We start from the raw sequence: 114785 nt of genomic DNA, 5'->3' as shown, positions 1-114785 counted from the left end.
GTTCCGGGCGCTCGACCGGAATGCTCAATCCGGCGCCAAGGCCGCGTCACTGCTGGCCTTGGCAATCTCGGTCTGACTTCATCCCTAGCCAACGCGAACAGAGCCAAAGAAAAGGGCCGGGAAAACCGGCCCTTTCCACATGACAGTTGGCGAACTCAGCCCTTCTTCGACGCGATCCAGCGGTCGATCTTGTTTTCCAGCACCGAGAGCGGCACGGCGCCATCCCTGAGCACTTCGGCATGGAACTCGCGGATGTCGAACTTGCCGCCCAGTTCCTTCTCCGCGCGGTGGCGTAGTTCCTGGATCTTCAGCTCGCCGATCTTGTACGCCAGCGCCTGGCCCGGAATGGCCATGTAGCGTTCGGCTTCGGCGGTGGACTGCGTTTCCGACTCGGCCGAATTGTCGAGCATGTACTTGATCACCTGCTCGCGGCTCCAGCCCTTGCTGTGCAGGCCGGTGTCGACGACCAGACGGATGCCGCGCCACAGCTCGTTCTGCAGGTAGCCGAAGTAGTCGTACGGGTTGGTGTAGACGCCCAAGTCCTTGCCCAGCGATTCGGCATACAGGCCCCAGCCTTCGGCGAAGGCGGTCTCGCCGCCAAAGCGACGGAACGCCGGCAAGTTGGTCAGTTCCTGCTGCAGCGCGATCTGGAAGTGGTGGCCCGGGATGGCTTCGTGCAGGTACAGGTCTTCCGCATCCCAGGTCTTGCGCGTGGGCAGGTCGTAGGTGTTGACGTAGAAGATGCCCGGACGCGAACCATCCTCGCTCGGCGACTGGTACTGGCCGCCAGCCGCGGACTGCGCGCGGAACGGTTCGACCGGACGGATCTCGAACGGCGACTTCGGGATCAGTGAGAACTGGTCGGGGATCTTCTGGTTGATCTTCGCTTCGAGGGCGCGGTAGTACTTCAGCAGCGCGTCCTCGTCCTTGAAGCTGAAGCGCGGGTCGGTCTGCATGAACTTGAAGAAGTCCTGCAGCGAACCCTTGAAGCCGACCTGCTCCATCACCTTGCGCATCTCGCCGTGGATGCGCGCGACTTCGCTCAGGCCGATCTTGTGGATTTCATCCGGCGACTTGTCGGTGGTCGTCGAGTTGCGCGCGTTGTAGGCGTACCACGCCTGGCCGTTGGGCAGGCCCTCCATGCCGGGGCTGGTGCGGGTCTTCGCCATGTACTCGTCGGCGATGAAGGTCCGCACCTTGCGGTAGGCGGGCATGATCTGTGTGCCGATCATCTCGCGGTAGGCAGCAGTCAGACGCGCCTTGTCGGCGGCCGAAAATTCCTTCGGCATGCTGGCGACCGGCCCCCAGAACAGGGTGTCCTCCGGCTTGTCCTTGATCAGCGCGTCGAACTGCGGGATCACCTTCACCATCAGCGCCCTGGGCTGCACGACGCCCGCTTTCATGCCTTCGCGCATGTTGGCGATCGCGGTATCGAACAGCACCGGGATGCGCTTGCCGCGCGCCAGCCAGTTGTCGTAGTCCTTCACGGTGCGGAAGGGCTGCGCGCTGGTGCCCGAACCCAGCTGCGCGGCGAAGCCGGCGATGTTGTTGAACTGGTCGATCGGCAGCATCCAGCCGGGGAACTGCTCGGCTTCCAGTGCCTGCTCGGCGTTGCGGACGAAGATCTCGTAGCTGATGAGCGCCTGGCCATCGAGGCCGTCCGGACCAATGTCCTTGACCGTCTTCAGCCAGCGCGCGGTGAAGTCATGGGATTGCTGGCGATAGTCGGCGGACAGGAAGTCCGGCAGCTGATCGTCATAGCGGCTGTCGCCCTGGAACGTTGCCTGGAGAGGGTTGAGCTTGAGGTTCTCTTCCCAGAACTGGCCGTACAGCGCTTCCAGCTTTGCAGCCTTGGCCGGTTGCACCTGCATCGATGCAGGCGGATCGGCGGCCAGGACCGGCGTCGAGACGGCGGCGAGCGCCAAGGCGAGCGAGAGTGCGATGGGACGCAGGTGCATGGCGGTTCCTGGGGCGGTTCGCTAAAGGAGCCCGAAGCATCCCCGACCGGGCCCGCGCGCGCGCCGGTCGAAAGTCATGCGCAGCGGGATGGAGGCTCCATTCCGTCGTGCCGCAGGCTCCCGGTGGGCGTATTCATGTCGCCCGTCGTCAGTCGCCTGTAGAAGCAAGACTGGAACGCGAGGTCAGCTCGCCGCTTCGTCGCGTAGCTGCTCCGCTCGCGCCTCGCCCAGGTACGACGTGAGCACCCGGCGCATCACATACAGCAGCGGGATCATGGCGACCGCCGCGAGCATCTTGTAGCCGTAATTGACCGTGCTCACTGCAAGGAACAGCGACATCGGCCAATGCTGCGGGCCGATCACGAAAGCGATATAGAGCACCACGAAGCTGTCGACCAGCTGCGACACCGCAGTCGATCCCGTCGCGCGCAGCCACACGTGCTTCTCGCCGGTAACGTTGCGGATGCGGTGGAACACGGCCACGTCGATGAGCTGCCCGAGCATGAAGGCCACCAGCGATCCGGCGATCGTCCACAACCCTTGCCCGAACACCGCGGCGAACGCCGCCTGGTAGTCGGCCACGCCCTGTGCTTGCGCCGCGTTCACCCACCAGCCCGCCGGTGCCAGCGCGATCGCCGCGAACGCGAACGCGAATCCGTAGGTGATCAGCATCGCCGCCAGCCACGAAATCAAGCGGACGCCGCGTCGGCCGTAGAACTCGTTGACGACGTCGGTCATGAGGAACACGACCGGCCACAGCAACGTGCCCGCGGTGAAGCTCAACGAACCGGACTGGCCGAACAGGTTCCACTGCAGTGGCGCGATGCCCAGCGTGTCTTCGAGCGCGAAGATCTTCACGCCGATGAATTCGGCCAGCACTGCGTTGACGCAGAAGAAGGCGGCGAGGATCACGAACAGGCGCAGTGCCTTGTCGTCGAGCGTGCGCATCGGGACGACGTGCTGGAAGGTTGCGCTGTTGTCGTTCATGGGCGGCCTGTCCGGGTTGGATGCTCAAGTCGGAGCAACTGTGGAACGGTTTGTTTTCTTGCTTGCCGACGTCCCTGCTGGAGCGAGGGACCTGGTCCTGACGATCTCGGGGTGGTTTGCCATCGCGGGCCGCCCGCGCGGCCTCGTTATCTTCACGACCGGGATCAATGGTGGGCGGGATCAGTCGTGGGCGGGCGGGCTAAACGGGATCGAATCCGGCGACACCGCGCCACCGGAAATGATGAAGCTCATCGCCTGGTCGACGGTCCAGTCGGTCGGGGTGATCTTCTCGACCGGCACGATCTCCAGGTAGCCGGAGGTCGGATTGGGCGTGGTGGGTACGTAGACGGCGGCGAGTTCGCGGCCGGTGCCCTGTTCGTGCAGCACGCGCGTCACGAAGCCAATCGACTTCATCTGCGTGTGCGGGAAATCGATCAGCACCACGCGCTGGGTGCCATCGGGTTTCGTCTGCAGGATGTCGAGCAGCTGCCGCGCGCTGCCGTAGATGGTGTTGGCCAGCGGGATGCGCTTGATCAATGCCTCGAACCAGCGCAGCAGGCGTTGCCCCAGGACCACACGGGCCATCACTCCGGAGAGCAGGATCACGCCAACCGTGGCAACGACGCCGATCGCGGTCTGCACCCAGGGCTGCACCAGCCAGCCGAGCGCGTTCGGCAATGCCGTGGATAGGTTCTCCAGCAGCGGCCCGATTACCGGGCGGCTGGTATCGGAAAGCATCACGAAGACGAACTTCACCACCACCCAGGTGAGCCAGATGGGCAGCAGGGTCAACAGACCGGTGATGAAGAGTTTCTGGAGGCTGGGGCGGGTAGGGGCTGACATCCGCGGATTGTAAGCGGTCAACCGCCAAACCCGTCCGTATGCCAGCCGTGTGTTGCGTGCGATGCGACACCAGTCGTCGGCGCCGACGACACGCCGAATGCGTCAGCGCGCGCTGCACGAACGCCTCGCGTACCGCTTCGCCACCGGCGACGGTGCCGCAGTCATGCCACGTGAGTCGCCGCTTACAGGTCGCGCACCAGGCGGAATCCGACGTCGTCATAACCGCGATTGGCGACCAGCGGACGCTGCGCGTTGCCGCTGCGCCACGACTTGCCACTGGCCACGCGAGAAGCGCAGCTGCCCGAGCAGTCGCGCGACCACAGCGACACATCGCGCCCACTGCCTGCCGCGGCGGTCTGGCGCGCTTCGGCGGCGGTGGGAAGGCGCCAGCGCTGGCCGGTCTGGCGGCTGTACCAGCTGGCATAGGCTTCGGCGTCCTGCAGTGAAATGCAGACCACCGGTTCGCCTTCGCCCTGGAAGAAGCCGGGCGACTTCCAGTCGCGAGGCGCCAGCACGCGCAACAGCGAGACGCGTTCCCGGCACAGCGCGGGGGGGCGGCCGGACGACTTGGCGAAGCGTCCGTACTCGGCGCGCGTCACCGGCTTGCGGCTCACGGCCACGGCGGTGCCCTGGGTGGTTTCGTGCAGCACGCCGCCATCGGGCAGGGTCTGGCCGGCGCGCGGCAGTGTCTGCGCGCGCTGGGCGAGGTCGGTCCCCAACTGCGCGGGCAGCCCGAAGTCGCCGACCAGCTTGGCGACGCGTTGCGCATCGTCCTTGTCGTAGCGCTTGGCGGCGGCTTCGAAGCGCGCCTTGATGGCGGCTTCCGCCTTTTCCTGCAGATGCTGGTGCGCTGGCGAGGCCGCCGTGGCGGTCTGCTGGCCCAGCGCCGTCGCCATCGCGTAGATCTCGCGCGCGCGGGCGTCGTTGCCATCGCGGATGTTGGATGCGATCGCATCGGCGAAGGCTTCGGTCAGTTCGTCGGCGACGATGGGCACGTCGACGTTGGTGCTGTCCGCGTTCCAGGCTTCGAGCACGCTGGCGTAGGCGTTGCCTTCGATCGGCGTGGTCAGGCGGCCGCCTGCGATGTGCCGGCGCGCGGTTTCCAGCGCCTTGCGCGCCGGTGATTCCGGCAGCGGCTTGAGCATCGCGGCGGTGACGTCGTTGTGTGTTGCCGCGTCGATGGCCGAGGCCTGGATGTCCTCGGCCTTGGGCTTGCCCATGTATTCGATCGCCAGCACGCCCACGCCAATGAAGGCGAGCAGCGCGCAGGTGGCCCAGATGGGCTTGGCGTACTGCTGCAGGTGCGCCAGCCGGCCGAGGCGGTCGCGCAACGCCGGCATGATGCTGCGCTGGGTGGCCGACTCGATGCCCGCACGCATGTGCGCGGCGTCCTGGTAACGCTGCCCCGGCTGCTTGGCCAGCGCGCGGTTCATGAAGCCCTGCCAATGCGCGAGGTGTGCGGGCAGCTTCGGGATGGGGTCCTGCGCGTGCATCACCGCCATCGACAATGCGTCGGCGGCTTCGTAGGGCAACTTGCCGACGAGCATTTCCCATATCAGCACGCCGAGGGCATAGAGGTCGGCGCGACCGTCGACGACTTCGCCGCGGGCCTGTTCCGGCGCCATGTACGCGGTGCTGCCTACGGCGAGGCCGGCGGTGGTCATGCGTGCACCGCCCCAGTCCTTGCGCAGGGCGATGCCGAAGTCCGCCAGCAGCGGGCGGTCAGCGTCGTCGAACAGCACGTTCTCAGCCTTCACGTCGCGATGCACGATGTTGCGCGCATGCGCATAGGCGAGTACGGATAGCAGGATCTGCGCGATCTCGACCGCGCGCTTTTCGCTCTTGCTGTAGTTGCGCTGGCCGAGGTGGCCACGCGCCATGTAGGGCATCACGTAGTAGGGCAGGCCTTCAGCGGTGCGGCCGACTTCGTGGATGCGTACGACGTGCGGATGTTCCAGGCGCGCGATGGTGCGCACTTCGTTCTCGAAGCGGCGGCGGCTGACTTCATCGCCCAGGGCCTGTGGCGACATCACCTTGATGGCGACGTCGCGGCCAAGCGAGTGCTGGCGTGCCAGGTACACCGTCGACATGCCGCCGTGGTTGATCACGCGCAGCAGGCGATGGCCCGGTACGTCCGGCAATGGCGAGCCGTCGTCGTGAGTCGGCGTTTCTTCGGCCATGTGTCCCGCATCCCCTGTAGCAGCGGCGCCAGCATACCGCCCTGCGCGACTCAGGCTAGCCGGATTTCCGGGGGGGCTGGAAGCAAAAAAGCAAATTAGTGAAGCGCGTTGCGAGCGGCGATGAAGCCACTGTCGCAATGGGGAGATGACTGACGTGGACCGTCACCGCTTTTGTCACTTTTGAACCTGTCCGGGCCGCGCTTGCGTGGCATCAGCTGGATGTGGCTTGCCCCTGGGTTGCTTCACATACGGTGTCGTCGGATGTGGATTCCCGGCTGCGCTTGCGACGCACGTAGAGCTGCTTGCGCACGCGCGCGACGACGTTGCCTGCGTCGTCCACGACATCGGTGTCGAACCAGCGCAGGTATTTCCCGCCATTGGCGGTGGCTGCGCGGATTTCGTCCAGGATCGCGTCATCGAGCCGGAAGTCCGCCCGCACGGTGCCACGGCCGGGCTGCACGAATTCGATCGAACCGGCCTGGTCCCACACGATGTAGTCGCGACCAAGAGTGTGCATCGTGAGCAGCATCCAGAACGGATCGGTCATCGAGAACAGGCTGCCGCCGAAATGGGTGCCGACGTAGTTGCGGTTCCACGGACGCATGCGCAGTTCGACCCTGGCGCCGCGCCAGTCGTCGGCGATGCAGACCACGCGCACGCCGGCGAAGAGGAAGGGCGGCCAGAGGTTCAGGACCCGGCGCAACAGGCTGGGGGTGACTTTGGACTTCATGCGGGAGGCCGTGGGGAAGCGGGCGAAGCATCGCCATACGCATGCGTATAGTCAAGCCCCGTCATGGCGGGATACGCGGTTATCCGCCGGTACGGGGCGTTGGATCTGCGCTTGGGCGGGCTGCCTGCTCGTCCGATTGGGCCGACCGACCGTCAGAACAGCAGCGATGACATCTTGCGGCGGTAGGTGCCGACCAGATCCTCGTCTTCGATGATGCGGAAGGCGTCGATCAGCGCCTTGCGCGGCAATCCGTCCGAATAGGTCCGGTCGCGGCGCAGCAGTTCGATGAACTGGTCCAGCCCGGCCTGCGACTCGCCGGCGACGATGCGCTGCATGCCGAGCAGGTGACGGGCGCGCAGGTCTTCCGGGTTGCTGGCGATGGCGGCTTCCAGCACCTCAACCGGCGGCGCGTCCTTCAGCTGCGCAGCGAATCCCAATCGCGCGCGGGCGCGCTGGGTGCGGTCGTCGTGGGCGAGGTTGGCGGGAAGGGCGTCCAGCAGCTGCTCGGACTCGTGCGCTGCGCCGGTGCGCAGCAGGGCGATGGCGAGTTCCAGCTTCAGTTCGTCGTTTTCCGGCGCTGCGGCGACTTCGCCGCGCAGGCGCACGACTTCGGCGTGCGGGTCGATGGCGGCGGGGGTGTCGTCCGCAGCGGGTTCGTCAGGCGTCGTCTCGGCCAGTTCGGCCGGCTCGATGCCGTGGTGGGTCAGGAATTCGCGCAGCTGTCCTTCAGGCAGCGCGCCTGGGAAGCCGTCCACCAGTTGTCCGTCCTTGACCAGGAATACCGTCGGGATCGAGCGCACCTGGAAGGCCGCGGACAGTTCCTGCTCTTTGTCGACGTCGACCTTGGCCAGCCGGAAGGCGCCGTTGTACTGGTCGGCCAGCTTTTCCAGCACCGGCCCGAGCTGCTTGCACGGGCCGCACCATTCCGCCCAGAAATCCACCAGTACCGGGGTTTCCTGCGACTTGCGCAGGACGTCGGCTTCGAAATTGGCGGAAGTGGCATCGAAGACGTGTTCGGACGCGGACATGCGGAACCTTGGCTGGGGCGGGATAGGCCGAGAGATAGTGCTTGCTGGAAACGAACCCAAGGTCATGTAAATAATTCTTTACATCTGGTCAAATGACAATGTAAAGTATTTTTTACATAAAGACGAGGGAGGAGTCATGGCAAAGACCGGGAAGATTCAAGGAAACATGGCACCACTCCTGTTGCTGGCAGCGATGGTGCTGCTGGCGGTGTTGACGCCGATGCTGGAACCCCGTCGCGCGCTGCTCGCCGGTTTGGGGCTTGCCTGCCTCGCGTTCATCGCGATCAGCGTGCGCAACTCGGGACTGGAGCGACGCGAGTTCCTGTCCTGGCTGCGGCTGCTTGCACTCGCGACCGGCGTGACCGTACTCGGCGTCCTGTTGTTTGGCGAAGCCGAATTCTGGCGCGTGGCAAAACCGGGATGGAGCCTGGTGGAGCGGCTTGGGGGAATGGTCATCGCGCTGGTGTTCGTGGGTGCGGTCTGGGTACGCGTGCGCAACGGCGCGGCGCCGGACGACGAACGCGATCGCCTCATCGCCGCCCGTGCCACTTCGCTGGCGATGTGGAGTGCGTCCCTTCTGCTGCTTGCGGTCGCGGTCGCATTGGGCAACGGAACCTGGGCCGCTCGACTGGCGACGATGCCGGTCGACTGGTTCGGTTCGCTGCTGGTGTGGATGGTGGGGCTGGGGTGGTTGCTGGAAGCCGCGTTCCGCGTGGCCTTCTACGTGGGCGATCGCCTGCATGCCGCTCGGCCATGAGCGACGGGACATGACCGGCACTTTCGTCCGCAACGACATCCGGCGCCTGCGCCAGGCGCGCAGCGAAATGACCCAGGAAGCGCTGGCCCGCACCTGCGGCGTCACGCGCCAGACCATCATCGCGTTGGAAGCAGGTAAGTACGCGCCTTCGCTGGAATTGGCGTTCCGAATCGCGCGCGCTTTCGGGATGGGGGTCGAGGACGTGTTCCATTGGGAGCAACCATGAAGAATCCGCCCGTGCTTACAGCCGCCTGCGCAGCGTTGTCGTTCGCGGTCGCAGCGTTGGCCTTTGGCGCGATGCAGCCAGGCTACGACCACCTGCAGCATCCGCTTTCCGTGCTCGGTGGCCGCGGTGTTCCGTACGCGCAGGCGTTCAACCTCGCCGCGTTCGTATTGCCCGGTGCGCTGCTCGCGTGGGTGGGGTGGCGGCTTCGTGCATCGCTGGGCGAAGGCGCCGGCTGGTGTCCGCGCATCGGCGCGCAGGTGGCGATGCTGGCGGCGCTCGCTTTCGCGGCGCAGGGGCTGCTGCCGCTGGATCCGCAGGACCTGGATGCCACCACAAGTCGCCTCCACGCCACGACGTGGGTGCTGTGGTGGATTGCTGCCGTCAGTGGCTGCGGGCTGATGGCGTTCGAGCGCCGCGCGTCGCTGCGTTGGCGGCTGGCGTGCGCGACCACTGCGGCGCTGGTGCTGCTGTGCGCGCCGTTGGCCGGAAGCATCCTGGCCGTCGCACCCAGCCAGCGGGTGGCGCTGGTGGCGTGGTTCGCGTGGTGGCTGCTCGCCGTCCGTGAGATGGGGAAGCGGCGTCAGCCGTAGCGCAGCTTCAATGTCAGGATCGATGCCGACAGCAGCAGCGTGACCGTATTCGACAGGATCATCGGCCAGGAGTGCAGGTACAGGCCGTAGCCCAGCCAGAACGCGACGCCGACCGTGAACATCGTGTACATCCACAGCGAGATGCCGTGGGTTTCCTTGGTCCGGATCGTCTTGATCGCCTGCGGCACGAACGACAACGTGGTCAGCGTCGCCGCCACGTATCCCACCCATTCGAGGTTCACTCGCTTTTCTCCTTGGCTGGCTGCTCCTGAAGCGGTTTTTCCTGGAGCGGCTCGCGCGTGCGCCACAGCGTCTTCCATTCGTCCGGCATCAGCCCGGCGCAATGGTCCATCACGCTGTAATCGGCCAGGTGGAAGCGTTCGCCGTCGAACACCCAGTTGGCGAATTCGCCGCAATCGCCCAGTCCGCGCCCCTTGGCGAAGTGGCTCAGCGTCGCGGTTTCCGGGTTGTAGTCGGCCATGGTCAGCATGTCCTGGGCGCGGATGGCGCCGACGCCTTCCAGTACGACGCGTTCCGCCTGCTTCGCGTTGCGGCGAGGCGTCCGGAACAGCACGCTGGTGCCCTGGTACGCGCCGCGCATGCATTCGACCATCACCAGCGCATCGCTGTCGGTCAGCGCGTAGGCGTTGTCGAATTCGCCGTCGTCGCTGGTGCAGTCCTCCTTCTCCAGCAGCGCGCGCTGCGCCTTGCGGACGCTGGCGGCGAGGCGGCGGGCATCGGACTCCTTCAATGGCCTCGGCACCGGCGCGTGTTGCAGCGACGGCAGCGACGCGGCGGCGGGGACCGTGGACTCCGCCTTGCTGCCGCGCCGGACCAGGGCTCCCTTCGTTCCCAGCCGGCCCTGGGCTTCGTCCATCAGCAGCAGCGCGGCGGACAGGCCCTGCAGGGAGAGTTTCGGGTCGTCCTCGCCGGGGCGCGCCTGGGTAGCCAGCACCTTGCCGTTGCGGATCGCATCGAGGAAGGCCTGCGTGGCGCCCAGTTGCCGCGTCTGCACGACCCAGGTTTCCTCCGCGCCGTTGCCGGCCTTCCACGATTTCGGCGGCAGGGCGACGGGGCGGCCGTCGACGAACATCCGCCGCGCGCCCTCGAAGCTGCCGAACACCGTCGTCCGCGTGGACGTCGCCGGGCCAGCATCACGCTCGATCCGCACCACCAGGCCGCTGTCCTCGTCCACGCCCACCGCGACACAGGTGCGGACGTTGTCGCAGCCCAGCGTCCAGTCGGTGAAGGTGCGGTTGATCGGCTCCGCTGCGTGAGCGTCGAAGCTCATGGCGAATGCAAGAAGGGTCGCCTCCAGGCGCATGTTCACAACTCCGGTTTGTAGTTGGTTCCATTCCCGACCCGGATCCAACTCGCCGAATGGGCGTAGCCGCCGGCCGATGCAGGGAAGGGGGCATTGAAGCATGGCGCCGCGTTCGCGTAGCCGTCCGGAAATTTGCCGGTCAGGGATGCAGGTCCGGGGATGTCCGCCAGGGAATGTCGGCCCAGGAGCCGGGTCCAATCCATCCCTGCCGGGCGGGGTGCAGGGTTTTGTGCGCTGCGGTAGGCTTTCCGGTCTTCCCCGTACTGTTGCCGACCGTGTCCAACGAAGCCGTCCAGACCGAATCCGCCGCCGCCGCCCCCCGGGCCTACGACCCGCAAGCCGTCGAAGGCGCCGCCCAGCGTTTCTGGACAGGGACGAAGGCCTTCGAGGTCGACGAGACTTCCAGCAAGCCCAAGTACTACTGCCTCTCGATGCTGCCGTACCCGTCGGGCGCGCTGCACATGGGCCACGTGCGCAACTACACCATCGGCGACGTCATCAGCCGCTACAAGCGCATGACCGGCCACAACGTGCTGCAGCCGATGGGCTGGGACGCGTTCGGCCTGCCGGCGGAAAACGCCGCGATCAAGAACAACACCGCGCCGGCGAAGTGGACCTACGCCAACATCGCGCACATGAAGGCGCAGCTGCAGCAGATGGGCTACGCCATCGACTGGTCGCGCGAGTTCGCCACCTGCCGTCCGGACTATTACGTGCACGAACAGCGCATGTTCGTACGGCTGATGAAGAAGGGCCTCGCGTACCGCAAGAATTCGGTCGTCAACTGGGATCCGGTCGACCAGACCGTTCTCGCCAACGAACAGGTGATCGACGGCCGCGGCTGGCGCACCGGCGCGCTGGTGGAAAAGCGCGAGATCCCGCAGTGGTTCCTCAAGATCACCGACTACGCGCAGCAGCTGCTCGACGGCCTGGATCACCTGCCGGGCTGGCCGGATGCGGTCAAGACCATGCAGCGCAACTGGATCGGTCGTTCCGAAGGTCTGGAAATCCGCTTCGACGTGGTCGATGGTGCCGGCGCTGCAGTCAACTTGCCTGATTCGAGCCGGCCTGATTCGAGCTGGCCTGATTCAGGCGGCTTGACCGTCTTCACCACGCGTCCGGACACGCTGATGGGCGTGACGTTCGTGTCGATCGCGGCTGAGCATCCGCTGGCGCAGTACGCCGCAAAATCGGACGCCGACCTCGCCGCCTTCATCGCCGAACTGCGGCAGGGCGGTGTTTCCGAAGCCGAGCTGGAAACCCAGGTGAAGCGCGGCCGCGACACCGGCCTGCGCGCCGTGCATCCGGTTACCGGCGAACACGTGCCGGTCTTCGTTGCCAACTTCGTGCTGATGAATTACGGCACCGGCGCGGTCATGGCCGTTCCCGGCCACGACGAGCGCGATTGGGAATTCGCCAAGTCGTACCAGCTGCCGGTGAAGATGGTGATCGTGCCCGATCCGGTGCGCGATGCCATCGCGGAGATCGAGAGACACGTTGCGCAGCGCGACGACGCGATGAGCAGCGCGCTCGGCAAGGGCGGCGCGATCGACGTCTACGACACCGGCGCGGCCGTGCAGGTGGTCGAGGAGTTCCAGCGCCGCATCGAGGAGGGGAGCCCGTACACGGAACGTGGCTGGCTCGTGAATTCCGGCGAGTACGACGGCATGGACTTCCAGCAGGCGCTCGACGCGTTGGCGGAGCGTTTCGCGCAGGCAGGCCGCGGCCGGCGCCGCGTCAACTTCCGCCTGCGCGACTGGGGCGTGAGTCGCCAGCGCTACTGGGGCTGCCCGATCCCGGTGATCCTGTGTTCGAAGTGCGGCGACATGCCGGTGCCGGAGGACCAACTGCCGGTGGTGCTGCCCGAAGACGTTGCCTTCAGCGGCGTGACCTCGCCGATCAAGTCCGATCCGCAATGGCGCAAGACCAACTGCCCACAATGCGGCGGTGCGGCCGAACGCGAGACCGACACCTTCGACACCTTCATGGAGTCGAGCTGGTACTACGCGCGCTACACCTCGCCGGGCGCCACGCAGCAGGTCGATGACCGCGCCAAGTACTGGACGCCGGTCGACCAGTACATCGGCGGCATCGAGCACGCGATCCTGCACCTGCTGTACTTCCGCTTCTACCACAAGCTCCTGCGCGACCAGGGGCTGGTGAATTCGAACGAACCGGCGATCAACCTGCTGTGCCAGGGCATGGTCATCGCCGAGACCTACTACCGCGACAACGCGAACGGTTCAAAGGACTGGATCAATCCCGCCGACGTCGAAGTGGAGCGCGATGCGCGCGGCCACATCACCGGTGCCAAGCTCAAGTCCGACGGCAAGCCGGTGCACATCGGCGGCATCGAGAAGATGGCGAAGTCGAAGAACAACGGCGTCGATCCGCAACTGATGGTCGGAAAGTTCGGCGCGGACACGGTGCGCCTGTTCTCGATGTTCGCCGCGCCGCCGGAGCAATCGCTGGAGTGGAACGAAGCGGGCGTCGAAGGCATGGCGCGCTTCCTGCGCCGCTTCTGGCGCGAAGTGCTGACGCATGTGTCGCAGCCTGACCATCCGGATGTCGCCGACCTGCTGAAGAACGGCGCGCAACTGGACGCCGCGCAGAAAACCCTGCGTCGCCAGTTGCACGAGGCGATCCAGAAAGTCGGCGACGACTACGGCCGCCGCCACAGCTTCAACACCGCGATCGCCGCGCTGATGGAACTGCTCAACCACGTGTCGAAGTTCACCGACATGAGCGACGCGGGTCGCGCCGTGCGCCACGAGGCGCTGCAGGCGATGGTGTTGCTGCTCAATCCGGTCACCCCGCATGTATGCCATGCGTTGTGGCAGGCGCTGGGCCACGCGGAAACTTTGCTGGAGGACGTGCCGTTCCCGGTCGCAGACCCGGCCGCGCTGACGCGTGACAGCGTGACGCTGGCAGTGCAGGTCAACGGCAAGCTGCGCGGCACGATCGAGGTGCCGGTCAATGTCACGAAGGAAGACGCCGAGCGCCTGGCGCTGGCCGAACCCGGCGTTGCCCAGTTCGTTGCCGGTCAGACGGTGAAGAAGGTGGTCGTGGTGCCGGGGAAGATCGTCAACATCGTGGTGGGGTGAGCCGCATCGTGGGTGATTCCCTGGGCCTGCGACACGCGCTGGGGTGCTTCATGGCGAAGAATGGCGGCGGTGCGCCAGTGCATCCCGACCCAGGACTCGCCCTCGTCGTGGTGGCGGGTAGCATCCTGGTGTTGTGGTTCCTCGTGCCCCGTATCCTCGATACCAGCGAGCTTGTTCCGCGCCACAACCTGCCAGTCGGAATGATTTTCAGCGTGCTGGCCATGACGATGTTCGGCGCGTTGCTGTTCGAAGGATTCACCGATGGTTCGCTGCATGTTCCGGGGCGGCGTCGGCACGGGCACGAAGTGGTCGCCCTGTGTGATCCCGGAACTTTCTGGACGTTCGCGACCTTCTACTACGGCATGCTGCTCCTGCTGCTCGCCGTGTTGATCAGCCTGGTCATCCGGTTGCGCGAGCCGGGCGTCGGACGCGACGAACTCGTCTGACGTCCGGATAGGCCCGCATCCCTCCTTCCGCCGCAACGCCAATCTGAACGCGCCGGCTTGCCGCCCGCCCCACGCTCGTCCAGACTTCGGCCCATGATTCCACGCCTCCTTGCGCGCCTGGCGCCGCTCGCCCTCGTCCTGGCCCTGTCGGCCTGCGGTTTTCATCTTCGCAACGCGATGACCCTGCCGCCCGACCTGGGGCCGATCCGGGTCCAGTCCGTGGACAAGTACAGCCCGCTGCCGAATTCGCTGGCGCTGTCGCTGGAACGAGCGGGCGCGGAGATGGCGCCGGAAGGGGACAGGAACGGCGCGGTGCTGGACCTCCTGCAGGAACGCTGGGGCGATACGCCGATCAGTGTCGACCAGCTGGGACGGTCACAGGAATTCAGCCTGCGCTACGCGGTGACCTTCGAGCTGCGCCGGGCCGACCAGACCAAGCTGGTGCCGCGCCAGACCATCGAGCTCTCGCGCGACTACATCTCCAATCCGATCAGCACCATCGGCACCGAGGGCGAGCGTGACCTGCTTGCACGCGAACTACGCCGCGAGATGGCGGCGTCGATCATCCGTCGCATCGATGCGGTGACCCGCAACGGTGGCGAACCCGCCCTGCCGAAATCGCGCCTGGACGAACCCGTCGCGGAAGACGCTGCGAAGTCCGCTCTCGAAGCCGCCGACCAGGCACCGCCGCCGCCTCCGCCGCCGGCCGACAAGCCGCGCTGATGGAACTCAAGCCGGAACAGCTGTCCGCGCAGGTTGCCGCCGGGCCGCTGCGGCCGGCCTACCTCATCGCCGGCCCTGAGCCGCTGCGCGTACTGGAAGCCGCCGACGCCCTGCGCGCTGCGGCGCGTGCACAGGGCATTGGCGAGCGCGAGGTCTTCGAAGCCGAAGGCAACCAGCGCGAACCCGACTGGAACGCGATGGAAGCCAGCTTCCGCGCCCCGAGCCTGTTTTCCAGCAAGCGCCTGTTCGAACTGCGCCTGCCCACCGGCAAGCCCGGCACCGAAGGGGCGCGCGTGATCAGCGAGTTCTGCGCCGATCCGCCACCCGACATCACCCTGCTGGTCACCGCGGGCGACTGGAGTCGCCAGCACGGCGGCAAATGGAGCGAAGCGATCGCGCGGGTCGGACAGGTGGCCGTCGCCTGGGCGATCAAGCCGCACGAACTCCCCGGCTGGATCGAGCAGCGCCTGCGTTCGCGTGGACTCAAGGCGGATCGCGACGCCGTTCAGCTGCTCGCAGATCGCGTCGAAGGCAACCTGCTCGCCGCCGCCCAGGAAATCGAGAAGCTCAAGCTGCTCAGCGACGGCGCAGTGCTGGACGAGGCACGCATGGAAGACCTGGTTGCCGATGCCGCGCGCTTCGACGTGTTCCGCCTGATGGACGCGGCGATGAACGGGCAGGGCGCGCAGGTCTCGCGCGTGCTGCGCGGCCTGCGCGGAGAGGGTGAAGTGGTGCCCGCACTGCTGGGCATGGTGATCCGGGAGCTGCAGACCGCCGGTGCGCTGGCGCGCGCGGGCAACCTCGCCAGCGCGTTCAAGGCGCAGCGCGTGTGGGATGCGAAGCAACCGATGTACAAGCGCGCCCTGGCGCGGCATGAGGCGCGGCGCTGGGATGAATTCCTCGCCCAGGCCGGGCGCGTGGACGCCATCTCCAAGGGCCGGCCGCGGCGCGGTCAGGAGCCCGAGGATCCCTGGCTGGCGCTGGAACGGCTCCTGCTGGCCGTGGCGGAGCCCCGCGCGGCACGCCTGCTGCGCGCATGACCGGGTCAATTCGTTTCTCCCACGGTGACGCTTGGGCCTGAGCATCTACTACGGCGGCACCTTCGACCCGGTCCACAACGGCCACCTTGCCGTCGCCCACGCGGCGCGTGAGGCCACCGGTGCCCGGGTGTGGCTGCTACCGGCCGCCGATCCGCCCCACAAGGGACCCACCCTCGCAGATGCAGACCAGCGGGCGCGCATGTTGGATCTCGCGCTCGCCGGCGAACGGGAGCTGAAGGTCGATCGCCGCGAACTGCGCCGCGCCGGCCCGTCCTACACCCTCGACACCCTGCTGGAACTGCGCGCGGAACTGGGTGCGGCGGCCCCGATCGCCTGGCTGGTCGGCGGCGATTCGCTCAATGCCCTGCACACCTGGCACCGCTGGCGCGAATTGTTCGACCACGCCCACATCATCGCGGTGCAGCGGCCTGGATCAGCCATCACGGCGGCGGCGCTGGCGGACCGGGCGCCAGAGGTCCATGCCGAGATCGCGGGGCGCTGGCGCGATCTTTCCGCGCTCTCCGAAGCCCCCGCAGGCGGTTTCGCGGTCCTCCCCATGCAGGAACTGCGCCCGGAATCCTCCACCGGACTGCGCCGTCGCATCGCTTCGGGCGCCGCGTGGCAGGACTGGGTACCACCGTCTGTCGCCGGTTACATCGAACGGCACCATTTGTACTCGACAGGCGCCCCTGAGTCGGCTTCCCTATAATTGTCCGGCACCCCACGAGCTCCGCACCCTTGACCAGCCAAGCCCAAGTCATCAAGACCCGTCTTCCCACCCCGCCGCCGTCGGCCGATCTGCTGCTGAAAACGGTCCACGCCGCGCTCGAGGAACTGAAAGCCAAGGACGCGGTCGAGATCGACGTACGCGGCAAGAGCAGCGTCACTGATTTCATGGTGATCGCGTCGGGTACCTCGACGCGCCACGTGAAGTCGATTGCCAACGAAGTAGTGAAGTTCGCGAAGAACCTCGACATCCAGCCGCTCGGCGTGGAAGGCGAACGCGAAGCCGAATGGGTACTGGTGGACCTGGGCGACGTCGTCGTCCACGTCATGCTGCCGCGTGTGCGCGAGTTCTACGCACTGGAACGCCTGTGGACGGTCGGTGACCAGCCGCCGTCGTACCGCGACGCGGATGACTTCGAAGGCGAAACCGGCTCCGAAAGCCGGTTCTGATTCGTCCGTCGTTTCGAACGCAGTGAGAGACCTGCTGTCTCGGTGATCTGACGGGTTCAACAACCGGTCGCCATTGCGCTCCGGTCAACACATGAAGCAAAGACGGCGCCACCTGCGGCGCCGTCTTTATTTGCGCTGTTGCGCGCGCTGCTGCCTGACGATGACTGTTTTCGCGCTGAGACCGCGCCGACGAACACTGCGCGTCGCATCCACGCAATCTCCCCGCAACATAAGGCACGCAGGCTTCCCGCTTCCCCAGGGCGGAGATCCCACCATGCGCCAAACCCTTCTGACGTTGTCCTGCGCGGTCGTCACCGTGCTCGCCGCAGCCCCGAGTTCCGCCGAAAGCCCGAAGCAGTGGTACGAGGACGGCGCGCGCGCCGCCCACAACGGCGCCACGCAGCGCGCCAACAACCGCCCGGCGAAGAACGTGATCCTGTTCGTCGGCGACGGCATGGGCCTGTCCACCGTGGCTGCCGCGCGCATCCTCGAAGGCCAGCTCAATGGCCAGACCGGCGAAGAAAACTCGCTGAGCTTCGAACGCTTCCCGTACGTCAGCCTGTCCAAGACCTATTCGGTCGACGGCCAGACGCCGGATTCCGCGCCGACCATGAGCGCGATGATGACCGGCATCAAGACCAACCAGGGCGTGCTCGCGGTGACGCAGTCCGCGCGCTACAACGACTGCGCCTCCGCACGCGGCCAGGGTGTGGCGACGCTGCTGGAAATGTCCGAAGCGATGGGCCTGGCGACCGGCGTGGTCAGTACCGCGCGCCTGACCCACGCAACGCCGGCGGCCACCTACGCGCACACGCCCAACCGCGACTGGGAAAGCGACGCCGAACTCACCACCGAAGCCAAGACCAACGGCTGCAAGGACATCGCGCGCCAGCTGATCGAGTTCCCGTTCGGCGACGGCATCGAAGTCGCCCTCGGCGGTGGCCGCAGCTACTTCCTGCCCAACACCTTCAATGACCCGGAAGACACTGGCAGCAAGGGCCGTCGCAAGGATGGCCGCAACCTCGCTGAAGAATGGGCGGGCAAGCCGCAATCGGCGTACGTGTGGAACAAGGCGCAGTTCGATGCGATCGATCCGCGCAGCACGCATCACCTGCTCGGCCTGTTCGAGCGCTCGCACATGGAATACGAGTACGACCGCCCGACCGACGCTGGCAAGGAGCCGAGCCTGGCCGAGATGACCAGCAAGGCGATCGACGTGCTCAATGCCAGCGGCAAGAAAGGCTTCTTCCTGATGGTGGAAGCCGGTCGCATCGACCACGGCCACCACGCCGGCAACGCCTTCCGCGCGCTGACCGACGCGGTCGAACTTTCCGAGGCGGTGCGCGCCGCGGTGCGCAAGACCTCGGGCGACGACACGCTGATGATCGTCACTGCCGACCACAGTCATGTCTTCACCGTCGCCGGCTACCCGGATCGCGGCAACGACATCCTCGGCAAGGTCGTCACCAATGGCCAGGTCGCGCGCGACGCCAACGGCAAGCCGTACACCACGCTCGGTTATGCCAACGGCCCGGGTTACCGCGCGCCGGGTCCACGTCCGGACCTGACCACCGTCGAGACCAATGCGCCAGCCTTCCTGCAGGAAGCCGCGGTGCCGCTGGATTCGGAAACCCACGCCGCAGAGGATGTCGCGATCTACGCACGCGGCCCCGGCGCCCACGCGTTCCAGGGTGTCGTCGAACAGAACACGATCTTCCACGTGATGGCGCAGTCCGAGCAGGGCGTCGCGCCGTTCCTCTGCTACCTGTTCGGCAACTGCGGCAAGGCCGCGAAGACGGTCGTGCCGCCGCTGATGGTCAGCGACCTGCTCGAAGGCATGTCCAAGCGCAGCAGCAAGTGATGCGCCGTGCCCTGCTGATCGTGTTGTTCGCACTGGGAGCCGGCCCCGCGAGGGCCGGCTCCGATGCGGTCGTGACGCCCGCGCCAGCGGTCGCATGGGTGGCGCAATACACCGTGCATGACGCCGCCGGCGATCGCACGCTGGTACTTGTGCGCGGGGATGACCGCGTCGAATACCGGCTCGCCGGCGAACCCATCCGCGTCTGGAGGCAGGGCGCGGACGGCCTGGTGCATCACGAGGTTTTCGTCGACGCGGGTCGCGTCGTCACTTATGCGCCGGGCGACCTGCGGGCGCTGGGTCGTCATCCGCAATGGTCGCAGCTTTCGCATCTGGTCGATCCGACGCTGCGCGCAAAGCTGGCATCGCGCGGAACCGTGCACGTGCAGGCTGCACATGGCGCGGACGCGCAGCGCTATCGCGGTGACGTCGGCGGCATCCCGGTGGCAATGGAATGGCTGGACGCGGCCGACCTGCCGGCGACGTACCGCAGTGGCGAAGGCAAGGCGGCCTACCGGCTGGAATTGCGCGCGCTGGAACAACGCCCGGTCGCGCAGGCGTTCACCGCCTTCGACGGGTTGCGCGAAATCGACTATGCCGACATCGGCGACATGGAGCTGGATCCCTTCGCGCGGCAGTACATCCGCGAAGGGGCGGGCGTGGCGGCTGGACACTAGGTCCACAGCCGGCGCGCCTGTGACCAACGCGCTGTAATCATCAATGTCACCCCAAGCATGGGAGGGACCTGCTCCACGCGGGTGACACTCCACGCGGGTGTAAAAGGTCCCTTGCTGCGTTCGAGACGTCAGATGCGATGCGGTCGTCTACAACGCCGTCCGCTACCATGCCGCCCATGAAAGCCAGACTCATCGCCGTAGGCGAACGTGCGCCGCATTGGGTGGCCGAAGGCTTCGGTGAATACCGCAAGCGCCTGTCGCATTGGTTGCCGGTCGACCTGGTCGAAATCGAGCCTGGCCTGCGCGGCAAGGGCCGCGACGCCGCGCGCGCGACGCAGGACGAGGGTACGCGCGTGCTGGCCGCGTTACCGAAACAGGCGACGGTGGTGGCGTTGGACGGTCGCGGCAGGATGTGGTCGTCCGAGCAGCTTGCGCAGCGGCTGGAGCACTGGCGCGGGCAGGGACGTGATCTCGCGTTTCTGATCGGTGGCCCGGAAGGGCATTCGCCCGATGTTATCGCTCGTGCAGATGAGCAGTGGTCGCTGGGCCCGCTGACGCTGCCGCACATGCTGGTGCGGCTGGTGCTGGCCGAGCAGTTGTATCGCGCCGCGGCGTTGCTCGCGAACCATCCCTATCACCGCGCTTGAGCACACCGAAGTTCCCGTACGCGGCACCGAGATACGAACACAGCCTGTTGAACGGAACAGAGTCGGACCAAAAAAGCGAAGCCCGGTTTCCCAGGCTCCGCCAATCACCACCACGAACAATCCATCTGAAGGCAATCAGCCCAGCTTGAAGATGATCGGCACCATGCCGATGGCCTGGATCGGTTGGCCATCCTGCACTGCCGGCTTGAAGCGCCACTTCGACTCCACCTGGCGCTTGGCCGCGTTATCCAGCGTGCGATTGCCGCTGCTGCGTTCGATCTGAACGCTGATCGGACTACCGTCGACATCCACCAGCACCCTGAGCAGCACCTCGCCGGTGACGCCGCGACGCATGGCGTCCAGCGGATACGCGGGCGGCGGCGCGAAGGCCGTTTCAAGATGCGCTGCGGGAAGCGGCTCGGTGATTTTCAGCGTGTTCCCGATGTTGGCGTCTGCGACCAGCTTGGCCTGTTCGAAAATCGTCGCGTCGGGTGTCGGATCGACGACGATTTCCTGCTTTGACTCCACCTGCTGTTGCACCTGTGGCGGTGTTTGCGGGTGGATCGGTGTTTGCTTTACTTCGACGACGGGGGGCAATTCCGGCGGCTTGGGCGGGTCGATACGCTGGTACTGGACAAACTCCTGCAGCGGCTCCACTGCGGGCGGCGGTGCACTCAACGGCGCCAGCAACAGCAGCAGGGCCGCGGCATTGATCGCGATCGCGCCCGCCTCGGCGGTGATGCGGGTGAAGTCCAGCTTCGCCAGTTGCAGCCCACCGCCGCGGACAGCGCCGGCCTGCAGCAGCCCGGAGTGAAGATCGAGAACCTGAGCCATTTGCCACCTCCGCATGTTGTTGGCATGGGTTCACAACGCATGGCGGGTGGCGGTGGGGTTAGGCGCTCGCGGCGTTCCGCGCATCGGAGCCCACGATGGGGGCTGGGTTCGACGAATGCCACGTGCCGGCAGCGGCACCTTCGGGGTGTCCAGTGGCGCGTGGAGCGCGCGGCCGGCGTACTAGGTACGGCCTCCACCGCGCAGTCGCCGGTGTCGAGCGCAACGTCAGGTTGTTCCGCGCCGACAGCGCGGCCTAGCGGATTTTCGCCAACTGCGCCCAGTTCAGCCGAGTCACCTTCGGCACCGGAACCGTTTTGGCGTCGTTTGTCTGCACAGAGACACGATTGGAAGAGGAGACACGCAAACGAGCGAGGCCCGCATTGCGCGGCCGTTCTGAATCTGTGGGAGCGCTCAGCGCCCCAGTTCGAACACGATGTCCAGGTTGACGTTCAGCGTGTTCTCGCCCGGCGATACGGAGGTTTCCGCGCCCGCGTCCATGGCCTTCATGCTCATGCGCACCATCGGCATCGGCGGGGAGAAACCGCCGCCTTCGCTGATGCTGACGATGCGGCGCACCTTCATGCCCAGCGACTTCGCATACATGTCGGCGCGGGCCTGCGCCTTTTCCAGCGCGTCGCGGCGCGCTTCATCCGTCGCCTCGTCCTTCTTGTCGACGTCGAAACTGGGCCCGTTGATCTGGTTGGCACCGACCGAGGCCAGCGTGTCGAGGATCTTGCCAAGCTTGCCGATGTCGCGAACCACCAGGCTGACGGTGTTGTTGGCCTCGTAGCCGGTGATGGTCGGGGGCTGGTTTTCGCGGTACTGGTAGCTGGGGTTGAGGCTGATGCCGCTGGTCTGCACGTCCTTGTCGGCGATGCCGGCGGCCTTGATCGCCGCGACGACTTTGGCCATCTGCTCGGCGTTGGCGCGCATCGCGGCGTTGGCATCGGCCGCGCGGGTGACCACGCCGGTGGAGATGTGGGCGATGTCGGGGACCCGCTTGGCTTCGCCCTGGGCGGACACGTTGAGCAAAGTGCCGTCGGTGGCGACGTAGGGCGAGGTCTGGGCGTTCGAGGACATGGGCGAGCAGGCTCCAAGGGCAAGGACGGCAGCCAGCGCCAGCGGGCGCACGGCGATCCGGGTGAGGTTCTGGAAGCGGGGCATGACAACTCCTGTCGTTTGGGGGTTCGGGCTACGGTAAACGATCCGTGAGTCCGAACAGGGTTGCGTGACGCGATCGGAGTCGGCGTCCAGTCAGCGCGGGTTATCCTTTCGCGGATGCTCTATCTCGCCTCCAAATCCCCGCGCCGACGCGAACTGCTGGGTCGCCTTGGCCTGCCGTTCGGCATCATCGACCTCGATCTTCCCGAAGAACGCGTCCCGGGCGAGCCCGCGGAGGACTATGTCCGCCGCGTCGCCCGCGAGAAGGCCGGCGCGGGCCTGCTCCAGGTCATGGGCAATCCCACCGCGATTGTCGTGGGCAGCGACACCGAGGTCGTCCTCGACGACGAGGTCTTCGGCAAGCCCCGCGACGCGGAGGATGCCGCCGCAATGCTGCGACGCCTGTCCGGACGCACGCACCAGGTGATTTCGGCGGTGTCGCTGGTGTCGCCCGGGCGCGAGGCCCAGGTGGTGTCGATCTCCGAGGTGAGCTTCATGGGCCTGAGCGAAGCGCAGATCGCCGGGTACGTCGCGGGCGACCAGTGGGACGGCAAGGCAGGCGCCTACGCCATCCAGGGTTTCGCCGAAACCTTCATCACCAGGTTGAGCGGCAGCTACTCCGGCGTGATGGGGCTTCCCCTGCACGAAACCGCGCAGCTGCTGCGGCAGTTCGGTGCACTTTGAAACACTTCGACACGGACAGGCAGATGACCATGGATCAGCGGACGAAGCAGCGGGTTGTGGTCGCAACGGTGCGCCCATGACCGAGGAGATCCTGGTCAACGTCACCCCGCGCGAGACGCGCGTCGCGGTGGTCGAGAACGGCATGTTGCAGGAGCTGCACATCGAACGCGGCTGGCGTCGCGGCGTGGTCGGCAACATCTACAAGGGCAAGGTCCAGCGCGTGATGCCCGGCATGCAGGCGGCGTTCGTCGAGATCGGGCTGGAACGTGCTGCATTCCTGCACGCGGCCGACATCGTCAAGCACGCACCGGTAGTGGCCGAAGGCGAGGGCGAAGGCGATGCCGCCCCGCTGCCGCCCACGCCGACGCGACCGATCGCCGAACTGCTGCGCGAAGGCCAGGACATCATCGTCCAGGTGGTGAAGGATCCGATCGGCAGCAAGGGCGCGCGGCTTACCACGCAGCTGAGCATTCCCTCGCGCTACCTGGTGCTGCTGCCGCGCAATCGCGTCGTCGGCGTGTCCGCGCGCATCGAGGACGAAGCCGAGCGCGCGCGCCTGAAATCGCACGTCACCGCACTCGCGCCGGCTGGCGCGCAGCACGGCTACATCGTGCGTACCAATGCCGAGGGTCAGCCGGAAGAGGCCCTCGCCGAAGACGTCGCCTACCTGAGCCGCGCGTGGGCGCTGATCGAAGAAAAATCCGCCAGCTCGCGCGTGGGCGAGCGCGTGTACGAGGACCTCAGCCTGCCGCTGCGCGCGGTGCGCGACCTGATGCGCAAGGACGTGGAGAAGGTGAAGGTGGATTCGCGCGAGACCTGCGACCGCCTGCGCACGTTCGCCGCGCAGTACATGCCGGGCCTGGCCGAGAAGATCGAGCACTACACCGGCGCGCGCCCCATCTTCGACCTGTACGGCGTCGAAGATGAAATCCAGCGCGCACTCGTGAAGGAAGTGCCGCTCAAGTCCGGCGGGTACCTGGTCATCGACCAGACCGAGGCGATGACCACGATCGACGTGAACACCGGTTCATTCCTGGGCCAGCGCAACCTCGAGGAGACCGTCTATCGGACGAACCTCGAAGCCGCGCAGTCGGTCGCCCGTCAGCTGCGCCTGCGTAACCTTGGCGGCATCATCATCATCGACTTCATCGACATGACCGACGCCGAGCACAAGCGCCAGGTGCTGCGGCAGCTGGAGAAGTCGCTCACCCGCGACCACGCCAAGACCACGGTGTACGACTTCTCGCCGCTGGGCCTGGTCGAGATGACGCGCAAGCGCACCACCGAGAGCCTGGAGCGCCAGCTCAGCGAGCCCTGCCACGAATGCGGCGGCCGCGGCACGTTGAAGACGCCAGAGACCGTGACCTACGAAATCTTCCGCGAGATCGTCCGCCAGGTGCGCCAGTTCGACGCCGCGCGCCTGCTCGTGATCGCCTCGCCGAAGATCGTCGCGCGCATCACCGACGAAGAGTCCGCGTCGGTGGCGGAGCTGGAAGAATTCCTTGGCAAGTCGATCCGCTTCCAGGCTGATGAGCAATACGCGCAGGAGCAGTTCGATGTCGTGCTGCTTTGATGCCGCAACTGCTCCCTCCCCGTCGCGCGCATCGCGAGGGTGGGAGTAACCGCATGCCCACGCCCCTTCGCCGCCGCTTCCGGATCGCACGCCGTAGCTTCAGCTACGCGGTGGCGCTCGTGCTCGTTCTGGTGGCGGTGGTGCTGGGTGTGGCGAGCCAGGTGTTGCCGCTGGCCGAGCGCCATCCCGATCGCGTGGCCGCGTGGCTGAGCGAACGCGCCGGCCGGCCGGTGGCGTTCGATCGGCTTGAGACGCAGTGGACGCGGCGTGGTCCGGTGCTGAAGCTCGATCGCCTGCGCATCGGCGAGGGCGCGCAGGCGTTCACGGTCGGCGACACCGAGATGCTCGTATCGGTCTATGCGGGCCTTCTGCCGGGACATTCGTTCTCCGAGCTGCGCCTGCGCGGACTGGATCTGACGCTGGAACGTGCCAGCGACGGTCGTTGGCAGGTGCGCGGCCTGCCCGGCCAGCAGCAGCCCGGCAGCGATCCGTTTTCCGCGCTGGAAGGACTCGGCGAACTGCAGGTGATCGGCGCCAAGCTGGCGGTGATCGCACCGACGCTCGGCGTCGATGCGCACCTGCCGCGCGTCGATGTACGCCTGAAGGTGAACGGCGATCGCGTGCGTGCCGGCGTGCGTGCGTGGCCATTGACCCCGCGCAAGGGCGCAACTGTCGCGTCGTTGGACGCGGTGCTGGATTTCGACCGGAAGAAGGGCGATGGCAGCGTCTATGCCGGCGCGAAGCAGGCCGATCTCGCCGCATGGTCGCCGGTGTTGCGCCTGCAGGGCATCGCGATCGAAGGCGGCAAGGGCCGTGCGCAGGCATGGGCGCAGCTGCGCGGCAAGCGCGTCGCGCAGGTCACCGTGGATGTCGCGCTCGACAACGTCGCCATGCGTGGCGTGCCGCTCGAAGCCGGCGCTGCGCCGCCGCGCAACCGCTTCGCGCGCGTGCAGGCGCTGGCGCGCTGGCAATCGATCAAGGGTGGCTGGCGATTCGATGCGCCGCGACTGCGCATCGGCAATGACGACGCCGCGCAGAAGCTCGACGGATTGTTGATCGCCGGCGGTGACCGCTTCGTGCTGCAGGCAAAACGCATCGACGCCGCCCCGCTGTTGTCGGCGCTGGCGCTCAGCGACAAGTTGCAGCCCAAGCTGCGGCGCTGGCTGCAGGAGGCGCAACCCTCGGTTGCTCTGGGCAACGTGGAAATCGCCGGTCGCCCGGGTGGCGCGCTGCACGTATCCGGGCACATCGCCAACCTCGGCTTCAGGCCCGTTGGCAAGTCGCCGGGATTGCAGGGACTCACTGGCGACATCGATGGCGATGCCGATGGTTTCAACCTGCGCTTCGATCCCGATGCCAGCGTTACGTTCGATTGGCCTACCGGTTTCGGCGTGCCGCACGTAGTGAAGCTGCGCGGCGACGTCGGCGGATGGCGCGAAGGCGCGGGCTGGCGCATCGGCACCACCGCACTGCGCCTTGATGGCCCGGAGCTGGGTGTCAGCGCACGCGGCGGACTGTGGTGGCAGGGCGATGGTTCGCGTCCGTGGATCGACATTGCCGCGCAGATCGACGACGTGCAACTCCCGGTTGCCAAGGGTTTCTGGATCCGCAGCGACATGTCGCCGCTCACGATCAAGTGGCTCGACACCGCGCTGGTGGCGGGCACGTTGAGCGGTGGTCGCGCCGTGGTGTCGGGCGACCTGGATGACTGGCCCTTCGGCGGCGAACGGCCGGGCTATTTCGAAGCTACGGGCCACATCAACGATGCGATCGTCCGCTTCAACGAGGAATGGCCGCCGGCGCAGGGCGTCGCAGCGGACGCGGTGTTCACCGCGCAGGGCTTCGACGTCGATGGCACCGGGCACCTGGGCGATGTCGCCATCACCCAACTGCACGCGGGCATCGACAAGTACCGCGGCGGCTCGCTGACGGTCGACGCGCAGGGGCACGGCGATGCCGCGCACCTGCTGGAAGTGCTGCGCCACAGTCCATTGCAGAAGGAACACCCGGAGACCTTCGCCAGCCTGTCCGCGTCCGGTGCGGCAAACGTGGATTTCCGCCTTGGCATGCCTTTGCACGGCGCGGCGACGACGATCGATGGCAACGTCGTGCTGAAGGACGCGAAGTTGTCGGACAAGCAGTGGAAACTCGCGTTCGACCAGGTCAACGGCCGTGCCGTGTATTCGCGCGGCGGCTTCAAGGCCGATGACCTGGCCGTGCGCCACGAAGGCGAGCCCGGCAAGTTGTCGCTACGCGCGGGCAGCCAGTACGTGCGCAACGCCGCGCATGTGTTCGAGGCTGGGCTGGATGCCAGCCTGGGCGCTGTGGCGCTGGTGGATCGTGCGGAAGACCTGGGCTGGCTCAAGCCTTACCTGGGCGGCCGTTCGACATGGACGGTCGGCATCGCAATCCCGAAGTCGGCACCCGGCAAGACTGCACCGACGCTGCTGCAACTCAGCACCAACCTGGTCGGCACCAGCGTCGATCTGCCCGCGCCGCTGCGCAAGGCCGCGTCCACGCCGCTGGCGACCACCATCGAAACACCTTTGCCGGTAGGAACGGGCGACATCCGTGTCAACCTCGGCAACGTGATGGCGCTACGCGCGCGCAGCAGCAACGGACAGACCGGCATCCGGGCGGTGCTGGGTGCCGACCATCTCGACGAGGCCGCGCCGCCGTCCGGCCTGATCGCGACTGGTCGCGCGGACACGCTTGATGCCGTGGACTGGATCGCGCTGGCGCGTGGCGGCAATGGCGACAGCAAGCTGTCGTTGCAACGCATCGATGTCACCGCGCACAAACTGCAATTGCTGGGCGGAACCTTCGCCGACACGCACCTGATCGTCGCGCCGGCGGCGCGTGGCGCGATCGCGGTGCAGGCCGAAGGCGCCGCACTGCAAGGCGCGCTGCTGGTGCCGGCGAGCGAGAGCGAAGCAATCGCCGGCCGACTGCAGCGCGTGCACTGGCGTCCTGTTGCCAAAGCGACCGCATCGGCCGCTGCCGCAGCGCCGGTTGCCGGCGCAGCACCTGCAGCGGGCGCCGATCGTGGTGACGACATCGATCCGGCGAAGATTCCCGCGCTGACCTTCGACATCGACGACCTGCAGGTGGGCGATGCCATGCTCGGTGCCGCCAAGGTGCGGACGCACCCGACCGCTTCCGGCATGCGCTTCGAACAGTTCCAGTCGCGCGCCGCGAAGCAGCGCATCGACATGAGCGGCGACTGGAACGGTCGCGCCGCCGCTTCCACCACGCGGCTCGACCTGAAGGTGGACAGCGATGACTTCGGCAGCCTGTTGTCGGGTTTCGGCCTGGCCGGCCGCATCGGCGGCGGGCAGGGCACGGCGCATTTCACCGCAGGGTGGCCGGGGACACCGGTCGGATTCAGGCTCGATGGCCTGGATGGCGCGCTGGTGCTGGACGTGCGCGATGGCCGCCTGCTTGAAATCGAGCCGGGCGCCGGTCGCGTGCTTGGCCTGCTCAGCCTGGCCCAGTTGCCGCGCCGCCTGACTCTGGATTTCAGCGACTTCTTCTCCAAGGGCTTCGCATTCAACAAGCTGGGCGGCAGCGTGCGTTTCGGCGGTGGCCAGGCGCGCAGCGAAGGCCTCGTGATCGACGGTCCGGCGGCGACAATCGACATCAGCGGCGCGGCCAACCTGCGCGCGCAGAGCTTCGACCAGACCATCGAGGTGCGGCCCAAGGCCGGCAACCTGCTGACCGCGATCGGCGCGGTGGCCGGTGGTCCGGTCGGCGCCGCCATCGGCGCGGCGGCGAATGCGATGCTGAAAAAGCCGCTGGGCGCGCTGGCGGCCAAGACCTATCGCGTGACCGGGCCGTGGAAGGAACCGAAGGTCGAGGTCATGACACGCGAACAGAGCCGCGCCCCGGCCTCGCCGACCCAGCCGCCGCCGGGTTGAATCGCGGGGCGTTGGGCATCATCTTGGGTGGCAGATGCGGCCCGCTGCACTGCCGGGACGCCGGCATTGTCGATGCCGCGCCCGCGGCCATGGCAGTGAGCGACGGCGTTCAATGAACGCTGGAAACCAGGTCCCTTGCCCGGGCCACTGCCAAAAGTCCCCATCCCCTCTTCAATCGGCCTTCCAATGACCCTCCCCATCCAGCTTGCCGAATCCCGCCTCCTGTTGCCTGCCGGCCTTGATACCAGCGGGCTGGAGCGCGCCTTCGGCACGTTGCTCGGGCCCGGCGTCGATTTCGGCGATCTCTACTTCCAGCACGCGCGCCGCGAGAGCTGGACGGTGGAGGACGGCATCGTCAAGGAAGGTGCGCATTCGATCGAGCAGGGTGTCGGGGTGCGCGCGATCAGCGGCGAGAAGACCGGCTTCGCGTATTCCGACGAGATCAACACCGCGGCGCTGCTGGAAGCATCGAAGTCCGCGCGCGCCATCGCCCGTGACGGCTCCATGCACACTTCGCGCGCCCTTGCCCGCAGCAACGGCCGCTCGCTCTATCCGAGCGACGACCCGATCGATTCGCTCGGCAACGAGGAAAAAGTCGAAGCGCTACGTCGCATCGACCGCTACGTGCGCGCCGCGGATCCGCGCGTGCAGCAGGTGATGGTGACGCTGTCCGGCGGAGTCGACACCGTGCTGGTCGCGCGCAGCGATGGCGTGCTCGCCGCCGACGTCCGACCGCTGGTGCGCTTCAACGTGCAGGTGATCGTCGAGCAGAACGGTCGTCGCGAGAGCGGGTATTCCGGTGGCGGTGGTCGTTACTCGTATGCGCAGCTGCTTGCCGACGGCAAGCCGGAAGGCTTCGCGCGCGAGGCACTGCGCCAGGCATTGTTGAACCTGGAAGCCATCGACGCGCCTGCGGGCGTGATGCCGGTGGTGCTGGGCAACGGCTGGCCGGGCGTGCTGCTGCACGAGGCCGTCGGCCACGGACTGGAAGGGGACTTCAACCGCAAGGGCACTTCGACGTATGCGGGTCGCATGGGCCAGCGCGTCGCGTCGCCGGGCGTCACCATCGTCGACGACGGCACGCTGCCGGGGCGCCGCGGTTCGCTCAACGTCGATGACGAAGGCACGCCGACCAACTGCACGACGCTGATCGAAGACGGCGTGCTGGTCGGCTACATGCAGGACACGCTGAACGCGCGCCTGATGGGCATGGCACCGACCGGCAATGGCCGCCGCGAGTCCTTTGCGCACCTGCCGATGCCGCGCATGACCAACACCTACATGCTCGCCGGTCCACACGATCCGGAAGAAATGATCCGCTCGGTGAAGAAGGGCCTGTACGCGGTGAACTTCGGCGGTGGCCAGGTCGACATCACCAGCGGCAAATACGTCTTCTCCGCCACCGAGGCCTACCTGATCGAGGACGGGAAGATCACCGCGCCGGTGAAGGGCGCGACGCTGATCGGCAACGGCCCGGAAACCATGCAGCGGGTGAAGATGATCGGCCACGACCTGGCGCTCGACGAAGGCGTCGGCGTGTGCGGCAAGGATGGCCAGAGCGTGCCGGTGGGCGTCGGTCAGCCTTCGCTGCTGATCGATGGCCTGACTGTGGGCGGGACGAAGGCCTGAGTTGGGACGGTCGAACGGCCACCGCGTGTCTCTATCGTGCCTGCCGCGTCGGCGGGCATTCGTGCGGCCGGCATCAGTGCGGCCGGCATCAGTGCAGCCGGCCCGGTCTGTCGCTCAGGACTCGTGGTCGTCTTCTTCGGCGGCCATGTCGGTGCCGGAGTCGACATCATGCGATGCGGCATCGCCCAGCAGCAGCTCCCGCAGCTCGCGATACAGCTCGCGGAACGCACGCGGCGGCTTGTTGCGCTTGCGTTCCTCCAGCGTGTTGCGCACCAGTTGGCGCAACACCTGGCGATCGGCGCCGGGGTATTCGTTCAGCAGCTCCGCGAGGGCGTCGTCGCCTTCGTCCAGCAGGCGCTCGCGCCAGGATTCCACGCGATGCATCGCCGCGATTTCGCGTCGTGCGGCCTCGCCCTTTTCATCCAGCGCGTCGCGGATGGCTTCCAGGATCTCGTCGTCCTCGCGGCGCATCTGCTTGGCCAGGAATTGCAGCTGGCGCTTGTGCGCGATCTGCGCAGTAATGCGCTTGCACTCGCGGATGTGCGGCAACAGCGATTCGGGTACGGGCAGCTTGGCGAGCTGGGCTTCGGTCAGCGATACGAGCTTCTCGCCCATCGCCAGCACTTCCAGCGCGTCGCGCCGGTTCTGGCTGCGGCTGGGGCCCAGGAATTCGCCGGTTTCGTCGTCACGACCACGCATCGCACATCACCCATTCCGTGGTGCCGGGCTTGCCCGGCACGCAATTGCACAACGGCGCCGGGAATCCGCCGCCAAGACCAAAGGATAAGGCATTGAACACCCTAGCCCCCGTCCACGACGACAGCCAGGCCCGGCTCGACCGCCTCGCCGGAACCTCCCAGCTGCTGCTGGAACGCTGCCGCGCGCATGGCGCCAGCCAGGCGGAGGTCTCCTGTTCCGAGGAAACCGGCCTGAGCGTGAACGTGCGCATGGGCGAGGTGGAAACCGTGGAGGCCACGCGCGACCGCGGCATCGCGGTCACCGTTTACTTCGGCCAGCGCAAGGGCACCGCCAGCACCGCCGACCTGCGCGAGGAGAGCCTGGACGCGACCGTCGAACAGGCCTGCGCCATCGCCCGCTACACGCAGGACGATGTCGCTTCGGGGCTCGCCGAACGCGAACTGATGGCGACCGACCTGCGCGAATTCGACAGCTGGCATCCCTGGGCCATCGAGGCCGACCAGGCCATCGAACTGGCCCTGGCCTGCGAGGCCGCGGGCCGCGAGGACCGACGCATCGAGAACTCCGACGGCGCTTCGCTGGGCACCGGCAGCAGCTTGAGCGTGTATGCGAACTCGCACGGCTTCATCGGCCGCGAGCGCAGCACCAACCACAGCGTTGGCTGCGCGCTGATCGCCGGCCGTGGCGACGCGATGCAGCGCGACGGCTGGTACAGCTACGCGCTCGCCGCCGACGACCTCGAAGCCGTCGCCGCGATTGGTCGCAAGGCGGCCCAGCGCGCGGCATCGCGGTTGTCGCCGCGACAGGTTGCGACGGGTGAATATCCGGTGCTGTTCTCCGCCGAAGTCGCCCGTTCGCTCATCGGCCACTACATCGGCGCGGTGTCCGGCGGCGCGCTGTATCGCAAGGCGAGCTTCCTGGTGGACAGCGTCGGCAGCACGCTGTTCCCGCAATGGCTGTCGATCGACGAACTGCCGTTCCTGCCGCGCGGCCTGCGTTCGGCTGCGTACGACGCCGAGGGTGTGGCGACGCGCGAGTCGCCGCTGGTCAGGGACGGCGTGGTGCAACGTTACGTGCTGGGGAGCTACTCGGCGCGCAAGTTGGGTCTCAAGACGACCGCCAATGCGGGTGGCGTAAACAACCTGCAGGTGTCGGCGAATGCCGGCGACCAGGACGCGATGCTGCGCGGCATGGGACGCGGCCTGCTGGTCACCGAACTGATGGGGCAGGGCGTCAATACCGTGACCGGCGACTACTCGCGCGGAGCGGCGGGATTCTGGATCGAGGGCGGCGAAATCTCCTATCCGGTCGACGGCATCACCATTGCCGGCAACCTGCGCTCGATGTTCGCTGCGATCGAAGCCGTCGGCACCGATGTCGACCCGCGTTCGCATGTGCGTACCGGGTCGATCCTGGTGGGCCGCATGACGGTGGCGGGTGAAACGGCTTCGGATTGAGTCGCCCGACTGAAGTGCAGGATTGGCGCGTCGGACGTGCCGGATCGACCTGCACGGAAGCTGCGGCATGCCTCCGTCCCGAGGGATGACGCCCGCTCCCGCGACACAATGCTAGAGTTCGGAAACGGCGTACGGCCGGATCACGGGGAGACATCCATGACAGAGAACCAGGATCAGACCAGTGGCGTGGTGGACAGTGGAACGTCCGCGCAGGACCGCCAGTGGGCCATGTTTGCGCACCTTTCCGCTCTTGTGGGCGGCATCCTTACCTCGGGCTGGGCCGGAAGCATCGGTTGCTTCATCGGTCCGCTGATCATCTGGATGGTCAAGAAGGACACGTCGTCCTTCGTCGATGACCAGGGCAAGGAAGCGCTGAACTTCAATATCACCGTCGGCCTCGTGTTTTTCGGGCTGCTGCTGCTTTCCATCTTCACGCTGGGTCTTGGCCTGATCATCGCCATCCCGGCCTGGATCGTCATCGGTATCGCCTGGCTGGTCCTCACCATCATTGCGGGGATCAAGGCCAACGAAGGCGTCGCCTACCGCTATCCGTTCACGCTGCGCCTGATCAAGTAATACGCGCGGTTTGAACAGACAGTCGCGCTGAACAAGCTGCACCTGAACGAGAACGCCGGCCATTGGCCGGCGTTTTTCTTTGCCAGTTGAAGCGCGGCTTCAATTGCGTTGGGTGTACCGCTCCAGGCCGGCATAACCGCGACGATCGATGCGATCCATGCGATCGGGCAGCGACGGGTGCGTCTTGTACAACTGCGCCAGGCTGCCGCCGCTACTGCCAAGCGCGGCCATCTTCTGTAGCACCGCGTAGAACGCCATCGGGTTGAATCCGGCGCGGGCAAGGTAGATTTCGGCTGCCTCGTCGGAACGGTACTCCGCGTCGCGATCCAGGCTGGTCAGCATCACCGTGGCGCCGTGGCGACGCACGTAATCCTTGGCCATGCTGCCGGCGACGCCACCACCCACCGTGACCTGTCCCGCAGCGACATTCTGCAAGGCCGACTGCTGTTCCTGCTTGCGGATGACGTTGTAGTGGTCGCGCTGCACGACATGGCTGATCTCGTGCGACAGCACGGCGGCGACTTCCTCATCACTGCCCAGCAGCTCATACAGGCCACGCGTCATCAGGATGTAGCCGCCGGGCGCGGCAAACGCGTTGATCTCCGGCGAGTCGATCACGCCGAAGGTCCACGGCAACTCCGGTCGGTTGGTCTGCGAGGCCACCCAGCGCCCGACGCGATTGACGCGACGCTGCGCGGCATCATCGGCCAGCAACGGCGCTGCGCCGAGGATGCGGCCGGCGATTTCCGGGCCCAGCGCGAGTTCTTCGGCGGACAGTTCTTCTTCGGATTTGCCGGCGGACGCATCGGCGACGTCGGCAGCGGAACTGGTAGCGGCATTGCCGCCGCCCAGCGCGGACAACAAGCCGCGCGCGATCGCCAGGCCGCCGCGCTTCTGCGCCTGGGTCGCGCGGCCCTTCTTCGCACCCGGCGTGGCCTTGGCTTCGGTCGCGTAGGCAACCGTGCTCGACTTCCAGCCGGATTTCTTCGCATCGCTGCTGGCGGTCTTTTCGCTGAGTCGATAGGACTCCAGCCTGGCGAACTGGACGGCGTCGAACGATGCCGACTTCAGGTCGCTCTCGTCGATGCCGCGCACGCCCGCGGTTTCGCTCACGCGGCCCTTGCCGGCCTTGCCGGTGAACAACGCGCGCGTGTTGGCACCTTTCTCGACCTTGGCCGACGCCATGCGCACGTCGTTGATGCGCACGTAGCCGGAGGTGCCAGCGGGCAGCGAGACCTTGAACCAGAGGCCTTCCTGGCCGGCGACCTTCACCGGATCGTTCTGGCGGAGCGTGGCAACCGTGGGCGCCTTGAAATCCGGTGCGCTGTGCACGTCGACGGAGGGCTTGTGCACCACGGCGGCGGAATCGGTGATCGTCGCTGCACTTGCATCGGCAGCTGCCAATGCAAGCAGCAGCGGCACGATGCAGGTCAGGAAGCGGAAGGCTCGGTGCATTGCGGGTCTCCGGGAGTGTCTACCTGAAATACGCAGTTCTTGGCCGAAAGTGGCCATTCTTCACGTTGCTCCAGCACGCGGCCGAAGGCCTCGCGCAGGCGCAGGCGCTCGCCGCGGTCGGATTCGTCGGCATCGTCGTCGATCTCCGCGGTGACGAGGCTGGCTTTCACCATGCCATCGTCGTCCAGGCGATCGTCGTATTCATTCAGGTGAACATGCAGCGCGTCGAGATCGTGCTGGGCCAGTTGGCGCGCGGTGGCTTCGTCCGGCCCCTTCCACACCATCAGCATCAGGTCGTCCAGCGTGGCGTGCAGCCAGCTCTTGCGCTCGACGACGCCTTCCATCATCACTGCATTGGTACCCGCATACAAGAAACGACGCAGGCGCCGGCGGTATTCGCGACGACGCCGCGACGCCGCGGCCTTGTCCAGCGACGGATAAGGAATGAAGCGCAGCCGCACCAGCACCAGCCAGCGATCGGTCTGCGGCTGGAATTCCGGCAGGAAATCCGCGATGCCCACGGCACGGCCGCGCTGCACGCCCGCATACGTGCGACACAGGCCGAAGCACAGGCTGACGAAGCCGATGCTGGCGAAGATGTCGAAGAACACGCCGAAGAACGTGAGCCCCGCATAGGCCAGGCTGAGCAGCAGCAGGTTGATGGCAACGAAGATCGAATCGATGTCGCCGGCGGGTTCGCCGCGATGGAACGCGAAGGCGGTCAGCAGCACCAGTATGCCTGCCAGTACGTATTTCAACGACGCGGGAGGCATCCAGATCGCGCTGCCGTCTATCAGCGCGGCGGTGGCTTCGGCCTGGACTTCCACCCCAGGCATCACCGGGTCGACGGGTGTCGGCTTGGCGTCGTTGAGGCCCGACGCGGTGTAGCCGATGAGCGCGACGCGGCCCTTCAGCGACGGCGCCTTCCCGCCCTTGTCGAGGCAGACGGGTTTTCCCTCGATCAAGTCGGCTGCGCTGATGTAGGCGATGCGTTCGTGGCTGCGCCAGTTGATGCGCACACTGGCCGGGAACGACGAAGCCGCACGCTTCGTGTCGAAAGCCGCAAGCCGCAGCGCCATCGACGGAATTGCCCAGTCGCCTTCGTTCGAGCGCAATGGGATGTCTCGCAGCACGCCATCGACGCTGCGGGTGACATCGAGCAGGCCGGCATGCTGCGTCATCGCCTTGCCGTAGGGCAGCAGCAGGGCGATGCGCGGTTTGTGCTTGTCCGCACCCGCCGCGAGGGCGAACGCGCCCGGCGCCGTGGACGCAGGAATCGCGCCGGCGGACGCATCGAAGTCGGCGTGCACGCGCGAGGCGCCGAACACGAACCGGCCCCCGCCGCCCTCGGCCATCGCCTCCAGGGTGGCGTCGCCGATCGGATCGTCGCTGGACGGATCGGTGAACATGATGTCGAAGCCCGCGGCGCTCACGCCGGCGCGATCGAGCGCGTCGAGTAGATCGGCGTGGCGCTGTCGACTCCACGGCCAGCCGCCCTCGCCGAGGTTGCGGAAATGGTCGATGGAGCAATCGTCGATTTCGACCACGACCACGCGCTTCGACGCGATTGGCTCGACCGGCCGGCGCTTGATGACGGTGTCGAAGATCGCGTCTTCAGCCGAGTTGAGCGAGCGGTCGTGCGTCCAGTCCCAGCCCAGCCAGGCGATCGCGCCGATGGCCAGCAGCGGATAGAACGCGAAGCGCAGCCGGTACGCGAACTGCGAAAGCGGGCGCTTGTACAACAGCTCCAATCGGCCCCAGCGGTCGATGAAGGTCTGGGCGGAAGCGGCCATCACCGCATCGAGCCACGACAGCACAGTGCGTGCCGGCCTGCGTTTTCTCACCATGGCTCCCCCAGGTTGCGGTCCAAGCCTACGACGAAAGCGCGACGGATTCGAATTGCAGGTGCATCGGTTGCTGGCTGGGGCAAGGTGCGGGGAGGCCGGGCCGGGTCTGCGGAGGAGTCAGGGAAGATCTGAGCAATAGCTTTTGTTCGTCATTTCCGCGAAGGCGCAAAGCGCTTCACGACGGCGAGGCCGTTGGTCCCGCGTCTTTGCTTCAATGAAGTCGCTGGATGACCGGCCTTCGGCTGTTGTGGGGCGCTTCCCGCCTTCGCGGGGATGACGGCAGGTATTCCCGCATTCGCGGCGAGATGGCACCAAAGCAGGACCGGAGCAAGACGCCTGCCACGCGCCACGCATCCTCGCTCCTCAATGCGAACGTTCGACTGCCTTGCGTCCCAGCTCCGCCAGTGCGGTCGTGCGCTCGCCGAAGGGGGCCAACGCTTCGCGCATCGTGGTGGACAGCGTGCGTAACCGCTCGCGCGATGCCTCCACGCCGAGCAGTGCGGGGAACGTGGCCTTGGCCTGCGCGACATCCTTGCCGGCGGTCTTGCCCAGCGTGGCGCTGTCGCCTTCGATGTCGAGCAGGTCGTCGCGGATCTGGAAGGCCAGGCCCAGTGCGTCCGCGAAGGTGTCGAGTCGCGCCAGCGTGTCCGCATCCACCTGCGCGGCCAGCGCGCCCATGCGCACCGAGGCGCGCAGCAACGCGCCGGTCTTCAGTGCATGCAGTCGCTGAAGTTCAACCGCATCGATCGCGTCGCCGTTGCCGGTGGCGTCGATGTCCAGCGCCTGGCCGCCGCACATGCCACGGGCGCCGGCAGCTATCGCGAGTTCGCGCAACAAGGCGACCTGCGCCGTCGCAGGCAGTTGCGCCCCGTCGGCGATGATTTCGAACGCGAGCGACTGCAGTGCGTCGCCGGCGAGGATCGCGGTGGCTTCGTCGAAGGCGATATGCACCGTCGGCTTGCCGCGACGCAGGCTGTCGTCGTCCATCGCGGGCAGGTCGTCGTGGACCAGCGAATAGGCGTGGATCAGTTCGACCGCGGCGGCGGGCGCATCGAGCGCCGTCAGATCGGCGCCAAACGCAGTGCCGGTGGCATACACAAGCAGCGGTCGCATGCGCTTGCCGCCGTCGAGCACGGCATGGCGCATCGCGCCGTGCAGGCCCTGCGGGGATTCAAGTGCTGGCGGAAGCGCGCGTTCCAGGACCGCTTCCAGCCGCATGCGCCATGCGGCGAAGTGGCGGTCAGGCATCGGGTGCGGCGAAGGGTTCGGCGCTGGCGGGGTCCTGCGGATCGCTGAGCAGGCGCACGCGCAGTTCGGCCTGCTCCAGCGCGCCCTGGCATCGGCGATAGAGGCCGACGCCGCGTTCGTACGCCGCGAGCGATTCCTCAAGACTCATCTCGCCGCGTTCCATCTGTTCGACGAGTTGTTCCAGTGCGCCAAGCGACTGCTCGAAGTCGGCGACGGGGGAGGCATCGGGGGTGTTGGCGGGTTTTCGGGCCATGGGGAAAGTGTGAGGGGGCCGGGAGGGGCGGTCAAATTCGCTGGTGGCGCGGCGCCACGTCATTCCCGGGATGGCTGCCAGACCAGCCGCGCGCCCCGCCCACGCAGCCAGGTGTCGAAGCCATCCGACAGTGCGAGATCGCCCGCCGCCAGCAGCGTCCCTTGCGCATCGGACAGCACCGGCAGCCGCTCGCGTTCCCACGGCGGGATGCCCAGGTCCAGCAGCACCTGCTTGAGCGCATGGGAGTGCGTGCGGCCGGGGAGGGTGATGCGTTCACCGCCTTGGCGTGCGTGGACAGTGAGCGAGGCGTCAAAGCCCGGTGCGCCGTGAAGGTGCAGCACGTCGCCTCCCGGCAGCAGCAACGGTGCCGTACCGTCCCAGTCGCAGCGCCAGTCGGATGGCAACGGCGCGCGCTGCGGTCCGGCATGGAGCAGGTCGCGCCAGGCGCACACGACGGCATCGCGCCAGGCGAACCGGGGATCGGCATCGTCGCGCGCGTCCAGCACGTCGGATTCGATGCGCGCAACGCCCTCGGCCGGAAGCGGGGGGAGCCCCACGGCATCGATCCAGCGTCGCAGCACCCGCGCACGGCGCGCGGGTGCGAGCGCGCGCAGCCCGTCGCGCGAGAGCACGCGCGGGTCGGTCGTGCGCACGCTCGCAAGCGCGAGGACGTCGCCTTCGTCCAGTAGGTCGCCTGCCTGCGCGCACAGGCTCGCGCTGCGTGCGAACGCGGCATCGGCATGCGGCCAGCGTTCGCGCAGCAATGGCAACACCTGCTGGCGGAGGAAGTTGCGGTCAAAGCACGCATCGGTGTTGCTCGGGTCTTCGATCCACCGCAGGCCGTTCGCTTGCGCATACGCGAGCAGATCCGCGCGCGCATGGCCGAGCAGCGGTCGCCACAACCAGCCGCGTCCGAACTGCCGCCAGGCCCGCATCGCACCCAGTCCATCCGGTCCCGACGCGCGCAATGCGCGCAGCAGGAAGGTTTCCGCCTGGTCGTCGCGATGATGAGCCAGCGCCAGCACTTCGCCATCACCCAGCGCCGCGTCGAAGGCGGCGTGGCGGGCCTGCCGCGCCGCGGCTTCGAGGCCTTCGCCAAGGTCGCGGTGGACTTCGACGCGTGTCACCTGCAACGGCACGTCGAGCGATGCGCACAGTTGTTCGCAATGCGCGACCCAGCGGTCGGCATCGGCGTGCAGGCCGTGATGGACGTGCACGGCACTCAGGCCACGTTCGCGCGCCCGTGGCGACGCCGCCAACGCGTGCAGCAACACCACCGAGTCCAGTCCGCCGCTGAGCCCGACCACCAGCGCGGCATCGCCCGTGCGGTCCAGGTCGGTGGCGGAAATGAGCAGAGATGCGGTCATCGCGGCCATCCTATCGCGACGGCGGTACCGCGTTGCGCGGACGCGGGAAACGGTTGCAGTGACCGATGGCACGTCGTGGGTCGTGGCTTCGGCGACACACTATCAGCGCGACTCCAGGAGGAATCCGATGCGACTGAAATCACGGCTGTTGGAATCACCCCGCTTGAAATCACTGCCCTTGAAATCACTGCTCTTGACGATGTTCGTTGCGATCGTGGGCAGCCTGTCCGCGCACGCGGCCGCCCCGGCCACGCCGACGGCGAAGCCCTTCTCCCGCGACGATGCCCGCGCGATCGTCGCGCAGAGCCGCAAGGTGGTTTCGCCCATGGGCATCGAGGATGTCCGGGCGGTCGAGATCAACGGCATCCGCCAGTGGATTTCGGTGCGCGGCAACGATCGCCGCAATCCGATCCTGCTGTACCTGCACGGCGGCCCCGGCGCGGCCGAGATGGTCGAGTCGTACGGCTATCAGCGGCCGTGGGAGGACTTCTTCACCGTCGTGCAATGGGACCAGCGCGGTGCCGGCAAGACGTTTGCGTCGAACACCCCCGAGGCGATGGCGCCGGGCATGACCCTCGACGGCATGGTCGCCGATGCCGAGGCAATGGTTCGCTACCTGATGGCGACCTACGGCAAGCGGAAGATCTTCGTGCTTGGCCATTCATGGGGCAGCGTCATCGGCGAGGAGATCGCGCGACGCCATCCGCAATGGCTGCATGCCTACATCGGCACTGGCCAGATTGCCAACATGCGCGAGAGCGAAGCCATCGGCTACCAGTGGGCACTCGCGCAGGCGAAGGCGGAAGGCAACAAGAAGGCGATCGCCGACCTCGAAGCGCTCGCGCCGTATCCCGGTCCCGTCGGCCAGCTCACCATCGAGCGCATCGGCGCGCAGCGGCAGTGGGTGATGTACTACGGCGGCCTGGCGTGGGGGCGCACGGAGTTCAAACCGTTCGACGACGCCCGCAAGCTGTCGCCCGATTACACCGATGCCGAACTGGCCGCGATCGACCAGGGCAGCCTGTATTCGTTGACGCACCTGCTGCCGCTGCTGGAACCCGTCGATTTCGCGAAGAACACCCGCTTCGACTGCCCGTTCTTCCTGTTCAACGGCCGCCACGACTATTCCACGTCGCACGAGGTCGCCGCGGCGTGGTTCGCCAAGGTGCACGCGCCGGTGAAGAAGCTGGTCTGGTTCGACGATTCGGCGCACATGATGATGCAGGAGCAGCCGGGCCGCTTCCTGATGCACCTGGTCAACGACGTGCGTCCGCTGGCGGTGCGTGCGGGCGACGCGCCCGAAGCCGGTACGCAACGGAAATGGCCATGAAAGAAAAAGCCGCCGGTGCGATGCCGGCGGCTTTCCTGAGTCTGTTGCGGCTGTGCCACAAGGGACACAGCGTCGTAGTCCTCGGTCTTACTCCGTCTCGATCTCCAGGCCGCCGACAAATCGCGCGGCGAAGTTGAAGAGGAACGACTGCAGCGCTCCGCCGATGAAGCCACAGATCCCGTACACGATCGGCAGGATCACGATGGCCAGCACGCCCATGCCGCCCATCAGCGCGGCACTGGAGCCGACTGCGAACCGGCTGCTGCCAGTCCGCCCATCAGCGAGAACAGCGACAGGATGACGCCCGCCAGCAGTCCAAAGCCCGCGCCCAGTGCGGCGCCAATCTTCGCTGCGGAAAGTACCCCGATACGACGAATCACCATGTGCGTCCCCTCCCCACCGGCGGTGCGCCGGGTTCGGGGCGATGGTAGTACAGGCTCCGGGGCCTTGCCGGATGCGGGCAGGTGGTATTCGCCCACCGCAACATGGGGAATGTTGCGCGTGCCGACTGCCTGAGGCAGGTCGTTTGACAGTCGATAACCGCGAACGTCCAGGCCCCATGGGACTGGACATCCGCGGAGGCGCGTCAGGCCGCTTCGTACGCGCCGTAGCTGCGCAGTCGCTTGTAGCGACGATCCAGCAGATCCGCCACAGGCACATCCTGCAGCGCGTCCAGCTCGTTCATCAGCACGGCCTTCAGGCGCTTGGCCATCTGGGTGGGATTGCGGTGCGCGCCACCAATGGGTTCGCGCACGATCTTGTCGATCAGGCCAAGGTCCTTCAGGCGCTTGGCGGTCATGCCGAGCTGTTCGGCGGCGTCCTTCGCCTTCTCCGCGGTCTTCCACAGGATCGAGGCGCAACCTTCCGGCGTGATCACCGAGTAGGTGCTGTATTCGAGCATCAGCGTGCGGTCACCGACGCCGATCGCGAGCGCGCCGCCGGAGCCGCCTTCGCCGATCACGGTGCAGATGATCGGCACCTTGAGTTCGGCCATCTCCATCAGGTTGCGCGCGATGGCTTCGGACTGGCCGCGCTCCTCGGCATCGATGCCCGGCCATGCGCCGGCGGTGTCGATGAAGGTGAGGACGGGCAGGCTGAAGCGTTCGGCCATCTTCATCAGGCGCAGCGCCTTGCGATAGCCCTCGGGCTTGGGCATGCCGAAGTTGCGGCGGACCTTCGCCTTGGTGTCGCGGCCCTTCTCGTGGCCGATCACGACGACGCTACGGCCGTCGATGCGGGCAAGGCCGCCGACGATGGCGTTGTCGTTGGCGAAGGCGCGGTCGCCGGCGAGTTCCTGAAACTCGTCGCAGATCACGCGCAGGTAATCGAGGGTGTACGGCCGCGACGGATGACGCGAGAGCTGCGAGACCTGCCACGGGGTCAGGTCGCGGAAGATGTGCGCGGTGCGCAGGCGCAGCTTCTCGCGCAGGGCATGGACTTCGGCATCGACATTGACCGCCGGCCCGTGGCTGGCGTGCAGCACTTCCTGGATGCGGGATTCCAGGTCGGCGATGGGTTGTTCGAAGTCGAGGTAGTTCGGATTCATGCGTGGGCCGGGGCCGGTGAAGGCGGGAAGTTTAGCCGAGGTAAGCGAAAGGGGCCGTACGGGGGTGTTTGTTGGGGCTGGGAAGGGGCGGAACTGCGACGCACGGCTCGTTGGGACAGGCTCCGCGTTTTCTGGGGCGTTGGGCACCAAGGGGGCGCCGGACTCGCCTGTGCCGCGACCCATCTGACCTGATCAGACCTCCCCGCTCATCCTGAGCGTAGGCGCACAGCGCCGAAGTCGAAGGATGCTGGCGAGGGATTCCGCGCGGTCCTTCGACTTCGGCGCAAGGCGCCTACGCTCAGGACGAGCGGAATCTCCTCACGCGAGAGATCGCTCAAAACGGTACTGAAGGGATCCCTCCACTTCGGCGCTGCGCGCCTACGCTCAGGACGAGCGGTAACCTCTTGCGGCAGGGATCAACTCACCACGGCCTGGAGAACGCCAGCTTCACCGTCCGTACGCCCGGCTGCGAGCGCAGCGTGCCCGGCAGGTCCGCATCGACACGGATGGAATTGGCGCCGTTGATGTCCAGCATGCCCGCCGCGCCGTCGCGCAGCAGGTCCAGCCGCAGCGGGGTCGTGCCGGGGCGATGCTTCGCCAGCAGGGCGTCCACGCGCGACCACGTGCCGGGTACGCGCAGGTCCAGGCGCAGCGACAACCGTTGCGCGTGTTTCGCGCACAGCTGGGAGTAGTCCCAGCAGCGCTGCGCCTTCAACGCGAAGCCGCCGCTGAAGGCGTCCTCGCGCAGGCCGCCCTGCACGATGAGCAGGCGGTCGCGTGCGATGAGCTGCGCGAACTCACTATAGGTCTCGGCGAAGAACGCGCATTCCAGGCGGCCGTTGCCGTCCTCGATCTGCACGAACATCTGGCTGTCGCCCTTCTTGCGCATGCCGACGACCTGGCCGGCGACGACCGTTTCCAGCTCCGGCCGCCAGCCGCTGCGCGCGCTTTCCGGACGCGAATCCCAGATGCGTTCGAGATCGCCCAGATCGTGACCGACGAGTGCACGCAGTTCCTCGCGATACGGATCGAAGGGATGGCCGCTGAGATAGTGACCAAGCGTGTCGCGTTCGCCGCTGAGCAGCTGCACCAGCGGCCACTCGTCGGTTTCGCGCAGTTCGATGTGGATCGAAGGCGTCGCCGATTCCATGCCGCCGAACAGCGAGACCTGGCCGGCTTCGCGTTCGCGCGCGAGTTGCTCGGTGGCCTTGAGCACTTCCGGCAGCTGCAGTGTCAGGCTGGCGCGATTGCTGCCGAGCGCATCGAGCGCACCGGCCTGGATCAGGGCTTCCAGCGCGCGCTTGTTGAGCTTGCCGTTGTCGACGCGCTTGCAGAAATCCAGCAGGTCGGTGAACTCGCCGGCGCGCCGGGTTTCGACGATGGCTTCGCACGCACCGCGACCGACGCCCTTCACCGCGCCGATGCCGTAGCGGATCGTGCCCCGATTCGCTTGCGAATCGGACGGGCCCGGCGCCACGGCTTCGAACATGTACGCCGACGCATTCACGTCGGGCCGCAGCACGGTCAGGCCCATCACCCGCGCTTCGTCGAGGAAGCCCACGACCTTGTCGGTGTTGTCCATGTCCGAAGACAACACCGCGGCCATGAATTCGGCCGGGTAATGCACCTTGAGCCATGCGGTCTGGTAGGCAACCAGTGCGTAGGCGGCCGAGTGCGACTTGTTGAAGCCGTACTCGGCGAACTTCTCCATCAGGTCGAAGATCGGGCTCGCCTGTCGCGCCGGGATGCCGCGTGCAAGACAGCCTTCCTCGAACTTGGCGCGCTCCTTCGCCATCTCCTCGGGCTTCTTCTTGCCCATCGCGCGACGCAGCATGTCGGCGCCGCCGAGCGTATAGCCCGCCAGCACCTGCGCGATCTGCATCACCTGTTCCTGGTACACGATCACGCCGTAGGTCGGCGCGAGCACCGGTTCCAGCGATTCGTGCGGATAGGTGACGGCGGCATTGCCGTGCTTGCGATCGACCCAGTCGCGGTCCATCCCCGAACCCAGCGGGCCGGGACGGAACAGAGCGGCGAGCGCGATGATGTCTTCGAACGTGTCGGGTTTCGCGCGCTTGAGCAGTTCGCGCATGCCGCGCGATTCGAACTGGAACACCGCAACCGAATCGCCGCGCGCGAACAGCTCGTAGGTGAGCTTGTCGTCGAGTGGCAGCGTGGTGATGTCGAGCGCCTCGAGACCTTCGCGCGCGCGCCGCACGTTGATCGCCTTCACCGCCCAGTCGATGATCGTGAGCGTGCGCAGGCCGAGGAAGTCGAACTTCACCAGGCCGACGGCTTCGACGTCGTCCTTGTCGAACTGGGTGACGGGATTCCTGCCGCGACCTTCGCCGTCGTGTTCGGCGAACAGCGGGCAGAAGTCGCTGAGCGGCGACGGTGCGATCACCACGCCACCGGCATGCTTGCCGGCGTTGCGGGTGAGATCCTCGAGGCTGCGCGCGAGGTCGAGCAGGTCGCGGACGTCGTCCTCGGCGTGATAACGCTGGATCAGCTCCGCGGACGCGAGGTTGCTGTCCTTCTTCGCCGCCTCCGACTCGCCCAGCGCATCGTCCAGCGAAATGCCCAGCGTCATCGGGATCAGCTTGGCGATGCCGTCGACGAAGCCGTACGGATGGCCCAGCACGCGCCCGGAGTCGCGCACGACCGCCTTCGCGGCCATGGTGCCGTAGGTGATGATCTGCGAGACGCGATCGCGACCGTACTTGCGCGCGACGTAGTCGATCACCTCGTCGCGGCGATCCATGCAGAAGTCGATGTCGAAGTCGGGCATCGACACGCGTTCGGGATTGAGGAAGCGCTCGAACAGCAGGTCGTACGGCAGCGGGTCGAGATCGGTGATGCCGAGCACCCACGCCACCAGCGAGCCTGCGCCCGAACCGCGCCCGGGTCCGACCGGGATGCCCTGCGCCTTACCCCAGTTGATGAAGTCCGCAACGATCAGGAAGTAGCCGGGGAACCCCATCTTGATGATGACGTCCAGCTCGGTTTCCAGGCGCGCGTCGTAGTCCGCGCGGGTCTTGTCGGGGGCGAGCGGCGCTTTTTCCAGGCGTGCGTTCAACCCCTCGCGCGCCGAATTGCGCAGCCACGATTCGATCGTGTGGTCGCTCGGCACCGGGAAGGCGGGCAGGGCGTACTCGCCCAGCTTCATCGTGACGTTGCAGCGCGTGGCCAGGGCGACGGCGTTGTCGACCGCGTCGGGTATGTCGGCGAACAGCGTCGCCATGTCCTGCGACGACTTCAGGTACTGCTCGGCGCTGTACTCGCGCGGCCGCTTGGGATCGTCGAGCACGCGGCCCGAGGCGATGCACACGCGTGCCTCGTGCGCCTCGAAGCCTTCCGGGTCGAGGAAGCGGACGTCGTTGCTCGCCACCAGCGGGATGCCGCGTCGGGTCGCGGCGTTCACGGCGAAGGCGTTGAACGCGTCCTCGCCATCGCGACCGCTGCGGGTGAGTTCCAGGTGCAGGCGGTCGCCGAAGATCTCGCGCCAGTCGGCGAGCGAGGCCTCGGCGAGCTCGTGCCGATGCGTCGCGACCAGTTGCCCGGCCAGGCTCTTGCGGCCGGCGAGCGCGAACAGGCCCGCGTTGTCCTCGCGCAGCCAGTCGGGGCGGATGGCGACGCCATCGATGCGGTGGCCTTCCATCCAGGCCCGGGAAAGCAGGCGCGAGAGGGTCAGGTAGCCGCTGCGGTCGCGGCACAGCAGGGTCATGCGCGCCGGCGTTTCGTTGCCGTCGGCCAGGCCGATGTCGGCGCCGATGATCGGCTTGATGCCCGCGCCTTCGGCCGCCTTGTAGAACTTCACCGCCGCGAACAGGTTGTCGATGTCGGTGACCGCCACCGCCGGCTGGCCGAGCTTCACGCAGCGCTTGACCATCTCGCCGATGCGGATCGTCGAGTCGGCGAGCGAGTACTCGCTGTGCAGGTGGAGGTGGACGAAACGGGCGGTCATGCGGGCCGTCGGATGCTGGTGGCGCAGGTTAGCAGCCGCGGCGGGGGCCCTACGATATTGACTTTTCGCGGGGTGGTTTCCGGCGCCGGGCGGCTGGTCAGCGAGCCCCTGGATAAACGTCGTCATCCCCGCGAAGGCGGGGATCCGGTGACTTCAAGCCATTGAAGGCAAAGGCGCTGGAATGACCGGCTTCGCCGTCGGCAGGCATGCCCGGACGGCGGGCCAAGGCCCGCCCTACATCCGGTGACACTGCTTCCTGCTTGAGCAGCTTTGCTGTCGAAAGCGGCAGGAATGACGAGGCCTTGAGGACTTTTCGTATGCCCGGGAGGCATCGGGTGGTATCTCGGGAGGTATCGGGCGATACCTCGGAGTCGTTTCGGGAACCCTCGCGGTCGTTGCGCGATACCTCGCGAGGCTCCGGGGAACCCTCGCGGTACATGCAGCGATAGGTCGCGAGGTATGTGTCGATATAGCGCGATGGTTCCGGAATCCCTCCGCCTCCTTTCCGGGACCCTCGCGAGGTATCCCGCCATACCTGCGGAGGGGTGCGGAAAGGGTCGCGAGGTATGCATCGATACCTCGCCACCCCTGCCGAAACGACTCGGAGGTATGCGGCGGTATCTTCGGGACGCCGCAGCGGCGTGAGGGCGGGCCTCGGCCCGCCTTCAGCAGGCATGCCCGCCTTCCCTTGCGAAACGGCGGGCCAAGGCCCGCCCTGCCTCAGGTCACGCGCAGCGGTCCTTCCGGCGTGCGGCCGTTGGCGAAATGTTCGTCGCTGATCCGCGCGTTCTGCCGCAGCAGTTCGATTTCGGCCAGGCGGTCGTGCAACCAGGCTTCGCGTTGCTCGGTCGGCGAGCCCACCGGATGCTCGGACTGGCGGTAGTTGCAGAAGTCCGCGTATTCGTCGGCTTCCTCGGCGAAGGCCGGCCACGCCAGTTCGATCAGCAGCACGTCGTCGAGCTTTCCCAGCAGGGGCAGGCTGTCGGGGATCAGGTCGTCCTCGCGGTCGACGTAGTCCAGCAGCTTGCGGATCCGCATGCGCGTGGCGTCGTGCGGGTCCCAGGCCGGATCGCTGAGGATCGCGCGCAGTTCGTACAGGCGTTCGAGCCGCGCTTCCAGTTCGACGTGGGCCCGGTCTTCCGGCAGCGACAGCAGCCACGCCGCCAGCTGCTGCAGGCGCGGTTGGTCGACGCGGGCAGCATCGGGATAGAGCTCGTGGACCAGGTTGTCGAAGTCGGTAACGGCGGGCCCGGACAGGGCGATCTCGGCGAAGCCCGCCGGCGCGCCAAGGGCATCGACCAGGCCGCCGCGGAAACGCTCGAACGGCAGCGGGTTGGCGGTGGGAGTGGGGTGTGGAATGCGCATGGGGCACCTCGCATCCGACCGGGAGGTTTCTCCTGGGGAAAGCCGTGCGCCGGCCGGTGCACTGCACGGCCTCTCGTCTATGGAGTTGCAGTCCCATGATGCGCCGATGACGGCCGTGTGGCGGGTGCACCCGACAGACGGCGTCGGGTGGTTCATGGGGCGTATTCACGCGGGCCGCGAGGCCGTGCGCACCGGGAGTAGCTGACCTTCGGAAACAGACAGGCCGCCCCTGGGGCGGCCTGTGCAATTGCCGTGTTCTGGCAGATGGCGCGATGTTCAATGCACGCAGAACCGCGGCGCCAGCGCCGGCAGGTAGGAACCTTCGCGGATGCAACGGCGCTGGATTTCCAGGTCGGCTTCGGCGCGGTGTGCATCGGCCCAGTCACGGCGGTCGAAGGTGAAGTCGCCGATGCCGCAGCCGCGCAGCTGGGCTTCGATCGAACGGATGCGGCAGAAGTCCAGGAACGCGGCGACCTCGCCCTGCAGCGTGGGCCACGCGGCTTCCACCACCAGCGCGTCGTCCAGGTGGCCTACCGTGGGCAACGAGTTCGGCAGCAGCTGGTAGCGGCCGCTGGCGTAGTGCATGACCATCGCGGCGTAACTGCCGGCCTCGTCGTCGGGCACCCACTGACTGTCGTCGAGCATCTGCGCGGCCGCTGCGAGCCTGTTCATGCGTTGCAGGATGCAGGCAGGTTCGGTGGTATCGGGTTGCGCATCGCGCAGCTGGCGGGCCGCGGTGGCCAGCCGGTCGCAGTCCAGCGGCGCGGCGCGGCGGCCCAGTCGGGCCAGGAATGCATTGAAGCGATCGACGGCGGCCGCGCTCAGGTGGAAGTCGTCGATGCAGTGGCGACGGCCGGGGCCGAACGGCGAGGGCTGGTCGAGGATGGCGGGCAACGGGATCGCGGTGGCGAGCATGGCGTTCATGGCATTGACTCCGACGGCGGGGGGAAACGCCGGTCATCCGGCGTGGTCCCAGCATCCGTTCGAGCGCGATCGGGGTCATGACGACGACATGATCGTTCCCGGATGCTTGCGTGACGCTGCGGTGTCATTCATGAGGTTTTGCTGATGGAGGGCCCGGGCGCCACGATTTCCGGCCCGGCCGGCGGCGAGTGCTTCCGTTTTGGCAACGTCGTGCTGGACGCATCGGCGCATACGCTGGCCCGCGACGGGCAGTTGCAGGCGGTGGAACCCAAGGCCTTCGCGGTGCTGGAGTTCCTGCTGCGGCATCCGGGCGAGCTGGTCCGCCATGGCGACCTGCTCGACGCGGTGTGGGGGCATCGCCACGTCACCCCGGGTGTGCTGACGCGCGCGATCGCACAGCTGCGGCACGTGCTGGATGACGATTCGCAGAACCCGCGCTACATCCAGACGCAGCACGGGCTGGGCTACCGCTTCGTCGGAGAGCTGCAGCCGTCTTTGCCGGTGGACGCTGGCACCGAGCCAGTCCCATCCGTACAAGCGCCCGCCACTGACGCCATCGCGGTGGCTTCACCAGCGGGTGACACCCATTGGGTGGAGACGGATGCGCCGATCGCCGGTGATAGCGTGGCGGCCTCGTTGTCGCCTGAATCGGGCGCGACAGTCGCGACGGTCGCGATGTCGCGGCGAAGGCGCGCGTGGTGGCGTCCTTCGCCGATCGCGGCGCTGGTGCTGGTGGTGGGAATCGTGCTGGTCGCAAGCGCGGCGGTGTGGTGGGCCAGTCGCGAACGCGCCGGCGCGCCGCCCGCGGAAGCAACGATCGCCGTGCTGCCGTTCACCAGCATCAGCAACGACAGCAACGACAGCTACTTCGCGGAAGGATTGGCCGTGGAACTGCATGACGCACTGGCAGGGATTCCGGGATTGAAGGTGGCGGCCTGCCGCACCGACAGCGTGTGCGGGACGCGCGGCGCGGACGTGCGCAAACTCGGTCGCCTGCTGGGCGTGGCGACGGTGCTGGATGCGGAAGTCCGTCGCGAAGGCAAGCGCGTACGCGTCAGCGCCCACCTCACCGACACGCGCACCGGATACACGGTCTGGTCGGGCAGTTACGACCGCGAGCTGGCCGGCGTCTTCGCGCTGCAGACGCAGATCGCCGGCGAAGTCGTGCATTCACTGCTGGGCGACCAGCCTGGTAGCGGCGATGCCCTCGCGCGCCGGCTGCAGCCCACGCGCAACGTCGCGGCCTACGACGCGTACCTGAAGGGCCTGCAACGGCTTTCGGATCGCAAGGAAGGAACGACGGCCGCGATCGGGTTCTTCAACGAGGCGCTAGCCGCCGACCGCGGCTTCGCACGCGCACAGGCAGGCGTGTGCCGCGCGCAGATCGACGCGTTCACCAGCGGTCGCGATGCCGCCGCGTTCGAACGTGCCCAGACGGCCTGCAAGCGCGCCGAGCAGATGGATCCGGCATTGCGCGAGGTGAGCCTGGCGTTGGGCGATCTGCACCAGACGCGCGACGAACCCGCCCAGGCGCTCGTGCATTACCGTCGCGCCTTGCAGGACAACGCGCTCAAGCCCGATGCCTACCTGGGCATGGCTCGCGCCGAAGCCGCGCAGCACCACGACGATGTCGCCCTGGGTTACTTCGAGCGCGCGCGCCAGCTGCGACCCGGCGACGCGACCGTGTACCGCTCGCTGGGCTTCCACTACTACGTCGGCGGCAACCTGCCCAAGGCGATCGAGACCTACCGCGTCGCCACCACGCTGGAACCCAACGACGAGGAAACCTGGGCCAGCTACGGCGGCCTGTGCCTGCTCAACCACGACAAGGCCTGTGCGAACGACGCCTTCATGCGTTCGCTGGCGATCAAACCCAGCTCCGGCGCGCTGATCAACCTGGGCGTGCTGCGCTTTGACGAGGGCGCCTACGAGGAATCGGCCAGCCTGTTCCGTCGCGCGACGCAGCTGGACCCGGGCGACTACCGCACGTGGGGCAACCTGGGCGACGCCCTGTCGGCGACGCCCGCGACGCAGGCGCAGGCGCGCGAGCCCTACCAGCGTGCGGCGCAGATGGCGCAGGCCTACGTCGACCTCAAGCCGCAGGACGCGCACGCGCTGGCCGTGCTGTCGTGGTACCGGGCCAACCTGAGTCAGGCACAGGAGGCGCGGACGTTGCTGGCGCGCGCGGAATCGCTGGGCGCGGAGCCGGGCGAAGTCGCGTACTGGGGTGCGCAGACGCTGGCGCGCCTGGGCGACGCTGCCGGCGCCCGTGAGCGCATCCAGCGCGCACTGGCCGGCGACATCGGCCGCGAACGGCTTTCGGCATCACCGGTATTGCATCCCCTGCTCGACAGCAGCACGGCGACGCAGTGAATCCCGCCCCCTCGGCATGAGATGGAGGTTCCATGAAAGTGCTTCGTCGCGTCGTGTTGCTGGTCGCCGTCGGCTTGTCCGGTTGCGCAACCCAAGGGAGCAGCCAGAAGCAGCTGGCGCCGGTTGATACCGACACCGCTCCCGGAGTCGATGGGGTCTGGTGTGGTGATGCCGGCCACCTCAATCACAACAAGGTGTATGTGAACATCAAGTACGCCAACAACGGCAAGCCCTCGGCCTCGCCGGACACCTGCGATGTCAAGCAGGGGAGCACGGTGACCTTCCGTGGCCCGGAAGGCGAGTCGGCGAATTTCATCCTCGATTTCCCCAGCGGCCCGCCCGGCGACGGCGAACTGGCGTCCGTGGTCGGGAAAGGGCGTCACAAGGTAGTACTGGATGCCACCGAACCACCGGGCACCTACAAGTACGGGATCACCGCGAACGGCCATCATGTCGATCCCGACCTGAAGATCAAGCCGGGTGGCGGGTGATGGAACGCGGCTGCCGCAGCGGTGATTGTCGGGCTATGCCGTAGGAGCGCCCGATAGCGCGACAGGCGTTGTGGCTAGTCCCGGTGCACTGCCGCGAGTATCGGCGCCGGATCGTGCGGCGGTGGCAGAGGATGCGCGCGGCGTCTGGGTGCCGGACACTTGAGAAAGGCGGGCTACGCGAAACACGGGGCTATCAGGCGCCCGTCGTGAACAGGTCGCCCTGACCCTGGCGCACCGGCGCGAAACTGCGCCGATGCTGCGGGCAGGGCCCGTGCGCGGTGAGCGCGGCCAGGTGCGCGGGCGTGCCGTAACCCTTGTGCTCGTCGAAGCCGTAATGCGGCCATTGCGCGTGCAGGGCGAGCATGTGCCGATCGCGAGCGACCTTGGCGAGGATCGATGCGGCCATGATCGAACGGTCGCGCGCATCGCCGCCGATCCACGCTTCGGCAGGGCAGGGAAGCGAGGGTGGCACCTTGTTGCCATCGATGCGGGCGATGTCGGCGACGTGCGCGACGGCTTCCAGTGCACGCCGCATGCCGAGCATCGTCGCCTGGAAGATGTTGATGCGATCGATCTCCTCGACGTCGACGAAGACGATGCTGTGCGCGATAGCACGCTCGATGATGCGGTCGAACAGCTGCTCGCGGCGCGTGGCGTCGAGCTTCTTGGAGTCGTCGAGTCCATTCACCGGCGTGCGGCCGGGCGCGAACACCACGGCTGCGACAACGACCGGCCCGGCGAGCGGGCCGCGGCCGGCTTCGTCGATGCCGGCGATGCGCAACAGGCGGACGTCATCTCCGGCGTGTTGCGCGACGGATTGCGTGGGCGGTAGCAGGCTGTCGGACATCGCGGTTCGTCCGTCTCAGGCGCCTGTGCGCGCGCTGGCGGGTAGCGGCTCATGCAGCAGCTGCGAGACCGCGTCCGCGGCGCGTGCCGAAGCGTCCTGGCGCAATTGCAGGTGCAGCTCGCGGAAGCGCGGTTCGATGCGTGCGGCCACGTGCGGATCGCGCAGCATCGCCAGCGTCGCCGCGGCCAGGTTTTCCGGCGTGCATTCGTGCTGCATGAGTTCGGGCACCACGTCTTCGCCCGCCAGGATGTTGGGCAGCGAATAGCGGTCGACCTTGAGCATCCCCAAGCCCTTCACCAGGTAGTAGGTCAGTGGCGCGACCTTGTAGCCGACCACCATCGGCCGCTTGGCCAGCATGCCTTCGAGCGCGGCGGTGCCCGAGGCGAGCAGGATCGCGTCGCTGGCGGCCATGAGCGTGCGGGCGTGGCCGTTGAGCACGCGTAATGCCGGGCGCAACGCTTCCGCATCGGCATGCGCGGCGAGCACGCGCCGGAACGCCGCATCCGCGTGCGCGTTGGCCATGGGCACCACGACCTGCAGTTCGGGTATCTGCTGCAGGACGCGCGCGGCCGCAGCAAGGAAATCCGCAGCCAATCGTTCGATTTCGCCCACGCGCGAGCCGGGCAGCAGCGCGAGCGCCGGTCGGTCGGCATCCAGTCCCAGTTGCGCACGTGCGGCGGCACGATCGGGTTCCAGTGGCATCTCGTCGGCAAGCGGATGGCCGACGAAGCGCGCGTCGACGCCGTGCCTGGCGTAGATCGCCGGCTCCATCGGGAACAGGCACAGCACGCGGTCGGCGCTGCGGCCGATCTTCTCCGCGCGCTTCTCGCGCCAGGCCCACACCGACGGGCTCACGTAATGCACGGTGCGGATGCCGCGCTGCTTGAGCCACTTCTCCATGCCCAGGTTGAAGTCGGGCGCGTCGATGCCGATGAAGACGTCCGGCTGCCATGCCAGCAAGCGTCGACGCAGCGCGCCGCGCAGGCGCAGCAGGCGGGGCAGGTGGCGGAGGACTTCGGCGAAACCCATCACGGCCAGTTCGTTGGCGTCGAACCACGCGTCGAGCCCGGCCGCGCGCATCGCATCACCACCGATGCCGGCGAATTGCGCGTCGGGATGGCGCGCACGCAGTTCGCGCACCAGCCCGGCGCCGAGCAGGTCGCCGGAGGCTTCGCCGGCGACGAGGGCGATGCGCACGGGGCGGGGAGCGGTCGTGTTCAAGGAATGTTCGCGGGCTGAGTAGGTGTTCAGCGGTCACCCCGAGCGTAGCGGGGGACCGTCGGTTCATCCACCCCGGCAGGAAGCGGTTGCGGGCGGCCTGTCCGGGACGCGTGCTTCAACGCAGCAGGGGACGTTCGCCGCTCTCGATGAAATCGAGGAAGGCACGGACATCGTCGCTGTCCTTCGCGATCTCGGCGAGCTTCGCGCGGGCCTCATCCAACGGCACGCCGGCAATGTACAGCGCACGGTAAGCGCGCTTGATCGCACTGATGCGCACGGAATCGAAGCCGCGGCGCTTGAGGCCCTCGCTGTTGATGCCGCGCGGCTTGCCATAGCCTTCCTGCGCCACCATCAGGAACGGCGGCACGTCGCCGTTGACGAACGCGCCCATGCCGATGAACGCGTGCGCGCCGATGCGGCAGAACTGGTGGATGCCGGCAAAGCCGCTGAGGATCACGTGGTCGCCCACGGTGACGTGGCCGGCGAGCGTGGCGTTGTTGGAGAACACGCAGTGGTTGCCGACGTGGCAGTCGTGCGCGACGTGCGTATAGGCGAGCAGCCAGTTGTCGTTGCCGATGCTGGTGATGCCGCCGCCGGTGCCGGTGCCGCGGTTGACGGTGCAGAACTCGCGAAAGAGGTTGCGATCGCCGATGACCAGCTCGACGCGTTCGCCGGCGAACTTCTTGTCCTGCGGTTCGCCGCCGATGGCGCAATGGCCGATGAAGCGGTTGTCGCTGCCGATCCGCGTTGGACCCTGCACGCTGCAATGCGGACCGAAGGTGGTGTTGTCGCCGATCTCCACGTCGCTGCCGATGTAGCAGAACGCGCCGACCTGCACGCCGTTGCCGAGCTTCGCGCCGGCTTCGACGACGGCCGTCGGGTGGATCACCGCCGGGGACGACGCATCGTTCATGCTCAGGCCTTGACCTCGGCGCAGAGGATGTCGGCGCTGGCGACCTCATGGCCATCGACGCGTGCGACGCCCGAGAACAGCGCCATGTTGCGGATGTTGCGCTTGAGGGTGACGTCGAGTTCGAGCTTGTCGCCCGGTACGACCATCTTGGCGAAGCGCGCGTTGTCCACCTTCACCAGGTAGAACAATTTACCGTCACAGTCGGTCTGGTTGGACAACTGGGTGAGCAGGCCGCCCGCCTGGGCGAGGGCTTCTACCACCAGCACGCCGGGCATCACCGGGTGGCCGGGGAAGTGGCCGTTGAAGAAGGGTTCGTTGCAGGTGACGTTCTTGTACGCCAGCACGCGCTTGTGCGGTTCCAGTTCGACGACGCGATCGACCAGCAGGAACGGATAGCGGTGCGGCAGCACCTTCTGGATGGCGGTGACGTCGAGGGGAAGCTGCACGGGTTGGGTCATTTTCGTTTCCTGGTGCGCGCGTGGCGCAGCGAAACCGCAATTATCCGCTTTCCCTGCTACATGCGCGTCCGTACGGGATGGAAGTGTCGCGCGATTGCACCCGCGCGGCATCTTCCCGGACAGTGTCAATCGTCCTGTGACGAGCGTCCCAGCTTCCGCGCCATCGCGTCCAGCTGCTTGAAGCGCGCGGCGCTCTTGCGCCAGCTGCGATTGTCCATCAAGGGCGTGCCGGACGAATACTCGCCGGGCTCGCGGATCGAATGGGTGACCAGGCTCATCGCCGTGACGATGACCTTGTCGCAGATCTCCAGGTGCCCCAGCACGCCGGCGCCGCCGCCGACCAGGCAATAGCGGCCGATGCGCGCGCTGCCGGCTACCGCCGAGCAGCCCGCCATCGCCGTGTGCGCGCCGATGAAGGCGTTGTGGCCGACCTGGATCTGGTTGTCGAGGCGCACGTCCTCTTCCAGCACCGTGTCTTCGATCGCGCCGCGGTCGATGGTGGTGTTGGCGCCGATCTCGCAGTCATCGCCGATAACCACGCCGCCCAGCTGCGGCACGTTCAACCACCGGCCGCTGCCGTTATCGGTGAATTCCATCGCCAGTCCGAAGCCGGCCGCACCGATCACCACGCCTGGATGCAGCCGGACACGCTGGCCCAGGCGAACCCGGGTGACGAGGGTGACGCGTGCGATGAGTTCGCTGCCGGCGCCGACGACGCAGTCTTCGCCGATCACGCAGCCCGGACCGATGACCGCGCCGGCGTCCACGCGACTGCGCGCGCCAATGCTGGTGAACGCGCCAATGTGCGCTGTCGGATCGACGACGGCGTCGGGATGGATGTCGGTGCTGGGATGGATGCCCGGTTCGCGCGCGGGCAGCGGTTCGAACAACGCGGAGATCTTCGCGAAGGCCGCGTAGGGATCGCGGGCGACCAGCGCGGTGCCGCCATGCGTGGCGGCGTCGTCCGCGCGCATCACCACGACCGACGCCTGGCTGTCCGCCAGTTGGCCGCGGTACTTGCTGTTGGCGAGGAAGGCGAGCTGTCCGGCGGTTGCGCGGGCCAGCGTGCCGACGCCGCGCACCTGGGTAGCGGCGTCGCCCTTGAGTTCAAGCCCGAAGCGTTGCGCCAGTTCGGCCGCGGTGAAGGCAAGTCCGCTCACGGCGCAACGATCCGGGCCGCGATCAGAACGTGCCGCCGAAGGTGAACTGCAGGCGTTCGATCTTGTCTTCTTCCTTCTTGTTCAGCGGCGTGGCATAGCTGATGGAGATCGGACCCATCGGCGAACGCCACATCAACGACACACCAGCCGATGCGCGCAGTTCGCCCGTATCGAAACTCTTGGTGTCCTTGAACACGTTGCCGAAGTCGACGAACAGCGAGGGGCGCGCGGAAGCCGTGTCCAGCAGCGTCGGGAAGTAGAACTCCAGCGAGCCAACGGTCTTGACCGCGCCACCCACGGGCTGCGGGGCACAGCTTGCACAGGGCTTTTCGCGCGGCCCCAGCGTGTTGTCGACGAAGCCGCGAACCGAACGCACGCCACCGGCGTAGAAGTTCTCGAAGAACGGCAGTCCGTCCGCGGTCACCGTCTGCTTGTAGTCCGGCGATGTCGTGAGGCACGGGTTGCTGGGCGGCGTGACCGGTGAAGGGATGGGGTTGGGATTTTCCGGGCTTGCTGGGTTCGAAGGAACCGTGGCTGTGAAGCAAAGGTCGCGTGTGACGGCATTGCCGTAGCTATCGCCATAGCCCAGCTCGGTGCGCGTGTTCATCACCACATGGCGCGACAGCGGCCAGAACTTGGAGAAGCTGTAGTTGAGCTTGTAGTACTCGACCGTCGAACCCGGCAGGGTGGTTTCAAGCCAGATGCGCTGGTTGGTGCCGCGGCTCGGGGTCAGCAGGCTGTCGAGCGAGTTGCGCGACCAGCCCGTCTCCAGGCGCCATGAATGGAATGTGCGTTGGCCCAGCGCATTGATGTAGTCGCGGATCGGCTCCGGAGTGCCGCCACTGATCAGGATCTGGTTGCTGTCGATGCCGAACAGCGCGGAGACCGAGTCGGTCTCGGTGATCGGCAGGCCCAGCACGACCTGGGCCGCGCCGCTGTTGCTGTTGTACTGCGCGGTGTTGAAGTCGGAATAATCGAGCTCGCGCCACCACAGGTTGTAGCCGAGCGACAGGCCGTTATCCAGGAAGTACGGGTTGTAGAACGAGAAGTCGTAGCGCTGCTGGTAATTGCTGCGCTGCGCCTGCACCGATACGCGGTTGCCGCTGCCCAGGAAGTTGTCCTGCGATACCTGGATCTGCGTGCTCAATCCCGACAACTGCGAGAAGCCCAGGCCGAAGACGAAGCTGCCCGACGAGGTTTCCTTGACAGTGACGACCACGTCGACCTGGTCATTGGTGCCGGCGACGGGTTCGTTGTCGATGTCGACCGATTCGAAGTAACCCAGGCCCTGCAGGCGGATCTTGGAGCGATCGACGGCCGCCTGCGAATACCAGCTGCCCTCGAACTGGCGCATCTCGCGGCGCATCACTTCGTCGCTGGTGCGGGTGTTGCCCTTGAACACGATGTTGCGCACGTTGACGCGCGGGCCCGGCACGACCTGGAGGTTGATGCCGACGGTCTTGGCCTGGCGGTCGACGTCGGGGATCGGGTTCACCTGGGCGAAGGCGTAGCCGACGTTGCCCAGCGCCGCGGTGATCGCATCGGAGGTGATCTCCAGCATGCGGCGCGAGAAGATGCTGCCTTCCCGCACCAGCACCATGTTCTGCACCCGCTCCTTGGGCAGGATGGTGTCACCGGTGACCTGCACCGATGAGACCTTGTACTGGTCGCCCTCGGTAACGCCGGCGCTGATGAACATGTCCTGGCGGCTGGGGCTGATCGCGACCTGCGTGGAGTCGACGTTGAAGTCGACGTAGCCGCGGTCGAGGTAGTAGTTGTTGAGCTTCTCCAGGTCTCCGGAGAGCTTCTCGCGCGAGTACTGGTCGTCGCGGCGGTACCAGCTGAGCCAGTTGTGCTCGCGCGATTCCCATTGGTCGAGGATCTGCTTGTCCTCGAACTTCTCGTTGCCGACCAGGTTGATGTGCTGGATGCTGGCGGCCTTGCCTTCCTTGATCGCGATGGTGACGTCGACGCGGTTACGGTCCAGGCGGGTTACGCCGGGGGCGATCGTCGCGTTGTACTTGCCGCGGTTGTTGTACTGGCGGCTGAGTTCCTGGCTCATGCGGTCGAGGACCAGGCGGTCGAAGGTGTCGCCTTCGGCCATCCCGTTTTCCTTCAGGCCGTGCATCAGGTCATCGGTCTTGATGTCCTTGTTGCCGGTGATGGTGATCTTGTTGATCGCCGGGCGCTCGGCCACGGTAACGACCAGGATGCTGCCCTGGCGGTCAAGGCGGACGTCTTCGAAGAAACCGGTCTTGTAGAGCGCGCGGATCGCCGCCGCAGCCTTGGCCGAGTCCAGCGTGTCGCCACGCTCGACTGGCAGGTAGGTGAACACGGTACCCGCGGAGATGCGCTGCAGCCCGTCGATGCGGATGTCGCTGATCGTGAAGGCGTCCGGCGACACCGCCTCCGGGGCCGGTGCCGCGCCTCCCAGAGAAAACGGATTGGCGGACTGCGCCATCGCGGGCAGGGCCGTTGCCTGTGCCAGTGCAGTCATGAGGGCAAGGGCAAGCAGGCGGCGATTGGGGAGTCGCGTCATCATCACATCCGGTTGGGGGTTGCCGCGCCAACAGGCGCCGCAGGGCGAATCGTTGGTCGGACAAGTCCTTCCTGAACTGGTTCCCGAAGCGCTTTCCATCAGCGCGCCAGGTTGTTCACGATGTCGTTGTAGAACGCCAGGCCCATCAGGCCGACGATCAAGGCAAGGCCGACAAAATTGCCGGCGGCCTGCACCCGTTCGCTGACCGGGCTGCCTTTGACCAGCTCGATAAGGTAATACAGCAGGTGACCGCCGTCCAAGATCGGGATCGGCAGCAGGTTCAGGATGCCCAGGCTGAGTGACAGCAGGGCGAGCAACCACAGGTACGTGGCGACGCCTTCGTTGGCCATGGCATTGCTGGCCCGGGCAATGGTGATCGGCCCCGCCACGGTGTTGCGCACCGACACTGCGCCGGTGAAGGCCCGGCGCAACATCGAGAAGAACTCGCCGGCCTGGTGCGTGGCCTCGTCGAATGCGGCCGGGATGGCGTCGATCGGGCCATAGCGCAGCACGGCGTCCTTCGGCGGTGGCTTGTTGGAGCCCATCGTCACGCCCAGGCCCCAATAGGACTGGCCGGAAGGCGATGTGAGCCGGCGCGGGGCCAACGGGAAGGCCAGGCGGTCGCCGGCCCGCTGGACTTCGACCATGGCCTCGCCGCCGCGTTCGCCCAGCTGCTTGAGCAGGGGCGCGATGTCGTCATAGGCGCGGACGGGGTGGCCATCGATCGCGGTGACCCGGTCGCCTTCAGCCAGTACGCCCCACGCGGGCTTGCCGGACTCCACGCGGGTGACGATGGCCGGGACCATCTGGTGGCGGGGCTGGATGCCGATCGAGCCGATGGCCGCGATGTCGCTCGACGTGCGCGGGATGGTCGAGGCCCGAAGCTCGCGGCTGGCCTCCGTGCCGCTGGCCTGGCGGACCCGTATGGCGACGTCCGCGCGGTCCAGCGCGACGGAGATAAGCGCCATTTCGGCTTCCTTCCAGGTCGGCGTGGCGCGGCTGCCGACGGCGAGCAGGGTGTCGCCAGCGTGCAGTCCGGCAGTCGCGGCCAACCCTTGGGCCCTGCCAACCACGGGCGCGTAGTCCGGGCGCCCGATCACGAACATGCCCCACAGCAGCAGCACGCACAGGATCAGGTTGGCGGCCGGACCGGCGAAGGAGATCGCGATGCGCCTGAACACGGACGCCTGATCGAGGGCCTGCGCCTTGAGTTCGGCGGGAACCGGGCTGTCGGGCTCCTCGCCGAGCATCTTCACGTAGCCGCCCAGCGGGATCCATGCGACGCAATACTCGGTGCCGTCGCGGCCACGGCGTAGCCACAATGGCTGGCCGAAGCCGATCGAGAATCGCAGCACCTTCACGCCGCAGCGGCGCGCGACCCAGAAATGGCCGAATTCGTGGAAGGTGATCAACACGCCGAGGCTGACCAGCAGCCACCAGATCGAGCCGAAGAATTCACTCATGGGCAGTGCGGCTCCGGCTTACGCGGCGGACAGGCGGGGGATGGCGGCTTGGGCATGCGCACGCGCCGCCGCGTCGGCGGCACGCAGGCTTTCCAGTGAATCGGCTGACGTGGACGGCAACGCATCCAGCGTCGACTCGACCAGTTCGGCTATCGACAGGAACGCAATCCGGCGCTGAAGGAAGGCTGAAACGGCGACCTCGTTGGCCGCGTTCAGCATCGCCGGCGCGGTGCCGCCGGCTTCCAGCGCCTGGAATGCGAGGCGCAGGCACGGGAAGGCGGCCAGGTCGGGGGCCTCGAAGTCGAGCCGGCCGTGCTGCAGCAGGTCCAGGCCACCGACGCCGGAACTGATCCGTTCCGGCCAGCCGAACCCCACTGCCAACGCGGTGCGCATGTCCGGCAGGCCCAGTTGCGCCAGCGTGGACCCGTCGACGAATTCGACCAGCGAATGCACCAGGCTCTGTGGGTGCACGAGCACGTCGATGCGATCGCGACCGACACCAAACAGGTGGTGGGCTTCGATCACCTCGAGGCCTTTGTTCATCAACGTGGCCGAATCGACCGAGATCTTCGGACCCATCGACCATTTCGGGTGCGCGACGGCCTGCTCGGGCGTGACCGCGAGCAGTTCTTCGCGCCGACGACCCCGGAACGGGCCGCCGGACGCCGTCAGCAGGATGCGCTTGAGGCCGCGATGCGCGTGGGCGTCAGGCAGGCACTGGAAGATCGCGTTGTGCTCGCTGTCGATTGGGACGATGGTCGCGCCGCTATCGTGCGCGGTGCGCATGAGCAGTTCGCCGGCCAGCACCAGTGATTCCTTGTTCGCCAGCAGCAGTCGCTTGCCCGCGCGCGCGGCGGCGAGGGTGGACGGCAACCCGGCTGCGCCGACTATCGCGGCGACGACGGTATCGCAGGCATCGCTGCCGGCCAGTTGCTCGACGGCGGCATCGCCTGCGTGCGCCTGCGTGTCCAGGCCGGCGGCGCGCAGGCCTTCGCGCAGGGCGTCGAACTTCGATGTATCGCTGATCACCGCGTGCAACGGCCGGTGCCGTTGGCATAGCGCGACCAGCTCAGCGACCTTGCTTCCGGCCGCCAGCACCGTCGCGCGCAACTGCTGGGGGTGGCGCGCGATGACGTCCAGCGCCGAGGCGCCAATGGAGCCGGTGGCGCCGAGCACGGCGATCTTGCGGGTGGGAAGCTGGGACATCAGGGGATTATCGTCGCCGTGGAGGCTTCACGCCCGTGGCGGTGGTTGGGGCGGTGAATGGAGCGGGGAGCGCAGGGCACGCCATGCGGGCGCGAGGCTTCAGAAGCCGAACATCGCCTTGCCCAGCGCGAACACCGGCAGCGCGGCGAGCACGCCGTCCACGCGGTCCAGGATGCCGCCGTGGCCCGGGATCAGGTCGCCGGAATCCTTCACGCCGGCGTGGCGCTTGAGCAGGCTTTCGAACAGGTCGCCGACCACCGAAGCCAGTATCGCCACGAAGGCCACCAGCGCCACCAGCGGGAGCTTGGCTACCGGCGCGCCGGCGAGCATCGCCCCGGCGACCCCGACGATCAGGCCGGCGACCACGCCACCGATGACACCTTCGATCGTCTTGTTCGGGCTGACCGTCGGCGCCAGCTTGCGCCGGCCCAGCTTGCGCCCGGCGAAGTACGCGCCGCTGTCCGCGGCCCAGACGATCGCCAGTGCGGTGAAGAGCCACAGGTGGCCATTGGGCTTGGACGCATGGATCCAGCCCAGTGCGCACCAGGCTGGAATCACCGCCAGCGCGCCGGCGGCGAGCTTGAACATGCGCGCCCAGGTCTCGTGGTCGCTGGCGAAGGAGAAATGCCTCAGCCACAACAGCGCCAGCAGCCACCAGACCACGCCGAGCACGCAGGCCAGCTGGAACAGGACGTAGCTGTAGCCCGTCGCCGAGCGCGACGCCCACACGATCGCGACCATCATCGCGAGGTTGGCCGCCAGCAGCACCGTGCGCGCGAGGGTGTCCTCGATTCCGGTGAGTTCGAACCATTCCCACAGGCCGATCAGGAAGACCACGGCTGCCAGCGCCATCATCCACGGCGAAGCCATCAACAGGATCGCCGCGATGGCGATCGGCGCCATGATCAGGGCCGCGAGCAGGCGGGTTTTGGTCATTCGATGTTCCCAGGAGGCCGTGGCCCGGCGACCTGATCACCCGTGAGGCCGAAACGGCGCTCGCGATTGGCGTAGTCGTCCAGTGCGCGTCGCAGTGTGGCTGCATCCAGCTCCGGCCACAACGTTTCGGTGAACCACAGTTCGGTGTAGGCCAGCTGCCACAGCAGGAAGTTGCTGATCCGCATGTCGCCGCCGGTGCGGATGAACAGATCCGGTGGCGGCAGGTCCGCCAGCGCCACGTGGGCGGCGAGCAGGGTTTCGTCGATGGCTTCCGGATCCAGTCGTCCGGCGGCGACTTCGCGGGCGAGCACGCGCGCGGCGCGGGCAATGTCCCAGCGGCCGCCGTAGCTCGCGGCGATGGTCAGCTGCAGTCGCGTGTTGCCTGCGGTCTGCGCTTCGGAGGCGTTCATGCGGGCGACGATGGCGTCGGCGAAGCGTTCGCGTTCGCCGATGAATCGGATGCGCACGCCGCGGCGGTCGAGTTCGTCGACTTCGCGTTCGAGCGCGCCGAGGAACAGCTTCATCAACGCACCGACTTCTTCCTCGGGGCGCCCCCAGTTTTCGCTGGAGAACGCGAACAGCGTCAATGCCTCGATGCCGGTTTCCAGGCAGAAATCGATGCAGATGTTGACGGCGCGCGCGCCGGCGCGGTGGCCGATCATGCGCGGACGGCGGCGGCGCTGCGCCCAACGTCCGTTGCCGTCCATGATGACGGCGAGGTGGTGGGGAACGGGCGTGGACGCTGGATCGGAAGACATGGGGCTGTCGGAAGTTGGCGGTTGCTGGCTGGCGGTTGTCGGTGGGCCGTGGCTGCCGACAACCGGCAACTGACAACTTCCTCAGACCGCCATCAGTTCCTGTTCCTTGGCCTTCACCACGTCGTCGACGTCCTTGATCGCGCCGTCGGTGATCTTCTGGATCTCGATTTCGGTGCGGCTGACTTCGTCTTCCGTGATCTTCTTTTCCTTCAGCAGTTCCTTGACCTGGCTGTTGGCGTCGCGGCGGATGTTGCGGATCGCGACCTTGGCGTCCTCGCCTTCACCGTGGACGTGCTTGGAGAGCTCCTTGCGGCGTTCCTCGGTCAGCGCGGGCAGGTTGAGGCGGATCACGGTGCCGGCGGTGTTGGGGGTCAGGCCCAGGTCGGAGGCGAGGATCGCCTTCTCGATGGCGCCCACCAGCTGCTTCTCCCACGGCGTGATCGTCAGCGAACGCGCATCGGCGACGGCGACGCTGGCGACCTGGCCCAGCGGCATTTCCGAGCCGTAGTAGTTGACCTTGATCGAGTCGACCAGCCCGGCGGAGGCGCGGCCGGTGCGGACCTTGACCAGGTCGTGGCGCAGCGCGTCCACGCTCTTGGCCATGCGGGTCTGGGCGTCTTTCTTGATGTCGTTGAGCATCGCCGGCTCCGGCTGCAGGTTCAGTAGGCGCGGGATTATAGCGGGAGGGGAGGATTCGGGGTCCGGGCCGGGTTGAGCCCGCCCTACGCGGGTTACGAGTTCTCAGGCGAACATTCCAACCAGAGTCGTACCCACGGATGTCTGGCCAAGCCGGGCGCCACCTCAGCGAACGCATGCATAAACACCTCTCTCACGGCCATCAACATCTCTTCAAGATCCTCGCGATCAATGTGTTCGACCGCAGGATTCGGTTGCCAGATGGTTCGACTTGTACATGTAGCTACATAGCGGCCGTCCGTAGGCGAGAACGTGATTGCTCGCTCGATACCTTGTTCATAGAAGTCAATCTCAGCGGTCGCGCCCACATTTACAGCCCGAAGGGCATCAGGTAATTGCTCCAGGAGGACGGGAAGATCAGTGCCCACATCGACCGGCCAACGATCCTGACCAAAGCCCGACACCACAAGATCGCTTCGCCGCTCCATCGCTCGGCAGACGTCCATCAAGATGGACCGGATATCGTTCTCATCGGGATCGTAGGCACGGGTGGCAAGTTCTGACGCCGGGGACTCTCTCAGCCGCAATTCGATTCGCATAACCGTCATGGTCCTACGATGGGATAGGCAGTGCGAAGGCCGGCACCTCTTGGTACGGGCCGGTGGCCCCTCAGTGATGCGGCGCGCGATCGTGCTGGTCGTGTTCGCAGCCGGTGCCACGCTCCACCTGCAGTGTCGGATGGTTGATGCCGAAGCGGTGGTCGAGGTCGTGGGTGATGCGATCGATGAATGCATCGTGGTCGGCGTCGTCCGGGCGGACGAGGTGCGCGGTCATCGCGATCTCGCCGGCACCCAGCGACCAGATGTGCAGGTGGTGCACCGCCGCCACGCCCGGCTGCGCCTGCAGGAACTCACTGACCTGCGCCTGGTCGATGCCGCGCGGCACCGCATCCATCGCGGCGTTGAAGCTCTCGCGCAGCAGGCCGAACGCGCCGATCGCGATCACCAGCCCGATCAGCAGCGCGGTCACCGGGTCCAGCCATTCCCAGCCCTGCCACCACATGCCTGCACCGGCGAGCACCGCGGCCAGCGACACCGCAGCATCGGCGATCAGGTGCAGGAACGCGCCGCGACGGTTGAGGTCGTGCGCATGCCCCTCACGCACCAGCCACGCGGCGCCGAGGTTGACCGCGATGCCGAGCGCCGCGACCACCATCACCGGCAACGCGGGGATCTCCGGCGGTGCGCTGAAGCGGCGGATCGCTTCCCAGCTGAGCGCACCCGAAAAACCCACTAGCAGCAGCGAATTCGCCAGCGGCGAGAGCAGGGTGGCGCGACGCCAGCCGTACGTGTGGCGCGTGGTAGGCGGCCGGCGTGCGATGACCGCGGCGCCCCACGCAAGGGCCAGGCCGAGTACGTCGCCCAGGTTGTGCAGTGCGTCGGAGAGCAGCGCCAGCGAGTTGGTGGCGAAGCCGTACCCGGCTTCCAGCGCCGTGTAAGCCAGGTTGATCAGCGTGACGACGGCAAAGGCACGCGCGGTGCTGGCGCCGTGGTGGTGGTCATGACCGCCATGGTCGTGCCCGTGGCTCTGGTCGCGGCCTTGGCCGTGCTGGTGGAGTAATCCCATGGATCGATCCTGCCACGCGGCCTTCGCGCAACGCTATTCCAAGGTAGGCGGCTGCAAGCTTTGCCGGCTCCCGGGTGGGTGGCCGGATGGGCCTTGCAGCCGCGGACAGCTCGCAATTCCCGCTTACAGCCCCGGATTCCGGCCCCGCACCAGCGTGCCGATGTTCTCGCCGCGCAGCACCTTCAGCAGCACGCCCGGCTGGCTCATGTCGAAGATGCGCAGCGGCAGGTCGCTGTCGCGGCACAGCGCGAAGGCGGCCGTGTCCATGACCTGCAGGTTGCGCGAGATGACTTCGTCGTAGGTGAGCTTGTCGAAGCGCACGGCATCGGCGTGCTTCTTCGGATCCTTGTCGTAGACGCCGTCGACCTTGGTCGCCTTGAGCAGCAGGTCGGCGCCGATCTCGATCGCGCGCAGCGCGGCGCCCGAGTCGGTGGTGAAGAACGGGTTGCCGGTGCCGGCCGCGAAAATCGCGAGGCGGCCCTTCTCGAGGTGGCGCACGGCGCGGCGGCGGATGTAGTCCTCGCACACGTCGTTGATCTTCAGCGCGCTCATCACGCGGCACTTGGCACCGAGCTTCTCCAGCGCGTCCTGCATCGCCAATGCGTTGATCACGGTGGCGAGCATGCCCATCTGGTCGCCGGTGACGCGGTCCATGCCGCCAGCGGCCAGTCCGGCACCGCGGAAGATGTTGCCGCCGCCGATCACCAGCGCGACTTCGGCGCCGGCCTGCTGCGCTTCGATCACCTCGCGCGCCAGGCGGGTCAGCACGGCCGGGTCGATGCCGTAGTCCTCGTTGCCCATCAGCGCCTCGCCGGAGAGCTTCAGCAGGACACGACGATAGGCAAGCTGGGACATGGCGACCTCGGGGTTGGGGGTGCGCTGGATGTTGCGCTGGGGCGGCGGGATTGTAGCCGATGCGCCCGGGATGCCGGCTGGCCGCGGCGCAGTCGACCCGCCTTCGCTGCGTCAGGTGCAACCCCTATGATCCATGGCCAATCGTTGACCCGATCCATTCCAACCAGCAGGGAGAAAGCAGTGGCGATCAGGAACCTGAGCGAGTTTGTCGAGGAGTCGAAGCAGAAGGATCTCAGCCAGGACGTGTTCGAGCTGGAAAGCTCGCACCTGTTGGAGGTCAAGCTGAGCGGCCGGGTGTGGGCGAAGGCCGGCTCGATGGTCGCCTACCGTGGCGGCGTGAAGTTCACCCGCCAGGGGATGCTGGAACAGGGCCTCGGCAACCTGTTCAAGAAGGCGGTGAGCGGCGAAGGTACGCAGATGATGAAGATGGAAGGCAACGGGCGCGTCTACGTCGCCGATGCCGGCAAGAAAGTCACGCTGCTGCGCCTGGGCGGCGAGGCGATCTTCGTCAACGGCAACGACGTGCTCGCCTACGAGGACGGCATCCAGGCCGACATCAAGATGATGCGCAAGGTGTCGGGGATGATGTCCGGCGGCCTGTTCAACATGCGCCTGCAGGGCAATGGCGTGGTCGCGATCACGTCGCACTACGAACCGCTGACGCTGGCGGTGACGCCGGACCAGCCGGTGTTCACCGATCCCAACGCGACCGTGGCGTGGTCGGGCAACCTGAGCCCCGACATCGTCACCGATATCTCGCTGGGCACGCTGTTCGGTCGCGGCTCCGGCGAGAGCGTGCAGCTGAAATTCGCAGGCACCGGCTGGGTGGTCGTGCAGCCGTACGAGGAGGTCTATTTCCAGTCTGGTGGCAGCGGTGGCGGCGGGTTGCTGGGCGCCCTGACCTGATTGGGGAATGCTGAAAAAGCTGGAAAAAGCTGGGCCGGAAGGGCGGGGAGGCCCTTCCGGTGTCCTGGGTTGGCGGTTGCGTGTGTTGACGTCGCGAACAAGAAGCGCGCGTCGTGCTCAGGCCAGTCCCAGGACTTTCTTCGTCGCAGCGGTCAGGCCAGCGGTGAACGAAGCCTGCGACTGGGTGACTTCGATCACCAGCTCGGGCGACGCTTCGGTGGGGTCGCCCGAGTGGAGCGGTGGCTGCGGCGCGTACTGGTTGCGCAGCTGGCTGAGTCGGGCCTGTTCGACGTTGCCGATCACCTCGATCAGGCGCAGTGCGAGATCGAGTGAGGAAGAAATGCCGCCGCCACTGAAGCGGCGACGCGCTTCGTCCACGTGCCAGCGCGGGTAGCCCGGCACCACGGTGATCTCCGGGAACATGGCCAGCACCGACCGCGCGCTCCAGTAAGTCGTCGCGGCGCAACCGTCGAATGCGCCCGCGGCGGCGAGTATCAGCGCGCCAGTGCAGACCGATCCGACCCATTCGGCCGTGCCTGCCTCGCGCTTCAGCCATGCCTGGAAGAGGGGATCGAGCATCGCCGCACCCACGCCCGTGTCGCCGCCACCGGGCACGAACACGATCGACAGCGGCGGATGGTCGTTGAAGGTTGCGTTCGGATTCACCGTCACGCCTTCGGTGGTCGCGATGGGATCGCGATTGGCGGCGATCCACACCGGCTTGAATACATCCGTGTAGGCGAAGATCTGCGTGGCGCCAGCGAAGTCCAGCAACGTGCAGCCGGGATACAGCGCGAAACCTACGTTCATGGGCGAGGACATCCGTGTCTCCTGTCAGGAAATGAACCCGAGCCGCGCAAGGCGACTCTGGTCGGAAACGGAGGTCGGAGTGAGCCAGGATGCTGGCCCGGTTGTCGCAGCATCGGCCGACCTCCTGTCGCCGCCGCTGCAATCCCCGTGAGGGGCACGGGACGGTAACCGTTCCGCGGTGCTTCATTCAACAAAAAAGCCGCGGTTCCCCGCGGCTCTTTCGTGGTCCGGCCAGATTGCGCCGGAATCGTTCGATCAGGATCAGTCGATCAGGATCATTCGATCAGATCGGTCGATCAGATCAGCCGATCAGACCTGCATCGCCTTCTGCACTTCGGCGGCGTAGTCCTCGACGACCTTCTCGATGCCTTCGCCGACGACCAGGCGCTGGAAGCCGACCACATCGGCGCCAGCGGCCTTGACGGCCTGTTCGACGGTCTGGTCGGAGTTCAGCACGTACGGCTGGCCGTACAGGGTGACCTCGTTGACGATCTTGGCGATCTTGCCGCTGATGATCTTCTCGAGGATTTCGGCCGGCTTGGCCTTGTCCTTCTCGGACATCTTGGCCAGCTCGATTTCCTTTTCCTTCGCGACGAAGTCGGCCGGGACGTCGGCAGCCTTGTTGTACGGCGGGTTCATCGCAGCGACGTGCATCGCGATGCCGCGGGCCAGGTCGGCATCGCCGCCCTTGACCTCGACCAGCACGCCGATCTTGCCGCCGTGCACGTAGGCAGCGACGTTGTTGGCGGTGTCGACGACGACCATGCGGCGGATCTGGATGTTCTCGCCGAGCTTGGAGATGGCGGCAGCGCGGGTTTCCTCGATGGTTTCGCCCGAGCCCAGCTTGACGCTCTTCAGCGCCTCGACGTCAGCGACACCGGAAGCCAGTGCGGCCTGGGCGACGGCATTGGCGAAGGCGAGGAAGTTCTCGTCCTTGGCGACGAAGTCGGTTTCGGAGTTGATCTCGACCAACACGGCCTTGCCGCCGTTCTGGGCGACGGCGATGCGGCCTTCGGCGGCGACGCGGCTGGCCTTCTTGTCGGCCTTGGCGAGGCCCGACTTGCGCAGCCATTCGGCCGAAGCGTCGATGTCGCCGTTGTTCTCGGTGAGCGCCTTCTTGCACTCCATCATGCCGGCGCCGGTGCGCTCGCGCAGTTCCTTGACCAGGGAAGCGGTGATTTCTGCCATGGGGGTTACCTCAAAAGAATGGTGGGCGGGCTCTTGATAGGCATGGGCCCGCCGGATCGGCGCGGCGGGCCAAGGCCCGCCTGCGAAATCGACAACGCAGCCGCGCAGCATGGCGCGGCCACGTGACGAGGGTCTTACTCGGCGGCTTCGGCGCCCTTGGCCGGGGCCTTCTTCGCCGGCGCGCGGCCGCGCGGAGCCTTGTCGCCCTCGGCAGCGCCTTCGACGAACTCTTCTTCGCGGACCATCTGGGCCTGCGGGGAAGCAGCCTTGCCTTCCAGCACGGAGTCGGCGGCGGCGCGGGCGTACAGCTGCACGGCGCGGATGGCGTCGTCGTTGCCCGGGATCGCGTAATCGACCAGTTCCGGATCGTAGTTGGTGTCGACGACCGCGATCACCGGGATGCCAAGCTTCTTGGCTTCCTTGATGGCGATGTCTTCGTGGCCGACGTCGATCACGAACAGCGCGTCGGGCAGGCGGTTCATTTCCTTGATGCCGCCCAGCGAGGCTTCCAGCTTGTCGCGTTCGCGGCGCAGGGTCAGCACTTCGTGCTTGACCAGCTTCTGGAAGGTGCCGTCGGTTTCAGCGGCATCGAGTTCCTTCAGGCGGGCGACCGACTTCTTCACCGTGGCGAAGTTGGTCAGCGTGCCACCCAGCCAGCGCTGGGTCATGAACGGCATGCCGCAACGCTCGGCTTCTTCCTTGATCGCTTCGCGCGCGGAGCGCTTGGTGCCAAGGAACAGGATGACGCCGCGCTTCTGGGCAACGCCCGAGATGAAGTTCATCGCGTCGTTGAACAGCGGAACGGTCTTCTCGAGGTTGATGATGTGGATCTTGCCGCGGGCACCGAAGATGTACGGACCCATCTTGGGGTTCCAGTAACGGGTCTGGTGGCCGAAATGGACGCCGGCTTCCAGCATCTGGCGCATGGTGATCTGGGGCATTGCACTACTCCTGATGGGGAACCGGCCGCGTAAGTAGTGCGGCTCGCCAGTCGCTCCGGTTGGAGCGTGGCGACGGTTCCGGGGTTGGGCCTCCCCGCTGCTTCCGTGGCCGAACTTCCAGGTGGTTGGACCTTGGAAGCACCCCGGCACGGGCTGTGGCAGCGGGTGTGGATTCACCGATGTCGCTCGGTGTGGGCGGCACTACGGCCTAGCCGCAGAGCCCCGGAATTATGCCGGGATGGGCGGATCCGGGCAACCATGGGCCACTGACGGGTCACCAGCGGGCCGGAACCCTCCGGATCGGGGCTCGCGGCGGGTTCATGCCGCATCGTTCTGCCGGTGGCGGGCCTGTCTTCGCCCCGGATGGGCGATAATTCGCCGATGCCCATCACCATCAAGACCCCGGACGAGATCGAGAAGATGCGCGTCGCCGGCCGCCTGGCCGCCGAGGTGCTGCAGGTCGTCGCTCCCCACGTGAAGCCCGGCGTGACCACGGCCGAGCTCGACCGCATCTGCCACGACCATATCGTCAAGGTCCAGAACGCGATCCCGGCCAACGTCGGCTACAAGGGGTTCCCGGCAACCATCTGCACCTCGGTCAACAACGTCATCTGCCACGGCATCCCGGCCGAATCCAAGGTCCTCAAGGATGGCGACATCGTCAATATCGACGTCACCGTCATCAAGGATGGCTGGCACGGCGACACCAGCCGCATGTACGTCGTCGGCACGCCGTCGGTGATGGCCAAGCGCCTGGTGGACGTGACCCGCGAGGCGATGTTCCGCGGCATCCGCACCGTCAAGCCGGGCGCGACGCTGGGCGACATCGGCAATGCGATCCAGCAATACGCCGAGGGCGAGCGTTTCAGCGTGGTGCGCGAGTACTGCGGCCACGGCATCGGCCGGATCTACCACGAGGACCCGCAGGTGCTGCATTACGGCCGCGCCGGCGAGGGCCTGGTACTCAAGGCCGGCATGACCTTCACCATCGAGCCGATGATCAACGAAGGCCAGCGCCACACCAAGCTGCTCCCTGACGGCTGGACCGTGGTTACCAAGGACCGCAAGTTGTCCGCGCAGTGGGAGCACACCGTCGCCGTCACCAACACCGGCGTGGAAATCCTGACCCGCCTGCCCGGCGACGACAACGACCTGTGACGGGCAGCGGCGTCGTTCCGGCTGACGTTGCTGCCGGTCCGGCCGCGTCCTGGCAGGCACGATCCGCTGTCCCAGCCTGGCGAAAAGAAAACCGAACGCCATGAGCGAAGCCGGTTCCATGCCCCCGATGAGCGCGTCTTCGCTCGATGCGTCCGCGATCGTGTCCCGGACCGATGCGCAGTGGGCCGCGACCACGCGCCAGGCCATCGCCGAAACCGATGCCGCACTCGCCGCGCGCTTCGACGCCAACGGTGACATCGATCGCCTGCTCGCCGCGCGTACGCAGGCGATCGATGCCATCGTCCGTGAAGCATGGTCGCACTGTGTCCCGCAGGATGCCGAACTCTCGCTGTTCGCCGTCGGTGGATACGGTCGCGGCGAGCTGTTCCCGCAGTCCGACATCGACCTGCTCGTACAGGCCGAAGCCACCGCGCAATCGCTGCACACCGATGCGCTGGCGCGCTTCTTCGCGATGCTGTGGGACGCCGGGCTTCCCGTCGGCCACGCCGTGCGTTCCATCGACGAATGCACGCAGGCCGCGGCGCAGGACGTGACCGTCCTCACCGCGATCCTCGAAGCGCGTCCGCTGCTGGCGGACCTGGATACGGCTTCGCAACTGGCGGAAGCGATCTCGCCGCACCGCATCTGGCCGCCGCGCGAATACTACGCCGCCAAGTGCGATGAACAGCGCGCACGCCACGCCCGTTTTGGCGATACCGCGGACAACCTGGAACCCAACCTCAAGGAAGGCCCCGGCAGCCTGCGCGACCTGCAGACATTGCGCTGGCTGGCGCTGCGCCTGCTGGGCACCTGGGACCCGGAGTCGATGATGGCCATCGGCCAGCTCGGCGTCGACGAATTCGCCACGCTCGAGCGCGAACGCCGCGCGCTCTCGCGCCTGCGCTTCGGCCTGCACCTGGTGGCAGGCAAGCGCGAGGAACGCCTGCGCTTCGACTACCAGAAGCTGCTCGCTGCGCGACTGGGCCACGTCGACAACGCCGACAACCTGGCCGTCGAGCAGATGATGCAGGGCTTCTACCGCAGCGCCGCGCTGGTGCTGCGCATCGGTGATCGTCTGTTGCAACGCTTCGAGGAGCAGCTCGAAGGCGATACGACGCCGCAGCCCATCGATGCCGACTTCGAGCTGCGCCGTGGCTACATCGCCGCGTCCGCATTGGCACAACCCGGTGCATCGTGGCCGCGCGACACCGCGGATCTTTTCGCGTTGTTCGCCGTGTGGGCCTCGCGCGAGGACGCACGCGGCCTGCATTCGCGCACCGCGCGCGCGTTGGCCGAAGCACTGTCGCGCATCCCGGCCTACCACCAGGCCGACGCCGAACTGCGCCAGCGCTTCATGCGCCTGCTGCGTGGGCCGCAGGCGGTGGAGACGCTCAAGCGCATGGCGCGACTGGGCGTACTGGGACGCTGGATTCCTGCGTTCGCCAACGTGTCCGGACGCATGCAGTTCGACCTGTTCCACGTGTTCACGGTCGACCAGCACACGCTGGCGGTGCTGAAGAACATCGCGTCGTTCGCATCGGGCGAGCCCGACGAGCGCTTCGCACTCGCGCACCAGGTGTGGCCGCGCCTGCGCAAGCCGGAAGTGCTGCTGCTCGCGGGGCTGTTCCATGACATCGCCAAAGGCCGCGGCGGCGATCACTCCGTGCTCGGCGCCGTGGATGCGCGCGAATTCTGTATCGCGCACGAGTTGTCCGAAGGCGACACGGCATTGGTGGAGTGGCTGGTCCGACAGCACCTGCTGATGTCGGTGACGGCGCAAAAGCAGGACATCGCCGATCCCGACGTGATCCATCGATTCGCGACGCTCGTGGCCGACCGCGAGCGCATGGATCATCTTTACCTGCTTACCTGCGCCGACATCGCGGGGACGTCGCCCAAGCTGTGGAACACGTGGAAGGACCGCCTGATGGCGGACCTGTACACCGCCACGCGCCTGGCACTGCGACGCGGCCTGGAAAACCCGGTGGCAGCGGAGGAGCGCATTGCCGAAACCCGCGACGCCGCGAGCGCGATGCTTGCCGCGTTCGGCGTCCACGAAGACGAGATCGAAGCGCTGTTCGCGCGCATGCCACGCATCGGTTTCGAGCGCAGCCGCCCGGACCAGATCGCCTGGCAGGCGACGTCGTTGCGCGATGCCGACGCTGGCGGCTGCGTGCGCGCGCGACCGTTGACGGGTTTCGAGGGTGCGCTGGAAGTCTTCGTGCATTCGCCTGATCGCGACGGTCTGTTCGCCGCGATCGTGGCGACGCTTGATCGACTCGGGCTGGCGATCCAGCAGGCGCGCATCCTCGATGGTCCGCACGACATGGTGTTCGACAGTTTTGAAGTCGTGCCCGCCGATCCGCGCCACGCGCCAACGACCGAGGACGTTGAGAGCCGACTGACCCAGGCATTGGCGGGGGCATTGGAAAGCATCCGCCCCGCACGACGCACGCAACCGCGGCACCTGCGGCACTTCCGCATCGCCTCGCAGATCGGTTTCGATCGCATCACCGGTGGCGCCGCTGGTCGCACCATGCTCAGCCTGGTGTGCAACGACCGCCCCGGGCTGCTCGCTGACGTGGCCCAGGTCCTGCGTGACCAGCATCTGCGCGTCCACGACGCGCGCATCGCGACCTTCGGCGAACGCGCCGAGGACGTGTTCCAGATCACCGACCGGCGCGACCAGCCGCTGGACGAAACGCAACAGCAGGCACTGCGCGACGCGCTGCTCGCCTGCATCGACGGAGACAGGCAATGACCGCAAAGAAGAAGGCTGCGACGAAGAAGGTCGCCGCGAGGAAGTCCTCGGCGAAGAAGGCCGCGAATGGGCCGGGTATCGAAGAGCTGAAGTTCATGATCGACAGCGCGTTCGAGCGTCGCACGATGCTGAGCATCGACGAAATCGACGGTTCCACGCGCCCGACGGTGGAGCGCGTGATCGAAGGCCTGGAAAAGGGCGAGTTCCGAGTCGCCGAACCCGACGGGAAGGGCGGCTGGACCGTCAACGAATGGCTGAAGAAGGCGGTGCTGCTGTATTTCCGCGTCAACGAGATGCAGCTGGTGGATGCGCAGCCAGCGCCGTTCTGGGACAAGGTCCCGGCCCGGTTCGAGGGCTACGGCGAGAACGACTTCCGCAAGCTCGGCGCGCGCGTGGTGCCGGGCGCCATCGCGCGTCGTGGCGCGCACATCGGCAAGGACGTCGTGCTGATGCCGAGCTTCGTCAACATCGGCGCGCACGTCGGTGAAGGCACGATGGTCGACACCTGGGCGACGGTGGGTTCCTGCGCGCAGGTCGGCAAGCATTGCCACCTCAGCGGTGGCGCCGGCATTGGCGGCGTGCTGGAGCCGTTGCAGGCATCGCCGACGATCATCGAGGACCATTGCTTCATCGGTGCGCGATCGGAAGTCGTGGAAGGCTTCGTCGTCGGCCACCACAGCGTGATCGGCATGGGGGTGTTCCTGGGCCAGAGCACGCGCGTCTTCAACCGCATGACCGGCGAGATCAGCTACGGTTCTGTACCGCCTTACAGCGTGGTGGTGTCCGGGCAGTTGCCGGCGAAGGATGGCTCGCACTCGCTGTACTGCGCGGTGATCGTCAAGCAAGTCGACGCGAAAACGCGATCGAAGACGTCGATCAACGACCTGCTGCGCGGATTGGCCGAGTAAGGCGTCGGGGCGAAACCATGGAACAGATTTCCTCCGGGCAGACATTCTTCATCAAGCGGCTGTTTCCGATGCTGTGGATAGGCTTCATCGGGTTGTTCCTGGTGATTGGATTCACGACTGGCGCCTGGCGGCAGAATCCAGTGTTCATCATCCAGCCGATCGCGATGCTCGCGATTGGACTGGTGTTGTTCCGCATGCTGTTCTGGAATCTTGCGGATGAAGTTCGTGATGGTGGCGCCTTCCTGATCGTGCGCAAGGGCGGGGTGGAGGAGCGCGTGCAGCTCGCCAACGTGATGAACGTGGCGATGAGCCAGTTCACCAATCCACGACGCATCACCCTGCGCCTGCGCACTCCGGACAAACTCGGCGACGAGATCGTGTTCATCCCGAAGTCGACGTTCCAGCTCAATCCGTTTGCCCGCAATCCCGTTGCCGAGGCGCTGATCCAGCGCGTCGACCGGGCTCGCAACCACGCCTGAGGTTTTTCGTGACCACGCTTTACGGCCTCAACAACTGCGACACCTGCAAGAAGGCACGCAAGTGGCTCGACCGCTTCGGTGTCGCGCATGTCTTTGTCGACTATCGCGATAACCGGCAGGCGCCGGAGACGCAGCTCGAATGGCGCGATGCGCTCGGCGGCTGGGACGCGATGATCAACAAGTCCTCGACCACCTGGCGCACGTTGCCGGAAAACCGCAAGGCTCCCGGTTCTGACGCCGAGTGGAAGTTGCTGCTGAAGGAGTATCCGCAGCTGATCCGCCGCCCCGTGGTCGTGACCGACGATGGCGCTGTCACGCAGGGCTTCAGCGACAACGCCTTCAAGCTGCGGTTCGGGGTCGGAAAGTGAACGAAACGGCGATGAGCGAAGTCCTCAACCTCACCAAGGAACTGATCCTGCGACCGTCGATCACCACCGACGACGCGGGTTGCCAGCAGCTCATCGCACAGCGGCTGAAGCACGCCGGGTTCTGGTGCGAGCACCTGCGCTTCGGCGAGGTGGACAATCTCTGGGCGACGCACGGCCAGGGCGAGCCCACGCTGGTGCTGCTGGGCCACACCGACGTGGTACCGCCAGGCTCGCGCGATGCGTGGGACAGCGATCCCTTCGTGCCTGAAGTCCGCGATGGCGTGCTGTACGGGCGCGGCGCTGCGGACATGAAGGGCAGCGTTGCGGCGTTCGTCATCGCGCTGGAGCGCTTTGTCGCCGCGCATCCCAAGCATCGCGGCCGCGTTGCATTGTTGCTGACCTCAGACGAGGAAGGCGATGCCATCGACGGCGTGCGCCGCGTGGCCGACCTGTTCCGCGAGCGCGGCGAGCGCATCGATTGGTGCGTCACCGGCGAGCCTTCCTCGACGGCGAAGCTCGGCGACCTGCTGCGCGTGGGACGACGCGGCACGCTGTCGGCGACGCTGGCCGTGCGCGGTATCCAGGGTCACGTCGCGTATCCGGAAAAAGCCCGCAACCCCATCCACCAGGCGATGCCCGCGCTGGCCGAACTTGCCGCGCGTCGCTGGGACCACGGTTACGAAACTTTCCCGCCGACCAGTTTCCAGATCAGCAACATCAATGCCGGCACCGGTGCGAACAACGTCATCCCCGGTGAACTGAAAGTGCTGTTCAACCTGCGCTACAACCCGAACTGGCGCGCGGCGCAACTGGAAGAGCAGTGCGAGGCCGTGCTCAAGCAGCATGGGCTCGAATACGCCGTGCACTGGCATCGCGGCGGCGAACCCTTCCACACACCCGAAGGTCCGCTGCGTGCGGCCGCACGTGAAGTGCTGGCCAGGTTCGCCGGTGCCGCACCGGAAGAGAGTACCGGCGGTGGCACCTCCGACGCACGATTCATCGCGCCGCTGGGTGCGCAGTGCATCGAGATCGGCCCGGTCAATGCGAGCATCCACAAGGTCAACGAGCATGTCTCGGTCGCAGACCTGGAGGCGTTGCCCGACTTGTACCTGCAACTGATCGAACGATTGTTGGCGTAGGGCGGGTCTCGACCCGCCGTTTCGTTGCTCGGCCAATCTCTCGTTCGCTTCGGTTGCGTTGATCGGAATCGGGGGCGGCGGATCAAGACCCGCTCTAGTCACCACTCCCATGCAGCAGCTATGAGGTCGGCGATGCCATCTGCTGGACGGCATCGCAGCCACGCTACGGTCGTTCGCCATCGTCGGCCGCCCGCGCGGCATTCATCCGTGTCGCCCCTAATTTTCGCCGTGGGCGGGTCGCATCCGCAGCGTGTGTGTCGCCTCACCCGGCAGGAACGGCGTCGGCCTGCCATGCACCCAGTCATCGTGGCCCGCGCCCCAGAACGGCGACAGTGGGTTGCCGCTCTGGCCGCCGGGCATGTGGATGTAGCCCTCGGCTTCATGACCGGGCGACACCACCATGCGTTCGGAAGCACCGAAGTCCGGTTGTTGCACGCGCGGCATCGCCACGTCGCCGGGTAACTGTTCGAACGGCATGCACAGCGCGCCGCGCGCGAAGCCCGGCAACGCGGCGGCCAGCGGATGGCATATGTGCGCGGTGTTCTGTTCGCCCCAGGTGCGCTGCGCCAGCGGTCCTTTCGCCTGCAGGTCGGCTTGAACCTGCTTCGCCGCGTCTTCGAACAGTGCGTCCCAGTCCTTGAAACGCGGCGACAGCAGGTTGATGGGTCGCTGCGTGACCATCGGCCAGACGAAGCCTTCCTGTTGCTGCAACCCGGGCATCACGAAGTCCTTGCCCATCGCCACCTGCGCCGGGCCGGTGAGTCCATCCAGCACGCGCGCCTGTACGGCCGTGCGCCACAGGCGCACCAGTCGATAGCTGACCGACTCCGTGCTCGCGCGACCTTCCCATTTCGCGGCGGCACCGGACAGCGCGGTGAGCGCTGGCAATTTCGCCCGCGTCGCCGTGTCGCGCAGCAACTGCCACCACGGTGCCAGGAACAGCGCGCGGTCGTCGAGCTGGATCGTCAGCAGGTCGCGTTCGCCCAGTTGCTGCTTCGCGAAGAGATCGTCGCGGATCTGCGCGGCGCGTGCGCCCAGCGTGGAGCCGCCGTCGCCGGCCAGTCGCAGCGTGTCGCCGCTTACGACGCGGTTGTTGCCGGTCCACAAACGTCCTCGCGTCGGCATGAGCAATGGTGCCGCCGACGAACTCACCGCCCACGGCTTGCAGCCCGGTACTTCGGCTGAAGGAGCGGCATCCACGCTAACCGGCACGGAACCATCGCAACCTGCGCCGCGCATCGCGATCGGACCCAGCCAGCGCCAGCCGATCGCGCCGTGGCTGTCGGCGATCAGCATGTTCTGCGTGGGGATGGCGACGTTGCGCGCGACGTCCACGGCTTCGGCGACCGTCGTGGCGTGGGTGATCGCGCCGAGGTTGAAGTTGAGCGAGCCCGGCAGGTGCGCGACCCAGCGCAGTGCCAGCACGCGGCCATCGGGTTCGTGCGACAGGATCGGGCCCCAGCGTGTCTCTTCGATGTCGAAGGTTTCCGCCGGCGCGCCGGCCACCGCGATCAACTCGGTGTGGTGGCTGACTTTTTCGCAACCGGCCGCCGTGGCACTCGCGGGTGCCTTCGCATCGCACACGCGCTGCAGCGCCCAGTCGGCGGTATCGATGTAGCTGTTGGTGTACGCCCACGCGACGTGGCCGGTGCTACCAACCACCACGAAGGGCAGGCCGGGCAGGGTGAAGCCGCCCATGTCCACGCGACCACCCGGCGCGCCGGGATCGGCGTAGCGCAACTGCGCGCGGAACCAGATGTTCGGCGCGCGCAGGCCCAGGTGCATGTCGTCGGCGACTATCGCGCGGCCATCGCGCGTGACTTCACCAGACACGGCGAAGTTATTGCTGCCGATCACGCGCGGCGTTGGCGCGGCATCGCCGAGGGTTTTCGGATGCGGCAGGTTGCGCAGGTCGACCACATCGGCGCCGGGCAGGACGGCGTCGCCGATCGGACCACCGGTCAACGGGGCATCCCAGCGCGTGCCGCCATGGCGTAGCAGCTGCATCAGCGGCGCGGGCAGGTGCGACTGCATGCGCCACAACGCCAGTTCGCGCGCGTTGCGGTCGTCCTGCAGGTCGAAATACATCGCGTAGGCCACCAGCGCCGAGTCGCTGATCTTCCACGGCTGTGGTTCGGTGCGCAGCAGGAGATAGGGCCACGGCCGCACCTTGAGCGCGAACAGCCCCGCGTTCACGCCGTCCACGTAGGCCTGCATCTGTGCGCCACGATCGCCGACGATCTTCTTCAGGTCGGCGTCGACGCGGGCGCGGAAGCGGTGGACGCGATGCAGCTTGTCCAGGTCGACGGCGATCGGTCCGAACAGTTCGGACAACTCGCCTGCGCCGGAGCGCCGCAACAGGTCCATTTCGAAGTAGCGTTCCTGCGCGTGCACGTAGCCGAGCGCGCGCATCGCATCGATCTCGTTTTCGGCCTGGATGGTGACCACGCCCAGCTTGTCGCGCTGGATGGTGACGGGCGCGCGGAGTCCATCCAGCGCCAATTCGCCATCGAGCCGGGCGAGGCTGCCGTGCATCAGCCACCACGCCGTCAATGCCAGCAACAGCAGCAGGGCCAGCACCGCCAGCACGCCGCGTCTCAACCACCTGCCCAGCCGCCCCCTGGAAGTCCTCGTCGCCATGTCCGTCTCCCCCAGGCCACCGCTCCCCGTGGGTGGCCGCTGATCCCAGCTTAGACCTTGTCCCGGCCGGCGTGGCCAGTGTTTTCGCTCGCTTGGTGGGAAGTACGCCTCATTCCATCGGGTGACTTGCCAAACCACCCCGGCGTGCAGCAGGATCGACTGATGGCCTCCGTCTTCGCCACCTTCCAGCAGACCTGCGCCGCGCTCCGCGGCCGCCTGCCCGTGGCCGGCGCGGGCCTCATCCAGCACGTCAATAACAACCGCAATAACGCCAGCCTTCCGCGGGCCGGCGATTAGCGCGCGTTACTTACCGCTCAATCGCTCACGAAGCCCGCGCCAACAGCGCGGGCTTCGTCGTTTTCGTCCACGAAAAAGTTCCAGACCACCACCAGGAGACCTCCCATGTGTTCCATCCTCGGCATCTTCGGCCTGCAGGCCGGCGACGACATCCACGCCCTGCGCCGTCGCGCGCTCGAGCTTTCGCAACGCCAACGCCATCGCGGCCCGGACTGGAGCGGCGTGTACCTGGACGACGGCGCCATCCTCGTCCACGAGCGCCTGGCCATCGTCGATCCCGCTGGTGGCTCGCAGCCGCTGCGCTCGGGCGACGGCGAACTGGTGCTGGCGGTCAACGGCGAGATCTACAACCACCGCGAGCTGGAGAAACGGCTCGCGCAGCCCTACGCCTTCCAGACCGGTTCCGACTGCGAGGTGATCAACGCGCTGCATCGCGACGACGGCGACATCGCCACGTGGCTCAACGCGCTCAACGGCATCTTTGCGTTCGCGCTATGGGATCGCGCGAAGCAACGCTACCTGATCGCCCGCGATCCCCTCGGCGTGTGTCCGCTGTATTGGGGGCACGACCGCGATGGCCGCCTGTGCGTGGCCTCGGAGATGAAGGCGCTGGCCGATGTCTGCGCGGATGTCGCGCAGTTTCCGCCTGGCCACTATTTCGACAGCGCGCGCGGGGAATTGGTTCGCTACTACGTCAAGCCCTGGCGCGACTATGCGGCGACGCAGGGCGTGGAAGTGGCGAAGCAGGAGCTGCGCGAAGCCCTCGAGCGCGCCGTGCATCGCCAGCTGATGACCGACGTGCCCTACGGCGTGCTGTTGTCGGGCGGGCTGGATTCCTCGCTGGTGGCCGCGGTCGCCGCGCGTTACGCGCGCCGTCGCGTGGAGGAGGACGACACGTCGGAAGCGTGGTGGCCGCGCCTGCATTCCTTCGCGATCGGGCTGGACGGATCGCCGGACCTCGCCGCCGCGAAGGTCGCTGCCGAAGCGCTGGGCACGGTGCACCACGGCTTCACCTACACCTTCGAGGAAGGCCTGGACGCGTTACCGGAAGTGATCCGCCACATCGAGACGTATGACGTCACAACGATCCGCGCATCCACCCCGATGTTCCTGCTGGCGCGGCGGATCAAGGCGATGGGCGTGAAGATGGTGCTCTCGGGCGAAGGCAGTGACGAGGTGTTCGGCGGCTACCTCTATTTCCACAAGGCGCCCGATGCGCGTGAATTCCATGATGAGACGATCCGCAAGCTCGACGCGCTCCACAACTACGATTGCCTGCGTGCCAACAAGTCGATGATGGCCTGGGGCGTGGAACCGCGCGTGCCGTTCCTGGATGTCGAATTCCTCGACGTGGCGATGCGCATGGATGCGACGTTCAAGATGGCGCGGCCCGCACCCGGTGGTGTGAAGCCCATCGAGAAGGCGATCCTGCGCGAGGCGTTCGAGGGCTACCTGCCCGATTCAATCCTGTGGCGGCAGAAGGAGCAGTTCAGCGACGGCGTCGGCTACGGCTGGATCGACGGCTTGAAGGCGCATGCGCAGGCGCAGATCAGCGATCGCGTCTTCGCCGCTTCGGCGAGCCGTTTTCCGGTCAACCCGCCGCAGACGAAGGAGGCGTACCTGTATCGGCACATCTTCGAGCAGTTCTATCCGGGAGTGGCGTGCGCGCAGTCGGTGCCGGGCGGGAAGTCGATCGCGTGTTCTTCGCCGGCAGCGATCGCGTGGGATGCGGCGTTCGCGAACGCGGCCGATCCGTCGGGTCGGGCGGTGACGGGCGTGCATGAGGCGGCACTGGGGTGACGGCACCCGGTTCCTGCACCCCAGCCTTTCCCCCGCCAACGGGGAAGAGTTGCCAGTGCCGGCCCTGCAACTGGGCTCTCTCCCCCGCAAGCGCGGGGGAGGGTTAGTGTGGGACATATCGCACAATCAGATCTCCACCGGCGCTCCCAGCTCCACCAGTCGCGTAGTGGGAATGCGGAAGAAATCCGTTGCCGGCGCGGCATTGCGGTGCATGAAACCGAACAGGTGGTCGCGCCAGAGCGGCATGCCACGCTTGCGGGTGGCCACGATGCTCTCGCGGCTGGCGAAGTAGGTCGTCTCCATCGGATCGAAGCACAGACCGCTGTCGTCGCCGCAGCGCATCAGCGCCAGCGGCACGTCGGGGCTTTCCATGAAGCCATAGCGGATCGTCGCGCGATGGAAGTCGTTGCCGATGGTTTCGATGCGCAGGCGATCGGCCGCTGCGACGAACGGAACCGCCCTCGTCTCCACGGTCAGCAGCACGTTGCGTTCATGCAGCACCTTGTTGTGCTTGAGGTTGTGCAGCAACGCCTTCGGTGCGATGCCGGTCTGCGCGGTCAGGAATACCGCGGTGCCCGGGACGCGTACCGGCGGTGCGAGCATCAGGCCGGGCAGGAACGTGTCGAGGCGAATGCCATCCTTGAGGATCTCCGCTCGCAGCAGCTGCCGACCGCGTCCCCAGGTCCGCAACACGGTGAACACCACCACGCCGAGCAGGATCGGGAACCACGCGCCGTCCATGAACTTGACCAGGTTGGCGAACAGGAAGGCGACATCGACCAGCACGAACAGCGTCGCCAGCGGCCAGAACAGCATGGGCGGGACCTTCGAGCTCGCGCGCATCGCCACGATCAGGATCACGCTGGTGATCAGCATGGTGCCGGTGACGGAGACACCATAGGCCGTCGCCAACGCGGTTGAACTGCCGAAGCCGATCACCGTCGCTATCGTGCCGGCCATCAGGATCCAGTTGATCGCGGGAATGTAGATCTGGCCGATGGTGAGGCGCGAGGTATGGCGGATCGCCATGCGCGGCAGGTAGCCCAGCTGGATGGCCTGGCGCGTGGCCGAATACGCGCCGCTGATCACCGCCTGCGAGGCGATCACCGTCGCCGCGGTGGCCAGGCCGACCATCGGGTACAGCGCCCACGTGGGCAGGCCCAGATAGAACGGATTGCTCACCGCTGCGGCATCGGACAGCAGCAGCGCACCCTGACCGAGATAGTTGATGGTCAGCGAAGGCAGCACCAGGAAATTCCACGCGTACTGGATCGGTCGACGGCCGAAGTGCCCCATGTCGGCGTACAGCGCTTCGCCACCGGTGACAGCAAGCACTACCGCGCCGAGGATGAAGATGCCGTGCCAGCCGTGGTCGAGGAAGAAACGCAGTCCCCACATCGGATTGAGCGCATGCAGCACCTCCGGGTTGCCGGCGATGTTGTGCGCGCCAATGGCCGCCAGGGCCAGGAACCACAGCACGATCACCGGGCCGAATGCCTTGCCCACCAGGTCGGTGCCGAGGCGCTGCGTGGCGAACAGCACCACCAGCACGCCGATCGTCAGTGGCAGGATCCAGCTGTGCAACGCGGGTGTGGCGATCTCCAGGCCTTCGACCGCCGACAGCACGGAGATCGCTGGCGTCAGTACACCATCGCCGAAGAACAACGCGGCGCCGAACACGCCGAGGATGCCGATGATGTAGGCCGAACGGGACGCATTCGGCAGCGTGCGCTGTGCGAGTGCGGTCAGGGCCATGATCCCGCCTTCGCCCTCGTTGTCGGCCCGCATGATCACGGCGACGTACTTCACCGTGATCACCACCACCAGCGACCAGAACACGAGTGACAGGATGCCCAGCACGGTCGCATGGTCCGGCGTCAGCCCGTAGTGCGGCGAGAATGCTTCCTTGATCGTGTAGAGCGGACTGGTGCCGATGTCGCCGAAGACGACACCGATGGCGCCCAGTGTCAGCGCGCCGAAGGACGCCGTGCCGTGGGAGGCGGGAGTGGAGCCGGCAGGAGCAGTGGCAGTGTTCATGGCAAGGCCGCGTGGAAATCGATGCGTAGTGTTCGCCTGCGAGGCATAAACGCAGAAGGCACGGAAGCCGCTGCACGCGTAAATTCCGCGTAAATTCCCTCGCCCTCCCGGGATCTTCACCGCGTGTCGCACCCACGGCTGCGCGGGTTGCGCGACAATGCCGGCGCGATGCCAACGACGAACTCGAGCCCGGAGCCGGTTTCCCCAACGTCCATGCGCGCGGCGGGCAGCACTGTGGGCTATCTGTTGGCGCTGCTCGGTTCGATGCTGGCCGTCATCGCCGCCGCCATCGCAGAGCGGTGGGTCGGCCTGGACGACCTGTCGCTGGTGTTCATGCTCGCGGTGATGGCCGTGGCTTCGCGCACGCACACCGGGCCTGCGGTGGTGACGGCGGTGTTGTGCTTCCTCGGCTACAACTATTTCTTCATCGAGCCGCGCTACACGTTCTACATTAGCGCGCACCACGGCGTGGCCACGGTGGCACTGTTCCTTGCGGCGGCGCTGCTGGCGGGACGCATGGCGTCGCAGTTGGCGATGCAGGTGCAGGCGTTGCGCGTCGCGGGGCGGCATGCGGCTGCGCGGCAGGAGCTGGCCCAGCGGTTGACCGTCGCCGCCAGCGAAAGCGATGTCCTGGACGCCGCAAGCGACGTGTTCCGCGCGGGGCTCGGTGCGGATGTCTGGGTGCGACTGGGTGGCCGTGAAGCCGGCATCGACCCGTCGTCGCAGAACGTGCTGCGGCGCGTGGCGGATGATCGGCATGCGGAGACCGTCGAGGAATTCGGCTGGTGGTTCCTGCCGTTGCGTGCGCCGCGACAGGAGCTGGGCGTGATTGGCATGAAGCTCGCCGCGACGACGCAGTCGCTCGATGAAGGACAACGCCAGCTGGCGCGCACGATGGCCGACGACATCGCGCAGGCATTGCTGCGTACGCGACTGGTGGCCGACCTGCAATCCGAACGCGTCGCGAGCGAGACCGAGCGCCTGCGCAGCGCGCTCCTGTCATCGGTGTCGCACGACCTGCGTACGCCGCTGGCCGGGATTATTGGCGCCGCCGAGACGCTGGACAGTTATGGCACGGCGATGAGCGAGGCTGATCGCCGCAGCCTGCTCGACACCGTGCGCGAGGAAGGCCAGCGGCTCGACCGCTACATCCAGAACCTGCTCGACATGACCCGTCTGGGGCAGGGTGGGATGACCTTGCGGCGCGACTGGATCGGCGTCGACGAACTGGCGGGCTCGGTCATCGCGCGGCTGCAGCGGTATGCCCCTGCTGCGCGATTCCAGGTAATCGTCGATGACGCGATCGGACCGATCTGGGTGCATCCGGCGCTGGTCGAGCAGGCGCTGTTCAATGTGATCGAGAACGCGGTGAAGTTCTCGCCGCCGGGTGAGGCGGTGGTCGTCGATGCGCGCCGCATCCCCGGCATCGCACCGCAGGACGAATGCCTCCAGATCGACGTCAGCGACCGTGGTCCGGGCATTCCGCCGGATGAGCGCAAGCGCATCTTCGAGATGTTCTACAGCGTTGAACGCCGCGACCGGGGACGCAACGGCACGGGCCTGGGCCTGGCGATCTGCATGGGCATGATCGGCGCGCACGGTGGCAGCGTCGAGGCGCTGGCGGGCGAGGGCGATCAGGGCACTATGATCCGCATCACCATACCGCTGCTGCGTCCACCGACCGGAGGTGACGCATGAGTGATCCTGCAGCACGCGATCCTGCAACCCATGCCACATCGCTTGCGGCGCGCATCCTCGTCATTGATGACGAATCCCAGATCCGCCGCTTCCTGGACATCTCCCTTCGAGCACAGGGCTACCGCGTCGCATTGGCCGACACTGCGCAAGCCGGACTGGACGCACTCGCGAGCGATGGCGCGGACCTTGTGATCCTCGACCTGGGACTTCCCGATCGCGACGGCCATGCGGTGCTGGGCGACATCCGCGGATGGTCGCAGGTGCCGGTAATCGTGCTCACCGTGCGGGCCGACGAGTCAGGCAAGGTCGCGGCGCTGGATGCGGGCGCCAACGACTACGTCACCAAGCCGTTCGGCGTACAGGAGCTGATGGCGCGCGTGCGTGCGCTGCTGCGCGCCCATGCGACCCCGGAAGGCGACGTGCCGCCCGTGTACGACGACGGTCGCCTGCGCGTCGACCTGGCTCGCCGCGAAGTGGCGCTGGACGGGGTTGGGCTGGCGTTGTCGCGCAAGGAATATGCACTGCTTGCACTGCTGGTGCGCCACGCCGGACGCGTGGTCACCCAGCCGCAGCTTCTGCGCGAAGTCTGGGGGCCGACTCACCAGCAGGACACGCATTACCTGCGCATCCTGGTGGCGAAACTGCGACAGAAGCTCGGTGACGATGCGGCATCGCCGCGCTGGATCGCCACCGAGCCTGGCGTCGGGCTGCGCTTCCGCGCCGTGACCTGAAATCTAGGCGCCGACGCCTGGTGCGTTCGACGCTGTCGCATGCAACGCAACGCGCGTGCGTTGCTGCGGATCGTGCTGCGGATCGTTGCCGTAAATCGGCGCTACTCGACGGACAGTCCCTCGACCTTCTGCCAGCCACGCGGCAACAGGCCGCCGCGCGTCGCGCGAGCGCCCACGTACGCGTCGAGGTCCTTGAACGACAGCGACATCGTGCGTGAGCCGGACTTCACCACCAGCGTCGAACCGGCTGCCACGACCGCCACCGCGACGACGCGCTCGGTGCCGAGCTTCGCCTTCGGGATGTCGATCAGCTTGTTGCCCTTGCCCTTGTCGAGCTCCGGCAATTCCGACAACGGGAACGCGAGCAGGTGGCCGACGTTGGTCACCGCGACGACACGATCGTTGTCGCCCGCCGCCACCTGCGCAGGCTGCAGCACCTTCGCATTGGGTGTCAGCGAAAGCATCGCCTTGCCGGCCTTGTTGCGGCCGGTGAGGTTCTCGAAGCGGGTGACGAAGCCGTAGCCATGCGTCGAAGCCAGCACGAACTTGGTGTCGTTCTCGCCGGAAGCAATCGCCTGGAACGATGCCCCCGATGCCGGCGCAAAGCGTCCGGTGAGTGGCTCGCCATTGCCGCGCGCCGACGGCAGCGTGTGCGCCACGGTCGAATACGAACGGCCTGTGGAATCCAGGAAGGCGACCTGTTGCGTGCTGCGGCCCTTGACTGCAAACAGCAGTCCATCGCCATCGCGGTAGCTGAGCGAAGACGCATCGACGTCGTGGCCCTTGGCGGCGCGGACCCAGCCCTTTTCGCTCAGGACTATGGTCATGGGCTCACTGGCGACCAGTTCGGTTTCCGACAACGCCTGCGCTGCGCCGCGCGCGACCATCGGCGAACGGCGTGCGTCGCCGAACTTCTTCGCGTCGGCGATCAGTTCGTCCTTCACCAGCTTCTTTAGCTTGGCTTTGCTGTCCAGCGTGGCCATGATGCGGTCGCGTTCAGATTCGAGTTCTGCCTCTTCGCCGCGGATTTTCATTTCCTCCAGGCGGGCGAGCTGCTTCAGCTTGGTCTCGAGGATGTATTCGGCCTGGTCGTCGCTCAGCTTGAAGCGCGCGATCAGCACGTCCTTGGGCTCGTCCTCGGTGCGGATGATGCGGATCACCTCATCCAGGTTGAGGAACGCGATCAGCAAACCTTCCAACAGGTGCAGGCGGCGCTCGACTTTGTCGAGGCGGTGCTTGAGGCGACGCGTCACCGTGTCGATGCGGAAGCGCAGCCATTCGCTGAGGAACGCCTTGAGTCCCTTGACCTGCGGACGGCCGTCGAGGCCGATCACGTTGAGGTTGACGCGGTAGCTCTTCTCGAGATCGGTGGTGGCGAACAGGTGGCCCATCAGCTGTTCGGCATCCACGCGGTTCGAGCGCGGCACCAGCACGATGCGCGTCGGGTTGGCGTGGTCGGATTCGTCGCGGATGTCTTCCAGCCACGGCAGTTTCTTGGCGCGCATCTGCGCGGCGATCTGTTCGATCACCTTGCTCGGCGAGGCTTGGTACGGCAGCGCGGTGATGACGATGTTGTTGCCGTCCTTCTGGAACACGCCGCGTGTGCGCACGCTGCCAAGGCCGGTCTCGTACATCGATAGCAGTTCGCTGCGCGGCGTGATGATCTCGGCGGGGGTCGGGTAGTCCGGGCCGAGGATGTGCTCGCACAGGTCGCGCGTGGTCGCGTCCGGGTCGTCGAGCAGGCGCACGCAGGCGCTGACGACTTCGTTGAGGTTGTGCGGCGGCACGTCGGTGGCCATGCCCACGGCAATGCCGGTGGTGCCGTTGAGCAGCAGGTGCGGCAGGCGCGCCGGCATCCACGTGGGTTCTTCCAGCGTGCCGTCGAAGTTGGGATCCCAATCGACCGTGCCTTGGCCGAGTTCGCCCAGCAGTACTTCGGCGATCGGCGTCAGTTTGGATTCGGTGTAGCGCATCGCGGCGAACGATTTCGGATCGTCGCTGGAACCGAAGTTGCCCTGGCCTTCGATCAACGGATAGCGATAGGAGAATGGCTGCGCCATCAACACCATCGCCTCGTAACAGGCGCTGTCGCCGTGCGGGTGGTACTTGCCGATCACGTCACCGACGGTGCGTGCCGATTTCTTCGGCTTGGACGCGGCGTTGAGGCCAAGTTCGCTCATCGAATAGATGATGCGGCGCTGCACCGGCTTGAGCCCGTCGCCGAGGAAGGGCAGGGCGCGGTCGAGGACCACGTACATCGAATAGTCGAGGTAGGCGCGTTCGGCGTATTCGCGCAGCGGGATCTGTTCAAAGCCATGGAAGGCCGGGCGTACGGTTTCGTTCATCGTGCTCTGTGCGGTTGGATGCGTCAGACAGTGGCGGTGCCTGCGGCGTTGCTGTCCTCGGACGAAGTCAGCTGACGCAGCGCGGGCTGGTCGGGAGGTGTCGCGTCGTTGTCGCTTTCGATGGCGACACGGTTGCGGCCGGCGCGCTTGGCGGCGTAGAGGGCCGCGTCGGCGCGACGGAACAGGTGTTCAAGGTCGTAACCCGCGTCGGGCGTGGCGTGGGCGATGCCGATGCTCACGCCCAGTTGCGCCAGCGTACTCTGCTCGTTGGCCTGTTGCGCCACCGCGCGGCGGATGGACTCGCCCAGTTCGCGCGCCAGCGGCACGTCGTGGTCGATGGCGGCCACCAGGAATTCGTCGCCGCCGAAGCGGCCCAGCAGGTCGCCGCTGGTGAGGTTCTCGCGGGCGACGCCCACGACCATCTTCAACGCACCGTCGCCGGCGAGGTGGCCGTGCTGGTCGTTGATCTGCTTGAAGTGGTCCAGATCCAGCACCAGCAGCGCCACCGGTCGCCCGTAGTGGCTGGCATGCTGCAGCAGGTCCTTCAGCCCGGAAGCGAAGGCTTGGCGCGTGAGCGCACCGGTCAATGTGTCCTGCACGGCCTGGCGGCGCAGCTGGTCGGATTCGGCCTGCAGGCGCGTATTGATGGTGTGCGTGCGCTGCTGGGTACGCAGCAGGTGCTCGGCTTCGGCCGCCAGTTCCGCGGCGTGCTGGCGCGTACGCCACCACGCGAACCCCAGCACGCTGCACAGCGCCGCGATGAGCCACGGCCAACGCGGGAGGGATTCCGTCGCCGGTCCGGCGGAGCTCGCAACGGTTGCCGTGTTGGACGGCGAAGGGTTATTGCCGACGGGCGCGGTCGAAGCAGCTTGCGTGGATGCGCCCTCCAGCGGCCTGACCTGCAACAGGCGGCTGGTGAAGCGATCGCGGTAGGCATCGGCGCGCTGTCGCCAGAAAGTGGCGCCGGCACTGTCACCGAGCTTGTCGCTGGCTGTCGCCAGTTGCGTGGCGGCGTGCTGGCCCAGGCGCTCGTCGTCGTTGGCATCGGCAAGCGTGATCAGTTCCTGCAGCGGAACCAGTGCTTCGGCGGTGCGCCCACGTTCGTCCAGTACGCCAGCGAGGTGTTGCAGCGCTGCAGCGAGCACGTCGGGATCCCCGCCGCGTGCCTGGACGAGGTCGCGGCGGGCGTCGTCGAGCGTGGGGTCCGTCGCTACCTGCGTGTTGGGTGCGGGCGGGGTTGCTGTCGTCGCGCCTGAGGATTGCATCGGCTCGGCTGCATGGAATTCCGGCGCTGCTTCGCCCTCGGGCGGCATCGGTGGCGGAGGCGGCGGCGGAAAAAATGGCTCGCCCGGACGCGGTGGCGGATGGCCGGGCGGGGGCGGCGGTGGTCGTCCCGGTGCCTGCGCAAGCGCTGCCGCCATCGTCGCGGACACGACGACAGCCAGCACGAATTGCGTAGGCGCGGGTCGGCGCATTCGATCGATCACGGCGCGTGGGAACAGCGCGCAAGCTAGCACGCGCGAAAACAAAAAACCCCGCATCGCTGCGGGGTTTTCTGATGAAATCGTTGGTGCCCAGGAGAGGACTCGAACCTCCACGGTTTTACCCGCTAGTACCTGAAACTAGTGCGTCTACCAATTCCGCCACCTGGGCATCGCGCGGTTGCTTTCCGTGAGGAAGGCCCCCTGCGAGGCCGCGTATGTTGCGGTGCGTCGGCAGGATTGTCAAATATATTTTCGGTTCGCGTTCGAAGGTTGGCAGGTGTTCGGGCAGGTGCGTCCTGGACATGGTTCGGAAGGTTGGTTTCAGGCGTCTTGTTCAGGGCATGTGCCCCGCAAACCGTCGAGACCGCCCGCATCCCGGCGGCCGACGGTTCTACGTGACTTGTCGCCGCGACATGCGACCATGTCCTGATGAAGAAGACCTCCAAGGGCAGCAAGGGGTCGCGACGACCGGGCGAATCCGCCCCGTCGCGGACAGCGAAAGGCGCGGGACAGAGCGGCAAGGGGCCGGCAGGTAAAGGGGCCGGCAAGGCGGCGAAATCGGCGGGGACGTCTGCCAAGTTGCCCGGATGGATGCCCGAGCCCGCACCGCGGTCGGCCCGGGGGGGCGGAAGTCCGCGGCCCGCGCAGGGTTCACGCGGCCCGGGGCATGCCCCCACCCAGCGGATCCCGTATCGCGTCCCAGCGACTACGCCCGGTGATCTGAACGATCCCCATGCCGAGCGCGAAGCCAACCGTTACGAACAACCCATCGCCAGCCGGGAACTGATCCTGCGCCTGCTGGGCGACGGCCCGTTGGCGGCCGATGCACTCGCACAAAAGCTCGACCTTGCCGCGCCGGACCGTTTCGACGCGCTGAACAAGCGCCTCGCGGCGATGGTGCGCGAGGGCCAGCTGCTGCTGAACCGGCGTGGCGAATTCGCCCCGACGCAGCGCCTGGATTTGGTGGCCGGCACCGTGATCGCCAATCCGGACGGATTCGGCTTCCTGCGCACCGAGGCCGGTGGCGACGACCTGTTCCTGCCGCCCGCGGAGATGCGCAAGGCGATGCATGGCGACCGCGTGCTGGCCAGCGTCACTGGCGTGGACCGTCGTGGCCGCCGCGAAGGCGCGATCGTCGAAGTGCTGGAGCGGCGACTCACCCGCCTGATCGGCCGCTTCGAAGTCGAATCCGGCATCAGCTATGTCGTCCCCGACGACCGCCGCATCCAGCGCAACGTGCAGATCCCGCCGGACGCGCGCGGCGACGCGAAGCACGGCCAGCTCGTCGTCGCGGAAATAACCCAGCCGCCGGATTCCTGGCGCCCGCCGATCGGTCGCGTGCTCACCGTGCTGGGCGAGCGCCTGACCGCATCGCTGGCCGTGCAGGCGGCGATCCACGGGCACGACCTGCCGCATGAATTCCCGCAGCCTGTGCTCGACGAAGCGTCCGCGGTGTCGCTCACCGTCAGCGCCGCCGAAGCCGCGGGCCGCGTCGACCTGCGCAGCACGCCGCTGGTCACCATCGATGGCGAGGACGCGAAGGACTTCGACGACGCGGTCTATTGCGAGCCCAATCGCGATGGCTTCCGTCTTGTCGTCGCCATCGCCGATGTCTCGAATTACGTGCGCCCCGGCGCTCCGCTGGACGATGAAGCGCAGACGCGCGCGACCTCGGTGTACTTTCCCGGTTTCGTCGTGCCGATGCTGCCGGAGACGCTGTCCAACGGCATCTGCTCGCTCAATCCGAAGGTCGACCGGCTGTGCTTCGTCTGCGACATGCAGGTGGACCGGAACGGTGAAGTAACCCAGTCGAAGTTCTACGAGGCGGTGATGCATTCGCATGCGCGCCTCACCTACACGCTGGTGTGGAACGCGGTCGGCGACGTGCCCGATGACGTGAAGGCCGAGGCGCGCACGCAGATTGGTAGCGCCGTGTTGCCGCACGTCGAGCACCTTCACCAGCTTTATCGCGTCCTCGCCAAGGCGCGTGCGCAGCGCGGTGCGATCGAGTTCGAATCGTCGGAAGTGCGCTTCGTGCTTGGCAGCAAGGGCGAAGTGGTCCAGGCCGGCATGCTGCAGCGAAACGATGCGCACAAGCTGATCGAGGAATGCATGATCGCGGCGAATGTCGAGGCCGCGAAGTTCCTGCTCTCGCGCCACATTCCCGCGCCGTACCGCATCCACGAGCGCCCGCCGGAAGCGAAGTACGCGGACCTGCAGGAATTCCTGAAGGAGTTCGCGCTGCGCATGCCGCCGTGGGCGAAGGTGGAGCCGCGCGATTTCACCGCACTGCTGAAGAAGATCCGTGAGCGGCCCGATGCCACGTTGCTGGAGTCGGTATTGCTGCGCAGCCAGTCGCTGGCGGTGTATTCGCCGGACAACGTCGGCCACTTCGGGCTGGCGCTGGAAGCGTACGCGCACTTCACCTCGCCGATCCGCCGCTATCCGGACCTGCTGGTGCATCGCGCGATCAAGCATGGGCTGAGCGGGAAGAAGCCCGAGGCCTTCGCCTATGCGCCGCACGAGATGGCGGCGTTGGCGCTGCAGTGTTCGGAGCGCGAGCGACGCGCCGACGAAGCCGAACGCGAAGTCGACGAGCGCTACCGCGCCGCGTGGATGGAGCAGCACGTCGGCGGGCAGTTCGCCGGCGTGATCAGTGGCGTGACCAGCTTCGGATTATTCGTCGAGCTGGACGACTCCAAGGTCAACGGCCTGATCCACGTGACCCAGCTGCCCAGCGATTTCTACCACTTCGACGCGATCCGCAAGACGCTGTCCGGCGAGCGCACCGGTCGCGAATTCCGCCTTGGCGACCGCGTCGACATCATCGTGATGAAGGCGAGCGTCGAGGACCGGAAGATCGATTTCCGCCTGGTCGAGGAGCGTGGTGCAAAGCCTTTGCCGCCGCGTGGACAGCCGGCGAAGCGGGTGAAGCAGAAGTATTGAGATAATGGACACCCTTGCGTAGGGCGGGCCGTGGCCCGCCTTGCGGAATGCCAATAGGGCGGGTCTTGACCCGCCAACTGGGCAAGGCACGGAACAACGTAGGGCGGGTCTTGACCCGCCAATCAATACAAGACACACAGCGGCGGGTCGAGACCCGCCCTACGGAAGACCAGATGAGCACGAAACAATGGATCGCCGGCATCAATGCCGTCTCGGCCGCCGTCGAACACGACGCGGAAAACGTCCGCGAAATCCTGATCGAGGCGGGCGCCAAGAACCCGCGCATCACCGAGATCGAAACGCAGGCGCGCCGCAAGGACATCGACGTGCGGCGCGTCGCCACCCAGGCGCTGGACGGCGTGGTCGGCAACCTGCGCCATCAGGGCGTCGTCGCGCGCTATGCCGCGGCGAAGACCTACAGCGAAGGCGACCTGCAGGGCCTGATAGAAGCAGCCGAAGGCAAGGCGCTGGTGCTGGTGCTCGATGGCGTGCAGGACCCGCACAACCTCGGTGCCTGCCTGCGCAGCGCAGCGGCGGCGGGCGCGACGGCGGTGATCTTCCCCAAGGACAAGGCGGTGCAGGTCAACGCGACCGTACGCAAGACCTCCGCCGGCGCTGCCGACAGCATCCCGGTGATCCCGGCGACCAACCTCTCGCGCACCCTGCGCGACCTGCAGCAGTTGGGCGTGTGGATCTACGGACTCGCCGGCGATGCCCAGGCGTCGTTCTACTCGCTGGACCTGCGTGGCAACGTCGCGCTGGTGATGGGCGGCGAGGCCGACGGCCTGCGTCGACTGACCCGAGAGAACTGCGACCAGCTGGTGACGATCCCGATGCCCGGCGCGGCCGGCAGTGGTGTCGAAAGCCTGAACGTTTCCGTTGCCGCGGGCGTGACCTTGTTTGAAGCGGTGCGCCAGCGCGGGTAGGATGCCGCCCGCGACGATGCGATTTCATCGGTTCGTCGCGTGAATTCAGTCCCGGCACCGCCGGGACACCTCACCAGAAGCGGAGACGACTCCGCCTCTCCACCATCAACCGGGGACGACCCCGGCCTGATTGCTGGAGACACCTCATGCCCTGGACCATCCTTCTGCTCGCCGGCCTTTTCGAGATCGGCTGGGCCATCGGACTCAAGTACAGCGACGGTTTCAGCCGTCTGTGGCCGTCGGTTTTCACTATTGCCGCGATGGCGGCGAGTCTGGGTCTGCTCGCCGTGGCGATGAAGTCGCTGCCTATCGGCACTGCTTACGCGGTATGGGTGGGCGTGGGCGCAGTGGGCACGGTGATCCTCGGGATCGCGCTGTTCGGCGAACCGCTCAACGCGCTTCGCGCGGGCAGCGTCGCGTTGATCGTTGTCGGCTTGGCGGGGCTGAAGCTGGCGGCGTCGTAGGGCGAAGCGCTTCTCAACAACGGAGCTGGTCAACCCGCGAAGCGGATTCCGCCGCTCGAACGACTCTTCTGCGCCACATGGGCGAATCGAACGCCATCGCATTGGGATTGACGGCGGAACCCGCTTCGCGGGTTGACCAACGTCGCTGTTGAAATGCGTCTGGTCTGCGACGCCGGTGAAAAGTGCTTGCCGTTCGAAACCGGGCATCGGCTGGCGGCAGCGGCGGATCCGCTTCGCGGGTTCCGCCCTACTGCTTCGCCCTACGGCTCAGTCGTCAACCGCGACGTTGGATCCCGTGCTTTCGCCTCGGGTATCGCGCGCGTCCGGCCAGCTGTTGACGATCCGGCAGAACAGCTGGGCGGTGCGTTCGGTGTCGTAGACGGCCGAGTGCGCTTCCTCGTTGTTCCACTCCATGCCCGCCGCCTGCACCGCGCGGGAAAGCACGGTCTGGCCGAACGCCACACCCGCCAGCGTCACCGTGTCGAACACGCTGAAAGGATGGAACGGGCTGCGCTTGTGGCCCACGCGCGCGATCGCGGCGTTGAGGAAGTTGAGATCGAAGTGCGCGTTGTGGCCGACCAGGATGGCGCGCTGGCAGCCGTGCTTCCTCATGGCCTCGCGGACGGGCGCGAAAACCAGGTCAAGCGCGGCCCGTTCCGGCTTTGCATCGCGGAAGGGGTGGTCGAGCACGATGCCGGTGACTTCCAGCGACTTGGGGTCTATTTCCAGGCCCTGCGCCGGGATGACGTGGCTGCTGGTGATCGTTCCCACGACCAGCTGTCCGTCGTCGTCCAGGTCGATGGGCGCCACCGCGATCTCGAGCAGGGCGTGGCGGTTCCAGTCGAAACCGCCGGTTTCCACGTCGACGACCACGGGCAGGAAGCCGCGGAAACGCGTGGTGAGTCGGGACGTGGTGGGCTTTGCTGCGGTGTCGGGCATCGTGGCAGTTTAGCTGGCGCGCGGGTTTCGTGTTTGCTGAGCGCACTGGGGCCTCAGGTACAGGAAGAAGCTGCGCTCGTCCGGAGTAAGCGCGTAACGGGCTTCGTGTTTGCTGAAGCGCACTGGGGTGTCAGTCAGCACCCGCTCGTCCTGAGCGTAAGCGCGCAGCGCTGAAGTCGAAGGACGTACCCACCTGCCAGCGCCGGCATTTGTTGAAGACGCGGCTTCCAGCGTGCATCCGGCAGCGATGTTGCCGATCAGTGGTTTACACAAGCGTCCTTCGACTTCGCGCCTACGGCGCTACGCTCAGGACGAGCGGAGAGAAGGACTCGGCGCGATGCGGCGCTACGCTCAGGACGAACGGAGAGGAGGGCCCGGCGCAATGCGGCGCTAGGCTCAGGACGGGCGGAGGGGCCGGACGGGTACGGGTCAGCGCACTGGGGAGCGCCCAGGCAACTAGGGATGTGCCGTGATCGCCGCGCCCAGCACTACGCCGCTATGGTGGAGTTGCTCGAGCAGCGTGGCGCCCTCGCGGAGGAAGGCATCGACTTCGCCCGCGTTGGCTTCGCGCGCGAGCGCCACCAGCTGGTCACGCCCGCTGAGCGCCGGCTCGTCGGACAGCCGCTGCAGGAGGCGGAACGCCAACGGACTGAGCTCGGAGAAGCGCACGTTGCCGTCGGCCTCGCGTCGCAACAGCAACAACGTGGGGGCCGGCGGTGGCGTGTCGGGCTGGAACTGCGGGCCCAGGCGATGGACCGGCCACGCATACGCCAGTGGCCACGCCAGCGGCGAAAGCACGGGTGCGTTCGCGAGCAGATCGCCGGCGGGCTCGAATTCGACGTCATCCAGTGATGCCTGGCTGAGCTGCAGCGCCAGCTCCACCCATTCGTAGTGCGCCAGTTCCAGCAGGAAGGGTGGATCGAGTTGCGGCTGCGCTTCCAGGTAGCGCAGGAACTCGCGCGCGATCTCGGTGAACAGCGGCGTCTGGCAACGGTGATCCCGGTAGAAGGCGCGGGCCATCGCTTTCCAGCGCGATTCGCCCAGCAGCTGGCGGATCACCGGGAAATTGCCCGCCAGCAGGCTTTCGATGTTGTTGAACAGCAGGTCGCGGTAGATCGCCAGGCGGCGTTCCTCGATCCCGTCGGGCGCGGGCACGCCGTCGGGGTCGCGCAGATGCCGGGTGAGCTCCAGCTGCTGCGACTGCAGCTCGCTGTGCGGCGATGGCGCCGTGGACGCTGCGTCAACCACGGGCCTGCAGTCCTTCGCGCGGCATCAGGCCACGGATCGTCTCCACTTCGGCCAACAATTCGGCGAATGGCGGAAAATTGAAGTCGCGCTCCAGCAGCGTCGGGCGCGGGCCGAAGCGCGCGTACGCCGCCGCGAGCAGGGTCCAGACCTCGTCCTTCACCGCGGCGCCATGGGTATCCACCTTCAGGTCTGGCGCTTCGTCGTAGTGGCCGGCGACGTGGATGTAGGCGACGCGCTCGCCGGGCAGGCGCGAGAGGAAGTCGTGCGCGTCGTAGCGATGGTTGATCGCGTTGACGTAGATGTTGTTGACGTCCAGCAGCAGGTCGCAGTCGGCTTCCTGCAGGACGGCATTGATGAAGTCGATCTCCGCCATCGCCTGGTGTGGCGCGGCGTAGTAGGAGACGTTTTCCACCGCGATGCGGCGACCGACGATGTCCTGCGTCTGGCGGATGCGCGCGGCGACGTGATGGACGGCTTCGTCGGTGAAGGGGATCGGCAGCAGGTCGTACAACTGGCCGTCGTCCGAGCAGTAACTCAGGTGCTCGCTGTAGATCGGCACGCGATGGCGCTCAAGGAAGCGGCGGACGCGCAGGAGGAAGGTTTCATCCAGCGGCGCGAAGCCGCCCAGCGACAGCGACAGGCCGTGGCAGACGATCGGATGGCGCGACGCCAGTTCGTCGAGGGCGTCGCCAAACCGACCGCCCACGCCGATCCAGTTTTCCGGCGCGCATTCCAGGAAATCGAAGCTGCCCGGCGCTGCCGATTGGAAAGCATCCAGCAGGGAGCGCCTGAGGCCGAGGCCGGTGCTGTTTGGGGAGAGGGTCATTCGCAGGGTGCGTGAAATGGGCGGTTCGCTTGCGTCGCGGTGATCCGTAGTCCTGGGCGTCAGTGGGAAACTGCTTCATCGGATGTCGGAAGAAGCAGGTCCACGCGCGCTCGGGACGACAGCTCGGGAACGGAACGGAGGTGCGCTTCCGTTCCGTTCCCGGTGATTACCCGATCAGGCCATGCCGCCGCACTTGCCTTCGCCGCACTTGCCTTCCATCTTGCCCTTGTCGTCGGTCTTGGGCTTGTCGGCGCCGCACTTGCCTTCGCCCTTGGCCTTGTCGCCGCCGCACTTGCCTTCGTGCATCGACTTCATCATCGCGTCAGCTTCGTCGGACGTGATGTAGCCATCACCGTTGGTGTCGGCCTTGGTGAACATGGCGTCGTGGTGCGCGGTGCATTCGGCGCGGGAGACCTTGCCGTCCTTGTCGGTATCCATCATGGAGATGGCCTTTGCGCCACAGTTGCCTTCGCCGCACTTGCCTTCGGCTGCCTTCTTGTCGCCACCACAGCTGCCTTCGGCCTTCTTGTCGGCGCCGCACTTGGCCTCGGCGCCCTTCTTGTCGGCACCGCAGTTGGCTTCGGCGCCGGCGTGGCTGGCGCTGACCATGTAGCCGCTGGCCAGGTCGGTCATGGCGAAGGCGGACGCGGAGAGGGCGATACCACCGACGAGGGCGGCACCAACGGCGAGGGCGAGCGGTTTGTTCGTCTGCTTGGACATGTTGCACTCCAGTTGCGGGGTTCGGGCGGGGCCCGGGGGAATGGCCGACCGAGTATGGAATCCGGCCGGTTCAAGGGATGTCATGAATCCAGGTACTCCCGCGCCAGGACGCGGGCACGGTGCAGTCGTGACTTGACGGCTTCGCGTGTGAGTCCAAGTTGCCCGGCCATCTCCTCGATGGTCAGGCCTTCCAGGTCGCGCAGCAGGATCACTTCGCGGTAATGCACGGGCAGGGACTCCAACGCGGCGGCTACGTCCTGTCGCCACTCATTGGATACGGGGTAAACGACCGGAAGGATGCACTCGGGGATTTCTTCCCCGGTCACCAGTCGCATGGCGCGCTTGAGGCGGTTGCATTCGCGCTTGACGATGCGGAACAACCAGGACGTGAAGCTCTCCAGCTGGCGCAGGTCGCGCAGCTTGCGGGAAACCAGCAGGAGGCTTTCCTGCACGGCGTCCTCGACGTCGTTGATGACGCAGTGGAACTCCGCGTAGCGGCGCAGGTTCTGGCGCGACCGGGTGAGCACGCGCTCCAGGGCGAGGCGATCGCCCATGCGCGCGGCTTCAAGGTCATCCGTACCCAGCAGCAGTTCCATGTCCCAGCACCCCGGTCAACCCGTGAAGAATGCGCGCCCGACGGGCAACGCGTATATCCCAAGAGTGGGGGTAGGCGGAAAAAGAGTCGGCGCGATGGGGCCCATCGCGCCGATATTCAGGAAGCATTTAGGTCTGCGGAGACGGGCGGGCGGTTTTCGCCAACATCCGTCTGGGAGTTGGCGCGATACCTAGCCCGAGGGCCGCAGGGTCAGGGATCGCCCCGCCGACGATCAGTCGGGACGATCGACCGGGACGATCAGCCCCGGGGGGACGTCGACTCGTCGCGTTTCTCGCGCGGCGGCAGCGGTTCCTCGCCCTTGACCAGGAACCACACGTTCTCGGCGATGTTGGTGGCGTGGTCGCCCACGCGTTCCATGTTCTTCGCCATGAACAGCAGGTGCGTGCAGCCGGTGATGCTGCGCGCGTCTTCCATCATGTAGGTCAGCAGTTCGCGGAACAGGCCCGTGTAGGCGATGTCGATCTCGGCATCGCGGGCGCGCACGCGCTGGGCGAGTTCGATGTCGTTGCTGCTGTACGCCGACAGCGCATCGCGGACCTGCTGCACCGCCAGCGTGCCCAGCGCGTGCAGCCCGGCGATGTGCGGCAGCGGCGGTGCGAGGTTCAACGCCCGTGAGCGCTTGGCGACGTTCGCGGCGAGGTCGCCGATACGTTCGATGTCGGCGGCAATGCGGATCGAGGCGAGAATCTCGCGCAGGTCGCGCGCCATCGGCCCGCGCAACGCGAGCTTCATCACGTCGTGGCTGATGACGTGTTCCAGCGCGTCGATCGCTTCATCGTTGCCGATGATGCGCTCGGCGGCCTTGTCGTCGCGGCGCTGGACCACGTCGAGCGCGGCCTCGAGCTGCGCGGCGGCCATCTCGCCCATGCGCAGGGTTTCGTCGAGCAGGCGCTTCTGCTCGTCGTCGTAGCTTTTCACGATGTGGTCGTGCATGTGGGTGCCCATGTGGTTGTCTGTTTCAACGGCTATCTGGTGAGGCCTTCGTTGCCGGATCGCGACCGATGCCAACAGGACATCGGCCAGGCGCGGTCACTCACCCGAAGCGACCCGTGATGTAATCCTCGGTCTGCTGCTTGGTCGGCTGCGAGAAGATCATTTCGGTCGGACCGTGCTCGACCAGGTCGCCCAGGTACATGAAGGCGGTGTAGTCGGACACGCGCGCGGCCTGCTGCATGTTGTGGGTCACGATCGCGATCGTGTAGTCGTGCTTGAGTTCCTCGACCAGCTGTTCGATGCGGCTGGTGGAGATCGGATCGAGCGCGGAGGTCGGTTCGTCCAGCAGCAGCACGTCGGGCTTCAGCGCGACAGCGCGCGCGATGCACAGGCGCTGCTGCTGGCCGCCGGACAGGCCCAGCGCGCTCTGGCCCAGCTTGTCCTTCACTTCGTCCCACAGCGCGCCCTGGCGCAGCGCGCTCTCGACGCGATCGTTCATTTCCGACTTCGACAGCTTCTCGTGATGGCGGATGCCGTAGGCCACGTTCTCGAAGATCGTCATCGGGAACGGCACCGGCTTCTGGAACACCATGCCGACCTTGCTGCGCAGGCGGTTCATCGGGTACTTCGGATCGAGGATGTTCTCGCCGTCGAGCAATACCTCGCCGCGCGCCTCCAGCTTCGGATACAGCGCGTAGATGCGGTTGAAGATGCGCAGCAGCGTCGACTTGCCGCAGCCGGAAGGACCGATCAGCGCGGTGACGCGCTTTTCCGGCACCTCCAGGTTGATGCTCTTCAGCGCGTGGAACTTGTCGTAGTAGAAGTCCAGTCCGCGCGCGGCCAGCTTGACCGGAGCCGTCTGCGCGGACGTGGCGAGGTTGAGGCGGGCGTCGTTCATGGCGGACTGGCTCGGGGAGAGGGTGGTGATGGCGGGAACGTGGGCGAGGTGCATGGCGTCCGTGCCTTCGTTGCTGACAGTGTTAGTCATTGCTGATCCTGTTACGCAGCAGGAATGTGCGCGCGAACAGGCTGACCGCGAGAACGAACAGCGTCAGCACCAGCGCACCGGCCCAGGCGATCGCTTCCCAGTTGGCGAAGCCGCTGCCGGCGAACTTGTACATGACCAGCGGAACCGCAGCCATCGCGCCGCCCAGGTCCGTGCTCCAGAACTCGTTGCCGAACGCGGTGAACAGCAGCGGCGCGGTTTCGCCGGAGATGCGGGCCAGCGCCAGCAGGATGCCGGTGACGATGCCGGCCGAAGCACTGCGATAAAGCACCTGCACGGTCACCTTCCATTGCGGCACGCCCAGCGAGAGGGCGGCTTCGCGCATCTGCGCGGGGACCAGGCGCAGCATCTCATCGGTAGTACGCACGACCACTGGCAGCACGATGAAAGCGAGCGCCAGCGCACCGGCCAATGCGGAGAACTTGCCGCCGGTCTGCATCACGAACACCGCATAGACGAACAGGCCCAGGACGATCGACGGCGCCGACAGCAGGATGTCGTTGACGAAGCGCACCACGGTGCCGAGCTTGCGTGCATTGCCGTATTCCGCCAGCCAGGTGCCCGCCGCGATGCCCAGCGGCGTGCCGATGGCGACGCCCAGTCCGCACATCACCACGCTGCCGAAGAACGCGTTCTTCAGTCCGCCTTCTTCCAGCGGCGGCGGCTGGTTCTGGGTGAACAGCGCCAGGTTCACACCGCCCAGGCCCTTGGAAATCAGCGTCCACAGGATCCAGCCGAGGAAGCACAGGCCGAACAGCGCTGCGGCGGACGCCATCACGACGGCGAGGGAATTGATGATGCGGCGACGCAGGTACAGCGCGTCGGCGCGTTTGAGAGCCGCGTTGACGGAGGGGGCGTTCATCAGTTGCCCTCCTTGCGGGCGAGCTGCATCAGCATCAGGCGTGCGATGGCCAGCACCACGAAGGTGACGATGAACAACACGAAGCCGAGCAGCAGCAGCGCCGAGCGATAGGTTTCAGTGGCCTCGCCGAAATCGTTGGCGATCAGCGCCGCGATCGTCGTGCTGGGTTCCAGCAGCGACGTGGTGAAGCCGACGCTGTTGCCGATCACGAAGGCCACCGCCATCGTTTCGCCGAGCGCGCGGCCCAGGCCCAGGAACACGCCGCCGATCACTGCCGAGCGCGTGTACGGCAACACGATGTCCCAGCTGACTTCCCACTTGGTCGAACCCAGCGCGTACGCCGATTCCTTCAACCGCGTCGGCACGGTGAGGAAGACTTCGCGCATCACCGAGGAGATGAAGGGGATCACCATGATCGACAGCACGATGCCCGAGGTGAGCATGCCGGCGCCGATCGGCGGACCCTGGAACAGCGGGCCGACCACCGGCCAGGTGCCGACGTGGTCGTTGAGCCACGGCACGATGCTCTCGCGCATCACCGGCATCAGGATGAAGAAGCCCCACATGCCATAGATGATCGACGGTACGCCGGCGAGCAGTTCGATGGCGGAACTCACCGGCCCGCGCAGCCAGCGCGGCGCGACTTCGGTCAGGAAGAAGGCGATGCCGAAGCTCACCGGCACGGCGATGACCATGGCGATGATCGCGGTGACGACGGTGCCGTAGATCGGCACCAGCGCGCCGTACTTGTCTTCGACCGGATTCCAGTCGCTGGAGAAGAAGAAACTCAGGCCCTGCACCTGCAGTGCCTGGCGGCCACCCCAGAGCATCGACAGCGCGGCGCCGGCCAGCGCCACCAGCACGAACAGGGCGGTGCCGGTCAGGACCCAGCGGAACAGCTTGTCGTTGCGCGCGTCGATCGCGTCGCGACTGCCGGAGGTTGTGGCGGGGAGGGCGGTGGCGTTCATTTGACCTGGATGGGCCTTTGGTTCGTCATCCCCGCGAAGGCGGGGATCCATGCACTTTGTTTGGTAATACCGAGCTTGCTCGGCACGCTTTTGATTCTTCGGTTTGCCGGTGGAGCGTGCCGAGCAAGCTCGGCATTACAAGAACAGCAGAAGCAACGCCCATGGATCTTCGATCCCCTGCCATCGAGCACAGCTCGATGGCGTTCGGTGCCGCGCGAGCCATGGCTCGCAACCGCGGCCCCTCACCCCCGCCTTCGCGGGGATGACGTTTCGGCAAAGCCGCGCTGAAGCGCGGGCCGAAACGTCACTTGAATTCCTGTGCCCAGTACTGCTCGACCTGCGCGACCAGGTCAGGCGGCAGCGGCACGTAGTCCAGCGATTGCGCCTGTGCCTGGCCGTGCTCGAAAGACCACTTGAAGAAAGCCAACGCATCGGCATTGCGCTTCGCGTCGCGCGGCTTCTTGTACATGAGGATGAAATTGGTCGCGGTGATCGGCCAGGCGTTCTCGCCCGGCGCGTTGGTCATCACCAGGAAGAAGTCCCGCGCGTTCTTCCAGTCGGCGCTCTCTGCGGCGGCGGAGAAGGTCTGCGCCGATGGCAGCACGAACTGCCCCGCCGCGTTCTGCAGCGCGGTGTAGCTCATCTTGTTCTGCAGCGCGTAGGCGAGTTCGACATAGCCGATCGCGCCCTGGATCTGCTGCACGTAGGCAGCGACGCCTTCGTTGCCCTTGCCGCCGATGCCGGACGGCCAGTTCACGGTGGTGCCTTCGCCGACGGTTGCCTTCCACGCGGGGCTGACCTTCGACAGGTAATTGGCAAGGTTGAACGTGGTGCCCGAACCATCGGAGCGATGCACCACGCTGATCTTGGTGGCAGGCAGCGCGATGCCGGGATTCACCGCGGCGATGGCGGCGTCGTTCCACATCGCCACCTTGCCCAGGTAGATGTCGGCGAGCAACGGGCCGGTGAGGCGCAGCTTGCCGGCGTCGATGCCTTCCACGTGCACCACCGGGACCACGCCACCGATGGCGGAGGGGAACTGTCCAAGGCCGGCGCTCACCAGTTCCTCGGGCGGCAGCGGCTTGTCGCTGGAGCCGAAATCGACCGTACCCGCCTTGATCTGCGCGATGCCGCCGCCGGAACCGATCGACTGGTAGTTGACCTTCGCGCCGGTGGCCTGGTGATAGTCGGCGGACCACTTCGACAGCAACGGGTAAACGAAGCTGGCACCGGCGCCGGTGATCTCGGCAGCCGCGGCGCCCGTGCTGGCGGCGTCCTGGTTGCCCGGTGCGTTGCCCTGTGAACAGGCGGCGAGCGCCAGGACGAAACCGAAGCAGGCGAGGCGGACGGGGAATTTCATGAAGCAACTCCGGTGGGCTGGCGCGGGGCCAGCTGGCGTCGCTATGAAATGATGTTTTTGTTACAGGGGAATGACATCTCACTGTTATGCGGCTGTCATCCGCTGCCGGCGAACCCGCAGCCGAGGCGCTGCCGGACCCTCAGGGTCCTTGTCTGGCTAAGACTCAGGGCTGGTGCAGTGAGCGTCCAGCCCCCCCACGCCGCGATATCTCGCGAGGGTTCCGGAAACGACTCGGACCCATGCGCCGATACCTCGCGAGGGTTCCGGAACCGACTGCGACCCATGCCTCGATACCTCGGGAGGGTTCCGGAACCGACTGCGACCCATGCCTCGATACCTCGCGAGGGTTCCGGAACCGACTGCGACCCATGCCTCGATACCTCGCGAGGGTTCGGGAAACGACTCCGACCCATGTGCCGATACCTCGCGAGACCTGTAGGGCGGGTCTTGACCCGCCGCCCGGCCGCTCCGACCACTGCTCCGGGCGTCGAGCACCCGCCCGACCGGACGAGCGGATCGACCGGCCACGATGGCGGGTCAAGACCCGCCCTACGAAAAACGGGCCCGAAGGCCCGCTTTCCATTCCACTGTTCGCAGGGATCAGAACTTCAGGTTCTGCGCCCAGTAGGCCTGGACCTGCTGCACCAGTGCCGGCGGCAGCGGGACGTAGTCCAGCGACTTGGCCTGGCCGTCGCCATTGGCGTAGGCCCAGGTGAAGAAGTCCTTGGCGTTCTTCGCGCCCACGGCATTCTTCGGCTGCTTGTACATCAGGATGAAGTTGGTGGCGGTGATCGGCCACGACTTCTCGCCCGGGGCATTGGTCATCACCAGGTAGAAGTCCTTGGCGTTGGCCCAGTCGGCGTTCGCGGCGGCGGCGGCGAAGGAATCGTCCGACGGCAGGATGAAGTTGCCCGCGGCGTTCTTCATGCGCGAGTAGGCCATCTTGTTCTGCAGCGCGTAGGAGAGCTCGACGTAGCCGATGCCGCCCTTGATCTGCTTCACGTAGGCGGCGACGCCCTCGTTGCCCTTGCCGCCGATGCCGGTCGGCCACTTCACGGCGGTGCCTTCACCCACCGAAGTCTTCCACTCGCCGCTGACCTTGGACAGGAAGTTGACGAAGTTGAAGGTGGTGCCCGAACCGTCCGAGCGATGCACGACGGTGATCTTGGCGTCCGGCAGGGCGAGGCCGCTGTTGAGGGCGACGATGGCCGGGTCGTTCCACTTGGTGAGCTTGCCGAGGAAGATGTTGGCGAGGGTCTCGCCGTCGAGCTTCATCGCGCCGGACGCAACGCCCGGGACGTTGATCACCGGCACCACGCCGCCGATCACCGACGGGAACTGGGCCAGGCCGAACTTGGCGAGTTCGTCGGGCTTGAGCGGGGCGTCGGACGAACCGAAGTCCACCGTGCCCGCCTTGATCTGGGCGATGCCGCCGCCCGAACCGATCGACTGGTAGTTGACCTTCTTGCCGGTGGACTTGGCGTATTCCGACGACCACTTGGACATCAGGGGATACACGAACGAAGCGCCGGCGCCGGTGACGTCGGCCGCGAACGCGCTGGCAGCGAACGTAGTCGCGATGGCCAGGGCGGCCAGGCGGAATTTGATGGACTTGGGATTGATCGACTTGAGCACGGAAGGACTCCTGGAGAGAAACGACGGGTCGGGCCCGTTCCGTGCGTATTCCATAACGATTTGATGACAGCCCATGGTCATCAATATTTCAGTTCGATGACGGAGGTCGGTTCTGCGCGGTTCCATTCAGTCCGGGCGGGGTTTTCGACCCGGTGACCGGAGCGCGTGAGCCCACCGATCCGGCATGAAAAAAAGGGCGCGACCATCGGCCGCGCCCTCTGAATGACCCAATCTGAATGACCGAAGGAGAGTGGAGACTTACCAGTAGAACTGGACGCGGGCTTCCAGCACGTTCGGGTCGTCGCTCACGCCGGCCTTCTTCGTGTTGACCATCACGTAGTTCATCGCGAACTTGAAGTTGGAGTGCCAGTACCAGTTGGCACCCAGGGTCCAGCTGTCCATCTTGCCGCCGGCAACGGCGCCGTCGTTCAGGTCGATGGTGTCGTAACGCAGGCCGAGCTGCCACATGCCCTTCGACGGATCGTCCGGCAGGCCGGTAGTCGGGGTGCCGGCCTTGTAGCCCCAGGTCTCGCCGGTGACGTTCCACAGGCCGCTGATGTAGCCACCCGCGCCCTTGAAGTCGCCGTGGGCGTAGCGGTTGGTCTTGTTGGCCATGTACTCGCCCTGCAGCTTGAACGGGCCATGCACCCAGAAGCTTTCCACGCCGGTGGTGTTCGCGCGGTCGGTGTCGGTCAAGCTGCCGGTGTCGACCATGCGGATGGTGGACTGGTCGGCCAGCGGGCGGGCGCGCCAGCGGGCGGTGTCGTTGTCGGTGTCGAAGTTCACGCACGACAGGCCGACGTGGAAAATGTTGCCCTGCTCGTTGATCGGCGCCCAGTAGCCGCGCGCGCCGTAGCCCGAGCCATGGTTGCGGTTGCGGGTCAGTTCGCGGCCGAAGATGCTGGTGGTGATGCCCCAGTTGACGTCGCCGTAGTTGTAGGCAACACCCAGGCGGCGGGCGATACCGAAGGTGTTGGTGATCGACGCCTTCGCGATGAAGTCGTTGTTCTTGGTCGACGACAGCTCTTCCATCGAGTTCGTCTGCTTGAACTGGCCGACCTGGATGTAATGGTTGGCGTTGTTGCCGAACTTGTACTTGATGTTGGTGTCGAGGAACTTGTTGTCCTTGGCTTCATAGCCCAGGACCCACTCGAAGTTGCCCGGGCCCTTGCCCTTGAGCACCAGCTCGGAGCGGCGCAGGTCGAATTCGCTGTCCTTGCCGTCGCCGCCGTTGGCGGTCGCGGTGCCGGCGTTGAGATCGGCGCCGTCGTTGTCGAACCAGGTCATGTCGGCTTGGACCAGGCCTTCGAAGCTCACTTCGGAACCGCCGATGACGTCGATGGCGATTTCGGCGTGGGCCGCCGGCGCGACGAGCGCGGCGAGGAGGGCGACGGACAGGGTGCTGCGGGAGAGTTTCATGGCTTGGCCCTAGGGCGGGTTGGAGAGGACCCGCGCAGGCTAAGTAGTAAAGATTGCGTAAATGTGACAACGCTGACTTATTTCGCTGGGGTGACAGCTTTGCGACCGGGGGCCGATGTGGAGCACCGGTCGCTGGGAGTGGCGGAAATGGCAACGTTAGGCCAGTGAAGCGTCACCGCTTCACAATCCACATATGCGGGTGACGTAAGCGTGCGACGTACGCGTGATGAAGCAGGCGAACCGGATGAAGCCACCTCGTTTCCCCTCATCCCGCGCGCAGCGACGGATCTGCGGTGTTGGCTGGAAGGCGGTCCCCTCGCTCGGCATAGGGCGGGCCTTGGCCCGCTGTCGAGTCCGCATGGTCAGTCCGGTGATTGCCTGGCTTTCGTGAAGACTGGCTGTTAGGGCGTCGCGTATGGGGCGGCGGGCCAAGGCCCGCCCTACGATTACCTTGTAGCCGGAACCGGTTCGCCCGGTGTCTTGTCGCTGAACTGGCACAGGTCGCGGATCGCGCAATGCGGACAATCCGGCTTGCGTGCCTTGCAGACGTAACGGCCATGCAGGATCAGCCAGTGGTGGGCGTCCTGCAGGAAGCGCGCCGGCACCGCTTTCTCCAGTCCGGCTTCAACTGCGCGCACGTCCTTGCCCGGGGCCAGTCCTGTGCGGTTGGCAACCCGGAAGATGTGCGTGTCGACGGCGATGGTGGGCTCGCCGAACGCGGTGTTGAGGACCACGTTGGCGGTCTTGCGACCCACGCCCGGCAAGGCTTCGAGCGCGACGCGATCGCGTGGCACTTCGCCGCCGTGCTTCTCCAGCAGCTGGTGCGCCATCGCCACTACGTTCGCCGCCTTGGTGTTGAACAGCCCGATGGTGGCGATGTACGGCTTGAGGCCTTCCACGCCCAGCGCCGCGATCTGTGCCGGCGTGTTGGCGACGGGGAAGAGCTTGCGCGTCGCCTTGTTGACGCCGACGTCGGTGGCCTGCGCCGACAGCGTCACCGCGACCAGCAGTTCGTAGGGCGTGGTGTATTCGAGTTCGGTGGTCGGTGCGGGATTGAGTTCCGCCAGCCGCGAGAACAGTTCGTCGACCTGCGCGGGCGGAAGACGCTTGGCGTTGCGCGACGCGGATGGTTTCGCGGCTGTCGTCCGTTTCGCTGGCTTCGCGGTCTTCTTTCCTGCGGCTTTGCCGACCGCTTTCGCAGGGCGGCTCATGGCTTGTGCCGTTGCGCGGCGCGTGCCTTGGCGCGGGCAAGGGCCGCGGCCGCGGCCGTGGGCAGCGCGGCCACCTTGTCGCCAGTTGTCGACGCCGGCGTGGATGTCCTGCGCGCGGCGGCGCGTTCATCCGCGCGACGCTGCAGGCGTGCCAGTCGTGCGCGGTAGCGCTCGCGCGCGGCGAGGGCCGCAGTGCGTGCATCGCGCGCGCGGGTCAGGCGCGTGCGGCAGGCGTCGGTGCAACTGGTGCAGTCGCCGGCTTCGAGCAGGCCAAGCGTGATGGCGCGATCGACGTCGTCCACTGCAAGCGCCGCGGCGATCGCGTGGAGGGCGTCGCCGCGCGTGTCGTCGCAGTCGCAGCAGGGGCAGTGTGTACTCACCTGTCGAATCCTACGTGTCGAACCCGGCCGTCATTCGCCCTTGAACACGGGCTTGCGCCGTTCCAGGAATGCCGCGGTGCCTTCGCGCATGTCCTGAGTGGAAAACACCAGGCCGAACTGCACGGATTCGTATTCCAGTCCTTCCTCGACGCCGCATTCGCCGCCGATGTTGACGCAGTCGATCATGCCGCGCAGTGCGAGCGGTGCCGCGTTGGCGAGCTGTTCGGCGAGCTTCATCGTTTCGGCCTCGAGTTCCGCGGCCGGAACGACCCTGTTGAGGATTCCCAACTGCTGGGCGCGGGCGGCATCGATTGGTGCGCCGACCAGGCACAGCTCCAGCGTCGCCGCACGACCGGCCAGGCGCAGCAGGCGCTGGGTGCCACCGAAACCGGGAATCAGCCCCAGGTTGATTTCGGGTTGACCGACCTTGGCCGTGTCCGCGCCGATGCGCAGGTGGCAGCACATCGCCAGTTCCAGGCCGCCGCCGAGGGCGAATCCGTTGACCATGGCGATCACCGGCTTCGGCATCCGCTCCACGCGACGCATCATCCGGGTACCGCGAAGGGAGAAATCGCGCCCCTGGACCGGGGTCAGGCCGTTCATCTCGGCAATGTCGGCGCCGGCCACGAACGCCTTCGCGCCTGCACCGGTCAGGACTACCACGCGGACGGCCGCGTCCGCCGCCGCGGCATCGAAGGCGACGTGGAGGGCGTCCAGCGTGGCCGCGTTGAGCGCATTCAGCTTGTCCGGGCGGTTGACGGTGATCACGCGGATCGCGCCGCGGTCGGCGACGCTGACGGGCGCGGAGAGGGTGGTTTCGGACATGGCGATACCCGGATTGAGGCCCTAGCGGAACTCCGCGCGGGCAAGGGGGTCAGAGGGGGTGGCGTCAGTGGCGGTTAAGCCCTGCCACCGTTATCCTAGCGCGCTCTTGCGGATGGCCCGCGAGGCGCAGAGCAGTCAAGCCAGGCGGCGCAAGCCGCCTTATTTTCGATAAGAGGTTTCTACGAATGAAGTTGCGTGTGATTGCTGCCGCCGTCGCGGCCCTGCTCCTGACCGCCGGCAACGCTGTCGCGCAGGATACTTCGACCGAAAAGGGCAAGCTGAGCTACGCGCTGGGCTATGACCTGGGCCGCAATGCCGTCGAGAGCGGCGAGCAGGTCGACGTCAATACTGTCATCAAGGGCCTCCAGGACGGCTACGCCAAGAAGCAGCCGGGCGTTCCGGTCGAGCAGCTCAAGACCGCCGTCCAGAACATGCAGAAGCGCCAGGCCGAGCGCCTGAAGGCTGATTGGGATCGCGTCGCGGCCTCCAACAAGACCAAGAGCGACGGCTTCCTGGCCCAGAACAAGGCCAAGCCGGACGTGAAGCTGCTGCCGAGCGGCGTGCAGTACCGCGTGATCGAAGCAGGCAGCGGCGCCAAGCCGACGATGGCCAGCACCGTGGACCTGGAAGTCGCCGGTCCGTTCCTGTTCGGCGACCGCTCGCAGGCTCAGGCAGCCGGGCCGATGCCCAACGTCAAAGTCAGCGAGATCGAAATGCAGGCGATGCGTGAAGTCCTGCTGCAGATGCCGACCGGCGCCAAGTGGGAAGTCACCCTGCCGCCGGAAAAGGCTTATGGCAACAACCCGGCTACGCGCTTCCCGCCGAACGTCGCCGTGCAGTTCGACATCAAGCTGGTCAGCCTCAAGTGATGATTCGGCCCGTGCACGCATCGCGCGCACGGGCTTGCCAGGTCGTCATCCCCGCTTAGGTGGGGATCCAGGGACGCTGCTTCTGACATCGCTGCGTCCTGACCATTGCGCCGGCCCACGCCGGCGCAATGCATTTTCGTCCTGTGGTTTTTCGCCATCACCCATCGCGGTAGAGTTGACTCATGACCACGTCCCCCTTCCGCGCTGTGCTCAGCCCCTGTGTCGGCGTGTGCTCGCTGGGCGACGACGGGCTGTGCGATGGCTGCCTGCGCACCGGCCCGGAAATCGCGCGCTGGTCGCAGATGAACGATGACGAGAGGTTGCAGCTGATGGAAGCCGTGCTGCCCCAGCGCGAGTCGCGCCGCGTGTGAGTGATCTCCTGCACGACGTCGACCGGATCGCCGCGGCGCTGCATCCGCTGGATGCGCCGCCGGCCGGACCGGGCTGGAACCATTCCGAACTCGTCGACCTGCTTCCCGATCCCGACCACCTGGCGCAGGCCGCCGTGCTGGTTGGCCTGGTGCCCCGCGCGGACGGCGTGCAGGTGCTGTTGACCCTGCGTACCGATGGATTGCGCAACCATGCCGGCCAGGTGAGTTTTCCCGGCGGTCGCATCGAAGCCAGCGATGCCGACGCCATCGCCGCCGCGCTACGCGAGACCTTCGAGGAAGTCGGCATCGACGCCGACGGCATCGCACCGTTGGGCTACCTCGATCCATTCACCACGATCAGCGGCTTCCGGGTGCTGCCGGTGGTCGCGACCGTCGTGCCCGACTACGTTGCGCGCCCCGACCCGGCTGAAGTCGCGGAAGTTTTCGAGGTGCCGCTCGCCTTCCTGCTGGATCCGGCCAACCTTGGACGGTTTGCGATCGAACACCGTGGACGCGAGCGCCACGTGCTGGAATTCAGCTATCCCGCGCACCGCATATGGGGCGCGACCGCCGCGATCCTGTTGAACCTGCGCGAGCGACTGGCGGCGGCCACGGCCTGACCGGGGACGGTTCACCGGGTGCCCAGCGCCTACAATTACCGCCTGCATCGCAAAGGACGCCCGATGGCCTGGAACACCCTCGTACAGGCAGAAACCCTGTCGATCGCACTGGGCCGTACCGATCTGGCGGTCGTCGATTGCCGCTTCTCCATCATCCACACGCTGGCCGGTGAGCACGCCTACGAGCAGGAACACCTGCCCGGCGCGGTGTACGCGCACCTGGAGCGCGACCTGTCGGACATGTCGCGCATGGGCAAGGGCGGTGGCCGCCATCCGTGGCCCGATGCTGCTGCGTTTACCGCGAAGCTCGGGCGCTGGGGCATCACGCCACAGCACCAGGTCGTCGCCTATGACGATGTCGATGGCGCGCAGGCGGCGCGACTGTGGTTCATGCTCAAACTGCTCGGCCACGAGAAGGTGGCCGTGCTGGACGGTGGCTTTGCGCGCTGGAAAGCGCTGGTCCTACCGGTGACGCGCGAGATCCCGCGGCCGACACCGGTCGCGTACACCGGCAGCTTCGACGCCAGCCGCCTGCTGGATGCCGGGCAGGTGCGCGAACGGATGGCGCACGGCGACCTCCTCGTCGACGCGCGCGGCGCCGACCGCTTCCGCGGCGAAAATGAGCATATCGATCCCGTTGCCGGCCACGTACCCGGTGCGCTCAATCGACCCTTCGTCCAGAACATGCACGAGGGCAAGTTCAAGTCCGCCATGCAGCTGGCGCAGGAGTTCCGCGAACTGCTGGAAGGCGACGCGCCGGAGCGGGTGATTGCGATGTGCGGATCCGGCGTGACGGCCTGCCACAACCTGCTGGCGATGGAACGCGCCGGCATGTACGGCGCGAAGCTGTTCACTGGCTCGTGGAGTGGCTGGATCGAGGATCCGGAACGGCCGGTCGCCCGCGGCTGATCGCTTCAGCCTGTTCGGTACTGCCTTTCAACAAACCGAGACAGTGCCGAGCTTGCTCGGCATCGCCGTGTATCCGGGGCGGCAAAATAACGTGCCGGGCAAGCGCGGAACTGCAGAACGGACTATTTGCCCAAGCGCGCGACCAACGCCCTCAGCCCCGCCTGCGTATCCGGCGCCGTCCACGCGTCGATGAAACGGTCCAGCTGGATGCGTTCGGGTGCGAGCGCGGCGATAACGTCGGCGCGAGCGATCATGCGCGTGCGCAGCACCGGTTCGCGCGGGAGTTTCAGCAGCGATTGCAGCCAGCCGACGGCGCGCGCGGTGACGTCTTCAGGGGCGGCCAGCTCGTCGACCAGACCGATGTCCAGCGCACGCTGCGCGTCGACGAGTTCGCTGGTCATCAGCATCACCTGCCCACGTTGGCGACCGACCGCGCGCTGCAGCAGGTACTGGACGCCTTCCGGGGCCACGAGTCCGACCTGCGTCTCGTTGAGTCCCAGGCGGAACGGCTTGGCCGGATCAGCCGACTTCGCCATCAGGCGGTAGTCGCAGGACAACGCCAGCACGCAGCCGCCGGCCGGGGCATGGCCGGTAACCGCCGCGACAACCGGCACCGGCGATCCCGCCAGCGCGCGGGTCGTGCGGAAAAAACTTTCCCACGCGTCCATCAGCGCAGCGCGGTCATCGCCGAGCGACAGCAGGTGCGGGACGTCCAGGCCTGCGGAAAACACCTTGGAATTGCCGCTCAGCACCAGTCCCTTGGCGCCACCGCTCGCGGCCTCGGCGATGGTGGCAGTGAGGGCATCGCACAACTGCGGGTCCAGCGCGTTGACCGGTGCGCGCGCCATCTGGATTTCGACGATGTCGCCGTCGTAGTGGATCACCTGAACATTCGGGTGGCTCATGCGGGCGGGCTCGGGCGGGGCAGCCGGTATCATAGGGGCATGAACCTGTCCCGCGCCCTCGTCCTGTCGCTGTGTGTCCTCTTCACCGGGCCCGCTTGCGCGCGCGGCTGCGCGCCGCAGGTGCGCGAAGGCTGGGTGCGCCTGCCGCCGATGAAGATGCCGATGATGGCCGGCTACGCGCGCATCGATAACCCGTGCACGGCGCCAGTCACGATTGTGGGGGCGCGCAGCCCCGCGTTCGGGGATGTGTCACTGCACGAGTCGCGCATCGTCGATGGCGTGACTCGCATGCGCGAACTGCCGGAACTGCGCATCGCCCCCGATGGCGCCGCGGTGCTCAAGCCCGGCGGCATGCACCTGATGCTGATGCAGCCGCGTGCGGCATTGAAGGAAGGCAGCCGCGTGGTGGTCGAGTTCGCGCTGAAGGACGGCGGAGTGTTGCGCGGCGAGCTGGAAGTCCGCAAGCCGTGATGCATCGTGTGCCGGGTTCTGCCCGGCATGCTTCTCAAATACCCGTAGTGCCGAGTTCTCCCCGGCGCGGTTTCGATCATCCGGACTTGGCGGTGCCGAGCAGGGCTCGGTACTGCAGTCATCGGATCGTGGCGGCGAGCACGCTCTGCGGCAGGGGAATCGAGCGTCCACTCGCGCGATCGATCCACACCATCACCACGTGCCCGTCGGCGTACAGCGTGGTGCCGTCGCTGGATACGATGCGATGGCCGATGGTGAAGCTGGAGCTGCCGACGCGCTGCGCGAACAGTTCCACCAGGACATCGGCGGGATATGGGATCGGCATCCTGTAGTTGATCTGTACCGCTGCCAGCAGTGGCGCGATCTGGTCCGTGACCCATTCGCCATCCCAGCTGGCGAACCAGCGGATGCGCGCTTCCTCCAGGTAGGTGAGGAAGTTGGAGTTGTTGACGTGATTGAAGGCATCCAGGTCGCGCCAGCGCAGCGCGACCGGCATGCGGAACAGCACCAGTGGCGGGTTTTCTGCCTGGCTTTCGACCGTCTTGTTCCCTACGGCCTTGTTCTCGACGATGTCGCTCATGCGGCGGACTTCTTCTTCTGCGGTTTGCGTGCGGTTTCGCCGGGCTTGATGCCCAGCAGCGGGGCGAGGAACCGGCCGGTGTGCGAATGCGGCAACGCCGCGATCTGCTCCGGCGTGCCGGTAGCGAGGATCGTGCCGCCGCGATGGCCGCCTTCCGGGCCCAGGTCGATCACCCAGTCTGCGGTCTTGATCACGTCGAGGTTGTGCTCGATCACCACCACCGTGTTGCCGTCGTCGCGCAGGCGATGCAGCACGGCGAGCAGGTGCTCGATGTCGTGAAAATGCAGGCCGGTCGTTGGTTCGTCGAGGATGTAGAGCGTGCGGCCGGTGTCGCGACGCGAAAGCTCCTTCGACAGCTTCACGCGCTGCGCTTCGCCACCGGACAGCGTGGTCGCGCTCTGGCCGAGCTTGATGTAGCTCAGGCCCACGTCCATCAGCGTTTCGAGCTTGCGCGAAATCGACGGGATCGCCTCGAACAGGTTCAGCGCATCCTCGACGGTCATTTCCAGCACGTCGTTGATGTTGTAGCCCTTGTAGAGGATCTCCAGCGTCTCGCGGTTGTAGCGCTTGCCGTGGCAGACGTCGCAGGGCACGTACACGTCCGGCAGGAAGTGCATCTCGACCTTGATCAGGCCATCGCCCTGGCACGCCTCGCAGCGGCCGCCGCGCACGTTGAAGCTGAAACGGCCCGGCGAATAGCCACGAGCGCGCGCTTCGGGTACCTGCGCGAACATTTCGCGCAGCGGCGTGAACAGTCCGGTGTAGGTTGCCGGGTTCGAACGCGGTGTACGGCCGATCGGCGACTGGTCGATGTCGACGACCTTGTCCCACAGGTCCAGGTTCTCGTGCGATCGGTGCGGCGCCGCGGTGTGCGAAGCGCCGTTCAACTCGTTGGCGGCGATCGAGTACAGCGTGTCGTTGATCAGCGTCGACTTGCCCGATCCCGATACGCCCGTGATGCAGGTGAACAGGCTCGCCGGGATCGCGAGATCGACGTCCTTGAGATTGTTGCCGGTGGCGCCGCGCAGGTGGAACGTCGTCTTCGGATCGGGCTTGTGGCGTTTGGACGGGATTTCGATCCGCTTCTTGCCGCTGAGGTACTGGCCAGTGAGCGAACGCGGCGCCTTCAGGATGTCGGCGAGCAGGCCTTGGGCGACGACTTCGCCGCCGTGAACGCCCGCGCCGGGGCCGATGTCGATGACGTGGTCGGCCAGTCGGATCGCGTCCTCGTCGTGTTCGACCACGATCACCGTGTTGCCCAGGTCGCGCAGGCGGGTGAGGGTGCCGAGCAGCCGCTCGTTGTCGCGCTGGTGCAGGCCGATCGAGGGTTCGTCGAGCACGTACATCACGCCGACCAGGCCCGCGCCGATCTGCGAGGCCAGGCGAATGCGCTGCGCTTCGCCACCGGAGAGCGAATCGGCCTTGCGTTCCAGCGTCAGGTAGTCGAGGCCGACGTCGACGAGAAAGCGCAGGCGGTCGCT

At 66.7% G+C, this 114785-nt stretch carries 98 protein-coding genes, 1 tRNA gene and 3 pseudogenes (1 of these 102 running past the window's edge); 39 read left to right on the top strand and 63 right to left on the bottom strand.

Features of this window, described 5'->3' with window-relative positions; all coding sequences use genetic code 11:
• Positions 1–155 precede the first annotated feature (155 nt).
• The 6 genes and pseudogenes from ACYVD7_RS10510 to trxA form a co-directional block, all read right to left on the bottom strand.
• A pseudogene (locus ACYVD7_RS10510) lies at positions 156–1998 on the bottom strand (DUF885 domain-containing protein).
• Positions 1999–2141: 143 nt separating this feature from the next.
• Positions 2142–2906, bottom strand: coding sequence for a queuosine precursor transporter (locus ACYVD7_RS10505; RefSeq protein ID WP_460762699.1), 765 nt, complete (start codon positions 2904–2906; stop codon positions 2142–2144).
• A gap of 219 nt (positions 2907–3125) precedes the next feature.
• The gene (locus ACYVD7_RS10500; RefSeq protein ID WP_460762657.1) at positions 3126–3788 is read right to left on the bottom strand and encodes a DUF502 domain-containing protein; all 663 of its coding nucleotides are present in this window, start codon (positions 3786–3788) and stop codon (positions 3126–3128) included.
• Between the two features lie 182 nt (positions 3789–3970).
• Positions 3971–5968, bottom strand: coding sequence for a serine/threonine-protein kinase (locus ACYVD7_RS10495; protein WP_460762654.1), 1998 nt, complete (start codon positions 5966–5968; stop codon positions 3971–3973).
• A gap of 211 nt (positions 5969–6179) precedes the next feature.
• Positions 6180–6698, bottom strand: a complete 519-nt coding sequence (locus tag ACYVD7_RS10490; protein ID WP_460762652.1) for a DUF4442 domain-containing protein — start codon at positions 6696–6698, stop codon at positions 6180–6182.
• Positions 6699–6850: 152 nt separating this feature from the next.
• On the bottom strand, positions 6851–7726 hold the full coding sequence (gene trxA / locus ACYVD7_RS10485; RefSeq protein WP_460762649.1) for a thioredoxin: 876 nt from the start codon (positions 7724–7726) through the stop codon (positions 6851–6853).
• Positions 7727–7892: 166 nt separating this feature from the next.
• Between trxA and ACYVD7_RS10480 the strand changes: the two genes are divergently transcribed.
• From ACYVD7_RS10480 to ACYVD7_RS10470, 3 genes are read left to right on the top strand one after another with little or no spacing between them, the layout of a single operon-like run.
• Positions 7893–8483 (top strand): hypothetical protein, encoded by a 591-nt coding sequence (locus ACYVD7_RS10480; protein ID WP_460762646.1) that lies wholly within the window; start codon positions 7893–7895, stop codon positions 8481–8483.
• Between the two features lie 10 nt (positions 8484–8493).
• Positions 8494–8709: a helix-turn-helix transcriptional regulator gene (locus ACYVD7_RS10475; RefSeq protein ID WP_460762643.1), complete on the top strand. Its 216-nt coding sequence runs from the start codon at positions 8494–8496 to the stop codon at positions 8707–8709.
• Positions 8706–9299, top strand: coding sequence for a DUF998 domain-containing protein (locus tag ACYVD7_RS10470; protein WP_460762641.1), 594 nt, complete (start codon positions 8706–8708; stop codon positions 9297–9299). The genes ACYVD7_RS10475 and ACYVD7_RS10470 overlap by 4 nt, the downstream gene beginning before the upstream one ends.
• Here ACYVD7_RS10470 and ACYVD7_RS10465 read toward each other — a convergent pair.
• Together ACYVD7_RS10465 and ACYVD7_RS10460 are read right to left on the bottom strand one after the other, a co-directional pair.
• Positions 9290–9541 (bottom strand): SemiSWEET transporter, encoded by a 252-nt coding sequence (locus tag ACYVD7_RS10465; RefSeq protein ID WP_460762638.1) that lies wholly within the window; start codon positions 9539–9541, stop codon positions 9290–9292. The genes ACYVD7_RS10470 and ACYVD7_RS10465 overlap by 10 nt on opposite strands.
• Positions 9538–10590 carry a DUF1176 domain-containing protein gene (locus tag ACYVD7_RS10460; protein WP_460762636.1) on the bottom strand — a complete coding sequence of 351 codons (1053 nt, stop codon included), beginning with the start codon at positions 10588–10590 and terminating at the stop codon, positions 9538–9540. Before ACYVD7_RS10460 ends, ACYVD7_RS10465 begins: the two co-directional genes overlap by 4 nt.
• Before the next feature lie 308 nt (positions 10591–10898).
• Between ACYVD7_RS10460 and leuS the strand changes: the two genes are divergently transcribed.
• The 9 genes from leuS to rlmH all read left to right on the top strand — a co-directional run bounded on the left by leuS (position 10899) and on the right by rlmH (position 20294).
• Positions 10899–13727 carry a leucine--tRNA ligase gene (gene leuS / locus ACYVD7_RS10455; protein ID WP_460762633.1) on the top strand — a complete coding sequence of 943 codons (2829 nt, stop codon included), beginning with the start codon at positions 10899–10901 and terminating at the stop codon, positions 13725–13727.
• 8 nt (positions 13728–13735) lie between these two features.
• A complete protein-coding gene (locus ACYVD7_RS10450) occupies positions 13736–14173 on the top strand; it encodes a hypothetical protein (RefSeq protein ID WP_460762631.1) in 438 nt (145 codons plus the stop codon).
• 93 nt (positions 14174–14266) lie between these two features.
• The gene (locus ACYVD7_RS10445) at positions 14267–14896 is read left to right on the top strand and encodes an LPS-assembly lipoprotein LptE (RefSeq protein ID WP_460762629.1); all 630 of its coding nucleotides are present in this window, start codon (positions 14267–14269) and stop codon (positions 14894–14896) included.
• On the top strand, positions 14896–15936 hold the full coding sequence (gene holA, locus ACYVD7_RS10440) for a DNA polymerase III subunit delta (RefSeq protein WP_460762626.1): 1041 nt from the start codon (positions 14896–14898) through the stop codon (positions 15934–15936). The genes ACYVD7_RS10445 and holA overlap by 1 nt, the downstream gene beginning before the upstream one ends.
• 31 nt (positions 15937–15967) lie before the next feature.
• The gene (nadD, locus tag ACYVD7_RS10435) at positions 15968–16645 is read left to right on the top strand and encodes a nicotinate-nucleotide adenylyltransferase (protein ID WP_460762623.1); all 678 of its coding nucleotides are present in this window, start codon (positions 15968–15970) and stop codon (positions 16643–16645) included.
• Positions 16646–16674: 29 nt separating this feature from the next.
• Positions 16675–17112 carry a ribosome silencing factor gene (gene rsfS, locus ACYVD7_RS10430; protein WP_460762620.1) on the top strand — a complete coding sequence of 146 codons (438 nt, stop codon included), beginning with the start codon at positions 16675–16677 and terminating at the stop codon, positions 17110–17112.
• A gap of 274 nt (positions 17113–17386) precedes the next feature.
• Positions 17387–18973, top strand: a complete 1587-nt coding sequence (locus ACYVD7_RS10425) for an alkaline phosphatase (RefSeq protein ID WP_460762617.1) — start codon at positions 17387–17389, stop codon at positions 18971–18973.
• Complete coding sequence (locus tag ACYVD7_RS10420; RefSeq protein WP_460762614.1) at positions 18973–19647, top strand: hypothetical protein; 675 nt, start codon at positions 18973–18975, stop codon at positions 19645–19647. The genes ACYVD7_RS10425 and ACYVD7_RS10420 overlap by 1 nt, the downstream gene beginning before the upstream one ends.
• Positions 19648–19823: 176 nt before the next feature.
• Positions 19824–20294, top strand: a complete 471-nt coding sequence (gene rlmH, locus ACYVD7_RS10415) for a 23S rRNA (pseudouridine(1915)-N(3))-methyltransferase RlmH (protein ID WP_460762611.1) — start codon at positions 19824–19826, stop codon at positions 20292–20294.
• A 135-nt stretch (positions 20295–20429) separates the two neighbouring features.
• Here rlmH and ACYVD7_RS10410 read toward each other — a convergent pair whose 3' ends face one another.
• Both ACYVD7_RS10410 and ACYVD7_RS10405 read right to left on the bottom strand, forming a co-directional pair.
• Positions 20430–21128: an energy transducer TonB gene (locus ACYVD7_RS10410; RefSeq protein ID WP_460762609.1), complete on the bottom strand. Its 699-nt coding sequence runs from the start codon at positions 21126–21128 to the stop codon at positions 20430–20432.
• A gap of 411 nt (positions 21129–21539) precedes the next feature.
• On the bottom strand, positions 21540–22292 hold the full coding sequence (locus tag ACYVD7_RS10405; protein WP_460762606.1) for an SIMPL domain-containing protein: 753 nt from the start codon (positions 22290–22292) through the stop codon (positions 21540–21542).
• Positions 22293–22406: 114 nt separating this feature from the next.
• On the opposite strand from ACYVD7_RS10405, the gene ACYVD7_RS10400 reads away from it, so the two are divergent.
• From ACYVD7_RS10400 to tldD, 4 genes are all read left to right on the top strand, one after another.
• The gene (locus ACYVD7_RS10400; RefSeq protein ID WP_460762603.1) at positions 22407–22973 is read left to right on the top strand and encodes a Maf family protein; all 567 of its coding nucleotides are present in this window, start codon (positions 22407–22409) and stop codon (positions 22971–22973) included.
• Positions 22974–23049: 76 nt separating this feature from the next.
• Positions 23050–24546, top strand: coding sequence for a ribonuclease G (gene rng / locus ACYVD7_RS10395; RefSeq protein WP_460762600.1), 1497 nt, complete (start codon positions 23050–23052; stop codon positions 24544–24546).
• 53 nt (positions 24547–24599) lie between these two features.
• Entirely contained in the window at positions 24600–28463 is a 3864-nt protein-coding gene (locus tag ACYVD7_RS10390) for a YhdP family protein (protein ID WP_460762598.1), read from the top strand.
• A gap of 186 nt (positions 28464–28649) precedes the next feature.
• On the top strand, positions 28650–30092 hold the full coding sequence (gene tldD, locus ACYVD7_RS10385) for a metalloprotease TldD (protein ID WP_460762595.1): 1443 nt from the start codon (positions 28650–28652) through the stop codon (positions 30090–30092).
• A 114-nt stretch (positions 30093–30206) separates the two neighbouring features.
• On the opposite strand, the gene yjgA is transcribed toward tldD, so the two are convergent.
• Positions 30207–30791 (bottom strand): ribosome biogenesis factor YjgA, encoded by a 585-nt coding sequence (gene yjgA / locus ACYVD7_RS10380; RefSeq protein WP_460762593.1) that lies wholly within the window; start codon positions 30789–30791, stop codon positions 30207–30209.
• A 92-nt stretch (positions 30792–30883) separates the two neighbouring features.
• Here yjgA and pmbA point away from each other — a divergent pair, with 92 nt between their 5' ends.
• The gene (gene pmbA, locus ACYVD7_RS10375) at positions 30884–32248 is read left to right on the top strand and encodes a metalloprotease PmbA (RefSeq protein WP_460762590.1); all 1365 of its coding nucleotides are present in this window, start codon (positions 30884–30886) and stop codon (positions 32246–32248) included.
• 228 nt (positions 32249–32476) lie between these two features.
• Entirely contained in the window at positions 32477–32824 is a 348-nt protein-coding gene (locus ACYVD7_RS10370; protein ID WP_460762697.1) for a DUF4870 domain-containing protein, read from the top strand.
• 99 nt (positions 32825–32923) lie between these two features.
• Here ACYVD7_RS10370 and ACYVD7_RS10365 read toward each other — a convergent pair whose 3' ends face one another.
• From ACYVD7_RS10365 to ACYVD7_RS10340, 6 genes are all read right to left on the bottom strand, one after another.
• Positions 32924–34279 carry a M48 family metalloprotease gene (locus tag ACYVD7_RS10365; RefSeq protein WP_460762588.1) on the bottom strand — a complete coding sequence of 452 codons (1356 nt, stop codon included), beginning with the start codon at positions 34277–34279 and terminating at the stop codon, positions 32924–32926.
• Positions 34255–36123 (bottom strand): CHASE2 domain-containing protein, encoded by a 1869-nt coding sequence (locus ACYVD7_RS10360; RefSeq protein ID WP_460762585.1) that lies wholly within the window; start codon positions 36121–36123, stop codon positions 34255–34257. Before ACYVD7_RS10360 ends, ACYVD7_RS10365 begins: the two co-directional genes overlap by 25 nt.
• 366 nt (positions 36124–36489) lie before the next feature.
• Positions 36490–37374: a polyprenyl synthetase family protein gene (locus tag ACYVD7_RS10355; protein WP_460762583.1), complete on the bottom strand. Its 885-nt coding sequence runs from the start codon at positions 37372–37374 to the stop codon at positions 36490–36492.
• Positions 37367–37627 carry an exodeoxyribonuclease VII small subunit gene (locus ACYVD7_RS10350; RefSeq protein WP_460762580.1) on the bottom strand — a complete coding sequence of 87 codons (261 nt, stop codon included), beginning with the start codon at positions 37625–37627 and terminating at the stop codon, positions 37367–37369. The genes ACYVD7_RS10355 and ACYVD7_RS10350 overlap by 8 nt, the downstream gene beginning before the upstream one ends.
• A gap of 59 nt (positions 37628–37686) precedes the next feature.
• Positions 37687–39003: a tRNA lysidine(34) synthetase TilS gene (gene tilS / locus ACYVD7_RS10345; protein ID WP_460762577.1), complete on the bottom strand. Its 1317-nt coding sequence runs from the start codon at positions 39001–39003 to the stop codon at positions 37687–37689.
• 93 nt (positions 39004–39096) lie between these two features.
• The gene (locus ACYVD7_RS10340; protein ID WP_460762573.1) at positions 39097–39321 is read right to left on the bottom strand and encodes a hypothetical protein; all 225 of its coding nucleotides are present in this window, start codon (positions 39319–39321) and stop codon (positions 39097–39099) included.
• Between ACYVD7_RS10340 and ACYVD7_RS10335 the strand changes: the two genes are divergently transcribed.
• Positions 39320–40324, top strand: coding sequence for an alpha/beta fold hydrolase (locus tag ACYVD7_RS10335; RefSeq protein ID WP_460762570.1), 1005 nt, complete (start codon positions 39320–39322; stop codon positions 40322–40324). The genes ACYVD7_RS10340 and ACYVD7_RS10335 overlap by 2 nt on opposite strands.
• Positions 40325–40411: 87 nt before the next feature.
• Here the strand turns inward: ACYVD7_RS10335 and ACYVD7_RS10330 are convergent, their stop codons facing one another.
• The 6 genes from ACYVD7_RS10330 to ACYVD7_RS10305 all read right to left on the bottom strand — a co-directional run bounded on the left by ACYVD7_RS10330 (position 40412) and on the right by ACYVD7_RS10305 (position 48123).
• Entirely contained in the window at positions 40412–40552 is a 141-nt protein-coding gene (locus ACYVD7_RS10330; RefSeq protein ID WP_460762568.1) for a hypothetical protein, read from the bottom strand.
• Positions 40552–40707: a hypothetical protein gene (locus tag ACYVD7_RS10325; RefSeq protein ID WP_460762565.1), complete on the bottom strand. Its 156-nt coding sequence runs from the start codon at positions 40705–40707 to the stop codon at positions 40552–40554. The genes ACYVD7_RS10330 and ACYVD7_RS10325 overlap by 1 nt, the downstream gene beginning before the upstream one ends.
• Positions 40708–40910: 203 nt before the next feature.
• On the bottom strand, positions 40911–41870 hold the full coding sequence (locus tag ACYVD7_RS10320; protein ID WP_460762562.1) for an acetyl-CoA carboxylase carboxyltransferase subunit alpha: 960 nt from the start codon (positions 41868–41870) through the stop codon (positions 40911–40913).
• Positions 41871–42291: 421 nt separating this feature from the next.
• Positions 42292–45834, bottom strand: a complete 3543-nt coding sequence (dnaE, locus tag ACYVD7_RS10315) for a DNA polymerase III subunit alpha (RefSeq protein WP_460762560.1) — start codon at positions 45832–45834, stop codon at positions 42292–42294.
• A 720-nt stretch (positions 45835–46554) separates the two neighbouring features.
• Positions 46555–47199 (bottom strand): hypothetical protein, encoded by a 645-nt coding sequence (locus ACYVD7_RS10310; protein WP_460762557.1) that lies wholly within the window; start codon positions 47197–47199, stop codon positions 46555–46557.
• Between the two features lie 276 nt (positions 47200–47475).
• Positions 47476–48123, bottom strand: a complete 648-nt coding sequence (locus tag ACYVD7_RS10305) for a hypothetical protein (RefSeq protein WP_460762555.1) — start codon at positions 48121–48123, stop codon at positions 47476–47478.
• A 144-nt stretch (positions 48124–48267) separates the two neighbouring features.
• Here ACYVD7_RS10305 and ACYVD7_RS10300 point away from each other — a divergent pair, with 144 nt between their 5' ends.
• A complete protein-coding gene (locus ACYVD7_RS10300; RefSeq protein ID WP_460762552.1) occupies positions 48268–50496 on the top strand; it encodes a winged helix-turn-helix domain-containing protein in 2229 nt (742 codons plus the stop codon).
• Positions 50497–50528: 32 nt separating this feature from the next.
• Positions 50529–50987, top strand: coding sequence for a hypothetical protein (locus tag ACYVD7_RS10295; RefSeq protein WP_460762549.1), 459 nt, complete (start codon positions 50529–50531; stop codon positions 50985–50987).
• Positions 50988–51180: 193 nt separating this feature from the next.
• Here the strand turns inward: ACYVD7_RS10295 and ACYVD7_RS10290 are convergent, their stop codons facing one another.
• The 14 genes from ACYVD7_RS10290 to pyrH all read right to left on the bottom strand — a co-directional run bounded on the left by ACYVD7_RS10290 (position 51181) and on the right by pyrH (position 65605).
• Positions 51181–51834 carry a ribonuclease HII gene (locus tag ACYVD7_RS10290; protein WP_460762546.1) on the bottom strand — a complete coding sequence of 218 codons (654 nt, stop codon included), beginning with the start codon at positions 51832–51834 and terminating at the stop codon, positions 51181–51183.
• A 15-nt stretch (positions 51835–51849) separates the two neighbouring features.
• Complete coding sequence (lpxB, locus tag ACYVD7_RS10285) at positions 51850–53085, bottom strand: lipid-A-disaccharide synthase (RefSeq protein ID WP_460762695.1); 1236 nt, start codon at positions 53083–53085, stop codon at positions 51850–51852.
• Positions 53086–53170: 85 nt separating this feature from the next.
• On the bottom strand, positions 53171–53968 hold the full coding sequence (lpxA, locus tag ACYVD7_RS10280; RefSeq protein WP_460762544.1) for an acyl-ACP--UDP-N-acetylglucosamine O-acyltransferase: 798 nt from the start codon (positions 53966–53968) through the stop codon (positions 53171–53173).
• A gap of 2 nt (positions 53969–53970) precedes the next feature.
• A complete protein-coding gene (gene fabZ / locus ACYVD7_RS10275; protein WP_460762541.1) occupies positions 53971–54426 on the bottom strand; it encodes a 3-hydroxyacyl-ACP dehydratase FabZ in 456 nt (151 codons plus the stop codon).
• A 125-nt stretch (positions 54427–54551) separates the two neighbouring features.
• Complete coding sequence (gene lpxD / locus ACYVD7_RS10270; protein ID WP_460762539.1) at positions 54552–55586, bottom strand: UDP-3-O-(3-hydroxymyristoyl)glucosamine N-acyltransferase; 1035 nt, start codon at positions 55584–55586, stop codon at positions 54552–54554.
• A gap of 22 nt (positions 55587–55608) precedes the next feature.
• The gene (gene bamA / locus ACYVD7_RS10265) at positions 55609–58125 is read right to left on the bottom strand and encodes an outer membrane protein assembly factor BamA (protein WP_460762536.1); all 2517 of its coding nucleotides are present in this window, start codon (positions 58123–58125) and stop codon (positions 55609–55611) included.
• Positions 58126–58223: 98 nt separating this feature from the next.
• Positions 58224–59588 (bottom strand): RIP metalloprotease RseP, encoded by a 1365-nt coding sequence (gene rseP, locus ACYVD7_RS10260; RefSeq protein ID WP_460762534.1) that lies wholly within the window; start codon positions 59586–59588, stop codon positions 58224–58226.
• A gap of 18 nt (positions 59589–59606) precedes the next feature.
• Positions 59607–60794 carry a 1-deoxy-D-xylulose-5-phosphate reductoisomerase gene (locus ACYVD7_RS10255; protein ID WP_460762531.1) on the bottom strand — a complete coding sequence of 396 codons (1188 nt, stop codon included), beginning with the start codon at positions 60792–60794 and terminating at the stop codon, positions 59607–59609.
• A 99-nt stretch (positions 60795–60893) separates the two neighbouring features.
• Positions 60894–61730, bottom strand: a complete 837-nt coding sequence (locus ACYVD7_RS10250; RefSeq protein ID WP_460762528.1) for a phosphatidate cytidylyltransferase — start codon at positions 61728–61730, stop codon at positions 60894–60896.
• Positions 61727–62488 (bottom strand): polyprenyl diphosphate synthase, encoded by a 762-nt coding sequence (uppS, locus tag ACYVD7_RS10245; protein ID WP_460762526.1) that lies wholly within the window; start codon positions 62486–62488, stop codon positions 61727–61729. The genes ACYVD7_RS10250 and uppS overlap by 4 nt, the downstream gene beginning before the upstream one ends.
• 81 nt (positions 62489–62569) lie before the next feature.
• Complete coding sequence (frr, locus tag ACYVD7_RS10240) at positions 62570–63127, bottom strand: ribosome recycling factor (protein WP_460762523.1); 558 nt, start codon at positions 63125–63127, stop codon at positions 62570–62572.
• Between the two features lie 92 nt (positions 63128–63219).
• Positions 63220–63732: a hypothetical protein gene (locus ACYVD7_RS10235; RefSeq protein WP_460762520.1), complete on the bottom strand. Its 513-nt coding sequence runs from the start codon at positions 63730–63732 to the stop codon at positions 63220–63222.
• A 61-nt stretch (positions 63733–63793) separates the two neighbouring features.
• Positions 63794–64750: a cation diffusion facilitator family transporter gene (locus tag ACYVD7_RS10230; protein ID WP_460762517.1), complete on the bottom strand. Its 957-nt coding sequence runs from the start codon at positions 64748–64750 to the stop codon at positions 63794–63796.
• 123 nt (positions 64751–64873) lie between these two features.
• Positions 64874–65605, bottom strand: coding sequence for a UMP kinase (pyrH, locus tag ACYVD7_RS10225; RefSeq protein ID WP_460762514.1), 732 nt, complete (start codon positions 65603–65605; stop codon positions 64874–64876).
• Positions 65606–65785: 180 nt separating this feature from the next.
• Between pyrH and ACYVD7_RS10220 the strand changes: the two genes are divergently transcribed.
• Positions 65786–66511, top strand: a complete 726-nt coding sequence (locus ACYVD7_RS10220) for an AIM24 family protein (RefSeq protein ID WP_460762512.1) — start codon at positions 65786–65788, stop codon at positions 66509–66511.
• A gap of 117 nt (positions 66512–66628) precedes the next feature.
• On the opposite strand, the gene ACYVD7_RS10215 is transcribed toward ACYVD7_RS10220, so the two are convergent.
• The 3 genes from ACYVD7_RS10215 to rpsB form a co-directional block, all read right to left on the bottom strand.
• Positions 66629–67333, bottom strand: a complete 705-nt coding sequence (locus tag ACYVD7_RS10215) for a DJ-1/PfpI family protein (protein WP_460762509.1) — start codon at positions 67331–67333, stop codon at positions 66629–66631.
• A gap of 297 nt (positions 67334–67630) precedes the next feature.
• Complete coding sequence (gene tsf, locus ACYVD7_RS10210) at positions 67631–68509, bottom strand: translation elongation factor Ts (protein ID WP_460762506.1); 879 nt, start codon at positions 68507–68509, stop codon at positions 67631–67633.
• Between the two features lie 134 nt (positions 68510–68643).
• Positions 68644–69450, bottom strand: coding sequence for a 30S ribosomal protein S2 (gene rpsB, locus ACYVD7_RS10205; RefSeq protein ID WP_460762503.1), 807 nt, complete (start codon positions 69448–69450; stop codon positions 68644–68646).
• Positions 69451–69831: 381 nt separating this feature from the next.
• Between rpsB and map the strand changes: the two genes are divergently transcribed.
• The 6 genes from map (at position 69832) to dapE (ending at position 76263) form a co-directional block, all read left to right on the top strand.
• Entirely contained in the window at positions 69832–70608 is a 777-nt protein-coding gene (map, locus tag ACYVD7_RS10200) for a type I methionyl aminopeptidase (RefSeq protein WP_460762500.1), read from the top strand.
• Positions 70609–70735: 127 nt separating this feature from the next.
• Entirely contained in the window at positions 70736–73369 is a 2634-nt protein-coding gene (gene glnD, locus ACYVD7_RS10195; protein ID WP_460762497.1) for a [protein-PII] uridylyltransferase, read from the top strand.
• Entirely contained in the window at positions 73345–74277 is a 933-nt protein-coding gene (gene dapD, locus ACYVD7_RS10190) for a 2,3,4,5-tetrahydropyridine-2,6-dicarboxylate N-succinyltransferase (RefSeq protein ID WP_460762692.1), read from the top strand. The genes glnD and dapD overlap by 25 nt, the downstream gene beginning before the upstream one ends.
• 17 nt (positions 74278–74294) lie before the next feature.
• Entirely contained in the window at positions 74295–74756 is a 462-nt protein-coding gene (locus ACYVD7_RS10185; RefSeq protein ID WP_460762494.1) for a hypothetical protein, read from the top strand.
• 8 nt (positions 74757–74764) lie between these two features.
• Positions 74765–75124, top strand: a complete 360-nt coding sequence (locus ACYVD7_RS10180) for a Spx/MgsR family RNA polymerase-binding regulatory protein (protein ID WP_460762492.1) — start codon at positions 74765–74767, stop codon at positions 75122–75124.
• A gap of 11 nt (positions 75125–75135) precedes the next feature.
• A complete protein-coding gene (dapE, locus tag ACYVD7_RS10175; RefSeq protein ID WP_460762489.1) occupies positions 75136–76263 on the top strand; it encodes a succinyl-diaminopimelate desuccinylase in 1128 nt (375 codons plus the stop codon).
• Positions 76264–76479: 216 nt separating this feature from the next.
• Here dapE and ACYVD7_RS10170 read toward each other — a convergent pair whose 3' ends face one another.
• A complete protein-coding gene (locus ACYVD7_RS10170; RefSeq protein ID WP_460762486.1) occupies positions 76480–78903 on the bottom strand; it encodes a penicillin acylase family protein in 2424 nt (807 codons plus the stop codon).
• 162 nt (positions 78904–79065) lie between these two features.
• Here ACYVD7_RS10170 and ACYVD7_RS10165 point away from each other — a divergent pair, with 162 nt between their 5' ends.
• Positions 79066–79200 carry a hypothetical protein gene (locus ACYVD7_RS10165; protein WP_460762484.1) on the top strand — a complete coding sequence of 45 codons (135 nt, stop codon included), beginning with the start codon at positions 79066–79068 and terminating at the stop codon, positions 79198–79200.
• A gap of 105 nt (positions 79201–79305) precedes the next feature.
• On the top strand, positions 79306–81000 hold the full coding sequence (gene asnB, locus ACYVD7_RS10160) for an asparagine synthase B (RefSeq protein WP_460762481.1): 1695 nt from the start codon (positions 79306–79308) through the stop codon (positions 80998–81000).
• Between the two features lie 126 nt (positions 81001–81126).
• Here asnB and ACYVD7_RS10155 read toward each other — a convergent pair whose 3' ends face one another.
• Positions 81127–83037: a potassium transporter Kup gene (locus ACYVD7_RS10155; protein ID WP_460762478.1), complete on the bottom strand. Its 1911-nt coding sequence runs from the start codon at positions 83035–83037 to the stop codon at positions 81127–81129.
• 243 nt (positions 83038–83280) lie between these two features.
• On the opposite strand from ACYVD7_RS10155, the pseudogene ACYVD7_RS10150 reads away from it, so the two are divergent.
• A pseudogene (locus tag ACYVD7_RS10150) lies at positions 83281–84735 on the top strand (sensor histidine kinase); the annotation flags it as partial.
• Positions 84732–85466 (top strand): response regulator, encoded by a 735-nt coding sequence (locus tag ACYVD7_RS10145; RefSeq protein ID WP_460762475.1) that lies wholly within the window; start codon positions 84732–84734, stop codon positions 85464–85466. The pseudogene ACYVD7_RS10150 and the gene ACYVD7_RS10145, both read left to right, overlap by 4 nt.
• A 101-nt stretch (positions 85467–85567) precedes the next feature.
• Here the strand turns inward: ACYVD7_RS10145 and parC are convergent, their stop codons facing one another.
• The 3 genes from parC to ACYVD7_RS10130 all read right to left on the bottom strand — a co-directional run bounded on the left by parC (position 85568) and on the right by ACYVD7_RS10130 (position 89464).
• Positions 85568–87811, bottom strand: coding sequence for a DNA topoisomerase IV subunit A (gene parC, locus ACYVD7_RS10140; protein ID WP_460762472.1), 2244 nt, complete (start codon positions 87809–87811; stop codon positions 85568–85570).
• A gap of 23 nt (positions 87812–87834) precedes the next feature.
• The gene (locus ACYVD7_RS10135; RefSeq protein WP_460762469.1) at positions 87835–89076 is read right to left on the bottom strand and encodes a GGDEF domain-containing protein; all 1242 of its coding nucleotides are present in this window, start codon (positions 89074–89076) and stop codon (positions 87835–87837) included.
• A 303-nt stretch (positions 89077–89379) separates the two neighbouring features.
• Positions 89380–89464: transfer RNA gene (locus ACYVD7_RS10130), tRNA-Leu, on the bottom strand.
• A gap of 260 nt (positions 89465–89724) precedes the next feature.
• Here ACYVD7_RS10130 and rnr point away from each other — a divergent pair.
• The 3 genes from rnr to sugE all read left to right on the top strand — a co-directional run bounded on the left by rnr (position 89725) and on the right by sugE (position 93631).
• Entirely contained in the window at positions 89725–92241 is a 2517-nt protein-coding gene (rnr, locus tag ACYVD7_RS10125) for a ribonuclease R (protein ID WP_460762466.1), read from the top strand.
• A 173-nt stretch (positions 92242–92414) separates the two neighbouring features.
• A complete protein-coding gene (gene rlmB / locus ACYVD7_RS10120; RefSeq protein WP_460762463.1) occupies positions 92415–93167 on the top strand; it encodes a 23S rRNA (guanosine(2251)-2'-O)-methyltransferase RlmB in 753 nt (250 codons plus the stop codon).
• A 146-nt stretch (positions 93168–93313) separates the two neighbouring features.
• Complete coding sequence (gene sugE, locus ACYVD7_RS10115; protein ID WP_460762460.1) at positions 93314–93631, top strand: quaternary ammonium compound efflux SMR transporter SugE; 318 nt, start codon at positions 93314–93316, stop codon at positions 93629–93631.
• Between the two features lie 267 nt (positions 93632–93898).
• On the opposite strand, the gene rnt is transcribed toward sugE, so the two are convergent.
• From rnt to ACYVD7_RS10040, 15 genes are all read right to left on the bottom strand, one after another.
• Positions 93899–94570, bottom strand: coding sequence for a ribonuclease T (rnt, locus tag ACYVD7_RS10110; RefSeq protein ID WP_460762458.1), 672 nt, complete (start codon positions 94568–94570; stop codon positions 93899–93901).
• Positions 94571–95026: 456 nt separating this feature from the next.
• Positions 95027–95818, bottom strand: coding sequence for an HvfC family RiPP maturation protein (locus tag ACYVD7_RS10105; RefSeq protein WP_460762455.1), 792 nt, complete (start codon positions 95816–95818; stop codon positions 95027–95029).
• Complete coding sequence (locus tag ACYVD7_RS10100) at positions 95811–96644, bottom strand: HvfB family MNIO-type RiPP peptide maturase (protein ID WP_460762452.1); 834 nt, start codon at positions 96642–96644, stop codon at positions 95811–95813. The genes ACYVD7_RS10105 and ACYVD7_RS10100 overlap by 8 nt, the downstream gene beginning before the upstream one ends.
• Positions 96645–96818: 174 nt before the next feature.
• Positions 96819–97364 (bottom strand): HvfA family oxazolone/thioamide-modified RiPP metallophore, encoded by a 546-nt coding sequence (locus ACYVD7_RS10095; protein WP_460762449.1) that lies wholly within the window; start codon positions 97362–97364, stop codon positions 96819–96821.
• Positions 97365–97444: 80 nt separating this feature from the next.
• Positions 97445–97960, bottom strand: coding sequence for an RNA polymerase sigma factor (locus ACYVD7_RS10090; RefSeq protein ID WP_460762446.1), 516 nt, complete (start codon positions 97958–97960; stop codon positions 97445–97447).
• A gap of 257 nt (positions 97961–98217) precedes the next feature.
• Complete coding sequence (phoU, locus tag ACYVD7_RS10085) at positions 98218–98925, bottom strand: phosphate signaling complex protein PhoU (protein ID WP_460762443.1); 708 nt, start codon at positions 98923–98925, stop codon at positions 98218–98220.
• 88 nt (positions 98926–99013) lie between these two features.
• Positions 99014–99811 (bottom strand): phosphate ABC transporter ATP-binding protein PstB, encoded by a 798-nt coding sequence (gene pstB / locus ACYVD7_RS10080; protein WP_460762690.1) that lies wholly within the window; start codon positions 99809–99811, stop codon positions 99014–99016.
• 82 nt (positions 99812–99893) lie between these two features.
• Positions 99894–100781: a phosphate ABC transporter permease PstA gene (pstA, locus tag ACYVD7_RS10075; protein ID WP_460762440.1), complete on the bottom strand. Its 888-nt coding sequence runs from the start codon at positions 100779–100781 to the stop codon at positions 99894–99896.
• Positions 100781–101749 (bottom strand): phosphate ABC transporter permease subunit PstC, encoded by a 969-nt coding sequence (gene pstC / locus ACYVD7_RS10070; RefSeq protein WP_460762438.1) that lies wholly within the window; start codon positions 101747–101749, stop codon positions 100781–100783. The genes pstA and pstC overlap by 1 nt, the downstream gene beginning before the upstream one ends.
• A 304-nt stretch (positions 101750–102053) precedes the next feature.
• Positions 102054–103109: a phosphate ABC transporter substrate-binding protein PstS gene (pstS, locus tag ACYVD7_RS10065; RefSeq protein ID WP_460762435.1), complete on the bottom strand. Its 1056-nt coding sequence runs from the start codon at positions 103107–103109 to the stop codon at positions 102054–102056.
• Between the two features lie 600 nt (positions 103110–103709).
• Positions 103710–104819: a phosphate ABC transporter substrate-binding protein PstS gene (gene pstS, locus ACYVD7_RS10060; RefSeq protein ID WP_460762432.1), complete on the bottom strand. Its 1110-nt coding sequence runs from the start codon at positions 104817–104819 to the stop codon at positions 103710–103712.
• A gap of 183 nt (positions 104820–105002) precedes the next feature.
• The gene (locus tag ACYVD7_RS10055) at positions 105003–106163 is read right to left on the bottom strand and encodes an OprO/OprP family phosphate-selective porin (RefSeq protein ID WP_460762429.1); all 1161 of its coding nucleotides are present in this window, start codon (positions 106161–106163) and stop codon (positions 105003–105005) included.
• Between the two features lie 446 nt (positions 106164–106609).
• Positions 106610–107374: an endonuclease III gene (nth, locus tag ACYVD7_RS10050; protein ID WP_460762427.1), complete on the bottom strand. Its 765-nt coding sequence runs from the start codon at positions 107372–107374 to the stop codon at positions 106610–106612.
• Complete coding sequence (locus tag ACYVD7_RS10045) at positions 107371–107754, bottom strand: hypothetical protein (protein ID WP_460762424.1); 384 nt, start codon at positions 107752–107754, stop codon at positions 107371–107373. The genes nth and ACYVD7_RS10045 overlap by 4 nt, the downstream gene beginning before the upstream one ends.
• Positions 107755–107784: 30 nt before the next feature.
• The gene (locus ACYVD7_RS10040) at positions 107785–108579 is read right to left on the bottom strand and encodes an enoyl-CoA hydratase/isomerase family protein (protein ID WP_460762421.1); all 795 of its coding nucleotides are present in this window, start codon (positions 108577–108579) and stop codon (positions 107785–107787) included.
• 185 nt (positions 108580–108764) lie between these two features.
• On the opposite strand from ACYVD7_RS10040, the gene ACYVD7_RS10035 reads away from it, so the two are divergent.
• The 3 genes and pseudogenes from ACYVD7_RS10035 (at position 108765) to ACYVD7_RS10025 (ending at position 111348) form a co-directional block, all read left to right on the top strand.
• Positions 108765–109448: an FKBP-type peptidyl-prolyl cis-trans isomerase N-terminal domain-containing protein gene (locus ACYVD7_RS10035; protein WP_460762418.1), complete on the top strand. Its 684-nt coding sequence runs from the start codon at positions 108765–108767 to the stop codon at positions 109446–109448.
• 182 nt (positions 109449–109630) lie between these two features.
• A pseudogene (locus tag ACYVD7_RS10030) lies at positions 109631–110439 on the top strand (CoA pyrophosphatase).
• Positions 110440–110502: 63 nt separating this feature from the next.
• Positions 110503–111348 carry a sulfurtransferase gene (locus ACYVD7_RS10025; protein ID WP_460762416.1) on the top strand — a complete coding sequence of 282 codons (846 nt, stop codon included), beginning with the start codon at positions 110503–110505 and terminating at the stop codon, positions 111346–111348.
• A 122-nt stretch (positions 111349–111470) separates the two neighbouring features.
• On the opposite strand, the gene ACYVD7_RS10020 is transcribed toward ACYVD7_RS10025, so the two are convergent.
• The gene (locus ACYVD7_RS10020) at positions 111471–112253 is read right to left on the bottom strand and encodes an enoyl-CoA hydratase/isomerase family protein (RefSeq protein ID WP_460762413.1); all 783 of its coding nucleotides are present in this window, start codon (positions 112251–112253) and stop codon (positions 111471–111473) included.
• Positions 112254–112292: 39 nt separating this feature from the next.
• Between ACYVD7_RS10020 and ACYVD7_RS10015 the strand changes: the two genes are divergently transcribed.
• Complete coding sequence (locus tag ACYVD7_RS10015) at positions 112293–112724, top strand: copper chaperone PCu(A)C (RefSeq protein ID WP_460762411.1); 432 nt, start codon at positions 112293–112295, stop codon at positions 112722–112724.
• A 118-nt stretch (positions 112725–112842) separates the two neighbouring features.
• Here the strand turns inward: ACYVD7_RS10015 and ACYVD7_RS10010 are convergent, their stop codons facing one another.
• A complete protein-coding gene (locus ACYVD7_RS10010) occupies positions 112843–113220 on the bottom strand; it encodes an acyl-CoA thioesterase (RefSeq protein WP_460762687.1) in 378 nt (125 codons plus the stop codon).
• An 80-nt stretch (positions 113221–113300) separates the two neighbouring features.
• Positions 113301–114785 carry the 3' portion of an excinuclease ABC subunit UvrA gene (uvrA, locus tag ACYVD7_RS10005; protein ID WP_460762408.1) on the bottom strand. Its footprint extends 1395 nt past the window's final position, so only the last 1485 of its 2880 coding nucleotides appear in the window; the start codon falls outside the window, past its right edge; the stop codon is at positions 113301–113303.

The organism is Lysobacter fragariae (assembly GCF_054779775.1).
This window is presented reverse-complemented; position numbering and strand designations above follow the sequence as displayed.

Bases quoted from the DNA above. Each gene is read 5' to 3' on its own strand.
- ACYVD7_RS10505 (WP_460762699.1), bottom strand. From the start codon at position 2,906: ATGCGCACGCTCGACGACAAGGCACTGCGCCTGTTCGTGATCCTCGCC.
- ACYVD7_RS10500 (WP_460762657.1), bottom strand. From the start codon at position 3,788: ATGTCAGCCCCTACCCGCCCCAGCCTCCAGAAACTCTTCATCACCGGT.
- ACYVD7_RS10495 (WP_460762654.1), bottom strand. From the start codon at position 5,968: ATGGCCGAAGAAACGCCGACTCACGACGACGGCTCGCCATTGCCGGAC.
- ACYVD7_RS10490 (WP_460762652.1), bottom strand. From the start codon at position 6,698: ATGAAGTCCAAAGTCACCCCCAGCCTGTTGCGCCGGGTCCTGAACCTC.
- trxA (WP_460762649.1), bottom strand. From the start codon at position 7,726: ATGTCCGCGTCCGAACACGTCTTCGATGCCACTTCCGCCAATTTCGAA.
- ACYVD7_RS10480 (WP_460762646.1), top strand. From the start codon at position 7,893: ATGGCACCACTCCTGTTGCTGGCAGCGATGGTGCTGCTGGCGGTGTTG.
- ACYVD7_RS10475 (WP_460762643.1), top strand. From the start codon at position 8,494: ATGACCGGCACTTTCGTCCGCAACGACATCCGGCGCCTGCGCCAGGCG.
- ACYVD7_RS10470 (WP_460762641.1), top strand. From the start codon at position 8,706: ATGAAGAATCCGCCCGTGCTTACAGCCGCCTGCGCAGCGTTGTCGTTC.
- ACYVD7_RS10460 (WP_460762636.1), bottom strand. From the start codon at position 10,590: ATGAGCTTCGACGCTCACGCAGCGGAGCCGATCAACCGCACCTTCACC.
- ACYVD7_RS10445 (WP_460762629.1), top strand. From the start codon at position 14,267: ATGATTCCACGCCTCCTTGCGCGCCTGGCGCCGCTCGCCCTCGTCCTG.
- holA (WP_460762626.1), top strand. From the start codon at position 14,896: ATGGAACTCAAGCCGGAACAGCTGTCCGCGCAGGTTGCCGCCGGGCCG.
- ACYVD7_RS10425 (WP_460762617.1), top strand. From the start codon at position 17,387: ATGCGCCAAACCCTTCTGACGTTGTCCTGCGCGGTCGTCACCGTGCTC.
- ACYVD7_RS10420 (WP_460762614.1), top strand. From the start codon at position 18,973: ATGCGCCGTGCCCTGCTGATCGTGTTGTTCGCACTGGGAGCCGGCCCC.
- rlmH (WP_460762611.1), top strand. From the start codon at position 19,824: ATGAAAGCCAGACTCATCGCCGTAGGCGAACGTGCGCCGCATTGGGTG.
- ACYVD7_RS10410 (WP_460762609.1), bottom strand. From the start codon at position 21,128: ATGGCTCAGGTTCTCGATCTTCACTCCGGGCTGCTGCAGGCCGGCGCT.
- ACYVD7_RS10405 (WP_460762606.1), bottom strand. From the start codon at position 22,292: ATGCCCCGCTTCCAGAACCTCACCCGGATCGCCGTGCGCCCGCTGGCG.
- ACYVD7_RS10400 (WP_460762603.1), top strand. From the start codon at position 22,407: ATGCTCTATCTCGCCTCCAAATCCCCGCGCCGACGCGAACTGCTGGGT.
- rng (WP_460762600.1), top strand. From the start codon at position 23,050: ATGACCGAGGAGATCCTGGTCAACGTCACCCCGCGCGAGACGCGCGTC.
- ACYVD7_RS10390 (WP_460762598.1), top strand. From the start codon at position 24,600: ATGCCCACGCCCCTTCGCCGCCGCTTCCGGATCGCACGCCGTAGCTTC.
- tldD (WP_460762595.1), top strand. From the start codon at position 28,650: ATGACCCTCCCCATCCAGCTTGCCGAATCCCGCCTCCTGTTGCCTGCC.
- yjgA (WP_460762593.1), bottom strand. From the start codon at position 30,791: ATGCGTGGTCGTGACGACGAAACCGGCGAATTCCTGGGCCCCAGCCGC.
- ACYVD7_RS10370 (WP_460762697.1), top strand. From the start codon at position 32,477: ATGTTTGCGCACCTTTCCGCTCTTGTGGGCGGCATCCTTACCTCGGGC.
- ACYVD7_RS10365 (WP_460762588.1), bottom strand. From the start codon at position 34,279: ATGCACCGAGCCTTCCGCTTCCTGACCTGCATCGTGCCGCTGCTGCTT.
- ACYVD7_RS10355 (WP_460762583.1), bottom strand. From the start codon at position 37,374: ATGCCTGACCGCCACTTCGCCGCATGGCGCATGCGGCTGGAAGCGGTC.
- ACYVD7_RS10350 (WP_460762580.1), bottom strand. From the start codon at position 37,627: ATGGCCCGAAAACCCGCCAACACCCCCGATGCCTCCCCCGTCGCCGAC.
- tilS (WP_460762577.1), bottom strand. From the start codon at position 39,003: ATGGCCGCGATGACCGCATCTCTGCTCATTTCCGCCACCGACCTGGAC.
- ACYVD7_RS10335 (WP_460762570.1), top strand. From the start codon at position 39,320: ATGGGCATCGAGGATGTCCGGGCGGTCGAGATCAACGGCATCCGCCAG.
- ACYVD7_RS10340 (WP_460762573.1), bottom strand. From the start codon at position 39,321: ATGGGCGAAACCACCTTGCGGCTCTGCGCGACGATCGCGCGGGCATCG.
- ACYVD7_RS10330 (WP_460762568.1), bottom strand. From the start codon at position 40,552: ATGGGCGGCATGGGCGTGCTGGCCATCGTGATCCTGCCGATCGTGTAC.
- ACYVD7_RS10325 (WP_460762565.1), bottom strand. From the start codon at position 40,707: ATGGTGATTCGTCGTATCGGGGTACTTTCCGCAGCGAAGATTGGCGCC.
- ACYVD7_RS10320 (WP_460762562.1), bottom strand. From the start codon at position 41,870: ATGAATCCGAACTACCTCGACTTCGAACAACCCATCGCCGACCTGGAA.
- dnaE (WP_460762560.1), bottom strand. From the start codon at position 45,834: ATGACCGCCCGTTTCGTCCACCTCCACCTGCACAGCGAGTACTCGCTC.
- ACYVD7_RS10310 (WP_460762557.1), bottom strand. From the start codon at position 47,199: ATGCGCATTCCACACCCCACTCCCACCGCCAACCCGCTGCCGTTCGAG.
- ACYVD7_RS10305 (WP_460762555.1), bottom strand. From the start codon at position 48,123: ATGAACGCCATGCTCGCCACCGCGATCCCGTTGCCCGCCATCCTCGAC.
- ACYVD7_RS10300 (WP_460762552.1), top strand. From the start codon at position 48,268: ATGGAGGGCCCGGGCGCCACGATTTCCGGCCCGGCCGGCGGCGAGTGC.
- ACYVD7_RS10295 (WP_460762549.1), top strand. From the start codon at position 50,529: ATGAAAGTGCTTCGTCGCGTCGTGTTGCTGGTCGCCGTCGGCTTGTCC.
- ACYVD7_RS10290 (WP_460762546.1), bottom strand. From the start codon at position 51,834: ATGTCCGACAGCCTGCTACCGCCCACGCAATCCGTCGCGCAACACGCC.
- lpxA (WP_460762544.1), bottom strand. From the start codon at position 53,968: ATGAACGATGCGTCGTCCCCGGCGGTGATCCACCCGACGGCCGTCGTC.
- fabZ (WP_460762541.1), bottom strand. From the start codon at position 54,426: ATGACCCAACCCGTGCAGCTTCCCCTCGACGTCACCGCCATCCAGAAG.
- bamA (WP_460762536.1), bottom strand. From the start codon at position 58,125: ATGACGCGACTCCCCAATCGCCGCCTGCTTGCCCTTGCCCTCATGACT.
- rseP (WP_460762534.1), bottom strand. From the start codon at position 59,588: ATGAGTGAATTCTTCGGCTCGATCTGGTGGCTGCTGGTCAGCCTCGGC.
- ACYVD7_RS10255 (WP_460762531.1), bottom strand. From the start codon at position 60,794: ATGTCCCAGCTTCCCACCCGCAAGATCGCCGTGCTCGGCGCCACCGGC.
- ACYVD7_RS10250 (WP_460762528.1), bottom strand. From the start codon at position 61,730: ATGACCAAAACCCGCCTGCTCGCGGCCCTGATCATGGCGCCGATCGCC.
- uppS (WP_460762526.1), bottom strand. From the start codon at position 62,488: ATGTCTTCCGATCCAGCGTCCACGCCCGTTCCCCACCACCTCGCCGTC.
- frr (WP_460762523.1), bottom strand. From the start codon at position 63,127: ATGCTCAACGACATCAAGAAAGACGCCCAGACCCGCATGGCCAAGAGC.
- ACYVD7_RS10235 (WP_460762520.1), bottom strand. From the start codon at position 63,732: ATGACGGTTATGCGAATCGAATTGCGGCTGAGAGAGTCCCCGGCGTCA.
- ACYVD7_RS10230 (WP_460762517.1), bottom strand. From the start codon at position 64,750: ATGGGATTACTCCACCAGCACGGCCAAGGCCGCGACCAGAGCCACGGG.
- pyrH (WP_460762514.1), bottom strand. From the start codon at position 65,605: ATGTCCCAGCTTGCCTATCGTCGTGTCCTGCTGAAGCTCTCCGGCGAG.
- ACYVD7_RS10215 (WP_460762509.1), bottom strand. From the start codon at position 67,333: ATGTCCTCGCCCATGAACGTAGGTTTCGCGCTGTATCCCGGCTGCACG.
- tsf (WP_460762506.1), bottom strand. From the start codon at position 68,509: ATGGCAGAAATCACCGCTTCCCTGGTCAAGGAACTGCGCGAGCGCACC.
- rpsB (WP_460762503.1), bottom strand. From the start codon at position 69,450: ATGCCCCAGATCACCATGCGCCAGATGCTGGAAGCCGGCGTCCATTTC.
- map (WP_460762500.1), top strand. From the start codon at position 69,832: ATGCCCATCACCATCAAGACCCCGGACGAGATCGAGAAGATGCGCGTC.
- glnD (WP_460762497.1), top strand. From the start codon at position 70,736: ATGAGCGCGTCTTCGCTCGATGCGTCCGCGATCGTGTCCCGGACCGAT.
- ACYVD7_RS10185 (WP_460762494.1), top strand. From the start codon at position 74,295: ATGGAACAGATTTCCTCCGGGCAGACATTCTTCATCAAGCGGCTGTTT.
- dapE (WP_460762489.1), top strand. From the start codon at position 75,136: ATGAGCGAAGTCCTCAACCTCACCAAGGAACTGATCCTGCGACCGTCG.
- ACYVD7_RS10170 (WP_460762486.1), bottom strand. From the start codon at position 78,903: ATGGCGACGAGGACTTCCAGGGGGCGGCTGGGCAGGTGGTTGAGACGC.
- ACYVD7_RS10165 (WP_460762484.1), top strand. From the start codon at position 79,066: ATGGCCTCCGTCTTCGCCACCTTCCAGCAGACCTGCGCCGCGCTCCGC.
- asnB (WP_460762481.1), top strand. From the start codon at position 79,306: ATGTGTTCCATCCTCGGCATCTTCGGCCTGCAGGCCGGCGACGACATC.
- ACYVD7_RS10155 (WP_460762478.1), bottom strand. From the start codon at position 83,037: ATGAACACTGCCACTGCTCCTGCCGGCTCCACTCCCGCCTCCCACGGC.
- ACYVD7_RS10145 (WP_460762475.1), top strand. From the start codon at position 84,732: ATGAGTGATCCTGCAGCACGCGATCCTGCAACCCATGCCACATCGCTT.
- parC (WP_460762472.1), bottom strand. From the start codon at position 87,811: ATGAACGAAACCGTACGCCCGGCCTTCCATGGCTTTGAACAGATCCCG.
- ACYVD7_RS10135 (WP_460762469.1), bottom strand. From the start codon at position 89,076: ATGCAATCCTCAGGCGCGACGACAGCAACCCCGCCCGCACCCAACACG.
- rnr (WP_460762466.1), top strand. From the start codon at position 89,725: ATGAAGAAGACCTCCAAGGGCAGCAAGGGGTCGCGACGACCGGGCGAA.
- rlmB (WP_460762463.1), top strand. From the start codon at position 92,415: ATGAGCACGAAACAATGGATCGCCGGCATCAATGCCGTCTCGGCCGCC.
- sugE (WP_460762460.1), top strand. From the start codon at position 93,314: ATGCCCTGGACCATCCTTCTGCTCGCCGGCCTTTTCGAGATCGGCTGG.
- rnt (WP_460762458.1), bottom strand. From the start codon at position 94,570: ATGCCCGACACCGCAGCAAAGCCCACCACGTCCCGACTCACCACGCGT.
- ACYVD7_RS10100 (WP_460762452.1), bottom strand. From the start codon at position 96,644: ATGACCCTCTCCCCAAACAGCACCGGCCTCGGCCTCAGGCGCTCCCTG.
- ACYVD7_RS10095 (WP_460762449.1), bottom strand. From the start codon at position 97,364: ATGTCCAAGCAGACGAACAAACCGCTCGCCCTCGCCGTTGGTGCCGCC.
- ACYVD7_RS10090 (WP_460762446.1), bottom strand. From the start codon at position 97,960: ATGGAACTGCTGCTGGGTACGGATGACCTTGAAGCCGCGCGCATGGGC.
- phoU (WP_460762443.1), bottom strand. From the start codon at position 98,925: ATGGGCACCCACATGCACGACCACATCGTGAAAAGCTACGACGACGAG.
- pstB (WP_460762690.1), bottom strand. From the start codon at position 99,811: ATGAACGACGCCCGCCTCAACCTCGCCACGTCCGCGCAGACGGCTCCG.
- pstA (WP_460762440.1), bottom strand. From the start codon at position 100,781: ATGAACGCCCCCTCCGTCAACGCGGCTCTCAAACGCGCCGACGCGCTG.
- pstC (WP_460762438.1), bottom strand. From the start codon at position 101,749: ATGAACGCCACCGCCCTCCCCGCCACAACCTCCGGCAGTCGCGACGCG.
- pstS (WP_460762435.1), bottom strand. From the start codon at position 103,109: ATGAAATTCCCCGTCCGCCTCGCCTGCTTCGGTTTCGTCCTGGCGCTC.
- pstS (WP_460762432.1), bottom strand. From the start codon at position 104,819: ATGGGCTGTCATCAAATCGTTATGGAATACGCACGGAACGGGCCCGAC.
- ACYVD7_RS10055 (WP_460762429.1), bottom strand. From the start codon at position 106,163: ATGAAACTCTCCCGCAGCACCCTGTCCGTCGCCCTCCTCGCCGCGCTC.
- nth (WP_460762427.1), bottom strand. From the start codon at position 107,374: ATGAGCCGCCCTGCGAAAGCGGTCGGCAAAGCCGCAGGAAAGAAGACC.
- ACYVD7_RS10040 (WP_460762421.1), bottom strand. From the start codon at position 108,579: ATGTCCGAAACCACCCTCTCCGCGCCCGTCAGCGTCGCCGACCGCGGC.
- ACYVD7_RS10035 (WP_460762418.1), top strand. From the start codon at position 108,765: ATGAAGTTGCGTGTGATTGCTGCCGCCGTCGCGGCCCTGCTCCTGACC.
- ACYVD7_RS10025 (WP_460762416.1), top strand. From the start codon at position 110,503: ATGGCCTGGAACACCCTCGTACAGGCAGAAACCCTGTCGATCGCACTG.
- ACYVD7_RS10020 (WP_460762413.1), bottom strand. From the start codon at position 112,253: ATGAGCCACCCGAATGTTCAGGTGATCCACTACGACGGCGACATCGTC.
- ACYVD7_RS10015 (WP_460762411.1), top strand. From the start codon at position 112,293: ATGAACCTGTCCCGCGCCCTCGTCCTGTCGCTGTGTGTCCTCTTCACC.
- ACYVD7_RS10010 (WP_460762687.1), bottom strand. From the start codon at position 113,220: ATGCCGGTCGCGCTGCGCTGGCGCGACCTGGATGCCTTCAATCACGTC.